This window comes from Cobetia sp. 5-11-6-3, from assembly GCF_013374055.1.
Taxonomy (GTDB): domain Bacteria; phylum Pseudomonadota; class Gammaproteobacteria; order Pseudomonadales; family Halomonadaceae; genus Cobetia; species Cobetia marina.
This window is the reverse complement of sequence record NZ_BLWJ01000010.1, coordinates 1-112,049: the sequence shown is the minus strand read 5'-3', so window position 1 is coordinate 112,049 and position 112,049 is coordinate 1. Positions and strand designations below refer to the sequence as shown.

At 61.4% G+C, this 112,049-nt stretch carries 106 protein-coding genes, 5 tRNA genes and 3 rRNA genes; 22 read left to right on the top strand and 92 right to left on the bottom strand.

The window, feature by feature from the left end; all coding sequences use genetic code 11:
• Positions 1 to 537: 537 nt before the first annotated feature.
• Both pssA and ilvC read right to left on the bottom strand, forming a co-directional pair.
• The gene (gene pssA / locus HXS66_RS15450; RefSeq protein ID WP_077373497.1) at positions 538 to 1,389 is read right to left on the bottom strand and encodes a CDP-diacylglycerol--serine O-phosphatidyltransferase; all 852 of its coding nucleotides are present in this window, start codon (positions 1,387 to 1,389) and stop codon (positions 538 to 540) included.
• Between the two features lie 209 nt (positions 1,390 to 1,598).
• Positions 1,599 to 2,615 carry a ketol-acid reductoisomerase gene (ilvC, locus tag HXS66_RS15445; RefSeq protein WP_043337232.1) on the bottom strand — a complete coding sequence of 339 codons (1,017 nt, stop codon included), beginning with the start codon at positions 2,613 to 2,615 and terminating at the stop codon, positions 1,599 to 1,601.
• Between the two features lie 320 nt (positions 2,616 to 2,935).
• On the opposite strand from ilvC, the gene ilvY reads away from it, so the two are divergent.
• Positions 2,936 to 3,865, top strand: coding sequence for an HTH-type transcriptional activator IlvY (ilvY, locus tag HXS66_RS15440; protein ID WP_176503983.1), 930 nt, complete (start codon positions 2,936 to 2,938; stop codon positions 3,863 to 3,865).
• A 114-nt stretch (positions 3,866 to 3,979) separates the two neighbouring features.
• On the opposite strand, the gene ilvN is transcribed toward ilvY, so the two are convergent.
• The 5 genes from ilvN to rluD all read right to left on the bottom strand — a co-directional run bounded on the left by ilvN (position 3,980) and on the right by rluD (position 11,509).
• The gene (gene ilvN / locus HXS66_RS15435; RefSeq protein WP_043337227.1) at positions 3,980 to 4,471 is read right to left on the bottom strand and encodes an acetolactate synthase small subunit; all 492 of its coding nucleotides are present in this window, start codon (positions 4,469 to 4,471) and stop codon (positions 3,980 to 3,982) included.
• Positions 4,471 to 6,195, bottom strand: a complete 1,725-nt coding sequence (locus tag HXS66_RS15430; protein WP_136939691.1) for an acetolactate synthase 3 large subunit — start codon at positions 6,193 to 6,195, stop codon at positions 4,471 to 4,473. The genes ilvN and HXS66_RS15430 overlap by 1 nt, the downstream gene beginning before the upstream one ends.
• Positions 6,196 to 6,772: 577 nt before the next feature.
• A complete protein-coding gene (clpB, locus tag HXS66_RS15425) occupies positions 6,773 to 9,409 on the bottom strand; it encodes an ATP-dependent chaperone ClpB (RefSeq protein ID WP_176503982.1) in 2,637 nt (878 codons plus the stop codon).
• Positions 9,410 to 9,736: 327 nt separating this feature from the next.
• Positions 9,737 to 10,516 (bottom strand): peptidoglycan editing factor PgeF, encoded by a 780-nt coding sequence (gene pgeF / locus HXS66_RS15420; protein WP_077373486.1) that lies wholly within the window; start codon positions 10,514 to 10,516, stop codon positions 9,737 to 9,739.
• A gap of 39 nt (positions 10,517 to 10,555) precedes the next feature.
• A complete protein-coding gene (rluD, locus tag HXS66_RS15415) occupies positions 10,556 to 11,509 on the bottom strand; it encodes a 23S rRNA pseudouridine(1911/1915/1917) synthase RluD (protein ID WP_077373483.1) in 954 nt (317 codons plus the stop codon).
• A 106-nt stretch (positions 11,510 to 11,615) separates the two neighbouring features.
• On the opposite strand from rluD, the gene HXS66_RS15410 reads away from it, so the two are divergent.
• On the top strand, positions 11,616 to 12,407 hold the full coding sequence (locus tag HXS66_RS15410; RefSeq protein WP_103751389.1) for an outer membrane protein assembly factor BamD: 792 nt from the start codon (positions 11,616 to 11,618) through the stop codon (positions 12,405 to 12,407).
• 152 nt (positions 12,408 to 12,559) lie between these two features.
• Here HXS66_RS15410 and HXS66_RS15405 read toward each other — a convergent pair whose 3' ends face one another.
• The gene (locus HXS66_RS15405; RefSeq protein WP_176503981.1) at positions 12,560 to 14,194 is read right to left on the bottom strand and encodes an NAD+ synthase; all 1,635 of its coding nucleotides are present in this window, start codon (positions 14,192 to 14,194) and stop codon (positions 12,560 to 12,562) included.
• 180 nt (positions 14,195 to 14,374) lie between these two features.
• On the opposite strand from HXS66_RS15405, the gene HXS66_RS15400 reads away from it, so the two are divergent.
• On the top strand, positions 14,375 to 14,638 hold the full coding sequence (locus HXS66_RS15400) for a PP0621 family protein (RefSeq protein WP_176503980.1): 264 nt from the start codon (positions 14,375 to 14,377) through the stop codon (positions 14,636 to 14,638).
• Positions 14,639 to 14,694: 56 nt separating this feature from the next.
• On the opposite strand, the gene thiO is transcribed toward HXS66_RS15400, so the two are convergent.
• From thiO to rplU, 26 genes are all read right to left on the bottom strand, one after another.
• Positions 14,695 to 15,840 carry a glycine oxidase ThiO gene (thiO, locus tag HXS66_RS15395; protein WP_176503979.1) on the bottom strand — a complete coding sequence of 382 codons (1,146 nt, stop codon included), beginning with the start codon at positions 15,838 to 15,840 and terminating at the stop codon, positions 14,695 to 14,697.
• A 114-nt stretch (positions 15,841 to 15,954) separates the two neighbouring features.
• Positions 15,955 to 16,485: a type IV pilin protein gene (locus HXS66_RS17555; protein ID WP_176503978.1), complete on the bottom strand. Its 531-nt coding sequence runs from the start codon at positions 16,483 to 16,485 to the stop codon at positions 15,955 to 15,957.
• Positions 16,486 to 16,596: 111 nt separating this feature from the next.
• Positions 16,597 to 18,771 (bottom strand): pilus assembly protein, encoded by a 2,175-nt coding sequence (locus HXS66_RS15385; RefSeq protein ID WP_176503977.1) that lies wholly within the window; start codon positions 18,769 to 18,771, stop codon positions 16,597 to 16,599.
• 1,243 nt (positions 18,772 to 20,014) lie between these two features.
• On the bottom strand, positions 20,015 to 20,554 hold the full coding sequence (locus HXS66_RS15380) for a hypothetical protein (protein ID WP_176494352.1): 540 nt from the start codon (positions 20,552 to 20,554) through the stop codon (positions 20,015 to 20,017).
• Positions 20,551 to 21,486, bottom strand: coding sequence for a PilW family protein (locus HXS66_RS15375; protein WP_176503976.1), 936 nt, complete (start codon positions 21,484 to 21,486; stop codon positions 20,551 to 20,553). Before HXS66_RS15375 ends, HXS66_RS15380 begins: the two co-directional genes overlap by 4 nt.
• A gap of 65 nt (positions 21,487 to 21,551) precedes the next feature.
• Positions 21,552 to 22,058: a hypothetical protein gene (locus tag HXS66_RS15370; protein ID WP_127734350.1), complete on the bottom strand. Its 507-nt coding sequence runs from the start codon at positions 22,056 to 22,058 to the stop codon at positions 21,552 to 21,554.
• Complete coding sequence (locus HXS66_RS15365) at positions 22,042 to 22,587, bottom strand: GspH/FimT family pseudopilin (RefSeq protein WP_176494349.1); 546 nt, start codon at positions 22,585 to 22,587, stop codon at positions 22,042 to 22,044. The genes HXS66_RS15370 and HXS66_RS15365 overlap by 17 nt, the downstream gene beginning before the upstream one ends.
• Before the next feature lie 243 nt (positions 22,588 to 22,830).
• Positions 22,831 to 23,316 carry a type IV pilin protein gene (locus tag HXS66_RS15360; RefSeq protein ID WP_084207762.1) on the bottom strand — a complete coding sequence of 162 codons (486 nt, stop codon included), beginning with the start codon at positions 23,314 to 23,316 and terminating at the stop codon, positions 22,831 to 22,833.
• A complete protein-coding gene (locus HXS66_RS15355) occupies positions 23,316 to 23,660 on the bottom strand; it encodes a hypothetical protein (RefSeq protein ID WP_136939702.1) in 345 nt (114 codons plus the stop codon). Before HXS66_RS15355 ends, HXS66_RS15360 begins: the two co-directional genes overlap by 1 nt.
• Before the next feature lie 10 nt (positions 23,661 to 23,670).
• Positions 23,671 to 27,309 (bottom strand): pilus assembly protein, encoded by a 3,639-nt coding sequence (locus tag HXS66_RS15350; RefSeq protein ID WP_176503975.1) that lies wholly within the window; start codon positions 27,307 to 27,309, stop codon positions 23,671 to 23,673.
• A 13-nt stretch (positions 27,310 to 27,322) separates the two neighbouring features.
• Positions 27,323 to 27,901, bottom strand: a complete 579-nt coding sequence (locus HXS66_RS15345) for a hypothetical protein (protein ID WP_127734342.1) — start codon at positions 27,899 to 27,901, stop codon at positions 27,323 to 27,325.
• Positions 27,901 to 28,878 carry a PilW family protein gene (locus HXS66_RS15340; RefSeq protein WP_176503974.1) on the bottom strand — a complete coding sequence of 326 codons (978 nt, stop codon included), beginning with the start codon at positions 28,876 to 28,878 and terminating at the stop codon, positions 27,901 to 27,903. The genes HXS66_RS15345 and HXS66_RS15340 overlap by 1 nt, the downstream gene beginning before the upstream one ends.
• On the bottom strand, positions 28,875 to 29,375 hold the full coding sequence (gene pilV, locus HXS66_RS15335) for a type IV pilus modification protein PilV (RefSeq protein WP_077373441.1): 501 nt from the start codon (positions 29,373 to 29,375) through the stop codon (positions 28,875 to 28,877). The genes HXS66_RS15340 and pilV overlap by 4 nt, the downstream gene beginning before the upstream one ends.
• The gene (locus HXS66_RS15330) at positions 29,372 to 29,872 is read right to left on the bottom strand and encodes a GspH/FimT family protein (RefSeq protein ID WP_077373519.1); all 501 of its coding nucleotides are present in this window, start codon (positions 29,870 to 29,872) and stop codon (positions 29,372 to 29,374) included. Before HXS66_RS15330 ends, pilV begins: the two co-directional genes overlap by 4 nt.
• 92 nt (positions 29,873 to 29,964) lie before the next feature.
• Entirely contained in the window at positions 29,965 to 30,336 is a 372-nt protein-coding gene (locus tag HXS66_RS15325) for a type IV pilin protein (protein ID WP_127736627.1), read from the bottom strand.
• 330 nt (positions 30,337 to 30,666) lie between these two features.
• Positions 30,667 to 31,635 carry a 4-hydroxy-3-methylbut-2-enyl diphosphate reductase gene (ispH, locus tag HXS66_RS15320; protein WP_077373435.1) on the bottom strand — a complete coding sequence of 323 codons (969 nt, stop codon included), beginning with the start codon at positions 31,633 to 31,635 and terminating at the stop codon, positions 30,667 to 30,669.
• Between the two features lie 58 nt (positions 31,636 to 31,693).
• Positions 31,694 to 32,137, bottom strand: a complete 444-nt coding sequence (fkpB, locus tag HXS66_RS15315) for an FKBP-type peptidyl-prolyl cis-trans isomerase (RefSeq protein WP_077373432.1) — start codon at positions 32,135 to 32,137, stop codon at positions 31,694 to 31,696.
• A gap of 20 nt (positions 32,138 to 32,157) precedes the next feature.
• Positions 32,158 to 32,685: a signal peptidase II gene (gene lspA, locus HXS66_RS15310; protein ID WP_240499635.1), complete on the bottom strand. Its 528-nt coding sequence runs from the start codon at positions 32,683 to 32,685 to the stop codon at positions 32,158 to 32,160.
• Between the two features lie 141 nt (positions 32,686 to 32,826).
• Positions 32,827 to 35,658: an isoleucine--tRNA ligase gene (gene ileS / locus HXS66_RS15305; RefSeq protein ID WP_176503973.1), complete on the bottom strand. Its 2,832-nt coding sequence runs from the start codon at positions 35,656 to 35,658 to the stop codon at positions 32,827 to 32,829.
• Between the two features lie 11 nt (positions 35,659 to 35,669).
• Positions 35,670 to 36,800, bottom strand: coding sequence for a bifunctional riboflavin kinase/FAD synthetase (ribF, locus tag HXS66_RS15300; RefSeq protein ID WP_176503972.1), 1,131 nt, complete (start codon positions 36,798 to 36,800; stop codon positions 35,670 to 35,672).
• Positions 36,801 to 36,923: 123 nt separating this feature from the next.
• Positions 36,924 to 38,468 (bottom strand): murein biosynthesis integral membrane protein MurJ, encoded by a 1,545-nt coding sequence (gene murJ / locus HXS66_RS15295; protein ID WP_373996132.1) that lies wholly within the window; start codon positions 38,466 to 38,468, stop codon positions 36,924 to 36,926.
• A 226-nt stretch (positions 38,469 to 38,694) separates the two neighbouring features.
• A complete protein-coding gene (rpsT, locus tag HXS66_RS15290) occupies positions 38,695 to 38,961 on the bottom strand; it encodes a 30S ribosomal protein S20 (RefSeq protein WP_077373420.1) in 267 nt (88 codons plus the stop codon).
• A gap of 264 nt (positions 38,962 to 39,225) precedes the next feature.
• Positions 39,226 to 40,356: a glutamate 5-kinase gene (proB, locus tag HXS66_RS15285; protein ID WP_176503986.1), complete on the bottom strand. Its 1,131-nt coding sequence runs from the start codon at positions 40,354 to 40,356 to the stop codon at positions 39,226 to 39,228.
• A 261-nt stretch (positions 40,357 to 40,617) separates the two neighbouring features.
• On the bottom strand, positions 40,618 to 41,814 hold the full coding sequence (gene cgtA / locus HXS66_RS15280; RefSeq protein WP_077373417.1) for an Obg family GTPase CgtA: 1,197 nt from the start codon (positions 41,812 to 41,814) through the stop codon (positions 40,618 to 40,620).
• A gap of 125 nt (positions 41,815 to 41,939) precedes the next feature.
• Complete coding sequence (gene rpmA / locus HXS66_RS15275; RefSeq protein ID WP_043335969.1) at positions 41,940 to 42,197, bottom strand: 50S ribosomal protein L27; 258 nt, start codon at positions 42,195 to 42,197, stop codon at positions 41,940 to 41,942.
• A gap of 33 nt (positions 42,198 to 42,230) precedes the next feature.
• Positions 42,231 to 42,542: a 50S ribosomal protein L21 gene (gene rplU / locus HXS66_RS15270; protein WP_065392479.1), complete on the bottom strand. Its 312-nt coding sequence runs from the start codon at positions 42,540 to 42,542 to the stop codon at positions 42,231 to 42,233.
• Between the two features lie 283 nt (positions 42,543 to 42,825).
• On the opposite strand from rplU, the gene ispB reads away from it, so the two are divergent.
• The 3 genes from ispB (at position 42,826) to HXS66_RS15255 (ending at position 44,443) form a co-directional block, all read left to right on the top strand.
• Positions 42,826 to 43,815, top strand: coding sequence for an octaprenyl diphosphate synthase (gene ispB, locus HXS66_RS15265; protein WP_077373509.1), 990 nt, complete (start codon positions 42,826 to 42,828; stop codon positions 43,813 to 43,815).
• A 201-nt stretch (positions 43,816 to 44,016) separates the two neighbouring features.
• Positions 44,017 to 44,093: transfer RNA gene (locus HXS66_RS15260), tRNA-Pro, on the top strand.
• Between the two features lie 122 nt (positions 44,094 to 44,215).
• Positions 44,216 to 44,443: a hypothetical protein gene (locus HXS66_RS15255; protein ID WP_176503971.1), complete on the top strand. Its 228-nt coding sequence runs from the start codon at positions 44,216 to 44,218 to the stop codon at positions 44,441 to 44,443.
• A 46-nt stretch (positions 44,444 to 44,489) separates the two neighbouring features.
• On the opposite strand, the gene HXS66_RS15250 is transcribed toward HXS66_RS15255, so the two are convergent.
• Positions 44,490 to 44,750 (bottom strand): hypothetical protein, encoded by a 261-nt coding sequence (locus HXS66_RS15250; RefSeq protein ID WP_176503970.1) that lies wholly within the window; start codon positions 44,748 to 44,750, stop codon positions 44,490 to 44,492.
• Between the two features lie 178 nt (positions 44,751 to 44,928).
• Between HXS66_RS15250 and HXS66_RS15245 the strand changes: the two genes are divergently transcribed.
• The 3 genes from HXS66_RS15245 to HXS66_RS15235 all read left to right on the top strand — a co-directional run bounded on the left by HXS66_RS15245 (position 44,929) and on the right by HXS66_RS15235 (position 49,843).
• Positions 44,929 to 45,786 (top strand): TlpA disulfide reductase family protein, encoded by an 858-nt coding sequence (locus HXS66_RS15245; protein ID WP_176503969.1) that lies wholly within the window; start codon positions 44,929 to 44,931, stop codon positions 45,784 to 45,786.
• Positions 45,787 to 45,969: 183 nt separating this feature from the next.
• Positions 45,970 to 48,912: an RNA polymerase-associated protein RapA gene (gene rapA, locus HXS66_RS15240; protein ID WP_136939709.1), complete on the top strand. Its 2,943-nt coding sequence runs from the start codon at positions 45,970 to 45,972 to the stop codon at positions 48,910 to 48,912.
• 166 nt (positions 48,913 to 49,078) lie between these two features.
• On the top strand, positions 49,079 to 49,843 hold the full coding sequence (locus HXS66_RS15235; protein ID WP_176503968.1) for an RluA family pseudouridine synthase: 765 nt from the start codon (positions 49,079 to 49,081) through the stop codon (positions 49,841 to 49,843).
• 20 nt (positions 49,844 to 49,863) lie between these two features.
• On the opposite strand, the gene HXS66_RS15230 is transcribed toward HXS66_RS15235, so the two are convergent.
• Positions 49,864 to 50,799, bottom strand: a complete 936-nt coding sequence (locus tag HXS66_RS15230; RefSeq protein ID WP_176503967.1) for a TIGR01777 family oxidoreductase — start codon at positions 50,797 to 50,799, stop codon at positions 49,864 to 49,866.
• Positions 50,800 to 50,958: 159 nt separating this feature from the next.
• Between HXS66_RS15230 and HXS66_RS15225 the strand changes: the two genes are divergently transcribed.
• The 10 genes from HXS66_RS15225 (at position 50,959) to HXS66_RS15180 (ending at position 60,863) form a co-directional block, all read left to right on the top strand.
• Positions 50,959 to 52,110, top strand: coding sequence for an NAD(P)/FAD-dependent oxidoreductase (locus HXS66_RS15225; protein ID WP_176503966.1), 1,152 nt, complete (start codon positions 50,959 to 50,961; stop codon positions 52,108 to 52,110).
• 52 nt (positions 52,111 to 52,162) lie between these two features.
• The gene (locus tag HXS66_RS15220; RefSeq protein WP_255303297.1) at positions 52,163 to 52,549 is read left to right on the top strand and encodes a sirohydrochlorin chelatase; all 387 of its coding nucleotides are present in this window, start codon (positions 52,163 to 52,165) and stop codon (positions 52,547 to 52,549) included.
• Positions 52,550 to 52,821: 272 nt separating this feature from the next.
• On the top strand, positions 52,822 to 53,733 hold the full coding sequence (locus HXS66_RS15215) for a MerR family transcriptional regulator (RefSeq protein ID WP_077373395.1): 912 nt from the start codon (positions 52,822 to 52,824) through the stop codon (positions 53,731 to 53,733).
• A 51-nt stretch (positions 53,734 to 53,784) separates the two neighbouring features.
• Positions 53,785 to 55,335, top strand: coding sequence for a deoxyribodipyrimidine photo-lyase (gene phrB / locus HXS66_RS15210; protein WP_176503965.1), 1,551 nt, complete (start codon positions 53,785 to 53,787; stop codon positions 55,333 to 55,335).
• A complete protein-coding gene (locus HXS66_RS15205) occupies positions 55,332 to 55,907 on the top strand; it encodes a nuclear transport factor 2 family protein (protein WP_255303296.1) in 576 nt (191 codons plus the stop codon). The genes phrB and HXS66_RS15205 overlap by 4 nt, the downstream gene beginning before the upstream one ends.
• A gap of 86 nt (positions 55,908 to 55,993) precedes the next feature.
• Complete coding sequence (locus tag HXS66_RS15200; RefSeq protein ID WP_084207751.1) at positions 55,994 to 56,794, top strand: SDR family oxidoreductase; 801 nt, start codon at positions 55,994 to 55,996, stop codon at positions 56,792 to 56,794.
• A 74-nt stretch (positions 56,795 to 56,868) separates the two neighbouring features.
• A complete protein-coding gene (locus HXS66_RS15195; RefSeq protein ID WP_176503964.1) occupies positions 56,869 to 58,215 on the top strand; it encodes an NAD(P)/FAD-dependent oxidoreductase in 1,347 nt (448 codons plus the stop codon).
• Complete coding sequence (locus HXS66_RS15190) at positions 58,212 to 59,042, top strand: DUF1365 domain-containing protein (RefSeq protein WP_176503963.1); 831 nt, start codon at positions 58,212 to 58,214, stop codon at positions 59,040 to 59,042. The genes HXS66_RS15195 and HXS66_RS15190 overlap by 4 nt, the downstream gene beginning before the upstream one ends.
• Before the next feature lie 10 nt (positions 59,043 to 59,052).
• Positions 59,053 to 60,336: a cyclopropane-fatty-acyl-phospholipid synthase family protein gene (locus HXS66_RS15185; RefSeq protein WP_176503962.1), complete on the top strand. Its 1,284-nt coding sequence runs from the start codon at positions 59,053 to 59,055 to the stop codon at positions 60,334 to 60,336.
• Between the two features lie 2 nt (positions 60,337 to 60,338).
• Positions 60,339 to 60,863 carry a DUF2878 domain-containing protein gene (locus HXS66_RS15180; RefSeq protein ID WP_176503961.1) on the top strand — a complete coding sequence of 175 codons (525 nt, stop codon included), beginning with the start codon at positions 60,339 to 60,341 and terminating at the stop codon, positions 60,861 to 60,863.
• 21 nt (positions 60,864 to 60,884) lie between these two features.
• Here HXS66_RS15180 and HXS66_RS15175 read toward each other — a convergent pair whose 3' ends face one another.
• Positions 60,885 to 62,723: a bifunctional diguanylate cyclase/phosphodiesterase gene (locus HXS66_RS15175; RefSeq protein WP_176503960.1), complete on the bottom strand. Its 1,839-nt coding sequence runs from the start codon at positions 62,721 to 62,723 to the stop codon at positions 60,885 to 60,887.
• A gap of 305 nt (positions 62,724 to 63,028) precedes the next feature.
• On the opposite strand from HXS66_RS15175, the gene fabA reads away from it, so the two are divergent.
• Positions 63,029 to 63,544 carry a 3-hydroxyacyl-[acyl-carrier-protein] dehydratase FabA gene (gene fabA, locus HXS66_RS15170; RefSeq protein WP_077373372.1) on the top strand — a complete coding sequence of 172 codons (516 nt, stop codon included), beginning with the start codon at positions 63,029 to 63,031 and terminating at the stop codon, positions 63,542 to 63,544.
• Between the two features lie 13 nt (positions 63,545 to 63,557).
• Entirely contained in the window at positions 63,558 to 64,775 is a 1,218-nt protein-coding gene (fabB, locus tag HXS66_RS15165; protein WP_077373369.1) for a beta-ketoacyl-ACP synthase I, read from the top strand.
• Positions 64,776 to 64,904: 129 nt separating this feature from the next.
• Here fabB and HXS66_RS15160 read toward each other — a convergent pair whose 3' ends face one another.
• The 5 genes from HXS66_RS15160 to HXS66_RS15140 form a co-directional block, all read right to left on the bottom strand.
• Entirely contained in the window at positions 64,905 to 65,666 is a 762-nt protein-coding gene (locus HXS66_RS15160; RefSeq protein WP_240499633.1) for a 1-acyl-sn-glycerol-3-phosphate acyltransferase, read from the bottom strand.
• 18 nt (positions 65,667 to 65,684) lie between these two features.
• Positions 65,685 to 66,569, bottom strand: a complete 885-nt coding sequence (locus tag HXS66_RS15155; protein ID WP_077373366.1) for a sugar nucleotide-binding protein — start codon at positions 66,567 to 66,569, stop codon at positions 65,685 to 65,687.
• A gap of 62 nt (positions 66,570 to 66,631) precedes the next feature.
• Positions 66,632 to 69,136 (bottom strand): bifunctional diguanylate cyclase/phosphodiesterase, encoded by a 2,505-nt coding sequence (locus tag HXS66_RS15150; RefSeq protein ID WP_176503959.1) that lies wholly within the window; start codon positions 69,134 to 69,136, stop codon positions 66,632 to 66,634.
• Positions 69,137 to 69,499: 363 nt separating this feature from the next.
• Positions 69,500 to 70,141 carry a single-stranded DNA-binding protein gene (locus tag HXS66_RS15145; protein WP_077373360.1) on the bottom strand — a complete coding sequence of 214 codons (642 nt, stop codon included), beginning with the start codon at positions 70,139 to 70,141 and terminating at the stop codon, positions 69,500 to 69,502.
• An 87-nt stretch (positions 70,142 to 70,228) separates the two neighbouring features.
• Positions 70,229 to 71,644: an MFS transporter gene (locus HXS66_RS15140; RefSeq protein ID WP_176503958.1), complete on the bottom strand. Its 1,416-nt coding sequence runs from the start codon at positions 71,642 to 71,644 to the stop codon at positions 70,229 to 70,231.
• A 205-nt stretch (positions 71,645 to 71,849) separates the two neighbouring features.
• Here HXS66_RS15140 and uvrA point away from each other — a divergent pair, with 205 nt between their 5' ends.
• The gene (gene uvrA, locus HXS66_RS15135; RefSeq protein WP_218015195.1) at positions 71,850 to 74,780 is read left to right on the top strand and encodes an excinuclease ABC subunit UvrA; all 2,931 of its coding nucleotides are present in this window, start codon (positions 71,850 to 71,852) and stop codon (positions 74,778 to 74,780) included.
• 188 nt (positions 74,781 to 74,968) lie between these two features.
• On the opposite strand, the gene rplQ is transcribed toward uvrA, so the two are convergent.
• From rplQ to HXS66_RS14885, 50 genes are all read right to left on the bottom strand, one after another.
• The gene (gene rplQ / locus HXS66_RS15130; RefSeq protein WP_065392559.1) at positions 74,969 to 75,355 is read right to left on the bottom strand and encodes a 50S ribosomal protein L17; all 387 of its coding nucleotides are present in this window, start codon (positions 75,353 to 75,355) and stop codon (positions 74,969 to 74,971) included.
• A gap of 46 nt (positions 75,356 to 75,401) precedes the next feature.
• Positions 75,402 to 76,400 (bottom strand): DNA-directed RNA polymerase subunit alpha, encoded by a 999-nt coding sequence (locus HXS66_RS15125; protein ID WP_065392560.1) that lies wholly within the window; start codon positions 76,398 to 76,400, stop codon positions 75,402 to 75,404.
• Between the two features lie 74 nt (positions 76,401 to 76,474).
• Positions 76,475 to 77,095, bottom strand: a complete 621-nt coding sequence (gene rpsD, locus HXS66_RS15120; RefSeq protein WP_065392561.1) for a 30S ribosomal protein S4 — start codon at positions 77,093 to 77,095, stop codon at positions 76,475 to 76,477.
• 12 nt (positions 77,096 to 77,107) lie between these two features.
• Positions 77,108 to 77,491, bottom strand: a complete 384-nt coding sequence (rpsK, locus tag HXS66_RS15115) for a 30S ribosomal protein S11 (RefSeq protein ID WP_043334827.1) — start codon at positions 77,489 to 77,491, stop codon at positions 77,108 to 77,110.
• Between the two features lie 30 nt (positions 77,492 to 77,521).
• Positions 77,522 to 77,878, bottom strand: a complete 357-nt coding sequence (rpsM, locus tag HXS66_RS15110; protein WP_024950672.1) for a 30S ribosomal protein S13 — start codon at positions 77,876 to 77,878, stop codon at positions 77,522 to 77,524.
• Between the two features lie 131 nt (positions 77,879 to 78,009).
• Positions 78,010 to 78,123 (bottom strand): 50S ribosomal protein L36, encoded by a 114-nt coding sequence (gene rpmJ, locus HXS66_RS15105; protein ID WP_077373351.1) that lies wholly within the window; start codon positions 78,121 to 78,123, stop codon positions 78,010 to 78,012.
• A 34-nt stretch (positions 78,124 to 78,157) separates the two neighbouring features.
• Complete coding sequence (secY, locus tag HXS66_RS15100) at positions 78,158 to 79,492, bottom strand: preprotein translocase subunit SecY (RefSeq protein ID WP_065392562.1); 1,335 nt, start codon at positions 79,490 to 79,492, stop codon at positions 78,158 to 78,160.
• The gene (rplO, locus tag HXS66_RS15095) at positions 79,493 to 79,927 is read right to left on the bottom strand and encodes a 50S ribosomal protein L15 (RefSeq protein WP_065392563.1); all 435 of its coding nucleotides are present in this window, start codon (positions 79,925 to 79,927) and stop codon (positions 79,493 to 79,495) included.
• A gap of 3 nt (positions 79,928 to 79,930) precedes the next feature.
• Positions 79,931 to 80,113, bottom strand: a complete 183-nt coding sequence (gene rpmD / locus HXS66_RS15090) for a 50S ribosomal protein L30 (RefSeq protein ID WP_024950669.1) — start codon at positions 80,111 to 80,113, stop codon at positions 79,931 to 79,933.
• 6 nt (positions 80,114 to 80,119) lie between these two features.
• Positions 80,120 to 80,620 carry a 30S ribosomal protein S5 gene (gene rpsE / locus HXS66_RS15085; protein ID WP_054556902.1) on the bottom strand — a complete coding sequence of 167 codons (501 nt, stop codon included), beginning with the start codon at positions 80,618 to 80,620 and terminating at the stop codon, positions 80,120 to 80,122.
• Between the two features lie 11 nt (positions 80,621 to 80,631).
• On the bottom strand, positions 80,632 to 80,982 hold the full coding sequence (gene rplR, locus HXS66_RS15080) for a 50S ribosomal protein L18 (protein ID WP_024950667.1): 351 nt from the start codon (positions 80,980 to 80,982) through the stop codon (positions 80,632 to 80,634).
• A 9-nt stretch (positions 80,983 to 80,991) separates the two neighbouring features.
• The gene (gene rplF, locus HXS66_RS15075) at positions 80,992 to 81,522 is read right to left on the bottom strand and encodes a 50S ribosomal protein L6 (protein ID WP_065392564.1); all 531 of its coding nucleotides are present in this window, start codon (positions 81,520 to 81,522) and stop codon (positions 80,992 to 80,994) included.
• Between the two features lie 9 nt (positions 81,523 to 81,531).
• Positions 81,532 to 81,924, bottom strand: coding sequence for a 30S ribosomal protein S8 (rpsH, locus tag HXS66_RS15070; RefSeq protein WP_065392565.1), 393 nt, complete (start codon positions 81,922 to 81,924; stop codon positions 81,532 to 81,534).
• A 32-nt stretch (positions 81,925 to 81,956) separates the two neighbouring features.
• Positions 81,957 to 82,262, bottom strand: coding sequence for a 30S ribosomal protein S14 (gene rpsN / locus HXS66_RS15065; RefSeq protein ID WP_043334842.1), 306 nt, complete (start codon positions 82,260 to 82,262; stop codon positions 81,957 to 81,959).
• A gap of 9 nt (positions 82,263 to 82,271) precedes the next feature.
• A complete protein-coding gene (rplE, locus tag HXS66_RS15060; RefSeq protein WP_065392566.1) occupies positions 82,272 to 82,811 on the bottom strand; it encodes a 50S ribosomal protein L5 in 540 nt (179 codons plus the stop codon).
• 17 nt (positions 82,812 to 82,828) lie between these two features.
• Positions 82,829 to 83,146, bottom strand: a complete 318-nt coding sequence (rplX, locus tag HXS66_RS15055; RefSeq protein WP_043334846.1) for a 50S ribosomal protein L24 — start codon at positions 83,144 to 83,146, stop codon at positions 82,829 to 82,831.
• Positions 83,147 to 83,161: 15 nt separating this feature from the next.
• On the bottom strand, positions 83,162 to 83,533 hold the full coding sequence (rplN, locus tag HXS66_RS15050; RefSeq protein ID WP_043334850.1) for a 50S ribosomal protein L14: 372 nt from the start codon (positions 83,531 to 83,533) through the stop codon (positions 83,162 to 83,164).
• A 50-nt stretch (positions 83,534 to 83,583) separates the two neighbouring features.
• Positions 83,584 to 83,844: a 30S ribosomal protein S17 gene (rpsQ, locus tag HXS66_RS15045; RefSeq protein WP_043334852.1), complete on the bottom strand. Its 261-nt coding sequence runs from the start codon at positions 83,842 to 83,844 to the stop codon at positions 83,584 to 83,586.
• Position 83,845: 1 nt separating this feature from the next.
• On the bottom strand, positions 83,846 to 84,037 hold the full coding sequence (gene rpmC / locus HXS66_RS15040) for a 50S ribosomal protein L29 (RefSeq protein WP_024950659.1): 192 nt from the start codon (positions 84,035 to 84,037) through the stop codon (positions 83,846 to 83,848).
• Positions 84,037 to 84,450 (bottom strand): 50S ribosomal protein L16, encoded by a 414-nt coding sequence (gene rplP, locus HXS66_RS15035; protein WP_043334854.1) that lies wholly within the window; start codon positions 84,448 to 84,450, stop codon positions 84,037 to 84,039. Before rplP ends, rpmC begins: the two co-directional genes overlap by 1 nt.
• 11 nt (positions 84,451 to 84,461) lie before the next feature.
• A complete protein-coding gene (gene rpsC, locus HXS66_RS15030; RefSeq protein ID WP_043334856.1) occupies positions 84,462 to 85,154 on the bottom strand; it encodes a 30S ribosomal protein S3 in 693 nt (230 codons plus the stop codon).
• 10 nt (positions 85,155 to 85,164) lie between these two features.
• Positions 85,165 to 85,497, bottom strand: coding sequence for a 50S ribosomal protein L22 (rplV, locus tag HXS66_RS15025; RefSeq protein WP_043334859.1), 333 nt, complete (start codon positions 85,495 to 85,497; stop codon positions 85,165 to 85,167).
• 19 nt (positions 85,498 to 85,516) lie between these two features.
• Complete coding sequence (gene rpsS / locus HXS66_RS15020; protein WP_024950655.1) at positions 85,517 to 85,792, bottom strand: 30S ribosomal protein S19; 276 nt, start codon at positions 85,790 to 85,792, stop codon at positions 85,517 to 85,519.
• A 22-nt stretch (positions 85,793 to 85,814) separates the two neighbouring features.
• On the bottom strand, positions 85,815 to 86,642 hold the full coding sequence (rplB, locus tag HXS66_RS15015) for a 50S ribosomal protein L2 (RefSeq protein ID WP_043334862.1): 828 nt from the start codon (positions 86,640 to 86,642) through the stop codon (positions 85,815 to 85,817).
• A 16-nt stretch (positions 86,643 to 86,658) separates the two neighbouring features.
• Positions 86,659 to 86,955: a 50S ribosomal protein L23 gene (gene rplW, locus HXS66_RS15010; protein WP_065392567.1), complete on the bottom strand. Its 297-nt coding sequence runs from the start codon at positions 86,953 to 86,955 to the stop codon at positions 86,659 to 86,661.
• Positions 86,952 to 87,557 (bottom strand): 50S ribosomal protein L4, encoded by a 606-nt coding sequence (gene rplD / locus HXS66_RS15005; protein WP_065392568.1) that lies wholly within the window; start codon positions 87,555 to 87,557, stop codon positions 86,952 to 86,954. The genes rplW and rplD overlap by 4 nt, the downstream gene beginning before the upstream one ends.
• 13 nt (positions 87,558 to 87,570) lie before the next feature.
• Positions 87,571 to 88,209 (bottom strand): 50S ribosomal protein L3, encoded by a 639-nt coding sequence (gene rplC / locus HXS66_RS15000; protein WP_065392569.1) that lies wholly within the window; start codon positions 88,207 to 88,209, stop codon positions 87,571 to 87,573.
• A 146-nt stretch (positions 88,210 to 88,355) separates the two neighbouring features.
• Positions 88,356 to 88,667 carry a 30S ribosomal protein S10 gene (gene rpsJ / locus HXS66_RS14995; protein WP_024950650.1) on the bottom strand — a complete coding sequence of 104 codons (312 nt, stop codon included), beginning with the start codon at positions 88,665 to 88,667 and terminating at the stop codon, positions 88,356 to 88,358.
• Between the two features lie 147 nt (positions 88,668 to 88,814).
• Entirely contained in the window at positions 88,815 to 90,008 is a 1,194-nt protein-coding gene (gene tuf, locus HXS66_RS14990; RefSeq protein ID WP_065392570.1) for an elongation factor Tu, read from the bottom strand.
• A gap of 29 nt (positions 90,009 to 90,037) precedes the next feature.
• Positions 90,038 to 92,155, bottom strand: a complete 2,118-nt coding sequence (fusA, locus tag HXS66_RS14985) for an elongation factor G (RefSeq protein ID WP_065392571.1) — start codon at positions 92,153 to 92,155, stop codon at positions 90,038 to 90,040.
• An 18-nt stretch (positions 92,156 to 92,173) separates the two neighbouring features.
• The gene (rpsG, locus tag HXS66_RS14980) at positions 92,174 to 92,644 is read right to left on the bottom strand and encodes a 30S ribosomal protein S7 (protein WP_043334878.1); all 471 of its coding nucleotides are present in this window, start codon (positions 92,642 to 92,644) and stop codon (positions 92,174 to 92,176) included.
• 101 nt (positions 92,645 to 92,745) lie between these two features.
• Positions 92,746 to 93,120 carry a 30S ribosomal protein S12 gene (gene rpsL, locus HXS66_RS14975; protein ID WP_077373348.1) on the bottom strand — a complete coding sequence of 125 codons (375 nt, stop codon included), beginning with the start codon at positions 93,118 to 93,120 and terminating at the stop codon, positions 92,746 to 92,748.
• Positions 93,121 to 93,257: 137 nt separating this feature from the next.
• The gene (gene rpoC, locus HXS66_RS14970) at positions 93,258 to 97,499 is read right to left on the bottom strand and encodes a DNA-directed RNA polymerase subunit beta' (protein WP_077373345.1); all 4,242 of its coding nucleotides are present in this window, start codon (positions 97,497 to 97,499) and stop codon (positions 93,258 to 93,260) included.
• Between the two features lie 88 nt (positions 97,500 to 97,587).
• Complete coding sequence (gene rpoB, locus HXS66_RS14965; protein ID WP_077373342.1) at positions 97,588 to 101,664, bottom strand: DNA-directed RNA polymerase subunit beta; 4,077 nt, start codon at positions 101,662 to 101,664, stop codon at positions 97,588 to 97,590.
• A 206-nt stretch (positions 101,665 to 101,870) separates the two neighbouring features.
• Positions 101,871 to 102,239: a 50S ribosomal protein L7/L12 gene (gene rplL, locus HXS66_RS14960; protein WP_043334886.1), complete on the bottom strand. Its 369-nt coding sequence runs from the start codon at positions 102,237 to 102,239 to the stop codon at positions 101,871 to 101,873.
• A gap of 95 nt (positions 102,240 to 102,334) precedes the next feature.
• Positions 102,335 to 102,844 (bottom strand): 50S ribosomal protein L10, encoded by a 510-nt coding sequence (gene rplJ, locus HXS66_RS14955; RefSeq protein ID WP_065392618.1) that lies wholly within the window; start codon positions 102,842 to 102,844, stop codon positions 102,335 to 102,337.
• A 261-nt stretch (positions 102,845 to 103,105) separates the two neighbouring features.
• Positions 103,106 to 103,798 carry a 50S ribosomal protein L1 gene (gene rplA / locus HXS66_RS14950; protein ID WP_065392620.1) on the bottom strand — a complete coding sequence of 231 codons (693 nt, stop codon included), beginning with the start codon at positions 103,796 to 103,798 and terminating at the stop codon, positions 103,106 to 103,108.
• A gap of 2 nt (positions 103,799 to 103,800) precedes the next feature.
• Entirely contained in the window at positions 103,801 to 104,232 is a 432-nt protein-coding gene (gene rplK, locus HXS66_RS14945; protein WP_043334893.1) for a 50S ribosomal protein L11, read from the bottom strand.
• A gap of 117 nt (positions 104,233 to 104,349) precedes the next feature.
• Positions 104,350 to 104,883 (bottom strand): transcription termination/antitermination protein NusG, encoded by a 534-nt coding sequence (nusG, locus tag HXS66_RS14940; RefSeq protein WP_065392619.1) that lies wholly within the window; start codon positions 104,881 to 104,883, stop codon positions 104,350 to 104,352.
• A 10-nt stretch (positions 104,884 to 104,893) separates the two neighbouring features.
• Complete coding sequence (gene secE / locus HXS66_RS14935; RefSeq protein ID WP_043334897.1) at positions 104,894 to 105,262, bottom strand: preprotein translocase subunit SecE; 369 nt, start codon at positions 105,260 to 105,262, stop codon at positions 104,894 to 104,896.
• Between the two features lie 77 nt (positions 105,263 to 105,339).
• Positions 105,340 to 105,415: transfer RNA gene (locus HXS66_RS14930), tRNA-Trp, on the bottom strand.
• Between the two features lie 163 nt (positions 105,416 to 105,578).
• Positions 105,579 to 105,653 (bottom strand) — tRNA-Thr (locus HXS66_RS14925).
• Between the two features lie 35 nt (positions 105,654 to 105,688).
• Positions 105,689 to 105,762: transfer RNA gene (locus tag HXS66_RS14920), tRNA-Gly, on the bottom strand.
• Positions 105,763 to 105,808: 46 nt separating this feature from the next.
• A tRNA-Tyr gene (locus HXS66_RS14915) sits at positions 105,809 to 105,892 on the bottom strand.
• Between the two features lie 111 nt (positions 105,893 to 106,003).
• Positions 106,004 to 106,843: a type III pantothenate kinase gene (locus HXS66_RS14910; protein ID WP_077373339.1), complete on the bottom strand. Its 840-nt coding sequence runs from the start codon at positions 106,841 to 106,843 to the stop codon at positions 106,004 to 106,006.
• Positions 106,840 to 107,820 (bottom strand): biotin--[acetyl-CoA-carboxylase] ligase, encoded by a 981-nt coding sequence (locus tag HXS66_RS14905; RefSeq protein WP_077373336.1) that lies wholly within the window; start codon positions 107,818 to 107,820, stop codon positions 106,840 to 106,842. The genes HXS66_RS14910 and HXS66_RS14905 overlap by 4 nt, the downstream gene beginning before the upstream one ends.
• 91 nt (positions 107,821 to 107,911) lie before the next feature.
• Positions 107,912 to 110,797, bottom strand: coding sequence for a DUF2339 domain-containing protein (locus HXS66_RS14900; protein ID WP_176503956.1), 2,886 nt, complete (start codon positions 110,795 to 110,797; stop codon positions 107,912 to 107,914).
• Positions 110,798 to 111,313: 516 nt separating this feature from the next.
• A 5S ribosomal RNA gene (gene rrf, locus HXS66_RS14895) occupies positions 111,314 to 111,429 on the bottom strand.
• A gap of 241 nt (positions 111,430 to 111,670) precedes the next feature.
• Positions 111,671 to 111,786: ribosomal RNA gene (rrf, locus tag HXS66_RS14890) — 5S ribosomal RNA — on the bottom strand.
• A 138-nt stretch (positions 111,787 to 111,924) separates the two neighbouring features.
• Positions 111,925 to 112,049: ribosomal RNA gene (locus HXS66_RS14885) — 23S ribosomal RNA — on the bottom strand; the annotation flags it as partial.

Below are 112,049 nucleotides of genomic sequence, written 5' to 3'. Positions count from 1 at the left end.
TCGGCAAGCGCTCACACGAATTACCTGATCAAATTTTTAAAGAGCGTCGCTGTTAAGCGAGGAGGCATATTCTATCCGGAACGCTTGAGAAGTCAAGCACTTGATGATGAGTCAATCGACTGCCTCTAAGCATCATCCAGTGGTGAGGAGCGTTGCTCGATCACCTGTTCCGTAAGGAGTGCGGCGTATTCTAGCGAATCGCCCGGGATTGTCAATCGATGATTTGGAAGCGGACTTCAAAAAAACATCAAACAAAACAATCACCTGCAAACCTCTTTCACCGCTGGTAACGCCATGCGTCCCCGGCAGCGGATGCGTACTTTACGCACGATCCGGGCTGAGGGCAAGGGCTTTTTCCATCGATTGTCATTTCGAGGACATGCGGGCGACACCTATTCTCTCATCACCTCTTCTTGCTCCTTTGGCCTCATCTCGCCGTCGCTTGCTGACACATCTCTTCCCTGGCCAGAAACGCATTCGGCCCCGCCAGAAATGGCGGGGCCGAATATCGATCATCACACCAATGGCAGCTGGCGCTTACTTGTTGCCGCGCAGCTTGCGGCCCAGTGCCATGATCGGGCCACTGGCGACATAGCAACCGAACAGGCCCAGCAGCATCACGGACGGCTCCAGCGAGATGACCACGAAGGCCAGCACGATGGCGAGCAGCGCGACGAAGGGCACCGGCCCCTTGAGGTCGATCTCCTTGAAGCTGTAGTAGCGGATGTTCGACACCATCAGGATACCGGCAGCCGCGACCACGAAGACCATCAGCGACTTGAAGGCGAAGGTCTCGGCGTCAAAGTTGTGCATGGTCCACACACAGCCAGCCACGAGTGCCGCCGCTGCCGGACTGGGCAGACCGATGAACCACTTCTTGTCGGTGGAGCCTATCTGGACATTGAAGCGCGCCAGGCGCAGCGCCGCGCCCGCGACATAGACGAAGGCGGCGATCCAACCGATCTTGCCGACATCCTGCAGAATCCAGCTGAAGGTGACCAGTGCCGGTGCCACGCCGAAGGACAACATGTCCGCCAGGCTGTCGTACTCCGCACCAAAGGCGCTTTGCGTATTGGTCAGGCGAGCCACACGTCCATCGAGACCATCCAGCACCATCGAGACGAAGATGGCGATGGAGGCATTGGCAAACTCGCCGTTCAGCGCACATACCACAGCGAAGAAGCCAGAGAACAATGCCGACGTGGTGAACAGGTTGGGCAGCAGGTAGATGCCACGCCGACGAACGGGCTTGCCATCCTCGATGGCCTCTTCCACGACTTCGCTGTCGTCGGTGAATTCTTCCACCACCTTGTCCAGCACGGAACTGCTACGGCGGGTCGGTTCTTCGGGGGCATCTTCTGCGCCGGGATGTCGATTTTCGTCAGTCATGGGATTCCTTGCATCATGCCTCGTCGTGGCAGGGTAACCACATTCTACACCTGCCAGTGAGCGCGAATAGTAGTGACACCCTAGCGGCCTCACCGTCGACTGTCACTTCCCTCCCCCATTCGATAGCGCTTATAGAGCAACAACGCAAGCGGGGCGCCCTCCTGATGGAGAGCGCCCCGCTCATTTCACGCCTGATCCAATAGGCAGGATCAGTTGCGTGACTTGTCGACCAGCTGGTTGGCAGTGATCCACGGCATCATGCCACGCAGCTTCTCACCAGTCTGTTCGATCGGGTGCTCGGCGTTCTGACGACGACGGGCCGTCATGGACGGGTAGTTGGTGTTGCCTTCCTGGATGAACATCTTGGCGTATTCACCGCTCTGGATGCGCTTGAGTGCATTGCGCATGGCGACACGGGACTGCTCGTTGATGACTTCGGTGCCGGTCACGTACTCGCCATACTCCGCATTGTTGGAGATGGAGTAGTTCATGTTGGCGATGCCACCTTCGTACATCAGGTCGACGATCAGCTTGAGCTCGTGCAGACACTCGAAGTAGGCCATTTCCGGTGCGTAGCCGGCTTCGGTCAGGGTCTCGAAGCCCATCTTGACCAGCTCGACCGCGCCACCACACAGGACAGCCTGCTCACCGAACAGATCGGTTTCGGTCTCGTCCTTGAAGGTGGTCTCGATGATGCCGGTACGACCGCCGCCGACGCCTGCCGCGTAGGACAGTGCGATGTCCTTGGCCTGGCCAGTCGCATCCTGATGGATGGCGATCAGGTCCGGGATACCGCCGCCCTTCACGAACTCGGAACGCACGGTGTGACCCGGTGCCTTCGGCGCGATCATGATGACGTCGAGGTCAGCACGCGGCACGACCTGGTTGTAGTGGACGTTGAAGCCGTGAGCGAAGGCCAGTGTCGCGCCCTGCTTCAGGTTCGGTTCCACCTGGTTCTCGTAGATGGCCTTCTGGTTCTCGTCCGGCGCCAGGATCATGACCAGGTCGGCCGCCTTGACCGCTTCCTCGACTTCAGCAACCTTCAGGCCAGCCGCTTCGGCCTTGGCCCAGCTGGAGGAAGAGCGACGCAGGGCTACGGTGACGTCGACGCCGGATTCCTTCAGGTTGTTCGCGTGGGCGTGGCCCTGGGAACCGTAACCGAGGATGACCACTTTCTTGCCCTGGATGAGGGAGAGGTCACAATCCTTGTCGTAATAGAGTTTCATCGTCATTGCTCCTGGCGGCTCACCCCGTCAGCGGGATGGCGTGAGATCTTGAAAGAGTGTCTGTTGTTCTTGCGACCCTTCCCGCGAGGGAAGGGCGTATGTCAGTGTCCAGCGCCGACGGCCATCTATCCTGACCGCTCTGCGTCCCTGGGAGGTCGTGCGCCTTGGATCAAGGTCTGCCGTCCTCCTCCTGCGCGGCGATGAGTCCACCTTACCCGCACCTCGACATTGCGTAAAATGCTATATTTGCACCATCATATGCCATATAGCGCAACACAAGGCATTTCCCCCTTCAGCACTCATCGACAGCGGACTCCGGCATGGACAATCGTCAACTCAAGCAATTCCTGACCCTCGCCGAAACGCTGCATTTCGGACGCGCCAGCACTGCCCTGCACCTGAGCGCCTCTGCCCTGTCACGTGCCATTCGCGCCATGGAAGAGGAACTGGGCGTCAGCCTGTTCGAGCGCGACAACCGCAGCGTCGCACTGACACCGGCGGGAGAGCGCTTCCGTCGTCATGCTCGCGAACTCCTGAGTCAGTGGGATGACATTCGTCAGTCATTGCTGGAAGACAGCGACGAACTGCGTGGCGAGCTATCCCTGTACTGCTCGGTGACCGCCAGCTACAGCTTCCTGTATGAGATTCTCGCCTCCTTCCGGGCCCGCCATCCGCATGTGGAGCTCAAGCTGCATACCGGTGACCCCGCCGTGGCATTGGAGCGCGTGCTGATGGGCCACGAGGACCTGGCGATCGCCGCACGCCCGGACGTGCTGCCCTCGCGCCTCGCCTTCACCGACTTCGCCGAGTCGCCGCTGCGCTTCATTGCCCCGCGTCGTGATGGCCCCGGCCATCAGCTGGAAGGCATCGGCGAGACGGACGATTCGGCGGCGGGGGACGACCATATCGACTGGGCGCGCGTCCCGATGATCCTCTCCGAGACCGGCCTGGCGCGCGAGCGCTTCGATGCCTGGTGCCACGCACGCGGCATCAAGCCGCGCCTGTATGCCCAGGTCGCCGGCAACGAGGCCATCGTCAGCATGGTCGGACTGGGCTTCGGGATCGGCGTGGTACCGCAGATCGTGCTCGACAACTCCCCGCTGGCCGATCAGGTGCGCATCCTCGATGTCGATCCGCCGCTGACCCCCTACAAGGTCGGGCTGTGCGTACAGGAGAAACGTCTTCGACATCCACTGGTACGCGCACTCTGGGAACAGCTGCCCGGCACCCCGCGGCGGCCAGAGGAGTGATGACGCAGTGACCCTGCGCCACGGAACATTGCGCTACATGGCCCGCCCCACGCCACAACGAAAACGGCGCCCCGAGGGGCGCCGTTCTTGTCTTGCGTTTCCACAATCACCGTCTTACAGGCTCAACACCTTCTCACCGCGGGCGATGCCGGAGACACCGGTACGAGCCACTTCCAGCACCCCTACCGGCTGCATCGCCGCCAGGAAGGCATCCAGCTTGCCACCGTCACCGGTGATCTGGATGGTGTAGAGGCTCGGCGTGATGTCGACGATCTGGGCACGGAAGATGTCCGCCGTGCGCTTGATCTCGTCACGCTGGGCACCCAACGCCTTGACCTTGACCAGCATCAGCTCGCGCTCGATGTGGCTGCCCTCGGTGAGATCCACCAGCTTGACCACATCCACCAGCTTGTTGAGGTGCTTGGTGATCTGCTCGATGACGCGATCTTCGCCGACCGTGGTGACGGTCAGACGGGACAGGGTCGCGTCCTCGGTCGGGGCCACGTTGAGGGTCTCGATGTTGAAATTGCGCTGTGAAAACAGGCCGACGACCCGTGACAGCGCGCCCGGTTCGTTTTCCATCAGAATGGAGATGATATGGCGCATCAGGTCCGCTCCGTCTTCGTAAGCAGCATGTCACGCATGGAGCCGAGAGGCACCTGCATCGGATAGACGTGTTCACGCGGGTCGACATAGATGTCGAGGAACACCAGCTCGTCCTTGTTGCGGAAGGCTTCTTCCAGCGCAGGTTCGAGCTCCTCCACCGTGTGCACCTTGATGGCACGGAAGCCATAGGCGCCCGCCAGCTGCACGAAGTCAGGCAGCGACTCCATATAGGAATGCGAGTGACGGGACTTGTAGTTCAGGTCCTGCCACTGACGCACCATGCCCAGCGACTGGTTGTTGAGGTTGATGATCTTGACCCCGATCCCGTACTGCTTACAGGTCGAGAACTCCTGCATCATCATCTGGAAGCTGCCTTCCCCGGTGAACAGCACCACATCGTCATCCGGGTAGGACATCTTGATGCCCATGGCCGCCGGGAAGCCGAAGCCCATGGTGCCCAGACCACCGGAGGTGATCCAGCGGTTGGGGCGCTGGAACTTGTAGTACTGGGCGGCGAACATCTGGTGCTGACCGACATCGGTGGCGACGAAGGCTTCGCCACGCGTCGCGCGGTGCACGGCTTCCACCACCTGCTGCGGCTTGAGCGGCTCGCCCGGGGCGGACGGCTCATACAGCTTGCCTTCACGCTCGGCACGCCAGCCATCGATCTGGGACCACCAGGCCTCCAGTGCATCAGGGTTGGCCAGCTCACGCCCCTGCACGAGGCTGATCATCTCGTTGATCACGGCATCGGCCGGACCGACGATCGGCACATCGGCGCGCACGGTCTTGGAGACTGAACTCGGGTCGATGTCGACATGGATGATCTTGGCCGTCGGGCAGAACTTCGAGGTGTTGTTGGTCACGCGGTCATCGAAGCGCGCACCGATGCAGATGATCAGATCGGTGTGGTGCATGGCATTGTTCGACTCATAGGAGCCGTGCATGCCGGGCCAGCCCAGACACTGACGATCGCCCTGCGGATAGGCACCGATGCCCATCAACGAGGTGGTGATCGGGAAGTTCAGACGGCGCACCAGGTCGGTCAGCGCTTCGCTGGCACGACCGGAGACCACGCCACCGCCGGTGAAGAACAGCGGGCGGCGGGCCTTGAGCATCAGCTCGACGGCCTTCTTGATCTGGCCGCTGTGGCCACGGGTGACCGGGCTGTAGGAGCGCATGCGTACCTTCTTGGGGTAGCTGTACTCGTAACGCTCGGTCGGGGCGGTCATGTCCTTCGGGATGTCGATGACGACCGGCCCCGGGCGTCCGCTGGAGGCCAGATAGAAGGCCTTCTTGATGACTTCCGGAATCTCGCTCGGGTGCTTGATCGAGAAGCTGTGCTTCACGATCGGGCGAGTCACACCGACGATGTCGGTTTCCTGGAAGGCGTCTTCACCGATCAGGTGGCTGGCGACCTGGCCACACAGCACGACCATGGGAATCGAGTCCATGTAGGCCGTGGCGATACCGGTCACGGCATTGGTCGCGCCGGGGCCTGAGGTGACCAGCACGACTCCGGGCTTGCCGGAAGCGCGTGCGTAGCCATCGGCTGCGTGGGTAGCAGCCTGTTCGTGGCGGACCAGAATGTGCTGGACCTTGTCCTGACGGAACAGGGCGTCATAGATGTGCAGCGCCGCTCCACCGGGATAGCCGTATATATACTCCACGCCCTCGTCATGCAGCGCGCGGGCGATCATGTCAGCGCCGGAAAGCAATTCCACTTGGTTGTTCTCCCCTGGAGGTCTCGAGTGCGTCCGGCAGCAATACGCAAGCCGGATCGAGTGCGACCTGAATGTCGCTACCGCAACAGTTGCGGCACCTGATGCCAAACCCTGGCGTCTGCGGCCCGGTTAGGGCCTGCACTCTTGTCGCATCGGTTGGATGCGGTCGGGGCTGATGGCCGATCGGTACGGTTGGCGTACCCTGATCGGCATATCCTTCGACAGGCGGACAGCGACTCAGCGTCTGTCCTTCACGTGGCGCTTCGAGGGTCGCCCGAATGGCCACGCCCGCAATCAGGAATGGTCAAGAGTCCAACAGCCGCAAGGGGCTGTCAACTCAACCTTACGCCAGTGTGCGCCGCCTACGCCAAATGCCACACCGATAACGGGAAATCCGGCCATATGCGTGCGTAAAACCTCACAGATGGCACTTAATTCGCAATTTTCTGCCTCGTGATTTTCAGCATCCCTGCCGCCGGGTTGTCATTTTGCGCCCAGACGACAGACACGAAAACGCCCCACCGCAAGCGGAAGACAGACTTCCGTCACGGTGGGGCGTCACTCACGGGCGCGCGATTCAGCGCGTGAAGGTCAGCTCTCCGCCCTCTTCGCCGACCTGGATCACGTCACCGGGCACGAATTCACCGCCCAGCAGCGCCTGGGCCAGCGGGTTCTCGATACGACTCTGGATGGCGCGCTTGAGCGGACGCGCACCGTAGACCGGATCGAAGCCTGCCTTGGCCAGCAGCGCCATCGCGGCATCGGTGATCTCGAAGCCGAGATCGCGATCGGCCAGGCGCGCCTTGAGCCGCTCGAGCTGAATGCCGGCGATGGAGGCGATCTGCGCCTGCCCCAACGCGTGGAAGACCACCACTTCATCGATGCGGTTGATCAGCTCCGGCCGGAAGTGATTGCCGACGACTTCCATGACCGCCGTCTTCATGTCGTCGTACTGGAAGGCCGCCTTGCGATCGACACTCTCTTGCGTGTCTTCCTCGTCCGCCAGCTCGCCATTGAGACCGCTCATGCGCTGGATCATCTCGGACCCCAGATTCGAGGTCATCACGATCACGGTATTGCGGAAGTCGACGGTACGCCCCTGCCCATCGGTCAGGCGGCCATCTTCCAATACCTGCAGCAGGATATTGAAGACATCCGGATGCGCCTTCTCGACCTCGTCGAGCAGCAGCACGGAGTACGGCTTGCGACGCACGGCCTCGGTCAGATAGCCACCCTCTTCATAGCCGACATAGCCGGGAGGCGCGCCGATCAGACGGGCCACGGAATGCTTCTCCATGAACTCGGACATGTCGATGCGCACCATTGCCTCTTCGGTATCGAACAGGAAGCTGGCCAGCGACTTGCAGAGCTCCGTCTTGCCGACCCCGGTCGGGCCGAGGAACAGGAAGGAGCCGTTGGGGCGATTCGGGTCCGATAGCCCGGCGCGTGAGCGACGCACCGCATTGGCCACCGCGATCACCGCCTCGTCCTGACCGATCACCTTCTCGTGCAGCGCCTCTTCCATGCGCAGCAGCTTGTCGCGCTCGCCTTCGAGCATCTTGGAGACCGGAATGCCGGTCCAGCGCGAGACGACCTCGGCAATCTCCTCCTCGGTGACATTGGAGCGCAGCAGCACGTGGGCGGAGGTATCCGCCTCGCCTTCGCCGGCTTCGCTGATCTGCTTCTCGAGCCCCGGAATCACGCCGTACTGCAGTTCCGACATGCGGCTGAGGTCGCCGGCACGCCGCGCCTGTTCCAGATCGATGCGCGCCTGTTCCAGTTCGGCCTTGAACTGCGCTGCCCCCTGGATACTGGCCTTCTCGGCCTTCCAGACCTCATCGAGATCGGCATATTCGCGTTCCAGCTCCGCGATCTGGTCCTCAAGCGCGCCGAGACGCTTGAGTGCCGCTTCGTCGGTCTCCTTCTTGAGGGCTTCACGCTCCATCTTGAGCTGGATCAGACGGCGGTCGAGACGGTCCATCTCCTCCGGCTTGGAGTCCAGCTCCATGCGGATGCGTGACGCGGCTTCATCGATCAGGTCGATCGCCTTGTCCGGCAGCTGACGGTCCGTGATGTAGCGCGATGAGAGGCGCGCGGCCGCAATGATCGCACTGTCAGTGATATCCACCCCATGGTGCACCTCGTAGCGTTCCTTCAAGCCACGCAGGATGGCGATGGTGTCCTCCTCGCTGGGCTGATCCACCTGCACCTTCTGGAAACGACGCTCCAGCGCGGCATCCTTCTCGATGTACTGACGATACTCGTCAAGCGTGGTGGCACCGACACAGTGCAGCTCGCCACGCGCCAGCGCCGGCTTGAGCATGTTGCCGGCATCCATCGCGCCCTCGGCCTTGCCCGCGCCGACCATGGTGTGCAGCTCATCGATGAACAGGATGACCTGGCCTTCTTCCTGCGACAGCTCCTTGAGGACGGACTTGAGGCGCTCCTCGAACTCACCGCGGAACTTGGCCCCCGCCAGCAGCGAGCCCATGTCGAGAGACAGCACACGCTTGTTCTTGAGGCCTTCCGGCACCTCGCCATTGACGATACGGCTGGCCAGCCCCTCGACGATGGCGGTCTTGCCGACACCGGGCTCACCGATCAACACCGGGTTGTTCTTGGTGCGACGCTGAAGGACCTGAATCGTGCGACGAATCTCCTCGTCACGCCCGATCACCGGATCGAGCTTGCCGTCGCGCGCACGCTGGGTGAGGTCCATCGTGTACTTGTTGAGTGCCTCGCGATTGTTCTCGGCGTCGGCATCTCCCACCGCCTCGCCACCGCGCAGTGCATCGATGGCGGAGGTCAGGGCGGGCTTCTTGATGCCCGAGGAGGTGAACAACTTGCCGAGATCACCGCCCAGCTCCAGCGCGGCCAGCAGCGCGAGCTCGGAAGCGATGTATTGATCACCGCGTTTCTGGGCTTCGCGGTCGGCCAGATTCAGAAGCTTGCCGAGCGCCTGGGAAGGCGCGACATTGCCGTCGAACTGGGACACGGTGGGCAGGTCATCCAGTTGACGCTTGAGCCCGCTCATCAAGCTGGTGGCATCACCGCCCGCCTTGTTGACCAACGCCTTGAGACCGCCATCGCGGTCCTCCAGCAGGGCCAGCAGCAGGTGCTGGGGATGGATTTCATTGTGGCCTCGCCCGACGGCGAGCGACTGGGCATCCGCAAGCGCGTTCTGCAGCTTGCTGGTGAGTTTGTCGATGCGCATGGTGCCTTCTCCTGAGAGTCATGGCGGTACTCCTCTTCTCAGGAGCTTCGCCTGTAACATTTCGTATCTAACCCTAGAGATGGGGGGCTGGGGGGTCGCTTTCAAGGCGTGATTTGCGGCAACGCAGCATGTTGTCCGCGAAGCATGATCCAGATCAGGTTCCCCTGCAGCAGGTTGGCCCTCAGCGCCTGAAGATGTCGCCAGGGGCTTCCGCTCGACACGGAAAAGCGCCCCGCCAACCTGAGTGATCAGGTCAACGGGGCGCTTTCGTCTTTCGGCTTGCCGAGCGTCGGTGCATCGCGGCGGCCAGGTCTCCACTTCATTCTATCAGCGTAACCAGATCACCGTGGCCATTCGCCCCGTCACGCCATCATCACGGCGATGGGAGTAGAAGCGCGATTCCGAGGCGGTACAGAAGTGACCGCCACTGACATGGCCGACACCGGCACGCTCCAGCCGCAGGCGAGCCAGCTTGTAGAGGTCGCCCATGTAGTGGCCCAGCCGATAGGGGCTGGATTCGAAGGCGTCGTCGGCCTCGGGGAGATCCGCGATGAAGGCGTCACGCACCTCGGGGCCGACCTCGAACTGGGCATTGGAGATCGCCGGGCCCAGCCAGGCCATCAGCTCGCCCGGGTCATCTCCAAGACGAGCGACAGTGGCTTCCAGCACACCTTCCACCAGGCCACGCCAGCCCGCATGCGCCACCCCGACCCGCGTCCCCTGACGATCACAGAACAGCACCGGCAGGCAGTCCGCCGTCATCACCACGCAGGCCTGCCCCGTACCGGTACTGATGCAGGCGTCAGCACGTGGTGGCACCGCCTCATGGCGCTCATCGGCGTGACAGACGTCAAAGGCATCCACCACCTGAGTCCCATGCACCTGATCCAGCCACGCCAGTGGACGACCATCATCGACCTCCGCCGCGAGCAGATCACGCACCCGCGCGACCATCGCCGGATCATCCCCGACATGCCGCGCCGGATTGAAGCCAGCGTATGGCCCCTGACTCGGGCCACTCTCACGCGTGGTCACGAAGGCCTGCACCGGACTGGGTGCTGGCCAGTCCGGCAGAATCAGGGTCGGGCGTAGACTGTCGTCGTGCATAACCTCTCCTGGCGCGATGGGATACGCGAACCGAGCCCCTCAGCGGGCGATGTCTTCCTTGAGATAGTCGATCAAGACCAGCATGTCACCCGGCATCTCGGCGCGGAATTCGACTTCCTTGCCCGTGATCGGGTGGATGAAGGCGAGGCGACGGGCATGCAGCGCCTGACGCGGGAACTGACGCAGCAACTCCTTGAGCGGGTCACTGGCCCCCGGCGGAAGCTTCAGACGGCCTCCGTAGACCGGGTCCCCGATCAGCGGATAGCGCTGGTGCGCCATGTGCACACGGATCTGGTGGGTACGCCCGGTTTCCAGCTTGCAGCGGATATGGGTATGCCCCCGGAAGCGCTCCACCACGCGAAAATGCGTGATCGCCATCTTGCCGCTATGGGTCACGGCCTGACGCTTGCGATCCTTGGGGTGACGCCCGATGGGCGCATCCACGGTACCGCCCGCCGTCAGCACACCGGTCACGACGGCATCGTACTCGCGAGACACGGTACGCGCCTGCAGCTGCTCGACCAGGTCCGCCTGGGCGGTCAGCGACTTGGCGACCACCATCAGGCCACTGGTGTCCTTGTCGAGACGATGCACGATCCCGGCACGCGGCAGCATGGCATTGCCCGGACAATGGTGCAGGATGGCATTGAGCAGCGTGCCATCCGGATTGCCGGCCCCCGGGTGCACGACCATGCCGTGCTCCTTGTTGATGACCAGCACGTCGTCATCCTCGAAGACGATCTCGAGCTCGATGTCCTCGGGGCCATGACTGACTTCTTCTTCAAGCTCGGCGGTCAGGGCCAGACGTTCACCGCCATAGACCTTCTCGCGGGGTTTGACGGCGGCACCGTCGAGGGTCAGGGCACCGGTCTTGATCCAGTGCTTGAGGCGCTCGCGGGAATAGTCGGAGAAGATCTCGGCGCAGGCCTGATCAAGGCGCATGCCAATCATCGCCTCCGGGATCCGCTCTTCGCGGTTGATGGTGTCTGCCATATTGCTCTCTGAGGCCGTTTCGCAGGAAAGGGCCTTTGCTTTATAGTGAGTGCGGATCGGCGGATTCTAGCATGCCCGCCATGGATTGCCCGAGATGAGGAAACCGATGCGCGCCCTTCCCTTGACTGCCTTCGCCCTGGCCAGCACCTTGCTGGTCGGCTGTGCGTCCAACGAGCCGGCACCGGATCTTCAGGAGCAGGAGCTGTACCGTCAGGCTCAGGTTTCCCTGGATACCAGCCGCTTCAACTCCGCCGTGCAACAACTTGAAGCACTGGATACTCGCTTCCCGTTCGGCAGCTATGCCGAACAGTCGCAGCTGGAGCTGATCTACGCCTACTACCAGGTGGACAACTGGGAAGCCGCACGCGCGGCGGCCAGCCGCTTCATTCGGCTGCACCCGGACCACCCGCAGGTCGATTATGCCTACTACATGCGTGGACTGGCAGCCTATAGTGCAGGGCGCTTCAGCCTGGAATCGCTGGACCTGATCGACATCTCCAAGCGGGATCTCGGTGCGACGCGGGACGCCTACGTCGACTTCGGCGAACTGGTGCGCCGCTTCCCCAACAGCACCTACGCGGCAGATTCGCGTCAGCGCATCATCTATCTGCGCAACGTACTCGCGCGTGGCGAGCTGCAGACAGCGGATTTCTATCTGCGCAAGCAGGCCTATCTGGCCGCCGTGAAGCGTGGCGAGTGGGTGATCGAGCACTACCCTAACACTCCTGCCACTCGCGATGCGCTGGCCGTGATGGTCGAAGGCTATCTGGGCCTCGGTCTGCGCGACCGCGCCAGCGAGACGCTCAAGGTGCTGATCCAGAATGATCCGGACAACAAGCGTCTGGATGGCCGTACCTTCGAGCCGCGCTACGTGAAGGCGGATGACCTGACCGTCTGACGATCAGGCTTCCCGCCTCACCATCGAAAAGCCCGTGATCACCGATCACGGGCTTTTTTCGTGCTGTCAGCATGGCCAGAATCGTCGGACTCAGGCGCTTTCAGCGGCTTGCGCAAAGAATCCGCAATCCCTGACACCGGACATGAGTTGCCTCAGTCGCCGGCCACCCAGCCATTGACGATCGGGTAGCGACGGTCACGCCCGAAGCCACGCGGCGTGACACGCACGCCAACCGGCGCCTGACGGCGCTTGTACTCACAGCGGTCGACGAGACGCACCACACGATAGACATCCTCCTCCTCGAAACCGGCACGGATGATCGCCTCGGCACTCATGTCACCCTCGATGTAATGGGTGAGAATCGCATCCAGGGTGTCGTAGTCCGGCAGCGAGTCGCTATCGAGCTGGTCTTCGGCGAGCTCCGCGGACGGCGGACGCGTGATGACACGCTCCGGAATCGCCGGGCCCATGGTGTTGCGCCAGTTGGCGAGACGGAATACCCAGGTCTTGTAGACGTCCTTGAGCGCATTGTAGCCACCGACCATGTCGCCATAGAGCGTGGCGTAACCCACCGCCATCTCGCTCTTGTTGCCAGTGGTCAGCACCATCAGGCCCTTCTTGTTGGAGATGGCCATCAGCAGCACGCCACGACAGCGTGACTGCAGGTTCTCCTCGGTGGTGTCGCGCTCACTGCCGGCAAAGCTCTCCGCCAGTGTCTCGGTGAACGCCTCGACCATCGGGGCGATGGGCATCACCTCGTAATTCACGCCCAGCAGTGTCGCCTGCTCGGCAGCGTCTTCCCTGGAGATGTCCGCGGTGTAGTGGTACGGCATCATCACCGCATGCACGCGGTCCGCGCCCAGCGCATCGACGGCAATCGCCAGCGACAGGCCGGAGTCGATGCCACCAGAGAGACCCAGCACCACGCCCTTGAAGCCGCTCTTGTTGACGTAGTCACGCAGGCCGGTGACCAGTGCACAGTAGAGCGACTCTTCCGGTGACAGCAGCTCGGCGATCTCGCCGCTCTGCGGCGCCCAGCTACCGCCTTCCTCCTTGAGGAACTGCACCGGCATCAGGCCGACATCCCACCAGGGTGCCTGCACGCAGGTATTGCCCTCGGCATCGATGGCGGCGGAGCCACCATCGAAGACCAGCTCGTCCTGGCCACCGATCTGATTGACGTAGACCAGCGGACACTTCACTTCGGCCGCCCGCTGAGCGAACAGATGATTGCGCTCGGCCGGCTTCTCCAGATGATAGGGCGAGGCATTGAGGCTGACGAGAATGTCCGCGCCGGCATCCCGCGCCTGACGAACGGGCGCGCCATCCCACAGGTCTTCACAGATGACGATACCCAGACGGGCGCCGCGGCATTCCACCACGCAGGCCTCGGAGCCCGGCGTGAAGTAACGCTGCTCATCGAAGACCTGATAATTGGGCAAGGCCTGCTTGGCATACTCGGCGATCCACTCGCCATCCTTGAGCACGCCGGCCAGGTTGTAGCGCTTGCCGTCACGCATGCCGGGGTACCCGACGATGACCATCACGCCGCGCGCGACCTTGCTGGCCATCCGCGCGCGCGCCTCGTCGAGTCGTGCCTCCATGGATTCGCGCAGCAACAGGTCTTCCGGCGGGTAGCCGGTCAGACACAGCTCGGGCAGCACGACGACGTCGGCCTTGTGCTCGAGACTCGCTTCACGGACGGCTTCGATGGCACGCTCGGTATTGCCGGGGATATCACCGACCAGCGGGTCGAGCTGGGCCATCACCAGAGTCAGATCTTGCATGCGGTAAGGATCTCTCGATTGGCGGTTCGATAAGGGGCCAGTACACTGTGGCCAGACATCTGGCTCAGACTGCTGAGCCGTGCACCGGCTCATCAGTCTCATGATGGCCGCCATTGTCCCGCAAGGTCGCGCCGCTGGCAAAAAGCCACGCACGCCGCCTCATCTGGGAGTCATATAGGAATGAGCCTGTTGATCATCCGTCTGCTGGTATTCGTCGTCCTGTTCTGGGCAGGCCTGCGCCTCTATCGCATGTATCGCCAATGGAAGCTGAGCCAGGACAACCACGATGACGGCCAGCATGCCGAGCGCGAGGCCCAGAACATGGTGCGCTGCGCCTACTGCGATCTGCATCTGCCGGAAAATGACGCCATCCGCCATGAAGCGCTGCACTTCTGCTGTCAGGAGCACCAGCAGCATTTCCTCGACGAGGGCCCACGCAAGTAACGCACTGTCTTCCCCCTCGAGACGAAGGCTCGAGGGGGAAGACGCCATGACGATGCTCAGGCCCAGCGCGTCGCGTCTGACTGGGACGAGGCTTCCAGCGTGGCGATCTCGCCCAGCAAGGTCTCGGGCTGGTAGGGGGTGGGGTCGATGATCGGCGTACGCCCCAGCAACTGGTCCGCCAGCAGGCGGGTCGAGGCCGGCGCCAGTACCAGGCCATTGCGATAGTGACCGGCATTGACGTGCAAGTGGCGGCGTTCGGGCACGGCACCGATGAACGGCGTGCCGGTCGGCGAACCGGGACGCAGCCCCGCCCAGTGATGCTCGACCTCACACTCGGCCAGCGCCGGGATGATCTCGCAGGCGCTCTTGATCAGCGACTCACGCGCCTCAAGGGTGGTCGCCTTGTCGAAGCCGACCTCCTCCAGCGTGGAACCCGCCACGATGCGCCCATCGGCACGTGGAATCACGTAGCGTCCATTCTTGAGTACCACGCGCTCCACCAGCCCCTTGGGTGCCTTGAACAGCACCATCTGGCCGCGTACCGGCCGCACCGGCAGCGCCAGCCCCGCCTCACTCAATATCTCGCGACTCCAGGCGCCCCCACAGACCACGACCTGTCCGGCGGACAGCACTGAATTGGCGGTCTGCACGCCGATGGCGGTGTCGTCCTGCAGCAGAATGCCCTGCACCGCGACATTCTCGAGCAGACGTACGCGCGGGTGGGCATCGAGAGCGGCGCGCAGTGACTTGCCCAGGCGCGGATTGCGGATGCTGCCCAACGTCGGCATCCACAGCGCCGATTCACAACCGGGCGCGACGGCCGGTGCCTTGTCGTAAAGAAAGTCAGCCTCCACGCGCGTCAGCGGCTTGGCGTATTCCTCGGACCAGGCCAGTGCCTGCTCGGCATCCTCGACATTCAGGTACAGCAGTCCCTGCTGGCGATATTCGGGGTCGATGCCGGTGGTCTCGATCAGGCGCTCGGCCAGCGTGGGGTAGAAACCTTCCGACCAGGCAGACAGGCGTGAGATCGGCGCACTATAACGCCACGGATACAACGGCGAGACGATACCGCCGCCCGCCCAGGATGCCTCGCGCCCACACTGGCCCCGCTCGACCAGCGTGACCTCGGCACCGCCATCCGCCAGTTCCAGCGCAGTCAGCATGCCGATCACGCCACCGCCTACCACCACAAAGTCATTCACGCCTGTTCGCTCCTGCCTCAAGACCGGGAAAGGCTTCCAGAATACGCCGCCCGCAAGGCGGTGCAAGCGAGCCGCGCGCAATCCAGCATCGCGCCGAGGCCGCTCTCGCCACTGCTACCAGCAATCGCCATCGCCGGTCGTGTCGCGGATGCCGGTATTGGTGAGGGTCAGCGCAGGGCAATCGCTATCGGCGCTCTGAGGCGCCACCGCAGTCGCGATCAGCGTGAAGCGGGTCGTCGTGGCGCCATCCTCCAAGCTCAGGGCGTAATAGCCTTCCGGCGACTCGGTGGCGCGCCCCAGCCCCTCCTCGTCACAATCGCTGTCACCGGCGATGCTGGTCGCGTAGCCACCGCAACGCGCCATGTAGCGCTCCTGAGCCTGGGCCAATGACATCAGTGCCGCCTGCCCATCGGCACGACGTGAGCGGATTACCTGATCCTGATAGCTCGGGTAGGCGATCGCCGCGAGGATGCCGACGATGACGACCACGATCATGATTTCCGTCAACGTGAAACCGCGGGCGTACCTGCGGTGAGACAGCGCATTGCGAGACAGAGCACTGCGAGACAGAGCACTGCGAGTCAGAGCACTGCGAGACAGGGCGCTGCAGGACAGGCTAGCGCCTAGAGAGAGAAAGCTGGCCATGGAGATCTTCCTTGAAAGGCGGACTTGAAGGTACTGCTGAGAAGTGAAGGCGCCGCCACACTCTGAGAGAGCGTGACGGCGTCAGGGGCATGCATCACAGATGCAATGCGATCAGCGCAGTTGATACCAGGAAACACGACCGGTATCCGTCGAGCTGGACACGTTCAGGTCGTAGGATGAGACGGTGCCTTCTACCGTTCCCAATGAGCTGCTACCCACATAGACCGTATTGCCGACACTGACGCTGGACGTCGGCGTACCGCTCAGTTTCACGCTGACGACCACATTGCCGACGGCGACGGTGTTGTCGATGATGGTGCCGACCAGATCATCGGCGCTGAAGGCTTCATCCTGATTGAAATCGAAGATGGTCACATAACTGCCTTCGCTGTCGTCGTAGGTCGGCAACCCTGTCTCGGTATCCAGCGCGACCAGCCAGCCGCCCCCGGTGCTTTCACAGAAGTTGGTCCCCGTGCTGGAGGTGCTGGTAGAGAAGACCACCAGGTTCGAGAGCAGGTTGGCCGGCTCGACCAGCTCTTCCTGCTCGGAGGCATCCAGATCCAGATACCAGCCGAAGCGATCGCTGTCCTGATCTTCCAGCTGGCTGGGGTAATAGCTGAAGCTGTCGCCACCGAGAGTCCGTCCAGTCAGCTCCCCGTTGGTGTAGCTGCCACTGACGAAAGTCCGCTCCTCGAGGTTGCTGCGCATCAAGCTGGTGTGACTGCCACCGGCATCCAGCACGGTGTAGAGGCTCTGGGTGACCCAGGCCTCGTCCTCGGCATCAGCGTACATGTCCTGTCCTGTTCCGAAGGACACCAGCAGGTTGGGCGAAGACATGGTCTGCGTGCCTCCGGAGTAGCGACTCAGCGTCGGTTTGACCGTGATCGGTTGCAGCGCATCCGTCTGGCACTCCCCGGCAGTCAGGCTGGTAGCACAGGCCGTGAACAGCCGCGTGACACTCCACTTGCTGCTGTCGTCATCACTGAGATCGAACTTCCACAACCGCCCCTGAAGATCTCCCCCATAGGCAAAATCGACGGTGCCATTGCTGTCGATGTCAGCAACCTGCAGATTGGCCAGGCCGCCGGTCACCCCACTGGGGGACAACTTGGCGATCACGCCACCGGCATTGACTCCATCGAGCTCCAGCGCGAACAACGTCGGCGCGGCGTTCTCATCGGCCGTTTCCAGGCCATTGCCGACCAGCACCGCACTGTCACCATTGTTCAGTGACACGATATGCGCACTGCCGAAGACATGCCCCATGTCATCATCGTCGCTTGAACCGAATTCCCAGCGCACCACATCATCTTCATCGAAGTCTTCACCCGCCACGGCCTTGGTGACATTGAGCGCGAACAGGCCGCGTCCACCGCCCGCCAGACCGGACACCAGCCACTCCTCGCCATCCAGACTGGCGATACGCACTTCACCATCGACATAATAGCGATGCTGATAGCCCGGGTCCGTCAGATACCCCAGCCCTGCGTCGTCCTCTTCGCTATAGAGCAGCTCCGGAATGTAGGCGAACTGCTCGCTACCGGTATTGAGGTCGAAGGCGTGCAGCATGCCGTCGTTGGCCCCGACGAAGACACTGCCCTGTGTCGTCGAGTCCTCACGTGTCACGACGACTGGCGATGAGCCGATGATGTCGCCCAGCTGCACGCCAGTGCGATTGCGCAGACCATCGCCCTCATATTCATCACTGCCCCGCAACCACTCGATCGCTGCCTTCACATGGTCATCGGTAGAGTTGCCACCGACCTCCATGCGCGCGAGATCGTTGCGCTGGCTGGAGCTCAGGCGGCCCGCGTTGTCGGTCGTGAACTCGACGCCGTTCCCCCCGGACATGGTGAAGACCGTACGTGACTCGAGGCCATCCTCCTCTGCCAATGCCTCACTCAGCTGGGTGGCAGCACTCCAAAGCTGATCGTCCTCCTCGACGTCATTGCCCTCCTGTACCGAGGAGGCCACCACATCCCCCGTCCAGGTCGAGGCAGAATAGCGGCTCTCGACCAGTCGGCTGTCCGTCTCGACACTGGCCGTCGTCAGGTTGGTGGAGAGACCACTGACACTGTTGCCTACCGCGACGATCTCGGAGGCGATCGCCGCCAGCGCCGAGACGAGATCCGTCGGACTGGAGGCATTGAAGTAGGAGCCGCCGCCATCGATCGCCGCCTGTTCCAGGTCATCGATGGTACTGGAGCTGCTCTCCAGAACACGTTTTTTATCACTCCATTCATCGCTGTCTGAATCAACTCCAAATGCGACAGTGTAGGTCGTCATTATTTGATTTTCATAGGTACCGCTCCCAAAATCAGGAAGTAAATCATTATTAGCATAATAATAGGCCACATCTGCCAAGGTAGTGCTACCAGCCTCAACATACTTATAGGAGAACCAAGAATAAACCAGGTTATACCATGACCTACCATCTTTATTAGCATCACCTATAGTATTTTCGAGTTCAGATGATAAGGTTGTACTTCCTGAATTCCAAAAACCATCTGTAACCAACACTGTGAAATTCTGTTGGCACATCCCTCCCTCGTCATTAGAGAGAATAGGAGAGTTACCTAAGGTTGGATATTTCCCCTTATAGTATTCACCTGCATGGTAGAGTGCTTCCCGTAAGGGTGTCCCGCGATAGCTCGAATTGTCACTTATCTCCGTATTTACTATAGCCTTTTGGACTTCTTCTAGATGCTTGTTACCGCTATCACTAGTAGTCACTAACTCGACCACAACTCCTAAAACATTGGTCACTAACTCGACAACTTTATCGACTATATCATCAACAATAACTTTTTCTGACCCAGATCGCGGATTTATAGTTAAATAACCAGTGCGATAATCGGTACCAGACAATAGCTCCAAACTCGCGGCTTTACCTACGCTTAGTCGATTACGATAGTAAGTAAACCAATTTGCATAGTTAACTTTCTCTTCCTTAGAAAGAGTTGGGCTAGATATCATGACCTTCGTATTGCTTTTGCATCCCTGCCCAGTATAGTAACGAAAGTTAAGTTTCGGATCGGTCAAATCAACTACATTATCCCATGAACTTCCTTTACTGAAGTCAATCCATGCAGCAGTAGGATCCATGTTATTATAACGTTCTTCAGATTCGCCTTTTCTCCAGGGAAGATAAGTTTGATCCGGGTCGTAGGCCTGCTTATTCTCTTCTGCACAAAAGAACTTATTATCCAAGTCCAGTGGCTGATAGTCTCCACAAATCGTACGATTACCCTTGGTCCAACAATCATTGTAAACCAGATCGTAAGACTGCTCAGACTCCCCTCCCTCGAAGGTATCTTCAAAAGACATCGAGCCCGAATCATCCAATACCAGCAGGACGTTGGGGGTGACGCCGACGCTCTGGGTAGTGGGCAACTGAAGTAGCGTGTCGCTGTCTGCCAGTACGGGCAAGGTGACCACCAGCAGTCCGCTTGAGAGCAAGACCGGCAGGCGAATACGACGCAAGCCGCTGGGGCGGGGTGAATGCTTCGATTTCATCGATAGATTCCCTTCAATCGGCCATCATGATTTCGCTTTGCACCACTGCCAGTGCACGCTTTCTGCTCTCAAGGTCTCCCGCGCTCTCAAGACTCCAACCGGCGGCCGTGATCCGGAAGGCATTCAACAACTGGCTGCTGCTCAGGTTGTCGTCATTCAGAACGCCTTCTGTCGTTTCCCCAAGATATTCAATGACATAGTTACCATTGGCAGCCGCATTGCCACTCAGGATGCCCTCGCCATCCCAGGCGTCTGCCTGCAGAGGATCGAAGTCCAGACTTTCTCCCGCCGTCAGGTCATAGAAACCATCCTCGCCGAAGTCATCCAGCGTCAGCTCGCCCTCGAGCAGACGACTTTCGGCCTGCTGCTGAAGGCTCTCGGCCTCGGCATAGGCGTTGTCGTAGAACTGGGTATTCATCAGCATGCGGGTCTGCAACTGGGTATCCTCATTGCCCGTCACTGCCATCACGCCGACCACGATCAGCATGATCAACACGACCAGCAATGCCATCCCCTGCTGACGAGGATGCCGAGGGGCGTTCATCTGATTCATAGACCGATATTCCTCGGGCTCAGGGTAATGTCGAAGGTACGTTCCAATTCACCATCATCCTCACCCTCGACGTTGATCGTCGGTGGCGTCTTGAGGGTCAGGCTGATGTGGATACGTCTGACGCTACCCCAGTCATTTGCGGCTTCCACTTCCGCCGCGCTGCGCTCTACTGCGAAACGACTCGCACTGCCACTGCCCGAGGCCGTATCGAAGGACAGATCCAGCGCTTCGACGTATCGCGCCACTTCTTCATCACAGCCTGCGGTCGGGTCACCATCGACATCTTCTCCGTTCAGGCACAGACGGACGGGAGAATCGTCATCGGTCTGCGACAGCAGCAGATACCAACGCTGCAACGGGTAGACATATGCCTGGGTCTGCTGGGCACCGCCGTAGCCATGTTCCACAGCACTCGACAGATCCAGTGAATTGCTGCCATCGCCCGCCAGGCGAGCGATATCACCACTCTCGCAGTCACTGACCAGCACGACGCTATCCGCCTCCAGCGTATCGGCGGCGTAATCTTCAAGTACCAACGACGTATCCCCCTGAGCGACACTCGACCCGAGCTGCCAGCCACGCTGCGCTCCCAGTGCGGGTACCTGCAGGGCCAGGCGGTCGTAGGTGACCCCCGCCACCGTGTCGGACTCGGCCGTCAAGGGAGCATCGGACAGCGCGTGGCTGCCGGTGCCATCACTGACACTGCTCACCGACGCACAGCCGGAAAAACCGGCATTGCGCACCAATGGCTGCAAGCGACGCGTGACATGGCGCGCAGACTCCTGCAGGTAGGACATGGCAGACGTCGTGTTGAGGGTTGAGCGCGAGGCGAGAAAGTACTCCAGCGCCATGGCGGAAATGAACAACCCCAGCACCAGCGCCAACATCAATTCGACCAGGCCGACGCCCTGCTGGGCACGCCGTGAAGGCATCGAGCGAGGCGCCCTTGGCGAGCGCGACGCGCAGGCTCGCCGCGAGAGAGAGACTTTCAATGACATCAGGGCACCACTCGTATCTGTAGGGTCTCGCTCAACGCCTGAGCATCGGCGTCCATGCTGTCTGCGTTCTGACCCAGCGGCGCGGCGCCGCTCCAGCCGAGAGTCAGTGTCAGAAGATCACTCCCGCTGCTGGCGATGGCCCCGACCGGCGCGTTCAGTCCACTGTCCTCAAGCCTGTCCGCCCACACCGCTACATCGCGTGCCGCAAGCTCAGCAACACTGCAGGGACAATTGCCGGGATTGCCCGCGCTCTCGGTGTCGAGGCCAGCGTAGTCATCCACGCCGTCAGGGTTGGCCTGGATACGCTCCGCCATGCTGATCAACAGGATGCGAGCTTCGGTACGCGCATAACTCTCGTTGTTGGCCTGCAGGCTCTCCATCTGCATGAGTCCGAAACCCAGCAACGTCAGCCCCATCAGCAACAGGGCGATCAGAGCCTCCAGCAGACTGGTACCTTGTTGCCCCTTTCTCGCGGGATGTGAGCCCACCTCAGCAACTCTGGTCATCGCTGCCATATGTCTCCGTCAGTACTCGTCCAATGGGGGTCAATTCAAGCTGGCGATGGCCCTGACCACCCGACTGGTCACAGATCAACAGCCAGGTGGAGTCCGGTGTCGCGCCCTGGTCATCAAAGGTCACGCCGGCGACATCTGCCTGCACGGTGATGGCGGCATCGAACAGACGCAACAGATCATCGCCCAGCGATACTCGAGCATCCGCCTGAGTGCCCTGCACGACCGCCCAGCCATTGCTCCAGCGGGTCGAATTCATGCAGGCATCACCCGCGGCATTCAGCGGACAGAGCGTGATGCTGCCACCACTGGCCACCGCCTCGCTGCGCGCGTAGTTGACCGAGGCAATGAGTGTCTCGGCGGTACTGGTCACGGCATTGCGCGCGACCACTCCCTGCCAAGCGGGGACGGCGATCGTGATCGTGATGACCAGCACTGCCAACGTGATCATCAGCTCGATCAACGTGAATCCTTGCTGCCCCTCCTGCTGACGTGTGCGTCGAAGCGCATGAAAAACTGACATCGTCATATCCCTGAGAAACACGCAGGCGAAGGTGCCCTTCGCGATGTGAAATGGGGCAATGTAACGTCAACCAGCCACATAATGGAATTATTATGTTACATAGAATTACCTGACATCCCACAAATTACTCATATTCATCATTGTTTCATCTTTGGTGGCGCGAGTTTCTGGACAACGAAAAAGCCCCGATCCATGAGAATCGGGGCTCGTGTCTGCTGCAAACGGATGGCAGGGTGTGCTGCGTTACCAGCAATTGCTACTGTCGGTGCCTTCTGAATCTGCCAATACCGCAGCTCCCTTGATACCCAGCTCCGTCAACGTGAAAGTGGCACAGTCCTCATCATTGGCCTGACTGCCCGTGGCAGTGGCCGTCAGCGTATAGCTGTCGGCGTCCCCCGCGACGGCCAGTGTATAGAAGCCCTCCTCGCTGGCCGTATCCGCCTGTCCAAGCCCGATCCCGTCTCCGCCGAGCCCCAGAGCATCATCACAGTCCGTGGCGGTAGTCACACTGGCGGTCGCATATTCTCCGCAGGTGGCCATGATGCGCTCCTGGGTCTGGGCAAGCGCCAGCAGGGACGTGATGGCATCCGTGCGGCGTGAGCGCTCCACCTGATCCTGATAGCTGGGATAGGCGATAGCGGCCAGGATTCCGATGATGGCCACGGCAATCATCAGCTCCATCAAGCCGAAACCACCTTGTGATCGAGAACCGCCAGTTCGTCTGATCATCAACGCCCCCTGCGAAGCAGCGTGATATCGATCACCGGTCTTGGCTCGCCGCGCGGATCGAAGCGTACCTCGACCTCCTGCCCCGGATTGAGGTGGAATGCCTGAAGTTCTCGCCCATTGCGATTGAGGACGCGCGTGGAGGGCAGGATCACGAACCCCATGTCGTTGAGCTGCAGCTGGTCCCCCTCCACCTGATCAATCACGCCTGTGACGGTCTGTTCCATGTCCAGCTGAATCAAGGTATCTGCCGCCATGGCCGTCCCGCCCCACCCCGTGAGGAGTGCACAGGCTGCCAGCATCCATGCGCCGCCGCTCCGCTGCCACTTGTGTCGTGATATCTGCATGTTCCCTCTCCTAGCGCAGCTGGTACCAGGCACTACGGCCTTCCAGTCCATCGATCCCGAAGTCCATGGCCATCTCGACCACCTGATTGGTACCGCCCTGACCGACGTACTGGGTATCTCCCAGGAACTTGGGCGAGGTGGGCTCCCCGTCCGTCTTTATCGACAGCACGACCTGATTGTTGACGTTGTCGCTGGCATCCACCTTGCCGTCGCCATTGTAGTCAAAGACCTGCTGGACACTGTTGTTGCTGCGGACCGGTTGCAGACCATTACGCAGGCTGAGGGCATTCAACCAGCCGCTGGCACCACCGGTACAGGGGCCATTGCTGCCCGGGATCGTGGTATTGAAGACGATCAGATCGCCACGTACTGCCGGAATCGTCACCAGACGCTCCCCGGAATCGGAAAGCTCCACATACCACCCGTACTGGATGCCATTGTTGTTCTGATTGGCATAATCGACACCCACACCGGTGACGGTACGTGCATCACTGACCCCGGTGATGTTCGTGAAGCTCTGCTTTTCCAGCTGTCCGTGATAACGACGCGTCGTGTCGCCCGTGTGCAATACGCTATAGAAAGCCTGCGTCGAGGTGTCGATGGCATCCTGCAGTGTCAACAGTTGCCCCGTCCCCCAATAGACATTCAGGTACGGCGTATCGACGGTACTGTTGAAGACACCGCTGCGTGCCACGGCCACTCGCGAGGTGATGGGCTGGCGCGAAGCCGTCGGACAGGTCGATGTCGTGCTGTTCAGAGCCACCGCACATGACTGGAAGAGGCGCGACGTCTCGCCGCTCCCCACGTCATCCAACGAGAAATCACGCATGTCGAACACCCAGACATTGCCGTGAAGATCACCCGCGTAGACCCAATCGGTAATGCCATCGGCATCGATGTCCGCCAGCTCCGGGCTCGACATGCCATTGCAGTCGCTGTTGGCTGACGTGCAGGAACCCCCGGCATTGCTGCCCTGCTGTGAATCCAGCAGCGCGAAGTTTTCCGGGTCCTCCAGGTCCACGATGAACAGTTTGGCACGCCCGTCACTATCCGCGTTGTAGCCATTGCCGAAGATGGCGTACCACTTGCCATCATCAAGTCGAGCAACCTGAATGTCGCTGAAGGTGTAACCGAGATCCTCGTGGGTGAATTCCCACTGCACGATATCCGCCGGCGAGGTGCCATTGGACTCCCCCAGCGTGTCGAAGGCTTCGGGATCCGTGATATCCAGCATGTAGACCGCCTTGCCACCCGCGCCAAGCCCCCCCACCAGGACCGAATGCCAGCTGGGAGCGTCTTCCTCTCCCAGTTGTACGTGGACATCGCGCGCGACAGGCGTGGCATCGACGTAATACTGGTGAACATAATTCTGATCAGCGAGCTGACGAATGCCACGCCCTCCCTCGATGCTGAAAGCGGCATATGGCATGTAGGCGAATTTCTCTTCCCCGCTTTCCATGTCGATGGCATGCAACATGCCATCGTTGGCACCGATGTAGATCATCGACTGGCGATCTTCATGCAAGGTCTTGAAGGAGCGGTACGAAGACACTTCCATGTCATTGCGGTAGCTGGCGGAAGGCGGGCCGACGATGGCCGGCGAGGCGTGGACGATATCACCGAGATAGTTGTCGTCACGATCACGGAACAAGGTACCTTCGTAGGTATCATCGCCCTTGAGATAGCCGATCAGATTCTCGAGCTCTGACGTCCTCACGGCAAGCGGGGTGCCATTGAGTTTCAGGAAGGTGCCACTGGTATCCAGGATCTGCCCTGTCAACTGCGTCACGGTATCGCCGACCAAGTCCAGCACTCCGCTCTGTCCACCAGTCAGTCCCACGGCATTGGCAAGGCCATTGCCATTACCCAACCCCAGACCCAGCCCGTTGCCGATGATGCCAGATGCTCCATTTGCAGCTTCACGCACGGAGATCAGCACGGCATCGGTCAACAGCGTCTCGTCCAGGAAACCGACTAGGTCGAGAATCTGTTCCGCCTCCAATGAGCCGGCCTCCTCGATATCAAAGAAGAAGGCCTTCTCGTCAACTTCCGCGATTCCCGGGTTATAGGTAATTACCTTGCGACTGGAGCTACGGCTATCATCATCACGCAACCACTCCGCGACGGACCAATCCGAGGTGGCGCTCAAGGTGCCATTGGTGCCGATCTTTCGTGCAACGACATCGCCCGACCAATCAGCGGGATCATAGATGGTCTGAATCACGTACGCGCCGCTGGTCTGCCCACCACTGCTGATGTCCAGGCTACCGGTACTGGCCGCGCGTCCTGCGATCGACTGAGCGATATTGTTCAACGCATCAATCAATGCCTGCGGGTTGGCGGCGCTGAGATATTCACCACGCCCGTTCCAGGCCGCATGGCGCAGATCGTCGATGGTGGTATTGGCGTTGGCAACCGGCTGCGGCCAGGTAAAGGCAGACTCGAGATCAGCAGGGTTCTCGGACAGTGAGCCATCCACACCGAAACCGACGGTGTAGGTCACCATGTGCTGAGCGGAATTTTCATCCACTCCCGGTACGGTCGGCACGCTGTCGATCAAGTCAGTCCGCAGGTCCTCGCGATAATATTTCATCGCGACATCGCCAAGCGTATTGGAATAGCTGTCACGGTGACTGGCACTGATGAAGTCGCCGCTGCCACCGTCGACGTTGCCGACGCTGGGACTGGAGCCATTCCAGTAGCCATCGGTCATCATGATGGAATAGTTTTGCTGGCACATGCCGCCCTCATCCGCACTCAGAATGGGGGCCGAACGACCAGTGCTGGAGTAATACTCCCCGGCATTCTTGAGCGCGGTACGCAGAGGGGTGCCACCGGAGGGATAGGCGGTAAACAGCTCCTCCAGCAGGGCTTCACGTTCATCAGTATCCGTCATATCCGCAACGTTGCGATTGTTGCGGCCCTGGATGGTGCGCAGCCCCACCCGGGACTCATTGGCGTTGATCACACCGGCCATGGCGGATTTGGCCACCAGCATGCGGTCGCGATAATAGGTGAACCAGTTGGCGAAATTGACTTGCTGAGCCGCGGACAGATCTTCTACTTCAACGACATGATCGTCGTCCAGATACAGGCGCCCCGAATTGTTGCTATAGACGCCGCATTCACCGTAGTCATAGTCCCCATCACCATTGTCGTCCCAGCGGACGTAGTAGGCGTCATCGCTCATCCTGGCCAAGCTGGTAGGCTCGTAGGGATCTTCACGGACATTCGACAGGCTCATGTTCTGATAGGCGATTCCCGCTCGATCAGCTCCCGCCCAGGGGGTGTAGGTCAGCGCAGGGTTGTAGGCCATGACATTGAAGCCCATGCAGGCCCCGATCGCCCCGCCAAGATCCGTATAGGAAACGATACGATCATCAGCATCATGGTTGTTCTCTATCCAGATCCCGCTCTTGGAATACACCCCTGTGTAACCCATCAGCGAGGAAGCCGGCTGGAGACTCCAGTGTTCCACCCCCTTGTTGAGAGTATCCTCCCAGGCCATGCTGCCCGAATCATCAAGGATGAACAGGATATTGGGCTGAACACCGGTGGCTTCCGTCACTGGCGCACGAGCGATTTCCCCGGGAGCCGCCAGGCAAGGCAGAGCGAAAAGGCATAGGGCACCACTCAGCAGATAACGCATGTTCATGCTCCTCTCAGAAGTAAGGGCCCAGTTCCAACTCGCTTTGCACCACTGTCCAGGAGGCGCCATTGCCGCCTCCCAGGCCCATTGCACTGACGCGGAAGGCATCCAGGCGCGTACCGACCGCATTCAATTCGTTGCTGGTATTCAGTGGGGGCTGCCCGACCTTGCCCAGATACTCGATCACGTACGCCCCGATCACCGCGCCGTTATCATCATCCAGCGTATCGATGCCATTGGCCTGCCAATCCGCTTCAGAGAGCGGGTTGATCGGCGGCGCATCCTCAGGGAGTGCCAGCATCAGCCCAGCCGAGTCATCGAAATCGCCCAGTTCCCAGGCGCCATTCTCCAGGCCCTCCTGCAACGCCCGCTCACCGATGCTGAGGCTGGTCTCGGCGTTGTAATAGGACTGCTCGAAGTTACGGCTGTTGACGGCCATCCGGGTCTGCAACTGACTGTCCTCCACGCCGGTGACGGCCAGCAGACCGATCACCACCAGCATGACCAGCACGATCAGCAGTGCGATGCCTTGCTGATGCGCGGGCCCCCTCGTTGCCGCGCAGGGCCCGGATGTTGACGGCGATGTATGCATCAGCTGCCCCTCAGTTGCAGATTGCGCGGCGTGAACGTGAGATTGAAGGTGCGTGTCAGACGGCCATCGTTATCTCCGCCCGGCACCACGCCTGGCAGGCTCTCGAGTGTCAGGGCGATCTCGATGCGACGCACCTCATCCCAACGGTCTTCGCTGCGAACCGTGGCGGCAGGCACCTTGACCCGATCGACACTGCCGTTGCCGGTGGTGTCCAGACTGAAGCTGACATCGAAGCCCTCGACGCCAGAGGCCAGCTCTTCGCGCGCAAAGGTGGCATCGATGCGATCGAGATACAGCGCACGCACCGAGCTGTCATTGGCCTGATCATCCAGCCGGAGCTCCCAGGCCTGCACCGGATACAGATAGGCATTCGATGACTGTGAACTGCCATAGGAACGCGACAGGGTATCGTTGGTCTCGATACTGCCCTGGGTCGTCCCCGACACCTTGAAGACATCGGTGCTGTTGCAATCACTGACCAGCGCGAACTCGTCCGTCACGAAGGCCGCTTCACTGCCATTGCGCACGCTCAGTGGTCCGCCCAGTGAGGTCATGCTGCTGATGAGCGTGGTCTCATCGCCATCCTTGCTGGCGGCGACGAACGTCAGATTGAAATAGCTGAGGCTGCGCTGGGTACGCTGCTGCCCACCGAAGGGCGCCGTGAGATCGTGGGAGTCATCCACTGAACTGGCATTGGTAATATCACGACTGTTGGCACACCCCGCGTAGCCCACATTGCGCATGAGGGGCTGAAGCCGGAACGAGACATAACGCGCCGACTCCTGAAGATAGGACAGGGCTTCCTGAGTACTCACGGTACTGCGTGACGTCGAGAACATCTGCACCGCCATCGCCGTGATGAGAAGTCCCAGCACCAGACTGATCATCAGTTCGACCAGGCCAACCCCCGCCTGATGCGCGCGAGAGGCTGGAGAGCGAGAGCACTTCTTGCCAGCGATAGAGACACGCGGGTTCATGGCTCCACCTCGAAGCGATATGCCTGGATATCCATTCCACCATTGAGCGTATCGCTCCATTGCACCTGGACACTGACGTCATGCACCCCGATACCGGCACCGCCGACCAGGCGCTCGTCTACCGTCACGTTGCCGACACCGCTGGTCAGAGTGGAACCCTGAATGGCCGTTCGCCAGTCGATCACATCCTGATTGGCCAACTGAGCAGGCGTGCAGTCTGACGAGCATCCATTGTCCGGTGGGTCCTGCGTATCGGCACCATCGTATTGCGCAATGGCTTCGAGATTGGCCCGGATGCGCTCGGCCATGTCCAATGACAGCAGCTGTGCCACCGTATTGCTGTAACTGACGCGCTGATGCTGCAACGTCTGCACCTGCAGCAGCCCCAGCCCCAGCAAGGAGACACCAAGCAGCAGCACGGCCACCAGCGCCTCGATCAGACCGACGCCACGCTGACGATGCGCCGTCGCGATCTTCGGAGGGTTACGCCTTGTCATGAGCAATCACCTCCCGTCTCGAGTCTCACGCGCCCTGAAGGCGCCACCACCACGGAAGTGGAATCCGAGGCTGCGCAGAACACCAGCGTGCTGTTGCCGCTGTTGAGTGTGCCGCGATCGTTGAAGGTGATACGACTGGCACCGCCGGATTGCGCCACCGAGTTGCTGCCCTGATGAACCCACATGCGATCCCCTGCCGTGAAATTGGCCCCACTGCCTTCATACACCACCCAGCCATTCGACCAGTCCGCATCGCAGACAGTGGGATTCGGCGTGGCAACGCTCGGAGCATAGGGACAGACGCTGACCATGGTGCCGCGACTGGTCGCGGCACTGCGTGCCATCGCCAGGGCATGCGTCAGGGCGCGCACGTCGGACTCCACCTGAGAGCGCTGTACCATCCCTTGCCAGGCAGGCACCGCCCAGGCAGCGATGATGGCGATGATCGCCACCGTCACCACCAGCTCGATCAGCGTGAAACCGCGTGAATGACGCATGATGTCAGGCTCCCCGGCCTCTCGTGGCCTCTCATGCAACGCGAAAGGCAGTTCTCTCCCGACCCGATGTCGAGAGGATGGTCTCGCAGACTTCACCAACACCGCCCCCCTCCTTCCGCGCCGGTATTCATGACCTCATCCATCCACAGAATGCCGCAGTCATCGTTGAGCTGTGCTCCCTGCGGAGTGGCTTGCAACACGAAGGTGCTCGGCGTGAGGCTGCGATAGGAGATCAGGTAGCGCAGATTGCCGCCGGCATCCTCGATACTGCTGACGCCATCGGCTGGCAACTCACCCTCCAGCACCGGCGCCTCGGAGAAATCGTGTCCATAGAAGCCATGCAACTGCCTGGCCTGCTGGCCCAGCGCCTGCTGAGCATGAGAACGCCAGCTGCGCTCCACGTACCCGAGATAGGATGGCACTGCTACCGCCGCCAGAATCCCGATGATCGCGACCACCATCATGACTTCGATGAGCGTGAAGCCTCGTGCTCCTCTGGGCCCGCACGCTCCCGCTGCCCCGCGTCGTGCACGAGCACCGATGACGCTTTTGGCTAGGGGATGGCATGGCATGCCAATATCTCCAGAGGTGGCTTACCCTCCATTATGTATCATTTTCGTAACTGAGCATTACATTTTTTTTCATATATCCTCAGGCCAGATCAACGCTCACCGGAATGATCAGGGCATTGAGAACATGCGCAATAACTCACAAAGAGCCAGGTATTGCGGATCAGACATGAAAAAAGCCGCGACAGAGTCGCGGCTTTCAGATGACCAATGACTTACAGAGCGTTACAGCTCGCGAATCTGATCCGAGGCGATCAAGCGCTCCTTGAGCTCCTTGGGCATGGAGAAGACGATATTCTCCTCCTGACCTTCCAGTTCCTCGGGCGCCGAAGCCCCCAGTGCCATCAGGCGATCGATCACGCCCTGCACCAACACTTCGGGCGCACTTGCGCCTGCCGTGATCCCGATACTGCCGATACCCTCGAGCCAGGCGGCCTCGATCTGCTCGGCATCATCGATCAACCAGGCCGGGGTCTGCATGCGCTCGGCCAGTTCGCGCAGGCGATTGGAGTTGGAGCTGTTGGGGCTGCCGACCACCAGCACCACATCGCAGGCTTCCGCCAGCATGCGTACGGCGTCCTGACGATTCTGGGTCGCGTAGCAGATATCGTCCTTGCGCGGCCCCTGAATCGCCGGGAAGCGTTCGCGCAGCGCATCGATCACACGCGCCGTGTCATCCATGGACAGTGTGGTCTGGGTGACGAAGGCCAGCTGATCCGGGTCCTTGACCTCCAGGCGCGCCACATCGGACTCGTCCTCCACCAGGTGGATGGTGCCACCCTTGGAGGTGTCATAGCGGCCCATGGTGCCCTCGACTTCCGGGTGACCCTCATGGCCGATCAGCACGCAATCCTGGCCCTTGCGCGCATAGCGCAGCACTTCCATGTGCACCTTGGTCACCAGCGGACAGGTGGCATCGAAGACCTTGAGGTTGCGACGCTCGGCCTCTTCCTGCACCGCACGCGAGACACCGTGGGCCGAGAAGATGACGATGACGTCATCCGGCACTTCGTGCAGTTCCTCGACGAAGATGGCGCCGCGCTCCTTGAGGGAGTCGACCACGAAGCGATTGTGCACCACCTCGTGACGCACGTAGATCGGCGGCCCGAACACGTCGAGCGCCCCGTTGACGATATCGATGGCGCGATCCACTCCGGCGCAGAAACCGCGCGGGTTGGCCAGCTTGATCTGCATGACAGGCTCCGCTTGATGGCAAGGGGCACACGTGTGAGGCGCCCCTGGAAAAGAAGACTCAGTGCGTGGTCGCGGGGGAGACGGACAGCACCTCGACCTCGAAGGTCAGGGTACGCCCGGCCAGCGGGTGGTTGAAGTCGACCTTGACGTCACGCTCATCGATCTCGCGAATGATGCCCGGCAGCTCCGAGCCTGACGGCTCGGCGAAGGACATCACCATGCCGACCTCGATCTCGTCATCGAAGCTCTTGCGCGCCACGGTCTGGACATTCTGCGGATTGTGCTGACCGAAGGCATGCTCCGGCGTGACCGTGAAGCTGCCGGTCTCACCTGCCGCCATGCCCATGATCGGCCGCTCGAAGCCCGGCGGCAGATTGCCATCGCCTACCTGGAAGGTGGCCGGCGTCTTGTCGAAGGTGGAATCCACTTCGGTACCGTCTTCCAGACGCAGACGGAAATGGAGGCTGACCTCCATGTTTTCGGCGATACGATATTCGCTCATGCTGACCTCGTTTGCGCCACTCACTCGGAGCGGCCACGGAAGGATTCGATGATCAGTGCCACGGCTCCCAGGCTGATGGCGACGTCCGCCACATTGAAGGCCGGGAAGAAGGCATTGCCCCAGTGGAAGGACAGGAAGTCCACCACGTAACCATGCACGACACGATCATAAAGATTGCCCAGTGCGCCACCCAGTACCAGCGCGATGCCCAGCGCCGTGAAGGTCTCGTGACGCTTGAGGCGCGCAAGCCAGATGCTCAGACCGATGGCCGCCACCACGGCGATGCCGGCGAACAGCCAGCGCTGCCAGCCGTCATGACCGGCCAGGAAACTGAAGGCCGCGCCGGTATTGTGCAGCAGCGTCAGATTGAAGACCGGCAGCACCTCGTTGGCCTGACCGTAGATCAAAGAACTGCTGGCCAACCACTTGGTGGTCAGATCCAGCACCACGATCACCACTGACAGCCACAGCCAGCGCAACGGCGAACGCATCGGCTCACTGGCGGCCGAGCCGGCCTCACTGGCAGGCGGTTGTGAAGAAGACGTCATGTTACCTTCCTGTCGAGGATGCCATGGGCATCCCTGCATGAAATGAATCCGTCGGCGGCAAGACACGAACGCCGGGCCAGAGCCCGGCGTTCGATATCAGCGCTCAGCGGAGGCTGAACGATGCCGCGGTCGCGTCAGCGATCACGCGAAGTGACGCGTCTCGCCTTCGCCATCCGGCAGGTTGGTCACGCAGCGGCCACACAGGGTCGGATGTTCCGGCAGGGTGCCGACTTCCGGACGGTGGTGCCAGCAACGTTCGCACTTGGCATTCTCGCTGACCTTGACCGCCACCTTGAGGCCGGACACTTCGGTCTCTTCTGCGTCACCCGCAGCATCGAGAGGCGCCAGGGTCACGCCGCTGGTCAGCATCACGAAGCGCAGCTCGTCGCCGAGACTTGCCAGCAGTGCTTTTAGCTCGTCATTGACGTAAAGGGTGACTTCCGCCGCCAGGCCATTCTTGACCAGACCGGCGTTGCGCGCGCCTTCCAGCGTCTTGTTGACCGCCTGCTTGACGTGCAGCACCTGCTCCCAGAACTCACGCCCCATGGGGGCATCATCCGCCAGCGTGGTCAGGCCGGTGTAGGCTGTCTCCAGGAAGATGGTGTCCTTGCGCGGACCCGGGATGTTGGCGTAGATCTCTTCTCCGGTGAAGGAGAGGATCGGCGCCATCCAGCGTGCCAGCGCCTCGATCACGTGATACAGCGCCGTCTGACAGCTGCGACGCGCACGCGAGTTCGGCTGCGTGGTGTACTGGCGGTCCTTGATGACATCCAGATAGAAGCCGCCCAGCTCACGCGAGCAGAAGGTCAGCACCTGCTGATAGATATCGAGGAAGCGGTATTCCTCGTAGGCCAGCTCGACACGTGCCTGCAGCTGGGCGGCACGATCGACCACCCACTGGTCCAGCGCCAGCATGTCGTCGAAGGCCAGCGCATCACGCTCGGGCTCGAAACCGTTCAGGTTGGACAGCAGGAAGCGCGAGGTGTTGCGAATGCGGCGATAGGCATCGGCAGTCCGCTTGAGGATCTCGTCCGAGACGGCCATCTCACCGGAATAGTCATTGGAGGACACCCACAGGCGCAGAATGTCGGCACCCAGCTTGTCCATCACCTGCTGCGGCGCGACCACGTTGCCCACTGACTTGGACATCTTGCGGCCCTGCGCATCGACGGTGAAACCGTGAGTCAGCAGTGCCTTGTAGGGCGCGTGGCCGTCGATGGCACAGCCGGTCAGCAGTGACGAGTGGAACCAGCCACGGTGCTGGTCGGAGCCTTCCAGATACAGGTCGGCACGCGGACCTTCCTCGTGACCATGCGGGTGCGAGCCACGCAGCACATGCCAGTGGGTCGTGCCGGAATCGAACCACACGTCCAGCGTGTCGGTGACCTTCTCGTAGTTCTCGGCCTCATCGCCCAGCAGCTCCTGGCTGTCGAGGGACCACCAGGCATCGATGCCGTGCTCGGCGACGCGATCCGCGACCGCTTCCATCAGCGCGACGCTGTCAGGGTGCAGTTCGCCAGTGGCGCGATGCAGGAACAGCGGAATCGGCACGCCCCAGTTGCGCTGACGCGAGATGCACCAGTCAGGGCGGTTGGCGATCATGCTCTTCAGGCGCGCCTGGCCCCAGGCCGGGATGAAGGTGGTGTCCTCGATGGCGGACAGCGCCTTGTCACGCAGGGTCACGCCATCGGTGCCGGCGATGTCCATGCCGACGAACCACTGGGCCGTGGCGCGATAGATGACCGGCGTCTTGTGGCGCCAGCAGTGCATGTAGCTGTGGGTGATCTTCTCGTGCGCCATCAGCGCGCCGAGTTCTTCCAGACGCGCGACGATGTTCGGATTGGCCTTCCAGATGAACTGACCACCGAATTCCGGCAGGTCCGGCACGTAGACGCCGTTGCCCTGCACCGGGCTCTCGATCTCGTCGAAGCTCATGCCGTAACGACGGCAGGTGTGGAAGTCATCCTCGCCGTAGGCCGGCGCGGAGTGGACGATACCGGTACCGGCACCGGTCTCGACGTAGTCGGCCAGATAGACCGGCGACAGACGATCGTAGATCGGGTGGCGGAAGTTGAGATTCTCCAGTGCCGCGCCATTGACGGTCGCCAGTGTCTCGCCACTCAGCCCGAAGCGCGCCAGGCTGTCCTCGACCAGCTCCTCGGCGAGCACCAGCAGGCGCTCGCCGGTATCGACCAGCGAGTAGACGAAGTCCGGGTGAACGTTGAGCGCCTGGTTGGCCGGAATGGTCCACGGGGTGGTGGTCCAGATCACGATCGCCGCCGGCTTGCTCAGTGACTCGAGGCCGAAGGCCTTGGCCAGCGCCGCGCTGTCGTCTGCCGCGAAGGCGACATCGATGGCGTCAGAGGTCTTGTCGGCGTATTCGACTTCCGCTTCCGCAAGCGCAGAGCCACAGTCGAAGCACCAGTTGACCGGCTTCAGGCCCTTGAAGACATAACCGCCCTTGACCATCTCGGCCAGCGCACGGATCTCACCGGCTTCGTTGGCGAAGTCCATGGAGCGATACGGGTTGCCCCAGTCACCGACGATGCCGAGACGGATGAACTCGTGCTTCTGACCTTCCACCTGCACGCCCGCGTATTCCCGGCACAGGTGGCGGGCTTTCTCGGACTCGAGATGCTTGCCGTGGGTGGTCTCGACCTTGTGCTCGATGGGCAGACCATGACAGTCCCAGCCCGGCACGTAAGGCGCATCGAAGCCCGCCATCGTCTTGGACTTGACGATGATGTCCTTGAGAATCTTGTTGACGGCGTGACCGATGTGAATATTGCCGTTGGCATAGGGAGGGCCGTCGTGGAGCACGAAGCTCGGACGGCCCTTGCCTGCTTCACGCAGACGCGCGTAGAGGTCAATCTCGTTCCAGCGGGCCAGTTGGTCCGGCTCACGCTTGGGGAGATTGCCGCGCATCGGGAAGTCGGTATCGGGCAGATTCAAAGTGTGCTTGTAGTCGCTCATAGCCTTTCGGGTCAGCCGTCGTGGGGGCGGGAAGCCTGAGCTTCCCGAGCTGTGGAATCAGACACCTCAGCAGTGCCGTGTAAGGGTGCCGTCGGCGCATTCATCAGTGCGCTCAGCGGACGGCTGGCCAGCGGCAGGTCAGCCATCGAGGTCATGCAATCGAGCAATGCCTGCTCATCATTGGCGGGCGTCTCGCCTGCGGCCAGCGCGAAGAAGCGGCGTGCCAATGCGATATCGGCGTAGATGGCGGCCTTGAGAGCCTCCAGGCCATCGAAGCGCTGCTCGCCACGCAGGAAGGCACAGAAGCTGACACGCATCGACTGGCCATAGAGGTCCTCCGCGAAGTCCAGCAGGTGAACCTCAAGGACCGGGCGCGGCGTGCCGACCGTCGGGCGCCAGCCGATATTGGCTACCGCCGGGCAGGCGCGGCCATCGGCCAGATGCGCCATCACCGCGTAGACGCCGGAGACTGCCAGCGGCGCATTCGGCAGCGGCAGATTGGCGGTCGGCACGCCGATGGTACGCCCCAGCTGACGGTCCGCGACCACGCGCCCCTGCCAGTGATGGGCTCGTCCCAGCAATCTGGCGGCCAATGCCATGTCACCCGCGGCCAGTACCTTGCGCACGCGAGTGCTGGACACACGCTCACCGGCGATCTCGAAGGTGCGGGTATGCTCCACCGCGAAGCCCTCGGCGGCGCCGATGCGCTCCAGCAGCGCGAAGTCACCGGCACGATCACAGCCGAAGCGGAAGTCGTCGCCGACCACCAGGTGGCGCACGCCGAGACCATCGATCAGTACCTGCTCGATGAATTCACGGGCCGACAATGAGCGCAGCGCCTCATTGAAGGGCAGGCACAGCACGCGCTCGGCGCCGTGGCTACCCAGCAGGCGGACCTTTTCCGCCAGTCGCGTCAGGCGTGGCGGCGCCTTGTCACCCGCGAAGAACTCGCGCGGCTGCGGCTCGAACACCACCACCGTGGCCGGCAGCCCATAGGCCGCCGCGCGCTCGCGCAGTTGCTCCAGAATCGCCTGGTGGCCGAGGTGCACCCCATCGAAATTGCCGATGGTGGCCACGCAGCCGCGACTGCCATCCTGCTTGCGCAGGCGGGCGAGATTGTGGAGTCCTCTGATCAAGTCCATGCGTGCATCACACAAGCCGCCGAAAGTGGTCGATTATAGCGAAGGGGCACGGCGCTGACAGCCACCGTTGCCCCACCAGAGAGAAAACTGCTGGAACGCGAGTTGTGAATCGGGAGTCGGGGCTCAGCCCTGCATGCGGAAGTGGCGCGGACGTATGCCGCAAAGCCCCAACCACAGTGCATAGACCAGCACACCGCCGACGACCAGCGCCCCCATCATCGCACAGCGCTCCCACAGGCCCCAACCGAGCCAGGTGGTCCAGTCCGGTGACAGCCACAGCAGGCCACCACCCATCAGGGCGCAACCGCCAATCAGCGTCAGCGAATAGCGCCCCCAACCCGGCTGGAAGCGCAGCACACCCTCGCGATACAGGCCACGCGCCAACAGCCCGGCATTCAGGAAGGCCGACAGCGCCGTGGCCAATGCCAGGCCCGCATGGGCCAGCGGCACGATCAGCGCGAGGTTGAAGGCCATGTTGGCGACCATCGCGATGATGCCGATCCTGACCGGCGTCTTCGTGTCCTGACGCGCATAGAAGCCCGGTGCCAGCACCTTGATCAGCATGAAGGCCAGCAGCCCGAAGCTGTAGGCCCGCAGGCTCTGGGCCGACATCACCACATCATTGTCCGTCATCGCCCCATAGTGGAACAACGTGATCAGCAGCGGCTCCGCGAGCACGCCCAGCGCCAGCGCCGCCGGCACGCCGATCAACAATACCGAACGCAGCGCCCAGTCGAGCATCTTCTGGAAGTGCTCCAGCGACTGCTCCGCGTGACGCTTGGAGAGCGCCGGCAGAATCACGGTGCCGATGGCGATGCCGATGATGCCCAGCGGCAGTTCGACCAGCCGGTCGGAGTAATAGAGCCACGACACGCTGCCGGTGACCAGAAACGAGGCCAGCACGGTATCCAGCAGCAGGTTGATCTGCGAGACCGAGACCCCGAACAGCGCCGGTGTCATCAACTTGAGGATGCGCCGCACGCCTTCGTGGGCGAAGTTCGGCCATGGCTTGGGCATCAGGCCAAGACGCAGCAGGAACGGCACCTGGAACAGCAGCTGCACGCCACCGGCGATCAACACGCCCCAGGCCAGCGCCATGGCGGGTGTCTCGAAACGCGGTGCCAGCAACAGCGCCGCACCGATCAGGCTCAGGTTGAGCAGCACCGGGGTGATGGCCGGCACCGCGAAGCGATTCCAGGTATTGAGCACGCTGCCGGCGAAGGCGGTCAGCGAGATCAGCAACAGATAGGGGAAGGTCAGGCGCAGCATGTCACCGGTCAGCGCCAGCTTGCCGGCATCGTCACCGAACCCGGGCGCGAAGACCCACACCAGCCAGGGCGCGCACAGCATCGCCAGCGCCGTGATCAGCGCCAGGATGACGCCGAGACTGCCACTGACGGCATCCAGCAACTCGCGGACCTCTTCCCGCGTGCGCCGGGTCGCATACTCGGACAGCACCGGAATGAAGGCCTGATTGAAGGCCCCCTCGGCGAACAGACGACGCATGAAGTTGGGGATCTTGAAGGCCACGAAGAAGGCATCCGCCCCGCTGCCTGCCCCCAGCAGACTGGCGATGATCACGTCTCGCGCCAGCCCCAGCACCCGCGACAGCATCGTCATCACGCTGACGATCAGTCCGGAGCGCAGCAGTCCCGCGCGCACCGGCAGGCTGTCTCCACTGCTGGTCTCTGCCTGAGCCGTCGCCTGAGAGCCAGTCTGCACGGCCTGGCGACCCGACTCTTTCCCGACATCCTGATCGCCTCTGGGCGACTCATCCTGCGGCTTGCTCACCCTGACACCCCTTTCACTTCCCTGATCCGATACCGATGCCATCCAACACGATAGACAGACACAAAAAAACCGGCCGAAGCCGGTTTTTTCACGCGAACACGTCTCAGACAGCCAGTGCCTTGACGCGTGCGTTCAGACGGCTCTTGACGCGAGCGGCCTTCTTCTTGGACAGGATGTCCTTGTCGGCGTAACGGTCGAGGACCTTCTGCGCGACATTGAAAGCGGCCATGGAAGCAGCGTGGTCACCAGTCTTGACGGCCTTCAGCACGTTCTTGACGCTGGTACGCACGGCGGAACGCTGTGCGGAGTTGTGCTGACGACGGACTTCAGCCTGACGAGCGCGCTTGCGAGCTTGCTTGGAGTTTGCCACTTTGATGCTCCTTATGAGTCCACCCGTAGGCGCGTACTCATGAACTTGAATTTGGAAGACGTTGTCGCGGGGCGACAGCGGGTCCGGTCATCTCTCGCTTTCGACACTTGACGTGAAGACCATAGAGAAATCAGCGACTTGACGTGGAAGCCCCGCCAAGCCTTCGCCATCGGAGCGGACCAGCTCCCGACAGGACGGCAGAGTCTAGCATGGCCAGACGGATGACTGCCAGCATGAGGCCCGCATCGGCAGGCCTCATGCGCCCTACAGCACGATGAGGTTGTCGCGATGGATCAGCTCCGGCGCCTCGATATAGCCCAGCGCAGCCTCGATCTGATGACTCGGCAGCCCCAGGATGCGCTCGGCGTCGCCCGCGGAATAGTTGACCAGCCCCTTGGCGATCCGCGCGCCGGATTCATCGACACACTGCACCAGGTCACCGCGCTTGAAGGTGCCGTCTATCTTCTTCACGCCCACCGGCAGCAGGCTGGAACCACGCGTGGTCAGCACGCTGACGGCACCGGCATCCAGCGTCAGGGTGCCCCGCACCTGCAGTTGCCCGGCGATCCAGCGCTTGCGCGCCGCGATCGGCGCATGCTCGGGCAGCAGCAGGGTACCGAAGCGCTCGCCAGCGGCCAGGCGCGTGATCACGTCAGGCTGGCGGCCGGAGGCAATCACCGTCAGCGCGCCGCTGCGGGCTGCCAGGCGCGCCGCCCGCACCTTGGTGGCCATGCCGCCACGCCCCAGCACCCCGCCGCCACCGGCGACCTTGACCAGCATCGGGTCATCGGCCTGCGCTTCCTCGATCAGCCTGGCCGCCGGATCATGGCGCGGGTCGGCGTCGTACAGCCCTTCCTGATCGGTGAGCAGCAACAGGGCATCGGCTTCCAGCAGATTGGCGACCAGCGCGCCGAGCGTATCGTTGTCACCGAAGCGAATCTCGTCGGTGACGACAGTGTCATTCTCGTTGATCACCGGCACCACGCGCAGCTCCACCAGGGTACGCAGCGCCGAGCGTGCATTCAGGTAACGCTTGCGATTGGAGAGATCGTCGTGGGTCAGCAGAATCTGGGCGGTGGTCAGGCCGTGACGATGGAAATGCTCTTCATAGCACTGGGTCAGGCCATTCTGGCCGACCGCCGCCGCGGCCTGCAGCTCATGCACGCCACTGGGTCGCGCCGTCCAGCCAAGCCGGGACATGCCGACGGCGATCGCGCCGGAAGACACCACGATCACCTCGATGCCACGCGCATGCAGTGCCGCGATCTGGTCGACCCAACGCCCGATGCCGGCATCGTCCAGCCCGCGGCCGTCGTCGGTCAGCAGCGCACTGCCGATCTTGACCACCACGCGCCGCGCCCGGGCCAATGCCTCACGTCCGACCCGACTGCCCATCTCCGCCACTTCCGCCACCTTCTGCTCCGCCACCGCACTATCTCCTGTCATGTGGTCTCCCGCCCCGCTCGGCAGGCTGTGACTGCCCCGTCGCGTCATTGTCCGCTCCCGCCCCGCTGCTGTCATCACCCTCGAGCGGCACCTGCAACGAAAACGCCCCGCCGCGAGACCAGAAGGCTCGGGGCGGGGCGTGAATCGCGAAGCGGGTCGCTCGTCACTCAGTGACTGCCTCGCAGGGCAGCCACCGGACGAACCTCGACCTCAGGGCGCGTATTCGACCTCGACGTCGTAATCGTCGTCATTGAAGTCGTCATCGTCCTCTTCTTCGTCATCCTTCTTGCGCTTGCGACGTGTCAGGCGCTCTTCAGCGCGCTCCAGCGACTCGTTCTCCATGCGCGCCAGCAGGGCGGCGTGCGCCTCGGCAGCTTCCGGATCTTCCGCCAGCTGCAGGCGTTGCTCGCCCAGCCAGCGGTGTGCGGCCTGCACCAGCTCCTGAGTGCCGATACCACTGGCCGCGGAGACGACGAACAGCTCACCTTCCCAGCCCAGACGCTCGACGAGGTCCTTGACCATCGCCTCGCGATCCTCTTCCGCCAGCAGATCGATCTTGTTGATCACCAGCCAGCGCGGCAGCTCCGTGAGTGCCGAGGAGAAGTTCTTGAGCTCATTGAGAATCGCCTCGACCGCATGGACCGGGTCGCTCTCGTCGAAGGGCGCGATATCCACCACATGCAGCAACAGGCGCGTGCGCGTCAGGTGCTTGAGGAAGCGCAGCCCCAGGCCGGCACCATCCGCCGCCCCTTCGATCAGGCCGGGAATGTCGGCCATCACGAAGTGCTGGTGGCTACCGATCTTCACGACGCCAAGGTTCGGCACCAGCGTGGTGAAGGGGTAGTTGGCGACCTTGGGCTTGGCCGCGGAGACGGCGCGAATCAGCGTCGACTTGCCGGCATTCGGCATGCCCAGCAGGCCGACATCCGCCATCACCTTCATCTCGAGACGCAGGTTGCGACGCTCACCCCAGGTGCCCTTGGAGGTCTGGCGCGGCGCGCGATTGGTGGAGGACTTGAAGTGGATGTTGCCCAGACCACGACGCCCACCCTGCGCAACCAGCACCAGCTGGCCGATTTCCGTCACGTCACCGATGATCTCGAGGGTTTCCTCGTCGATCACGGTAGTGCCGACCGGCACCTTGACGATCAGGTCCTCACCCGCCTTGCCCGCCATCTGACGGCCCTGGCCGGCGTCACCGCTCTCGGCCTGGTAATAGCGCTGGAACTTGAAGTCGATCAGGGTATTGAGGGAATCATCCCCGATCAGGTACACACTGCCGCCGTGCCCGCCGTCACCCCCATCGGGGCCACCACGCGGCACGTATTTCTCACGGCGAAAACTCAGGCAACCATTGCCGCCACGTCCGGCCTCGACAATGATCGACGCTTCATCAAGGAACTGCATGCTGCTCTCTCCTGACGACGACCCGGGCCGTCATGCGACAAAAAAGCCCCGCCTGAGCGGGGCTTCCTTGCAGACCGTCATACGATACCGGGGCATCGTCCAGTCTGCGTAAGCTGTCAGACGCTTCAGGCAGAAACGATGCTGACGAACTTGCGGTTCTTCGGACCCTTGGTCTCGAACTTCACGTGGCCGTCGGCCAGAGCGAAGAGAGTGTGGTCCTTGCCGATGCCAACGCCAGTACCGGCGTGGAAACGGGTGCCGCGCTGACGCACGATGATGTTGCCGGCGATAGCCGCTTGGCCACCGAACAGCTTCACACCAAGGCGCTTGGATTCAGAATCGCGACCGTTGCGGGTAGAGCCCGCCGCCTTCTTATGTGCCATTGGATAATTCTCCTATGGTGGGTAGCGCTGCAATTACGCAGAGATACCAGTGATCTTGACTTCGGTGAACCACTGACGGTGGCCCGCACGACGCATGGAGTGCTTCCGGCGACGGAACTTGATGATGGTGACCTTGTCGCCACGGCCGTGAGACACGACCTCGGCAGCAACCTTGGCACCTTCAACCAGCGGAGCGCCGACCTTGATGTCGTCGCCTTCAGCGACCATCAGGACTTCGTCGAACTGGATAGTTTCGCCAGTGGCGACTTCAAGCTTCTCGAGCTTCAGGGTCTGGCCTTCCTGAACGCGGTACTGCTTGCCACCGCTCTTGATAACTGCGTACATGATTCTCTCCATCGAACTCATCAAGGGTGTGCTCTTGGGTGACCTGCTGCGAGTGGCGCCCCTTCTGGAGCCATCTGACAGGGAGCGGGATGAGTCACGGCCGCGTATTATAGCGCCGCGTGCCGCGATCGACAAGCAATGTCAAGATGCGCACGCCCGACCCGCCGCCAGCCTGCATCCCTGCGCGGGTGCACGCCTTGACGGCCATAGGGGTGCCCCATAGCATAACCGGCAAATGGCACGCCACGGCGGCCTCACCTCTCGCTACGGGCACGACGACCTCATGCAAGCCGACGCATCGACCCTTCACGCGGCAGTGGCAGATGACTTCGCCGCCGTAGACCGCACCATTCTCGCGCAGCTCGAGTCGCGCGTGCCGCTGGTCCAGACCATCGGTCAGTACATCATCCAGAGTGGTGGCAAGCGCCTGCGCCCGGTCCTGGTGCTGCTGGCAGCCCGCGCACTCGGCTATCAGGGTGATCGCCACATCAACCTGGCCGCACTGATCGAGTTCATGCACACCTCGACACTGCTGCACGATGATGTCGTCGACGAGTCCAGTCTGCGTCGCGGTCGCTCCACCGCCAATGACACCTGGGGCAACGCGCCCTCCGTGCTGGTCGGTGACTTCCTCTATTCTCGCTCTTTCCAGATGATGGTGGAGGTCGGCTCGATGGACGTGATGGCGATTCTCTCCGCCGCCACCTGCACCATCGCCGAAGGCGAGGTCCTGCAGTTGACCAACATCGGCAATGCCGACATCGATGAAGCCGCCTACTTCGAGACCATCCACGGCAAGACCGCCATGCTGTTCGAGGCAGCCGCGCATGCCGGGGCGATACTCGCCCAGGAAGCGGATGGCAGCGTCACGGCGGCACAGGTCAGCGCGTTGCAGAACTATGGCCGCTACCTGGGCCTCGCCTTCCAGCTCATCGATGACCTGCTCGACTATCAGGGCGACGCCGAGACCATGGGCAAGAATGTCGGTGATGACCTGGCCGAGGGCAAGCCGACCCTGCCGTTGATTCGCGCCATGCAGGTCGGAAGCCCGGCGCAGGCCAGCCTGGTACGTGGCGCCATCGAGAAGGGCGGACTGGAGCAACTCGACGAGGTACTGGAAGTCGTGCGCCTCACCGGCGGCCTCGACTATACCCGCAGTCGCGCGCAGGAAATGGCCGACAACGCCCTGGCGGAACTCGAGGCGCTGCCGGAGAGTGACTTCCGCGACAGTCTCGAACGCATCGCGCTGTTGAGTGTCGGCCGTCAGGCCTGATCCCCCTTTCAGCCACGGGGAGACAGACCACCAGCAGGAAAACGTGACGAGAAGTACCGGCAGGATGAGGTGAAGAGAAGCGCGCTTCTCGACAGCCGAATTGCCCCTTGAGACATCGATAAAACTTTTTGACCTCAAGGGCTTGCAAAGCAAAGCTGTCTGCGTATAATTCACCTCCGTCGAGACAAGCTCACGACGCATCGGAGTATAGCTCAGCTTGGTAGAGCGCTGCCTTCGGGAGGCAGAGGTCGTAGGTTCGAATCCTGCTACTCCGACCAGATATCTGAAAAAGCCGCTGATCACTGATCAGCGGCTTTTTTGATGCTGGAAGGTTTTCCTGCGGCTCATGTTGCCCAGTGACGAACTCCCCTCCAACGCCTTACATCCCTCAGGATGCCACATGCACACACTGCGCCTTGCCATGCTGTCCCTGCTGCTCACCTCCCTGCTCTCCGCCTGCGCCTCCACCCGTACCCAATGGGAGAAGCCCGGTGCCAACAGCACGGAGGCTCACAACACCTGGGCCGGCTGCCAGTACGAACTTGGCCTGACGGACAAGTCAGACAACGAGAAACAGACGCTGCTTCAATATTGCATGGAGCGCGATGGCTATCGCCTGACTTACTGACCGTGAGCTTGAAGTGGTGAGACACCAGCGATTCAAGCTCTTGTAGTCAATCCGACATATCGGCATCACTTGCCTTGCGGGCCCGCTCACGACCAGCACGTTCACGGTCGCGGCGGGCCTTTTGCTTGAGGTAGTAACTGCGCAGGGCAAGGCCGAGACCGAAGGCCAGCATCAGAGCGAACACCAGCCCCTGCCAGGGGCGGGCGGCATCGCCAAGCCAGGTCTCCAGCGCGACGATGGCGATCAGACCAGTGGCCTGACTGGCAACGGCGATCGCACGGCTACGGTCATAATGATGTGACAGCATGGGGATATCCTTGCAGCGTCCTCGGCGACAGAGCAATGCTCAGCGCGCGAGGCGTGGATGTCGAAGTCCGTCGATTATCGCATACTCGAGCCTCACGACTGCAGCGCCGGCCAAGCGCCGCTCGACAGGTAGTGCTGACCCGAATGCCCCTTCCCGGACACCGCCAAAGGATAACCGCATGGATGCCATCGCTCTGGGCCCTGCCCTGATTTCCGTCGAACGCCTCTATGCCTTCGTGGCAGCCCTGGTAATGCTGATCGAGTTCTCGCTGCTGATTCGTCTACTGGCGCGCATGCACGCCAGGGGCGCGACCGCGCCCGCTTACGACTCTCCACCGCTGAGCCCCTCACGCTGGTTCAATCGCATGCTGGTCAGCTGGGTGATCGGTGCGCGCCTCACTTACGTCGCCCTGCACTGGGCAAGTTATCAGCAGGCACCGCTGGATATTCTCAAGCTGTGGCAACCGGGCTACCACCTGCTCGGCGGCATGCTGGCCGCGACCCTGGCCAGCCTGTGGCTGTTGCGCCGGCATGGCGTGATTCGCCAGGTCATCGCGCTGGGCAGTCTGACTCTGGGCCTGACCGCTTTCCTCGGCCTCAAGCAGCTCGACCCGCTGGGCAGCACGCATTCCATCGAGCGCATGCCGTCGATCACCCTGCATCATCTGGATCGTCGCCCGGTATCGCTGGATGAGGTCCGCAATCAGCGCGTGATCGTCAATCTGTGGGCTACCTGGTGCCCGCCCTGCCGCCGGGAGATGCCGCTGCTGGCCGAGGTGGACGCCCGGCCGGATGTCACCGTGGTGCTGGCCAATCAGGGCGAACAGGCGCTCGCGGTCACTCGTTTCCTCAAGAGTGAGCGACTCACGCTGGAATACGCCCTGCTGGACCCCGCCATGCAGCTGATGGGGCTCGCCGACGCACAGGGCCTGCCCGCCACCCTGATTTTCGATGGCGAAGGCCGCCTGATCGAACGCCACATCGGCGAGCTGAGCCGCGCCCAGCTGCAGGCGCTGATGCCCCCGTCTGGATCGTGACGGACACCCTCCCCCAAATCATGAGAGAAGGCCTCATGCCATGGGTGCACCACGCCCAGTGACGACACGAGAGGACAAAGACGCCTCACAAGGACAAAAGGCGCTTAAGCCACGGCGCGTGATCCGGTAAGATACCGCGCCCCTGTATTCCCGATTCCCGTCTTTGTCCTACCCCGAGGCATCATGAGCGACTTCATTCCCGGTCAGCGCTGGATCAGTGATGGTGAGGCCGATCTCGGCCTTGGCACGATCCTCAATGTCGATTTCCGCACGGTTACCGTCCTCTTTGCCGCCAGCGAAGAAACCCGCACCTACAGCCTCCGCGAGGCGCCCCTGACCCGAGTCGCCTTCGGCAATGGCGACCGCATCCAGTCCGACGATGGCGAATGGCTGATCGTCGATGATTCCAAGGAAGTGCGCGGCCAGATCCTCTACATCTGTGAACGTGAAGGCGAAAGCGCCGGCGAGCTGCTCGAGCTTCCCGAGGCACGCCTCAACGACAAGATGCAGTTCAACCAGGCCCGTGACCGCCTGCTGACCGGCCAGGTCGACCGCAATGACTGGTTCGACCTGCGTTACCGCACCCTGCGCCACTTCCATCGTGTCGAGCAGAGCCCCGCGCTGGGCCTCTCCGGCCCCAAGGTCGACCTGGTACCGCACCAGCTGTACATCGCCGATGAAGTCTCGCGCCGTCACGCACCGCGCGTGCTGCTGGCCGATGAAGTCGGCCTGGGCAAGACCATCGAAGCCGGTCTGATCCTGCATCGCCTGCTGCTCAGCGGTCGTGCCCGTCGCGCCCTGATCCTGGTACCGGCGAGCCTGACCCACCAGTGGCTGGTCGAGATGCTGCGCCGCTTCGCGCTGGATGTCTCGCTGCTCGATGAAGAGCAATGCAAGGCCCACGGCACGCGCAACCCCTTCGAAGGCAACCAGATCATTCTGGCCAGCCAGGACTGGCTGTTCGCCAACCCGTCGCGTCAGGTCCAGGCTGCCGCCTGCGACTGGGACATGCTGATCGTCGATGAAGCCCACCACCTCGACTGGAGCGAAGACAAGGTCGGCCCGGGCTATGCCTGCGTCGAATCACTCGCTCGCCAGACCGCCGGTGTGCTGCTGCTGACCGCCACGCCGGAGCAGATGGGGCTGGAGAGCCACTTCGCGCGCCTGCGCCTGCTCGACCCGGAGCGCTACCACGACCTGGAGCGCTTCAAGGCCGAGGAAGAGGGTTACGTCACCGTGGCCTCGGCCATCGACAGCCTGGACGCCCTGCCGACTGACACCAGCGGCCTGGACAGCCTGACCGCCGTGCTGGATGACGGCGACAGCCGCGCCCTGCTCGAGACCCTGATGGACAGCGACAGCGATGACGCCCAGCGCGACAGCGCCCGTCGTCAGCTGCGTGACCAGCTGCTCGACCGCCACGGCACCGGCCGCGTGATGTTCCGCAACTCGCGCACCCACGTCGAAGGCTTCCCCGAGCGTCGTCTGCACGTCCACGAGCTGGAGTTGCCCTCCTCCTACCGGCGTGTGGTGCGCAAGCTGGAGCGTGACGAGGACTACCTCGATGACCTGCTGATCGAGACCGGCATGAACCACCCCGAGGTGGTGCTGTTCCTCGACGAGATGTACCGCGCCCTGCCCGATGACCGCATGAACGCCGAGCCCTGGTGGCAGATCGACCCGCGCGTCATGTGGCTGCTGGAAACCCTGACCGACCTCGGCAACGAGAAGGCGCTGGTGATCTGTCACACCGCCGATACCGCGCGTGAGCTGTCCGAAGGTCTGCGCGTGCTGGGCGGCGTGCATGCACCGGTCTTCCATGAGGGCATGAGCCTGGTCGAGCGTGATCGCGCCGCCGCCGCCTTTGCCTCCGAGGAAGAAGGCGTGCAGCTGCTGGTGTGCTCGGAAATCGGCTCGGAAGGCCGTAATTTCCAGTTCTGCCACCACTTGGTGATGTTCGACCTGCCGGTGCATCCGGACCAGCTCGAGCAGCGCATCGGGCGTCTGGACCGCATCGGCCAGCAGTTCCCGATCGAGATCCACGTACCGGTCTTCGAAGGCTCACCGGGCGCCCAGCTGCTGCGCTGGTACCGCGATGGCATGGACGCCTTCAGTGCGCCCCACGGCATCGGCAGCGAGCTGTATTCCCAGTTCGGTGACGAGCTGGAAGAAGCCCTGCTCGACAGCGAAGAGATCGACAGCATCATCGAGCAGACCCGCGAACGCTTCGACGCCCTGCAGGCCGAGCGCCAGTCCGGTCGCAACCGTCTGCTGGAACTCAATGCCTGTCGTCACGAGCGCGCCGCGGAAGTCATCGCCGCCATCGAGACACTGGACAACGACAAGGCGCTGCCGGGCTACCTGGAGCGCGCCTTCGACATCTTCGGTATCGAGAGCCGGGACCTCGGCGATGGCATCACCTACCTGGCACCAGGCCCGCACATGCTCGACGGCCTGCCGGGGCTGGTGAAGGGCGAGGAAGGCTTCAGCGTCACCAGCGATCGCGCCACGGCGCTGTCACGCGAAGATGTCCAGCATCTGTCGTGGGAGCACCCGCTGGTCCGCGAGATGCTGGTGCGCATCATCGATGGCTCCATGGGCAACACGGCGCTGGCACTGCTCAAGCACCCGGCGATCCCGGGCGGTCGCCTGATGACGGAAGTGGTGTTCCGCACCCAGTCCACCGCACCGCGCGGCTTGCGCCTGGGTCGCTTCCTGCCACCGACCGCCATCCGGGTGCTGCTGGATGAAAACGGCAGCAACCTGTCCGACAAGGTCTCCTTCGGCGGGCTGGCCAAGAACCTCAAGCCGGTCAAGAAGGCGGTCGCACGTGATCTGATCAAGCAGAGCCACGCGACACTGCGCAAGCTGATGAGCGACGCCGAGCAGGAAGCCGAGCGCGAACTGCCGAGCATCGTCGAGCAGGCCCAGCAGCAGATGCGTGAGCAGCTCAGTGCTGAGCTCGCCCGCCTCGAAGCATTGGCCAGCCACAACCCGTCGGTGCGCGAGGAAGAGCTGGAAGCGTTGCGCCAGGAGCGTGCCGCTCTCGATGGCGCCATCGAGACCACGCGTCTGCGTCTGGACAGCGTGCGCGTCATCGTCACCGTGGATGCTCACGAACGTTGATCTGCCCGCGACGTGACGTCAGGTAGCCCCTGACGTCACGGCTTGCCAATGACGCAAGAAAAGCGCCCCACCTGCCATCGGCAAGTGGGGCGCTTTTCATTGTGAGTCGCCGAAAGCGTTATTCTTGGGCCTGACCGTCCAACCCCTACCACCCTAGAGCACCGTCATGGCGACATCACATCCAGAAAGCCGACCCGACACCACGACCGAGCATGGCTGGCAGGGACAACGCCTTGCCGAGGAGGTCGCGCGTGTCGAGGGAGTGGGGCTGACGCTGCTGGCGGCAGGCGATGACTGGTGGGCGATCGACAAGCCGGCCGAGCTGCCCTCGGTACCGGGCCGCGACCCTTCACGCTTCGACAGCGTCCATTCGCGCCTGTGCCGGTTGAGCGAGGACACCCGTGCCGTGCATCGGCTGGATGTGGCAACTTCCGGGGTGCTGCTGGTGGCGCGCAATGTCGAGGGACAGCGGCGGCTGTCGCGCCTCTTCCAGTCGCGCACCCTCGAGAAACGCTACGTGGCCGTGGTGGCAGGGCATCTCACGCCCGACGAGGGCAGCATCGCCCTGCCGCTGCGCTGTGACTGGCCGCGCAGACCGCGGCAGATCGTCGACTTCCTCCATGGCAAACCGGCACTGACGCACTATCAAGTCGAGCGTCACCTGATGCTCGATGGCCAGCGCCCGGATGGCTCGCCTCAGACCCTCGCCGCCAGCCGTGTCCTGCTGACACCCCATACCGGGCGCTCGCATCAGCTGCGCCTGCATATGCTGGCGCTCGGCCACCCGATCATCGGCGATGCCTTCTATGCCCGCGGCGCGGCACTCAATGCCAGTCCGCGCCTGTTGCTGCATGCGGCGCGTCTGGTGATTCCGCCGGCCAGCGACAGCGATGCCCCACCACTGGTGCTGGAAGCGCCACTGCCCTTCTAGCACTGCCTTCCTGTCAAGGCTCACTTGCGTGACAGGATATCGGCGAAGGCCACGTCGAGGGTCGGGTAATCGAAGGTGAAGCCTGCGGCCAGCAGACGCGCCGGCACCATGCGGGCGCCCTCCAGCAATAGCGTGCTCATCTCTCCCAACCCCAGCTTGAGGGCCTTGGCCGGCAGCGGCAGGATCGCCGGGCGCCCCAGACCGCGCGCCAAGGCGTGGGTAAAGCCCATGTTGGTGACCGGATGCGGTGCACTGGCATTGAAGGCCCCACTCAATTCCTCATCCTCCAGCAGACGCTCGATGATGCGGATCAGATCATGGCGGTGGATCCACGGCATGTAGTGACGGCCATCGCCGAGACGCCCACCCAAGCCGAACTTGAAGGGCGTCAACAACTTGGCGAGCGTTCCGCCATCCGCTTCCATCACCAGACCGATGCGGATGATCGCCAGGCGAACACCACAGTCCGAGACTGGCATGGCGGCCGCTTCCCAGTCGCGACACAGGCGATGATTGAAGTCATCGTGAGGCGTTGCCTGCTCGTCGATCTCGACATCACCCGGCTCGCCCGCCTTGGGCTGCGCGCCGTAATAGCCCATCGCCGAACCGGATACCATCACCTGGGGAGCCTGCCCCTCAGCCGCCAGTTGCTGACACAGCAGCACCAGATGCTCGGTGGTTTCCAGCCGCGAGCGACGCAGCTCTTGCTTGTGATCCTCGCTCCAGCGCCTCCCGGCAATCGATTCCCCCGCCAGATTGACGATGCCCTGTGGCTGCCAGTCCTTGAACATCAGCGCCGAATCCGCCGCCTTCAGGGTGATGCCCAGTTCGGCGAACTGCCGCTCGGCCCGCTCCGGACGACGTGACACCACTGCCAGCTCATGCCCGGCCGCGGCCAGTGAGCGGCAGAGTGCCTGACCGACAAATCCCGTTGCCCCCGTGATCAAGATTCGCATGCTGTCCTCCTCGGCGATGAAGCATCGAGTGTGCCAACTCTTGCCATGAATCTATACCTTTATTGTACAATCCTGCACAAGAAGTTAACTTCAAGGGATGCCGGCGTCATTTCATGCTGCATCCTCCCGGTCCATCTTCCCCAGCAGGAGCCCTGCCTGATGTCAGTATCGTCCATCGCCATCATCGGTGCCGGTATCGCCGGTCTCTCTGCTGCTTCGTACCTGGCAGCGCAGGGTCACGCGGTGACGATCTTCGAGAAGGGACGCGGCCCGGGCGGGCGTCTGGCCAGTCGGCGCACTCCCCACGGCCCCCTCGACATCGGCGCTCAGTATTTCACCGCGCGTGATCCGCGCTTCCAGTCAGCACTCGAGACATGGCGGGCAGACGGTATCGTCGCCCCCTGGGGTGACAGGTTGCTGCGTCTGGGCAAGACAGCGTCTGACACGCAGGAATGGCAGCGGCTTCGCGATGATTCTGCCCGCTATGTGGCCAGTCCGCGCATGAGCGCCCTGAGCCGCCACCTGAGCGAGGAGCTGCCGGTCAATGCCACCCTGCACACTCGCCTGCGCATCACACGCCTGATCCGCGATGAAGCGGCGGGCGGCAAGGTTCGCTGGCAGCTTGAGGACCGGGACGGCGAGCGGCATGGTCCCTTTGATCATGTGATGATCACCGCCCCGGCCCCTCAGGCCCGTGCTCTGCTGAATGACGCTGGTACCGACGCTGAAGGCAACGTGCCGGCCTCGGCGCAACAGACTCCACACTCTCTGGCGCCCGAGCTGAGCGCCCTGCTCTCGCGGATCGAGATGGCACCCACCTGGACCGTGATGGCCGCATTGGAGACACCGCTGCCGGCCCTGGCAGGCATCGAGGACTGGCAGGGGCTGCTGGTCAGTCGCGGAGATGACGCCCCACTGCGCTGCGTGATGCGACAGCATTCGCGCCCCGGCCGCCAGCCCCCCTCGGGGGCTCGCGAGACCCTGAGCCTGCTGGCCACCGCCGGCTGGAGCCAGACTCACCTGGAAGACTCGCCTGAGGACATCTGCGCGGCACTCTGGCAAGCCTTCACGGCACTGCCCGAGATCCAGGCGCTTGGCGAGGACTGGAGTGAAGGCAAGGTATCGCTCACGGCCCATCGCTGGCGCTATGCTCATCCGACCCGCTGCGCACCTCAGGCAATGCCCGCCTCGCCGATGAGCCAGCACGGTCTGAGCCTGGCGGGCGATGCACTGAAAGGGCCGCGAGTCGAAGATGCCTGGCTGTCAGGACGCGAAGCGGCAGAGCGACTGGCTGACGCGCTGAACTCATGAGCCCGCGAGTTCAGAGAACTGACCCACGATCCCCCCATGACAGGAAGCCCTCATGAGCAAGATGGAACACCAGGATGACGCCTTGATCCTGCTGGCGCATGGCTCGCGTGATCCACGCTGGCGCGAGCCCTTCGAGGCACTCGAGACCTCGCTCGCCAGTCGCCTGAAGCGCCCGACACGTCTGGCCTACATGGAACTGTGTGACCCGCTGCTGACCGACACCATCGCCGCCCTGGCGGCAGACGGTGCGGCGCGTATCGACATCCTGCCGCTGTTCTTTGCGGCGGGCCGCCATCTGCGCGAAGACGTCCCCGCCATGCTCGAGACATCCCGCCAGCAGCATCCGGATTGTCCGATCACGTTGCTGGACCCGGTGGGTGCCCATCCAGCGTTTGTCGAGGCCTTGATCGAGATTGTGGAGCAACAGGACAACGCATGATGACCCGATGACCCGAGAGAGACTGCGAACCGGAAAGGCTCTGCGATGCCACCTTCAGGCCTGCGCGTCGAATATGCGACGTGAATTGACGCGTGATGCCACTTGTCAGGCCGAGGCGGCTGCGCCATCCTGAGCCCCACATGTACAGCTAATGCACAAGATGCATTGCCGGCATCCCGCAGCGCTTCGAATGCTTCAGTTCCCACTTCTGTGCTTCGTTCCTCTTCGTGCTTCATCCGGGATGCCTCGTCACCGCAGAGGTAACACCATCCATGACTGACAAGGCCACGGAAACTGCCAGCTCGCCCCTGTTTCCGATCCGTGAAGTCTCACGCCTGACCGGCGTCAATTCGGTCACGTTGAGAGCCTGGGAGCGCCGCTACGGGTTGATCGAACCGCGCCGTACGCCCAAGGGACATCGCCTGTATGCCCGCGAGGACATCGAGCGCATCGAGCACATCCTGCAGTGGCTCAACAGGGGCGTGCCCGTCAGTCAGGTGCGGGAGCTGCTGGATCAGCCCCAGCCAGAGACGGCGCCAATGCCGGATGAAGGCAGCTGGGGCGGCCAGCAGCAACTGATCATGGCCGCCATCGACGCCCAGGATGAGTCTCGGCTGGCGGAGCTCTACAACCAGAGTCTGGCGCTGTATCCGGTCAACAGTGTGGTCGAACGCCTGTGGAAGCCGGTGGTCGAGCAGCTGGAGGAGCGTGGCACCACGACCTTCGGGGCCCGATTGGCACAATGTTTCCTCGAGAGCTTCCTGCGCTCACGTATCGGCGCCCGCCTGATGTTCGCGAATCAGGAGCGCCATGCCCCGCACATCACTCTGACGCGCCTGCCGGATGAACCGGGGTTGAGCTGGCTGCTGCTGCTGGCGCTGGTCGCCAGCGATGCCGGTTATCACGTCAGCCTGCTGGATGGCCCGCTGCCCCTGGCCGAGCTGCCACTGGCCGCTGAGCGGTTCCAGGCGCAGGCCGTGATCCTGGTCGGCACTCAGGCCGAGCGAAGCGATGTCATGCGCCGCCAGTTGCCGCGGGTGGCAGAACAACTCTCCGTGCCGTTGGCCATCGCTGGCCCGGCCGCCCAGATTCGCCAGCAGGAGCTGGTGGACGGGCCCCTGGAAGGTCTCGGGGCCGACCCCGTTCAAGCGGTGGTCCGCCTGAGGTCCTTGCTGGCTCGTTGATCCTCCCGAAGCTCCTGCGCGATGCACATTTTCGACCGCAAAGGAGCTTTCATGCCTGCCCCTTCTCCCACATCCCGCACTGCCACCGCCTCACGGTCTCCCGGTACGGACACCGAATCCGGGGCTGACTCCGACGCGAGCCGACAGCCTCTGCAGCTCGTGTGGCTGCGAAGCGACCTGCGCGTGCATGACAATACCGCCCTCTCGCAAGCGGCCGCACGCGGCCCGGTGGTGGCGGTGGTCATCCCCTGCTACGCCCAGTGGATGACCCATGGTCATGGTGCCAACAAGCTCGACTTCCTGCGTCGCGGTCTGCACGTCCTGCAGCAGGCACTCGCCGGCCATCACATCCCGCTCAAGGTCCTCGACTGCGACACCTTCGCGGAAGTACCCGAAGCGCTGGCCACGCTGTGCACGCAACTTGGCGTCCAGGCGCTGCACTTCAATGACGAGTACGCCGTCAATGAGCGCGAACGCGACAGACTCGTCCGCGCGCGCCTGGCCGACAGCGACATCCGCCTGCATCGCTACACTGACATGCTCGCCTTCACGCCCGGCGAACTGCTGACCGGCAAGGGCGATTACTACGGCGTCTTCACGCCCTTCTCCAAGCGCTGGCACAAGGAGATCGACGCGCGGCGTCTGGCGCTCAATGAGGCTCCCGCGGTGCAGGATGCGCCCCGAGACGCCGAGGGACGCGAGATTTCGGGAGACGCCATTCCCGCGCTTCCCGACACGCCAAGCGTCGACGTGGAACATGGGCCGAGCGAGCCGCTGGAGGCGGAGCGATGGCCTGCCGGCGAGGATGCCGCTCAGGAGCGCCTGGAGCGCTTCATGACCTTCCGGGCGCGCCGCTACCACGAGCAGCGCGACCTGCCCGCCACGCGCGGCACCAGCGAACTGTCCCCCTATCTGGCGCTCGGCATGATCTCGGCTCGACAGTGCTACGCGGCGGTATTGGCGGAAAACGGCAGTCTCGCCGACGGTGATGTCGGCCTGACCACCTGGGTCAACGAGCTGATCTGGCGCGAGTTCTACCAGCACATCCTGGTCGGCTTTCCGCGCGTCAATCGCCACCGTCCCTTCCAGCGCCATACCGAAGCCCTGCAATGGCGCGATGATGACGCAGGCTTCGCCGCCTGGTGCGAAGGGCGTACCGGCTACCCCATCGTCGATGCCGCCATGCGCCAGCTGGTCGAGACCGGCTGGATGCACAATCGCCTGCGCATGGTGACGGCCATGTTCCTCACCAAGCACCTGTTGATCGACTGGCGCCGTGGTGAGGCCTACTTCCTGGCGCACCTGGTGGATGGTGAATTGGGGGCCAACAATGGCGGCTGGCAGTGGGCCGCCTCGACCGGCACCGATGCCGCGCCCTATTTCCGCATCTTCAACCCCACCACCCAGGGGCAACGCTTCGACAAGGACGGCGACTTCATCGCAAGCTTCGTGCCTGAGCTGGCCGAACTTCCCGCCAAGCGTCGTCACCAGCCCACGGCTGACGACTGCCATGCCTGTGGCTACCCGCGCCCGATCGTCGACCACAAGGCCGCCCGCCAGCGAGCCCTCGATGCCTTCAAGGCGCTCACCAGAAGCGAATGACCCTGCCAGGCGGCCTGCTGATCTCCAGCGGGCCGCTTTTTCATTGCCTCGACGTCAGGAGCACAGCCATGCAATCGCTGCCCCCCGAGATGAGCCCGGCGCTGGTTCGGGTCTGTCGCCTTTACGAAAAGCTGGACAAAACCTCTACAGAGCTGCTGAAATCAGTCTATAGTGACGATGTCGTTTTTCGCGATCCTCTGCACGAAGTTCAGGGCCTCGAAGCGCTCAACCAGTATTTCTCAGGGTTGTACACGAATGTCTCATCGATTGATTTCGTGTTTCATCATCCGCTGGGCCCGACTCGGCCAGAGCCAGCCGCCACGTCGCATGAGGCACAGGACACGTGGAAGAGCGCGGAGCAGGGACTGGCATGGTTGAGCTGGACGATGACCTATCGCCATCCGCGCCTGAACGGCGGCAGCGATATCGTGGTGGAAGGTGCCTCACGCCTCGAATTCCGACACGGCAAGGTATGTCGGCACCGTGACTTCTTCGATGCCGGCGAGCTGCTCTACGAGCAGGTGCCGTTGCTGGGCAAGGTGATCAGGCTGCTCAAGCGACGCATGGACTGATGTGCCCCCAGGCACGCAGATGACATCCCCCACCGACAGTCAAGCGGTGCGCTCATCGCGACAGGCGAACACGCCAAGGAGAGAGAATGCCCAGTCAAGCCAGGCCCCCAGCCACGACACGCAAGCGCATCTGGTTGACCGGTGCCAGCTCCGGGATCGGTGAAGGGCTGGCGCGTCGCCTGCTGGCCGATGGGCATCGTGTCGTGCTGAGCGCACGCTCCACCGACAAGCTGAAGGCCATCGCGGCCGACGCCGAACAAGGCCCCGGTGATGCACTGGTGATCACGCTGGATCTCACCGACCGTGATGCCATCCGCACGGCTGCACGACAGATCGAGGAAGACTTCGGTGGACTCGACCTGATGCTCCTCAACGCAGGTACCTGCGAATATCTGGATGCACGTGATTTCGAGGCCGACCTGGTTCACCGAGTCTTCGCCACCAATTTCCAGGCAGCCGTGGATGTGATCGAGAGCGCGCTGCCCCTGCTTCGCACGGCTGCCGCGCAGGGGGGAGAGCGGCCACAGCTGGCGGCGGTGTCGAGTGCCTCGGCCTACCTGCCGCTGCCACGCGCCGAAGCCTACGGAGCTTCCAAGGCTGCAGTGAGCTACTTCCTCGAGTCGCTGCGGCTGGACCTGGATGCCCAGGGGATCGATGTCAGCGTGATTCATCCGGGCTTCGTCAAGACACCGCTGACCGAGCGCAATGACTTCCCGATGCCGATGCAGGTCACGGTCGATCAGGCCGTCGAGGCGATCGTGTCAGGGCTGGCGCGTCACCGGCTCGATATCCACTTCCCCAGGCGCTTCACGCTGCTGGTGAAGCTGCTGGGCATTCTACCGCCGACATTGCGCCGCCAGATCGGACTGCGCATGACGCGAGATTGACCGACATCAGGCATGCGGATGCCTGCCACGAACAGCATGTTTCTTGATCGCAGGTCTTCCTTCTCTGGAGTGGCATGAATACAACGACGTCACAGGCAACAGCTCCTCTTCCCCGCCAGCGGATCGCCGTCATCGGCAGCGGCATCAGCGGCATGGCAGCGGCCTACTACCTCAGTCGTCACCACGAGGTGCATGTCTTCGAGTCGGCCGAGCGTCTCGGCGGCCACACTGCGACCATGGACGTGCAGACCGCCGATGGCAGCGAATGGGCCATCGATACCGGATTCATCGTCTTCAACGACCGCACCTATCCCCACTTCCAGCGCCTGCTGGAGCGTCTAGATGTCGCCTATCAGCCCACCGAGATGAGCTTCTCGGTACACACCACCGCCGAGGACTTCGAGTACAACGGCCATACGCTGATGTCGTTGTTCGCCCAGAAACGCAACCTGTTGCGCCCGCGCTTCTATCGACTGCTGCGTGACATCCTGCGCTTCAATCAGCAGGCCGCGGCGGACCTGGACAGCGGCAGACTCGCCGAGGGCGCGACCCTGGGCAGCTATCTCGACGCCAACGGCTACTCACAGGTGTTTCGTGAGCATTATCTGCTGCCGATGGGCGCGGCGATCTGGTCCGCCAGCATCGCGGACATCGAGCGCTTCCCGCTGCAGTTCTTCGTGCGCTTCTTCCGCCATCACGGTTTGCTGTCGATCAACGATCGTCCCCAGTGGTTCACGCTGATCGGTGGGTCACGCAGCTACATCGCCCCGCTGACCGAGAGCTATGCCGAGCGCATTCACCTCAACAGCGAGATCCGCCAGATACGGCGCGATGTCGACGGCGTGACACTGGAGCACGTCGATGGGCGCTGCGAACGCTTCGATCAGGTGGTGCTGGCCTGTCATGCGCCTCAGGCACTGGCTCTGCTGAAAGACGCCAGCGCCTGTGAGCAGGACGTGCTCTCGGCGATCACGACCCAGCGCAATGATGTGGTGATGCACACCGACACCTCCCTGCTGCCCAGGCGTCGTGAGGCCTGGGCGAGCTGGAACTACCGTCTCGATGGCCGGGATGACGCCCAGCGAGCCAGCGTCACCTACGACATGAACATCCTGCAGCGCCTCGATGAGCGCGACTACCCGCCTCGAGAGACCTTCTGCATCACGCTCAACGACAGCGATGCCATCGACCCCGCCCTCGTACTGGGCCGTTACGCCTATGATCACCCGCGCTTCACGCTTGAGGCCGAGGCCGCCAAGCAGCGCTTCATGGAGATCTCCGGTGTCTCGCCACGGCCTGGTGGCCCGGTGGGACGCACCCATTTCTGTGGTGCCTGGTGGCGCAACGGCTTCCATGAAGATGGCGTGTGGAGTGCATTGCGCGTCGCCGAGGCACTGGGTGCCCGCGAGGCAGACGATTGAAGGCGCCCGCCAGCCGTATCGGCTACGGCACGCTGCGCCATCGCCGCCATGCGCCGCGCCAGCATGCCTTTCGCTATCGCGTCGCGATGGCGTGGCTGGCGCTGGATGAGCTGCCGGACCTGATGGCAGGCCGGCGTCTGGCAAGCGCCAGTCGGGCGGCACCGCTGGCCTTTCGCGAGCGCGACCATCTCCCGGCAGCCCTGCACGGTCTGACGGATGGCCCATTGATCGAGCGTGTCCATGAGGCTTGTCGACGCGAGCTCGCCATGGCGGGCGATCATGCGCCCCTGCCGCAAGGCCGCATCTTCCTGCTGACCCAGCTGCGGCATTTCGGGGTGGGCTTCAATCCGATCCGACTCTATTACCTCTACCACGCGACGGGCCAGCTGGGCGCCGTGCTCGGTGAGGTGACCAACATTCCCTGGGGCGAGCGTGTGCTGTATGCCTCGCGCACCGATTCGCGACGGCGCACGCATTCGGCGCATTTCGACAAGCGCCTGCATGTCTCTCCCTTCATGCCGATGGGCATGCGCTATCACTGGCGCTTCAATGACCCCAGCAACGATGAGCTCCTGTTGCACATGGAAAATCATCCACTGGGCGAGGAAGTGACACGCAAGCCCGGGGAATCACTCTTCGATGCCAGCCTGAGCCTGCATCTGGAACCCGCGACTCCACGCGCCATGACCCGCCTGCTGCTGCGCTTCCCGTGGATGACGCTCAAGACCGTGGCAGGCATCCATTACGAGGCGCTGCGTCTGGCGCTCAAGCGCGTGCCGATCTTCGATCATCCGCGCCCTCAGCCAGAGACTCGGCATCCGTCATGAGGACATCACCATGAGCCAGTTTGAACCCGTTCCCCCCAGTCCGGTGGCAATCCCCCGTCACGATGACCGCCTGACCCGCCTGCTGCGCCCTCGGCTGCTGCGCATGCTCGACAGACTCGAGGGCGGCAGCCTGACCGTGCTGGAAGGTCGTGAGCGCCATGTGCTGGGGCAAGGGGGGCCACGTGACATCACGCTGCGCATCCACGATTCGCGCGCCTGGCGGCGCATGGCACTGGGGGGCACCGTCGCGGCGGCGGAAGCCTACATGGACGGTCAGTGGGAGACGGATGATCTGGTGGGGCTGGTACGTCTGTTCGCCTTCAATCTGGAACAGGTCAATGACTCGGTGGACAGCGGGACCTCGCGCCTTTCCAAGTGGGCGCTGAGTGTCGCCTACGCGCTGGCGCGCAATACCCTGGCGGGCTCGAAGCGCAATATCTCGGCGCACTACGATCTTGGCAACGACCTCTTCACGCTGTTCCTCGATCGCGAGCACCGCATGTACTCCGCGGCGGTCTTTCCGCATCCCGAGGCAGACCTCGAGGAAGCCTCGACGCACAAGCTGGAGCGACTGTTCGACCTGCTGGAGCTGGGGCCACAGCATCATCTGCTGGAGATCGGTACCGGCTGGGGCGGCCTTGCCATCCATGCTGCCCGAACGCGCGGCTGTCACGTGACCACCACTACCATCTCCGATGAGCAGCATGCCTACACGGCGGCACGCATCGCCGAGGAAGGACTGGAAGATCGCATCACGCTGCTCAAGCAGGATTATCGTGCCCTCGAGGGCCGCTTCGACCGTATCGTCTCGGTGGAGATGATCGAGGCGGTCGGGCATCAGTATCTGCCGACCTACCTGAAGACTCTCGAGCGACTCCTCAAGCCCGAAGGCCTGATCGCCCTGCAGGCCATCACGATCCGTGATCAGCGTTTCGCGGCCGCCAGCCGCGAGATGGATTTCATCAAGCGCTACATCTTCCCGGGCGGCTTCCTGCCCTCACATGGCGCCATACTGGGTGCCATGCAACGTGATACCCAGCTGAACCTGCTGACACTCGAGGATATCGGCCTGCATTACGCGGCCACGCTCAAGGCGTGGGGGCAGCGTTTCGAGGCACGCCTCGACGATGTCTATGCACAGGGGTATGACGAACGCTTCGTGCGGATGTGGCGCTACTACCTGGCCTACTGTGAAGGGGGCTTCCGGGAGCGCACCATCGGCACCTGTCAGCTGCTGCTGGGAGGCCCTGGCGCCCGCCCGGTGCAGATGGGACTCAAGGACTGGAACGCCTGAACGTGCGCTCTCCACGCATCACCCCACTGCTGAATGCCGGGCTGTTTCAGCTTGGCTGGTTCAGCTGCGTGCTGGGGGGCGCCTGGGTCGCACTGCTGGTCACCCCGCTCATTCTGGCCGCGCATCTGGGCTGGGTCGTCCCACAGGCCCGGCGCGCACGAGAGCTGCGATGGCTGGGGGGCTTTCTGGCACTGGGCATGGTGGTGGACGGCGGTCTGACCCTGGCCGGTGGCTACTCGCTGCCAGCCACCGCGCCGGACTGGACACACTGGCTGCCGCTGCCCGTGTGGATGTGGTGCCTGTGGCCGCTGTTCGCCAGTACCGTACATCATGCATTGCACTGGCTATGGCAGCGCCCATGGCTCGCCGCCATCGGCGGGGCGACAAGCGCGCCCCTGTCCTATTACGGCGGCGCTCAGCTCGCTGACGTCACGCTCGCCGATTGGCTGTTGCCGGCACAGGCCCTCAACTGGGGCGGGCTATGCCTGGCCATCTCGCGCTGGAAGCTGGCCCAGCCAGGCACATGATGTCCGTGCATCGAGGCGGCTTCAGGCCATGGCCATGGACAACTGGCCGGATTCATAGCCATTGAGACGCTCGATGACGTCTGCCGCCGGCGCGGGACGGGAGAAGTAGAAGCCCTGAATCCAGCCACAACCGTGCGATACCAGGTATTCACGCTGCTCTGCCGTCTCGACACCCTCCGCGATCATCTCCATGCCCAGCCCCTTGGCCATCGCCAATACCGCCATGGTGATGGCCGCATCGGAGCGCTCCCCCGGCAAGCTGCGAATGAAGGCCCGATCCAGCTTGAGCTTGTCCACTGGCAGATCCTTCAGATAGGACAGCGACGAATAACCGGTCCCGAAATCATCCACCGCGATCTGGTGGCCTCTGCTGCGCAGGGTCGCCAGCCGGCGCGAGATGTCACCGGCGCGCTCATCCAGCAACACCGACTCGGTCAACTCCAGGCCGATGCTGTCCGCCGGCACGTCATACTCCAGCAGCAGCGCGGCCAGCGAGGCCTCGAAATTGCCCTGTATCAGCTGCAGTGCCGAGACATTCACCCAGATGCACAGGCGGTGTCCCGCACGTCGCCAGTTCGCCTGCTGCTGCACGGCCTCGCGCAGCACCCAGTTGCCCAGTCGCAGCATCAGGCCATGGCGCTCGGCCAGCGGGACGAAGTCAGCAGGCGACACCGGCCCACGCAATGGATGCTGCCAGCGCAGCAGCGCCTCGACACTGCTCACCTTGCCGGTACTGGCCTGATGCTGACACTGGTAGTGCAGCTGCAACTGGCCATGGCTCTCGAGCGCTGCCCGTAGATCGTTGGCCAATCCCAGCTGGAGATCGGCACCGGAGTCCAGCGCCGGCTGGAAGCGCATGTCGATATTGCGACCGTGGCGCTTGGCGGCGTAGAGCGCGCTTTCCAGGCGCTGCATCACCACTTCGGGATCACGCCCGTCCTCCGGTGCACGACAGCTGCCGATCGAGAGCGCCAGGTGGAGAATCTGATCGTCCACTTCCAGTGGCTGGGTCAGCGTCGAGCGCAGCTCTTCGATCCACTCACCGTGGTCTCCCCCCGCCGTGGTTCGCAGAATCACGAACTCGTCACCGCCGATGCGTCCTGCGACACCGCCGCGTGCCAGCTCCGTGAGGCGCCGCGCGAACAGCTTGAGCAGACGGTCTCCCCCCTCGGTGCCCAGCGAGTCGTTGATGCTCTTGAGGGCGTCGATGTCGATCAGCGCCAGGTCCAGGGCTTCACCGGCCCGCAAGCTGCCCAGACGACTCACCATCAGGTCACTCAGACGACGTCGATTGGGCAGGCCGGTCAGAGTGTCCTCCAGCCCGATGCGCTGCAGGTCTTCCTCCCGCGCCTTGTGGCGCGAGATATCCGAGAACAGCGCGATGTGGAACACCTCTCCCGCGCGCTCCATGCGTCGCGCCCTCAGCCACTCAGGGTACTCATCGCCCTGCTTGCGCCGGTTCCAGACCTCGCCCTCCCAATAGCCATGCACCGCCAGGGCCTGCCAATAGCGGCGATAGAAGTCCTCGTCATGGCGGCCCGAGGACAGCAGGGAGGGGTTGCGCCCGATGATCTCCTCCGGCGCGTAGCCGGTGATCCGACTGAAGGCGGCATTCACCGCCAATACCTTGTTCTGACTATCACTGATCAGGAGTCCATCGCTGCTGAGGTGCACGGCCGCCTCCAGCAACTCGCGCCGCAGATGCAGTCGGCGCATCAACCGCAGGATGTCCGCGCCTGCCAGAGTGACCGGTATCAGCGCGCACAGTCGCAGTTCGAGGCCTGGCAGCCACGGCATCAGGCACAGAGCAATGACTCCCCCCCAGATGAGGGGGCGATTGAAGGAAGCATTCGGCCACATACCGGACCCTCGGTCGAGATGACGATATCCACTACACGGTTTCATCATGCAAATGGCCACTTCACAGCCAGGCTGGCCCGCGCACCAATGCTGCCCATTCTCCACGGAAATGTCATGCCAGCCCGCTGACACCCATCGTCTTATCGACTGGCACGCCAAAAGCTGAAGCAGATATTTGCACCGCCCCATGGTGCCCTTTAGTCTGCCCCCCACGTGCATTCAGTGGGGCCAGCCATTAGACTAGCCCCATTCGGGCGTTGTTACGCCCCGTACGGCATAACCATCCCGCTACTCGGAATGACTCAGTGACCAAGCAACACTCCTTTACTCGCGACGAGCTGCTGGCCTGCGGCCAGGGCGAACTCTTCGGCCCGGGCAATGCGCAACTGCCTGCTCCCAACATGCTGATGCTGGATCGCATCACTCACATCAGTGAGGAAGGCGGTAGCCACGGCAAGGGGCAGTTGATCGCTGAGCTCGATATCACTCCGGACCTGTGGTTCTTCGACTGCCACTTCCCGGGCGATCCGGTCATGCCGGGCTGCCTGGGCCTCGATGCCATGTGGCAACTGGTCGGGTTCCACCTCGGCTGGCTTGGCAACCCGGGCCGCGGTCGTGCGCTGGGCTGCGGAGAAGTGAAATTCTCCGGTCAGGTCCTGCCGACCGCCAAGAAGGTGACCTACACCATCAACATCAAGCGGGTCATCACTCGCAAGCTGATCCTCGGCATCGCCGATGGCACAGTCACCGTTGATGGCCGCGACATCTATCAGGCCAACGACCTGCGCGTCGGTCTGTTCACCTCCACTGCGAACTTCTGAACGGGAGGCTCCCATGCGTAGAGTGGTAGTCACCGGGCTGGGCATTGTTTCCTGCCTGGGCAATGATCGCCAGCAGGTCCTGGAATCCCTCCAAGAGGGACGTTCCGGTATCCGCCGCAAAGAGGAATACGCCGAGCTTGGCTTCCGCAGCCAGGTCGCGGGCGTAGTCGACATCAACCTCGAAGACCATATCGATCGCAAGCAACTGCGCTTCATGGGAGATGCCGCGGCGTATGCCTACATCTCCATGGAGCAGGCGATCGCTGATTCCGGCCTGAGCCCGGAGCAGGTCTCCAACGAGCGTACCGGCCTGATCGCCGGTTCCGGTGGCGCATCTTCCGCCAACCAGGTCGAGGCCGCTGACATCATGCGCGCCAAGGGCCTGCGCCGCGTCGGACCGTACCGCGTCACCCGCACCATGGGCTCCACCGTCTCCGCGTGTCTGGCCACGCCGTTCAAGATCAAGGGCATCAACTACTCGATCTCCTCGGCCTGTGCGACATCGGCTCACTGCATCGGCAGCGCTGTCGAGCAGATCCAGCTGAACAAGCAGGACGTGGTCTTCGCTGGCGGCGGTGAAGAAGAACACTGGACACTGTCCTGCCTGTTCGATGCCATGGGCGCGCTCTCCACCAGTTACAACGACTCGCCGGAAACCGCGTCTCGTCCGTACGACACCACCCGTGACGGCTTCGTCATCGCTGGCGGTGGCGGCATGCTGGTACTGGAAGAGCTGGAGCACGCCAAGGCACGTGGCGCCAAGATCTACGCCGAAGTGACAGGCTACGGCGCAACGTCAGACGGCCACGACATGGTGGCACCGTCCGGTGAAGGCGCCGCACGCTGCATGCGTCAGGCGATGGCAACCGTGAATGGCAAGATCGACTACATCAACACTCACGGCACCTCGACGCCAGTGGGTGATGTCGCCGAACTCAAGGCCATCCAGGAAGTCTTCGGTGCGGACAGCCCGGCGATGAGCTCCACCAAGTCGCTGACCGGCCACTCTCTGGGCGCCACTGGCGTGCAGGAAGCCATCTACTCGCTGCTGATGATGGAGAACGACTTCATTGCCGCCTCCGCCAACGTCAGCGAACTGGATGAACGCGCCGACGGCCTCGATATCGTCACCACTCGCCGTGATGGCGTGAAGATCGAGCGTGTGCTCTCCAACAGCTTCGGCTTCGGTGGCACCAACGCCTGTCTGATCCTGGAGCGCTTCCAGGACTGAGATCATGGATCTCTGACCGGTGATGCATGACACGAAAAGGCCGCCCCATGGGGCGGCCTTTTTGCTGATGCCGAGCTATCGGCTGGCTTTCACATCACTTCACCGCCCGACTTCCTCCAATCGGAGCGCTCAGACGCCCACGCTGTCTGCCGGTGCCTTTTCCTCGAGTGGCGGACGTGGAGTGCGGGATATCCGCTGCAAGGTGTCTTCCACCCACCCCTCGACATCCGCGATCACCGCATCCGGCTTGCGGCCGGTGGTCTCGATCGCAGGCCCGAAGACGACATGCAGGGTGCCAGAACGCTTGATCCAGCTGTCATTGGGCCAGATCTCGCCTGCATTGTGGGCCACCGGGACGACCGGCACTCCAGCACGACAGGCAATCGCGGCACCTGACTTGTTGAACTTCTTGCGCGTCCCCGGAGCCAGGCGTGTCCCTTCCGGGAAGATCAGCACCGTGAAGCCATCCTTGAGCCGCTGCGTTCCCACGCTCAACACCTGCTTGAGCGCCTTGGCGGGCTGCTTGCGGTCCAGCGGAATCGGCTCAAGCAGCTTGAGCCCCCAGCCGAAGACGGGAATCTTGAGCAACTCCTGCTTGAGCACGGTGCATAGCGGCCGCTTGACCACCTGCAGATAGATGGTTTCCCACTCACTCTGGTGGTTGGAGAGCAGAACGCATGCCCCTTCAGGCAGCTGCTCACGTCCGCTGACCTCTACCCTGACGCCACAGGTAAGACGGAACCACCAGAGCACAAGGTGGTTGTAACTATGCAGAACGCGATAACGTGCCTTGAGCGGCAAGCAGGCTGCCACGGGTACCAGCACCAGGGCACTGAGCAGCAACGCCATGAAATAACCGAAGTAAAACAACACACTACGCAGTGCATTCACAGTAAAGATCTCCGCACGTCAGACATCCTCTTGAGGTGAGGTCACCGGGGTGCGCTGTGCCACCCAATCGTCCAGCAGGCGGGACAGCTCCAGCCGCCAGGGTTTCTGATGCACCCCGAAGGTCTCCAGCACTCGTCGACAGTTGAGCACTCGGCGCAGCGGAGTTCCCGAGTTGAGCGTCAACGCCTTGATCGGGCCGGGTGATACCTCCTCCCCGATCCCCTCGAGCCGAGTGATCAGCTGAGTCCGCACCACGCTGATGAAGGCGTAACTGCTGACAGGCTCGGTACCCGCCAGATGATAGGCGCCCCAGGAACCCGCACCGCAACGTTGCTGTTGCAGCATGCCGACCAACGCCATGGCCACGGCGTCGACACTGGTCGGGCACAGGATGACGTCTTCCGCAGCGCGGACTTCCTGACCCGCGAGCAACGACTCGATCAGCGTCGGCAGCCAGGCATCACGGCCGTCAGGGCCGAACAACGGCCCGAGACGCACGATCAGATGGCTCGGCAATTCGGCGCGGATGCGGTCGCCCGTGGCGATGACCCGACGCAATGCCGTATCGATGGGGGACGGCACCTCTTCCTCATCGAGCAAGCCTTCCCCGCCCTGCTCGAACATCTGGTCCGCCACGCACCACACCAGCGGCGTGTCTGTCTCGACACAGGCCGCCAGCACGGCTTCCACATGCTCGGCATGCGCCGTGACGTCTGCCGGTGCCGAGTCCGCAGGACTGACGAAGGGAGGCACGATCACCACATCCGCGCGATGCGAGCGAATATCACTGGCGTCGATACGCACGGCATCAAGCACTTGAAGCTCGAGATCCGTACGGGTGTTGGCCACTCGGGCCAGGCCGAGGCTCAGGCAATGCCCGGCATCCAGCAGCAAGAGTTTCACAGGCACACTCCGGCAAACAGACGCATCGGCACGAAGCGTGCCGATGCAAAGGCGACATTCTATCAACCTTGCAGGCTGGCTGCAGGCCCGTTGTCGCGCCGGGGACCAGAAGTGAGCAGCACCCCTCCCAGCGGCTGGGGGCGACCGATACCATAGCCCTGAACGAGATCGACACCGATCTGCTCAAGTGCCGGCAGCAAGTCACGTCGCTCCACGTATTCGGCGATGGTGACGATGCCCATCTGGGCACAGATGCGGCAGATGGCCGAGACGATGGCAGCGTCTAGGCTGTCACGGGTCAGATTGCGCACGAAGGCGCCATCGATCTTGAGCTGATTGACGGGCAACTCCTTGAGATAGGCGAAAGAGGACATTCCGCTGCCGAAATCGTCCAGCGAGAAGCTGCAGCCAAGGCGACGAATGCCACGAATGAATTCGCGTGCTTGCGCCAGATTGCTGATGGCGGCCGTCTCGGTGATCTCGAAGCACAATCGCTCAGGCGCCACGCCACTCTCCTCGATCATGGTGATCAGCTGATCGCGCAATGGCATGTCACTCAGGCTTTGCCCCGAGAGATTGATGGCCAGGATGGCGTCTTCTTCAATGCGCCCGTCATTGGATTTCAGTACCTGCAGCGCTTCAGTGACGACCCAGACATCAATGGCAGGCATCAGCCCGAAGCGCTCGGCAGTGCCCATGAAGTGGGCCGGGGTCATATGCTCGCCCTCGGCATTGACGTAGCGCAGCAATACTTCGTAGTAAGGCCCACTGGAAGGGCGGCACAACGATTCAATCGGCTGGATATAGAGCGTGAAGAAGCGTTTCTCCAGCGCTTCCTGCAACAGAGGCAACCATTGGAGCTCGCGCTGGGCACGCTCGAGCCCGGCATCTTCCTCGTGATAGGCATGCACCTGGTTGCGACCATTCTGCTTGGCCATGTAACAGGCCGCGTCGGCCTGACGCAGCACTTCCGTGGCCGGTGCACTCCCCGTGATGGACGCCAGGCCGATGCTGACACCCAGCTGGAACTGACGCCCATCCTCGAGATAACGATAATCCGCGATGGTCGAGCAGAGTCTCGAGGCGCGCTCCAGTGCCTGTTCACGATTGCATCGATAGAGGATGACCGCGAATTCATCGCCTCCCAGACGGGCCAGCACATCAGAATCCCGGACCTGCTCGCGCATCAGATGCGCAATCTCGCGCAGCACGGTATCCCCCGCCGCATGACCGCAGGTGTCGTTGATGACCTTGAAGAAGTCGAGATCCAGATACAGCAATTGATGCAGATCGCCGTCTTCCAGCGAGGCCCCCAGAGCATCATCGAAGGCACTGCGGTTCTGCAGCCCCGTCAGGCTGTCATGATGGGCCTGGAAATCGAGCCGACGAATCATCGCCTGGCGATAACTGATGTCACGGAAGACCAGCACGGCACCTTCCACCTCATCATTGCGAGCGCGTACCGGAGACGCCTTGAGCTCTATCGCACACTCACTGCCATCCCTGGCGACCAGCAGGGTCTGGTTCGCCATGTGCACGACCTCCCCGCGGCTGAGCACGACATCCAGGTGGGTATCCATCATGTGGAGGGAGCCCTCATGGCGCAATTGCAGAATGCGCGCCCAGGGGCGGCCCCGGGCCAGCGCGGGATCCCAGCCACACAATTCTGCCGCGATGGGATTGATGTGGCGGATCATTCCCTCCCGATCAAGGCTGATCACTCCTTCATCGATGGAATCCAGCATCACGGTCACCTGATCCCGCTCGTGACGCAATTCCCGGGTGCGATACTCCAGCAGACCGCTCAACCGCGCCCGATAGTGTCGACTGCGCCGCACACGACTTTCTGCCTTCAGCGCCAGCAACGTCAGTCCCAGCACGGCCAGTGAGGCAACCCCGAGTATCACTGCCAGCCAGACATGCTGCCCTCCCCCCGAACGAAGCGGGGGAGCCGGCATCACCGAGTCAGGCACCACTTCCATCGCCGCCATGCCCAGATAGTGCATCCCTGCGATCGCTCCCCCCATCAGCAATGCAGCAAGGGCCTGATAACTGCGACGCGGGCGGCGTTGATGCAGAAAGAGCCCTCCAAGCCACAGCGCAGCCGTCGAGGCGATGACGGCCACCAGAATCGACAGTCCCAACAACGGGGCATCGTAGCGATACGCCATCGGCATCTGCATCGCCGCCATGCCGAGATAGTGCATCGAAGCGATCCCGCCTCCCATCACCGCCCCGCTGCCAAACAGCCATGGCAGCGTCAAGCGCGACAGCGTGTTGGCCCACAGCGCCAGTCCGGAAGAGAGCACGGCCACCATCATCGAGAGTAGCGTCAAGCCCCACTCATAGGTGACCGACGTACCGATGTCATAGGCCAGCATGCCGATGAAATGCATTGACCAGATGCCCAGGCCCATCGCCAGAGCCCCACCCAGCAGCCACCCCAGGCGACTGGCACGCGACACCGACAGCGCGACCTGCCGAATCAGCTGCAAGGCAGCATGAGATGCCAGTACCGCGACCAGAATGGAAAGCAATACCAGTGAGGGGGAATAGCTACCATGCATGAATGACCTCAATCATCGGGGGCCTGCCAAGGGGAACGAGCTGAAAGTGGACATACACTTGAAACGATAGTTTACCTGCAAGGTACGGAACTGCCTGATTTTTTCCTCCACGCTCAGTGTCCTCAAGCGAGACGACAGCGTGATGGCCCGATCATCGGACTCGGGGCTTCCCCCCTTACGCTCGCAGAGCGACTTTGGATGTATCGGCCGATATCCTGGCAGATGGAGGGGGAATGCCTGAAAACCTCCCCGCCCTCTCACGCAGTACCCTCGATACCTCGAGAGGTTTCCTTTGCCTCCAGAAACGAAAAACCCCCGCAGAGCGGGGGTTCGAGACAATATGGATGACCATGGAACTGACGATCAGAACGGAATCTCATCATCGAAATCGTCAAAGCTGCCAGCCGGCGGCGCGCCGAAATTGTTGTTCTGCGAGTTCTGTTGAGGAGGCTGATGAGCGGGCTGCTGAGCCGGAGGCGGAGTATGCGGCGCCGGCGGCTGACCACCGAAGTTGCCACCCTGCTGCGGTGCCGGCGGCTGGCCGCCGAACTGGCCACCCTGCTGCGGAGCTGCCGCGGCCTGCTGCTGACCACCATACTGACCACCTTGCTGAGGTGCCTGCTGGGGACGACCGCCGCCACTGAAGCCGCCACCGCCGCCGCCTTCACCACGGGTATCCAGCATCTGCATGTCATTGGCGACGATTTCGGTGCTGTAGCGGTCGTTGCCGTTCTGATCCTGCCACTTGCGCGTCTGTAGACGACCTTCGATATAGAGGCGTGAGCCTTTCTTGACGTATTGCTGAGCGATTTCCGCCAGCTTGTTGAACATCACCACACGGTGCCATTCGGTACGTTCCTGACGCTGACCGCTCTGACGGTCATTCCAGGTATCCGTGGTGGCGAGGTTGAGGTTGCACACCGCACTACCGGACGGAGTGAAACGGACTTCCGGATCCTGACCGAGATTACCGATCAGAATGACCTTGTTTACGCCGCGAGCCATGAAGATTACTCCTGAAAATAGACCGGTGCACATCAGGCACCGGCGAAGGTATCGAGTGCACTGACAGTGATCTGCCAGTGTCAGGGTTCAGCTGGCAGGTGCCTCGGCACCTGCCGGAGTTTCGCCATCACGCTGGCGAGTGAAAGTCGCCAGCGCCTTGTCATCCAGTGTATCGCGTGTGACCTTCAGATAGGCGACCTGTTCCTCACGCACGACCAGAGCTTCTTCCACGCCGGCAATGGCCAGCAGGCGCGTCTGCAACTCGACGGCCGGAAGCCTCGCGGCTTCTGGCGACAGGCCGACCACTTCACTGCCAAGATGTCGCGGCGGCTGCATGTTCCAGACTACGGCCAGCCACAGCAGCGCCAGCAACCCCATGCCGAAGAAGACGCCACTCAGTCCGAACTGGCCCGTCAGCCAGCCGCCGCCGACACCCCCCACGAAGGCACCGAGGAACTGGCTGGTCGAATACACCCCCATCGCGGTGCCCTTGGCACCGGCCGGCGCCAGCTTGGAGATCATCGACGGCAAGGTGGCTTCCAGCAGATTGAAGGCCACGAAGAACAGCCACAGCAGGCCAAGGAAGGGCACGAGACCTGCGTGCTCGATGCCATCCACCCCCAGCAGCAACAGGCTTGTCGCGATGGTCGCCACGGCGCCCAGGAAGACCGGCTTCATGCGGCGGTACTTCTCGGCCACGATGACCAGCGGAAGCATGGCGACAAACGCCAGGCCCATCAAGGGCAGATAGACCCAGCCATGATGGGCGGGCGCGATGCCGAAGTTGACCAGCTGCTGCGGAATGGCCACGAAACAGGCCGTGAGGATCATGTGCAGCGCAAAGATCGACACATCCATGCGCAACAATGCGGAATTCGCAAGAATGCCCTTGAGCTGGCGACGATCAAGCCCCACATCTTGATGCTGACGCCTGGGTGCGGCAGGCACCAGTTTCCAGAGTACGAACACGCTCGCCACGGCCATGATGGCCGTCAGCCAGAAGATGCCCGAAAGTCCGAACGCATCCGCGGTCAGGGGTCCCGCGACCATCGCCAGCGCGAAGGCGACGCCGATCGACATGCCGATGGAGGCCATCGCCATGGTGCGCACCTCCTCTCGCGTCTGATCGGCCAGCAGCGCCATGATCGCACCTGCCACGGCACCGCTGCCCTGCAGGCAACGACCAAGGATGATCATCTCGATGCTGTCGGCATTTGCCGCGACCAACGAGCCAAGGATGAATAGCCCGAGTCCGAAGCCGATCACGGCCTTGCGCCCGAGGCGATCGGACAACCAGCCGAAGGGGATCTGCAGCAGTGCCTGGGTCAGGCCATACCCGCCCAACGCGACGCCGACCAGCGTCGGCGTCGCGCCAGCCAGATCACGGGTGTAGAGCGCCAGCACCGGCAACACCATGAACAGCCCGAGCATGCGGGTGGCATACAGGCTGGCAAGGCCGACGATGGCGCGACGTTCCGGCGCTAGCAGTCGAGAGGTCTTCATGGATGGCGGCGGGCTCCGGAGCAGGACAGTCAAGAAAGGGAGGCCGACCACGCGGGTCGCCAGAGAGTAGACTCCATGGGTGCTGATCACCGATGGACTGCACATTCTAAGGCTCGCCTGTCGGCTTTGAAAGCATGCAGCCTTTGCCGGGCGTTTCGCCCGCGCCTTATAATCGTTGCTTTTATCGACGCAGCCCGAGGTGGCAATGGACAGGATTCAGGTCAGGGGTGCGCGCACCCACAACCTCAAGAACATCGATGTCGAACTGCCGCGTGACAAGCTGATCGTGGTGACCGGGCTCTCCGGTTCCGGCAAGTCGTCACTTGCCTTTGACACACTCTATGCCGAGGGACAGCGGCGCTACGTCGAATCACTGTCCACCTATGCTCGCCAGTTTCTGTCGATGATGGAAAAACCGGATATCGACCACATCGAGGGTCTGTCACCGGCGATTTCCATCGAACAGAAATCGACATCCCACAACCCTCGCTCCACCGTCGGTACCATTACCGAGATCTACGACTACCTGCGCCTTCTGTACGCTCGCGCCGGGACGCCGCGCTGCCCGGACCACGACATCGACCTGGAAGCCCAGACCATCTCGCAGATGGTCGATCAGGCGCTGGCCCTGCCCGAGGGCAGCAAGCTGATGCTGCTGGCACCGGTAGTCAGCGGGCGCAAGGGCGAGCACCTGCAACTGCTTTCCGAGCTGCGCGCCCAGGGCTTCGTCCGCGCGCGTATCGATGGCCTCATCGTCGAGCTGGATGACCTCAAGCCGCTGGAAAAGAACAAGAAGCATGATATCGACGTCGTCGTCGATCGCTTCAAGGTGCGCGAGGACCTCAAGCAGCGTCTGGCCGAGTCCTTCGAGACCGCACTGAACCTTGCCGATGGCAGCGCCCGGCTGCACTTCATGGACGGCGAACAGGAAGACCTGGTGTTCTCGTCGCGCTTCGCCTGCCCGGTGTGTGGCTATGCCCTGGCCGAGCTGGAGCCACGCCTGTTCTCCTTCAACAACCCGGCTGGCGCCTGCCCGACCTGTGACGGTCTCGGGGTGAAGCAATACTTCGACCCGGAGAAGCTGATCAGCCATCCGGAGCTGTCGCTGGCCGAAGGCGTGATCAAGGGCTGGGACCGTCGCAGCGTCTATTACTTCAGCCAGCTGCAGGCCGTCGCCGAGCACTATGGTTTCGCTCTGGAAGCCGCCTGGGAATCACTCAGTGATGAAGCGCGTGATGCCGTGCTCAATGGCAGCGGACGTGAGGATATCGCGTTCAGCTACGTCAATGACCGCGGCCGCAAGGTGACGCGCGAACATCCCTTCGAGGGCGTACTGCCCAACATGGAGCGGCGCTACCGTGAGACCGAATCCAACATGGTGCGCGAGGATCTCGCCCGCTATCTGGCCGTTCAACCCTGCCCGAGCTGCGATGGCTCACGTCTGCGCCGCGAGGCACGCAATGTCTACGTCGACAATCGCACCCTCGCCGAGGTCGTGCGCCAGCCGATCGGCGAAGCGTGGGAAGAGTTCGGCAAGCTGAGCCTGCCCGGGCGCAAGGGCGAGATCGCTGCCAAGATCGTCAACGAGATCCAGGCGCGCCTCGAATTCCTCGTCAATGTCGGCCTCGACTATCTGACGCTGGAGCGCAGCGCCGATACCCTTTCCGGGGGTGAGGCACAGCGCATCCGTCTTGCCAGCCAGATCGGCGCCGGCCTGGTCGGCGTGATGTACATCCTCGATGAGCCCTCCATCGGCCTGCATCAGCGTGACAATGACCGCCTGCTCAAGACACTGATTCACCTGCGTGATCTGGGCAACACCGTGATCGTGGTCGAGCATGATGAAGATGCCATCCGCGCCGCGGACCACGTGCTCGATATCGGCCCCGGGGCTGGCGTGCACGGCGGTGAGATCGTCGCCCAGGGCACCCCGGCGCAGATCGAGGCGACGCCCGGCTCATTGACCGGACAGTACCTGAGTGGCGAGCGTGAGATCGCCGTGCCGCCCTATCGCCTGCCCGCCAATCCCGAAAAGGTGCTGCGCCTGACAGGTGCCACAGGCAACAACCTGCAGAACGTGACGCTGACGCTGCCGACAGGCCTGCTGACCTGCATCACCGGCGTCTCCGGCTCAGGCAAGTCGACACTGATCAACGCCACGCTGATGCCGCTGGCCGCCCGTGAGCTCAATCGTGCGACCACGCTGACCCCGGCGCCCTACGGCAAGATCGAGGGGCTGGATCTGTTCGACAAGATGGTGGACATCGATCAGAGTCCCATCGGGCGTACACCTCGCTCCAACCCCGCCACCTATACCGGGATCTTCACGCCGATCCGCGAGCTGTTCTCCGGGACCCAGGAAGCGCGCGCGCGCGGCTACAAGCCGGGCCGCTTCAGCTTCAACGTCAAGGGTGGGCGCTGCGAAGCCTGTCAGGGCGATGGCCTGATCAAGGTCGAGATGCACTTCCTGCCTGACATGTACGTGCCCTGCGATGTCTGCAAGGGCAAGCGCTACAATCGTGAGACGCTCGAGGTCCAGTACAAGGGCAAGAACATCCATGAAGTGCTGGAGATGACCATCGAGGAGGCACTGGAGTTCTTCTCTCCGGTGCCCGCCATCGCGCGTCGACTGCAGACACTGATGGATGTCGGCCTGTCCTATGTCCGCCTCGGCCAGAGCGCGACCACGCTCTCCGGCGGGGAAGCCCAACGCGTCAAGCTGGCGCGCGAGCTGGCCAAGCGCGATACCGGCAAGACGCTCTACATTCTCGATGAGCCGACCACCGGCCTGCACTTCGAGGATATCCGACAACTGCTGGTGGTCCTGCACCGCCTGCGCGATCACGGCAACACCGTCGTCGTCATCGAGCACAACCTGGATGTGATCAAGACCGCTGACTGGTTGATCGATCTGGGGCCGGAAGGCGGCTCAGGCGGGGGCCAGATCATCGCCGAGGGGACACCGGAGCAACTGGCAACGCAGGAGGTCTCGCATACCGGTCGCTTCCTGGCACCGCTGCTGAAGCGCCAGAGAGCCTCCAACGCCAAGACAGGCGCTCAAGACACGTCAGCGGACAGCAAGCCGTCCAATGGCGGGAAGCCCGGCAGCAAGAAGAAGACAGAAACCAGCAACTGACCTTCGTCAGGTGCCCCAGCGACACCCCTGACTCCTTCGTACCGTTTCCTTGCGGAACTTGACGAGTCAGGGCTTGCCCATGACGCCTGGCCGCATGAGCTGCCCAACCGACAGGCCTGTCTATCAGGCATAAAAAAAGGCCAACCCCGAAGGGTTGGCCTTTTCTTGTGGACGAAGCAAGCCGAAGCTTACTCTTCGCCCGCTGCCTCGGAGGCAGCCGGACGATCGACCAGCTCGACGAATGCCATCGGGGCATTGTCACCGGCACGATAGCCACACTTCAGGATACGCAGGTAACCGCCCGGACGGGTGGTGTAGCGCGGGCCGAGCTCATTGAAGAGCTTGCCGACCGCTTCCTTGGAACCGGTACGAGAGAACGCCAAACGACGGTTCGCAACGGAATCCTGCTTGGCCAGGGTGATCAGCGGCTCGATATGACGACGCAGTTCCTTGGCTTTCGGCAGGGTAGTCTTGATGACTTCGTGCTCTACCAGAGAGATGCACATGTTCTTGAACATGGCTTCACGGTGAGAGCTGGTACGGTTCAGGTGACGACCACTCTTACGATGACGCATGGTTGTGATTCCTTACCAGTCTGGGGCTTGAGCCGACCGGGCTTCCTTAAGCGGAAGCCTTGTCGTCCTTCAGGCTTGCGGGCGGCCAGTTTTCCAACCGCATGCCGAGGGACAGACCACGCGCGGACAGCACGTCCTTGATTTCATTCAAGGACTTCTTGCCGAGATTCGGGGTCTTCAGCAGCTCAACTTCGGTGCGCTGAATGAGATCACCGATGTAATAGATATTCTCGGCCTTGAGACAGTTCGCACTGCGAACGGTCAGCTCAAGATCGTCTACGGGACGGAGAAGGATCGGATCGATTTGATCTTCCTCTTCTTCGACTTCCTGTTCCTTGTCTGCTTCCAGATCAACGAAGGCGGCCAGCTGCTCCTGCAAGATGGTTGCGGAGCGGCGGATCGCTTCTTCCGGATCCAGCGTGCCGTCGGTTTCCAGGTCAATCACCAGCTTGTCAAGGTTGGTGCGCTGTTCAACACGCGCCGCCTCGACAGCATAGGAGACCCGGCGAACCGGCGTGAAGGTCGCATCCAGCTGGAGACGGCCAATGGCACGTGATTCGTCATCTGCAGAGAGACGCGCGTCAGCCGGTTCGTAGCCGCGGCCACGAGCGATCTTGAGTTGCATCTTCAGCTCGCCACCATCATTCAGGTGAGCGATGACGTGATCCGGATTCACGATTTCGAGATCATGGTCACCGGCGATGTCGCCAGCAGTCACGATGCCCGGGCCCTTCTTGTTCAGCGCCAGCACAGCTTCGTCGCGACCATGCATCTTGATGGCCACGTCCTTGAGGTTCAGCAGGATTTCGATGACATCCTCCTGTACCCCTTCAATGGCGCTGTACTCGTGCAGAACGCCTTCGATCTCAGCTTCCACGACGGCACAGCCGGGCATGGAAGACAGCAGGATGCGACGCAGAGCATTCCCCAGGGTGTGGCCGAAACCACGCTCGAAGGGCTCGAGGACGATCCGCGCATGATGGGCGCTGACTTCCTCGACCTTGATATCGCGAGGACGGAGAAACTCTGTCACTGAGCGCTGCATAAGAACACCTTTAAGGCTGCCAAACGGATAATCTGGGTACTCCAGCCGGGCCGACGAATCAGCCCGGCATCACATTACTTGGAGTACAGCTCGACGATCAGGTTTTCGTTGATATCGGCAGACAGGTCGCCACGCTCGGGGACAGCCTTGAAAGTGCCTTCCATCTTCTTGGAGTCGACGTCGACCCAGGAGACATCACCGCGGTTGGCAGCGAGTGCCAGAGACTGCTGGATGCGAGCCTGGTTCTTGGCCTTCTCACGAACGGTAACCACATCACCGGCCTTCACATTGAAGGAAGCGACGTTGACGGTACGGCCGTTCACGGCGATCGCCTTGTGGCTGACCAGCTGACGTGCCTCGGAACGCGTGGAGCCGAAGCCCATGCGGTAGACGACGTTGTCGAGGCGAGCCTCGAGGAGCTGGAGCAGAACCTCACCAGTCGCGCCTTTCACGCGAGCGGCTTCTTTGTAGTAATTGCGGAATTGCTTTTCCAGAACGCCGTACATGCGACGAACCTTCTGCTTTTCACGCAACTGCAGGCCGTAGTCTGAAAGACGTTGACGGCGCTGGCCATGAACACCCGGGGGTTGTTCGGATTTGCACTTCTTCTCGAACGGAGTCACGCCACTCTTCAGGAAGAGGTCGGTGCCTTCACGACGAGACAGTTTGCACTTCGGTCCAATATAACGAGCCATGAGTCTGTCTCCTTAAACGCGGCGTTTCTTCGGCGGACGGCACCCATTATGCGGGATGGGGGTCACGTCGGTGATGCTTTGCACGCGGAAGCCTGCGGCATTGAGAGCACGCACGGCGGACTCACGACCCGGACCCGGGCCCTTGACCAGCACGTCGACGTTCTTCACACCATATTCGGCTGCAGCGGTCGCTGCACGTTCACTTGCGACTTGCGCAGCGAACGGGGTGCTCTTGCGAGAACCACGAAAACCCGAACCACCGGCAGTTGCCCAGGAGAGAGCATTGCCCTGGCGGTCTGTGATCGTCACGATAGTGTTGTTAAAAGAGGCATGGATATGCGCGATGGCATCCACTACCTGCTTTTTAACCTTCTTGCGCTTACTCGGGTTAGCCATTAGATGTTTCCTGTCTAAACGCCAGTTCGTTTACTTGCGAATCGGTTTACGCGGACCTTTGCGTGTACGTGCGTTGGTCTTGGTGCGCTGACCGCGCAACGGAAGACCACGACGATGGCGCAGGCCACGATAGCAACCGAGGTCCATGAGACGCTTGATGTTCAGCGTGATCTCACGACGCAGGTCGCCTTCGACGGTGTACTTACCCACCTCGGCACGAACCAGGTCCAGTTGTTCAACAGACAGATCAGCGATCTTGACGCTCGGTTCTAAACCGAGAGCGGCGCAGATCTGCTGTGCACGCGTACGGCCAATCCCGAAGATATAAGTCAGCGAGATCGCCGCGTGCTTGTTGTCCGGGATATTGACGCCAGCAATACGGGCCATCAGTTTTCTCCGAAAGGTTAGCGGCGGATTTTACATCCACAAAGGGCGCAATAGCATACCCCTTGATCCCGTTGGGAACAAGGGGGTATGCCAGCACCCGAGCTTGTATTCAGCTAAGCGGGGTCGAGGGATTAGCCCTGACGCTGCTTGTGGCGCGGCTCAGTGCAGATGACCCGCACTGCGCCACGACGCCGAATGATCTTGCAGTTACGGCAAATTTTCTTGACGGAAGCTCGAACTTTCATCGTTCTCTCCAGTTTGCTAACAGGGGCTGCGCAATCAGCGCATCATGCCACCGCTGCCATAGCCTTTGAGGTTGGCCTTCTTCATCACCGACGCATACTGATTTGACATCAGATGCGACTGCACCTGGGCCATGAAGTCCATGACCACCACAACCACGATGAGCAGAGAGGTACCGCCGAAATAGAACGGAACCTGCCAGGCGACAACGAGGAATTGCGGCATCAGGGAGACGAGGGTGATGTAGAGGGCGCCGAACAGCGTCAGGCGAGTCATCACCTTATCGATGTAACGGGCCGTCTGTTCGCCTGGGCGAATCCCCGGCAGGAAAGCTCCTGACTTCTTGAGGTTGTCAGCAACATCCTTGGGATTGAAGACCAGCGCCGTGTAGAAGAAGCAGAAGAATACTACAGCGGCAGCGAAAAGCAAGATGTACAGTGGCTGGCCCGGCCCGAGAGCCTGAGAAGCCGTCTGCAACCATTGCATGCTTTCACTCTGGCCAAACCATTGGCCCATCGATGCAGGGAACAGCAGGATGCTTGACGCGAAGATCGGCGGGATGACCCCGGCCATGTTGACCTTCATCGGCAAGTAGCTGCTCTGACCGGCATACATCTTGTTGCCCACCTGACGGCGCGGATAGTTCACCGTGATGCGGCGTTGACCGCGTTCGATGAACACCACAAAGGCAACGGTAACGACTGCGAGCAGCGTCAGCGCCAGCAGCGGAAGCACATTCCAGGCACCATCATTGCGCGCCAGTTCGAAAGACTGGCCGATGGCACTCGGCAGCCCGGCGACAATACCAGCAAAGATGATCAGTGAGATCCCGTTGCCGATACCCTTCTCGGTGATCTGCTCTCCCAGCCACATCAGGAACACTGCACCAGCCACGAACGTACTCACGGCGGTGAAGTAGAAGCTGAAGTCAGCGGAATAGGCGACACCGTTTCCGACCAGTCCGACTGCCATGCCGATCGATTGGACCAGGGCCAGTACGACCGTGCCGTAGCGCGTGTACTGGCTGATCTTGCGACGACCGGCCTCACCTTCCTTCTTCAACTGCTCTAGCTGAGGCGAGACCACCGTCAGGAGCTGCATGATGATCGACGCGGATATGTAGGGCATGATGCCCAACGCGAAGATACTCATTCGCTCCAGTGCACCACCGGAGAACATGTTGAACATGCTCAGGATGGTGCCCTGGTTTTCCCTGAACAAGGCAGCAAGCTGGTCAGGATTGATACCGGGAACGGGGATGTGTGCACCGATTCGGTACACCACGATGGCGATGAACACGAAGCGCAAACGCGCCCAGAGTTCGCTCAACCCACTTCCCTGCATCGCCGGTACGTTTCCTGACTTAGCCATTTAGTCCTCTACCTTGCCACCGGCAGCTTCGATCGCAGCACGGGCACCCTTGGTGACCTTGATGCCGCGGACCGTGACTGCCTTGTCCAGTTCGCCGGAGAGCATGACCTTCGCGAACTTCGTGGAATCACGAAGCACGTTGGCCTTCTTCAGCGTTTCGAGGTCGACGATATCACCGTCTACCAGTGCCAGCTCGCTCAGGCGCACTTCTTCGGAAACCAGAGATTTCGCGGAAGTGAAACCAAACTTCGGCAGGCGACGCTGCATAGGCATCTGACCGCCTTCGAAGCCCGGCTTGACGCTGCCACCGGAACGGGACTTCTGGCCCTTGTGGCCACGACCGCCGGTCTTACCAAGACCGGAGCCGATACCACGACCGACACGCTTTGCAGCGTGCTTGGAGCCCGGGGCCGGACTCAGGGTATTCAATTTCATGGATTACTCTCCCTCAACACGGACAAGGTAATGAACCTTGTTGATCATGCCGCGTACCGCGGGGGTGTCTTCCAGCTCGACAGTGTGACCGATGCGACGCAGCCCAAGGCCTTTCATGGTGGCCTTGTGCTTTTCGAGGACGCCGATGGTGCTGCGGATCTGGGTTACCGTGATCTTAGCTGCCATGGTGCCTTACCCCGCAATCTTGTCGACAGACAGGCCACGCTTGGCGGCGATGTCTTCCGGAGATTTCATGGCAGCGAGACCGTTGATGGTCGCGCGCACCACGTTGACCGGATTGGTGGAACCGTAGCACTTGGCCAGGACGTCATGGACGCCTGCCAGTTCGAGCACGGAACGCATCGCACCGCCGGCAATGATGCCGGTACCTTCGGATGCTGGCTGCATGTAGATCTTGGATGCGCCGTGACGAGCCTTCACCGGGTACTGCAGGGTGTGGCCCTTCAGGTCAACCTTGATCATGTTGCGACGAGCTTGGTCCATTGCCTTCTGGATCGCGACCGGCACTTCACGCGCCTTGCCACGACCGAAGCCAACACGACCATTGCCGTCACCAACGACAGTCAGAGCGGTGAAACCGAAGATACGGCCGCCCTTGACTACCTTGGCGACGCGGTTGATCTGCACGAGCTTCTCTTGCAGGTCACCGCCCTTCTGTTCGATATTCGCCATCGTAAAACCCTTTAGAATTCCAGGCCGCCTTCACGTGCGGCATCGGCCAGGGCCTTCACGCGACCGTGGTACTTGTACCCGGAGCGATCGAAAGCCACTTGCTTGATACCCGCTTCCTTCGCGCGCTCGGCAATCAGAGCACCCACCTTGGCGGCGGAGTCCGAGTTACCGGTAGAACCTTCGCGCAGGCTCTTGTCGAGCGTGGATGCGGTGGCCAGGACCTGGCCGCCATCCGGCGAGATGATCTGCGCGTAGATGTGACGCGGGGTGCGGTTCACGCACAGGCGAAACACGCCCAGCTCGCGGATTTTCGCACGAGCGCGGCGGGCACGACGGAGACGAGATTCTTTCTTCGCGTTCATAACCCTGCCTTACTTCTTCTTGGCTTCTTTACGACGGACGACTTCGTCGCTGTACCGAATACCTTTGCCCTTGTAGGGCTCCGGCGGACGGAACGCGCGAATCTCTGCGGCGACCTGACCCAAAGCCTGCTTGTCAGCAGATTTCAGGACGATCTGAGTGTTCTTCGGCGTTTCAGCCGTAACACTTGCCGGCAGTTCATAGTCGACCGGGTGTGAGAAGCCCAGTGTCAGGTTGATTGTCTGGCCTTTGGCCTGGGCACGATAACCCACACCATTGATTTCCAGAGACTTGGTGAAGCCTTCGGAAACACCAGACACCATGTTGTTGACCAGAGCACGTGTGGTACCAACCATTGCCCAGTTCTTGGCAGTCTCAGCCGGGGCGAAGGTCATCTGACCTTCTTCCAGGTTGATGACCACGTCCTGGTGGACGGTCAGTTCCAGCTGGCCATTGCTGCCCTTCACGGTCAGCTTGTCGCCATCGAGTTTTGCCTCGACGCCGTTCGGCAATTTAACCGGATACTTGGCTACGCGGGACATTCCAAACTCCTAGAATACGGTGCAGAGGACTTCGCCGCCGACACCAGCTTGACGGGCCGCACGATCGGTCATCACGCCCCGGGAGGTGGAAACGATCGCAATACCCAGGCCATCTGCGACTTTCGGCAGCTCGCCCTTGCCTTTGTACTGGCGCAGGGACGGCTTGGAAACACGCTTGATGTTCTCGATAACCGCCTTGCCTTCAAAGTACTTGAGGGTCACGGTCAGTTCCGGCTTCGCGCCTTCTGCGACAGCAAACTCGGAAATGTAACCCTCTTCCTTCAATACGCGGGCCACTTCAACCTTGAGCTTGGAAGACGGCATGGTAACCGTCTCCTTGGTGGCCATCTGCGCATTGCGGATACGAGTGAACATATCCGCCAGAGTGTCTTGCATGCTCATTTACGTTGCGCTCCTGAATTCTTGCAGTGGTGTTACCAGCTGGACTTGGTCAGACCAGGCACGTCACCACGCATAGCGGCTTCACGCAGCTTGTTGCGGCTCAGGCCGAACTTGTTGTAGTAGCCGTGCGGACGGCCAGTGATACGGCAGCGGTTACGCTGACGGACCGGGCTGGCATCACGCGGCAGCTGCTGCAGTTTCAGCTGTGCGTCGAAGCGCTCTTCTTCAGAAGCGTTGACGTCATTGATGATGGTCTTCAGTGCGTCGCGCTTGGCGGCGTACTTTGCGACCAGCTTGGTGCGCTTGAGCTCACGCTCAACCATGCTTTTCTTTGCCATGATCCACCCTTATTTCTTGAACGGGAAGTTCAGCGCGCCCAGCAACGCACGACCTTCATCATCGGTGTTGGCGCTAGTGGTGATGGTGATGTCCAGGCCACGAATCCGGTCGATCTTATCATACTCGATCTCCGGGAAGATGATCTGCTCACGCACACCCATGGAGTAGTTTCCACGGCCATCGAAGGACTTCGGGTTCAGACCGCGGAAGTCACGAACGCGCGGGATAGCCACGTTCACGAGACGGTCCAGGAAGTCCCACATACGATCGCTGCGCAGGGTCACCTTGACACCGATCGGCCATCCTTCGCGGACCTTGAAGCCAGCGATGGACTTGCGTGCCTTGGTGATGATCGGCTTCTGACCAGACAGCATCTGGAGATCGGCAAACGCGTTGTCGATCAGCTTCTTGTCAGCGGTGGCTTCACCGATGCCCATGTTCAGGGTCACCTTGGTGATACGCGGCACCTGCATCACGTTGGCGTAGCCGAACTGCTCTTTAAGCTGGGCGGCCACTTCGTTCTGATAACGTTCTTTCAAGTTCGCCATGTTGTACCCGACTCGCGTTAGGCGTCGATCAGCTTCTGAGTCGACTTAAAGATGCGTACCTTAGTACCGTCTTCCTGAACCTGGATACCGACACGATCCGCCTTGCCGGTCTCCTGGTTGAAGATGGCCACGTTGGACGCGTGAATCGGAGCCTCGCGCTCGACGATACCCCCCTGGGTGCCCAGCATCGGGTTGGGCTTGGTGTGACGCTTGATCATGTTCACACCGGACACTAGCAGACGCTCACCTTTCAGCACCTTGCTGATGGTACCGCGCTTGCCCTTGTCCTTCCCGGCGATGACGATGACTTCATCGTCACGTTTGATCTTTTGCATATCCGCTTCCGCTCCTTACAGCACTTCGGGCGCCAGGGAAATGATCTTCATGAACTTCTCACTGCGAAGTTCACGGGTAACCGGGCCGAAGATACGGGTACCGATCGGCTGTTCGTTGGTGTTATTCAACAGAACGGCCGCATTACCGTCGAAGCGGATCACGGAACCGTCATTACGACGGACACCGGCTTTGGTACGAACGACCACTGCCTTCATGACTTGGCCTTTCTTGACCTTGCCACGCGGGATAGCTTCTTTGACGGTGACCTTGATGATGTCTCCAACACGAGCGTAACGGCGGTGTGAACCACCCAGCACCTTGATGCATTGCACCCGGCGCGCGCCACTGTTGTCGGCGACATCCAGCATTGTCTGAGTCTGAATCATCGGTTTTCTCCAAACCTAATCTGACTGCCTGGTGGGAACTGGCCTAGGGATCAACCCTTGGCCTGTTCAACCACCTCGACCAGGGTCCAGGCTTTCTTCTTGGACAGCGGACGAGTCTCGGCGATAGAGACGGTGTCACCGATCCGAGCCTGATTCGCCTCATCATGGGCGTGCAGCTTGGTGGAGCGTCTCAGGTACTTGCCATAGATCGGGTGACGCTCACGGCGCTCGACCATGACAACGATGGATTTTTCCATCTTGTCACTCACCACCTTGCCGGTGAGTGTGCGTGCTTTAGTTTCTTCGGCCATTTTACTCACCTGACTTCTGGTTGAGCACAGTCTTAACCTGAGCAATTTGGCGACGAGTCTGCTTGAGCAGGTGAACCTGGCTCAGCTGACCGGTAGCCTTCTGCATGCGCAGATTGAATTGCTCACGCAGCAGTTCGAACAACTGCTCCTGGAGCGCCTCGACTGACTTTTCACGGAGTTCTTGGGCTTTCATCACATCACCGTCCGCTTAACAAAGGTGGTGGAGATCGGCATCTTCATAGCGGCCAGACTGAATGCTTCACGGGCCAGCTCTTCGGATACACCTTCGATCTCGTAAAGGACCTTGCCGGGCTGGATCTGTGCGACCCAGTACTCGACAGAACCCTTACCTTTACCCATACGAACTTCCAACGGCTTGTTGGAAATCGGCTTGTCTGGGAAGACGCGGATCCAGATCTTACCGCCACGCTTGACGTGACGAGTGATGGCACGACGGCCAGCTTCGATCTGACGAGCGGTGATACGACCACGGCCGGTGGCTTTCAGGCCAAACTCACCAAAGCTTACCTTGCTTCCGCGATGCGCCAGGCCACGATTGCGACCTTTCTGCATCTTGCGGAATTTCATACGCTTGGGCTGTAACATCGATTACCCCCTTACTTGCCTTTCTTCTTGGGTGCGGACGCGGGCTGCTTCGCCTTGGCTCGCACCTCTTCGATGCCACCGAGGATCTCGCCTTTGAAGATCCAGACCTTGACACCAATGATGCCGTAGGTGGTGTGAGCTTCGAAGGTGGAGTAATCAATGTCAGCACGCAGGGTGTGAAGCGGAACGCGGCCTTCGCGGTACCATTCGGTACGGGCGATTTCGGCACCGCCGAGACGACCGGAGAGCTGAATCTTGATGCCCTTGGCGCCCAGACGCATTGCGTTCTGCACAGCACGCTTCATCGCACGACGGAACATGACACGACGCTCGAGCTGACCTGCCACATTGGCAGCGACCAGCTTGGCATCGAGTTCCGGCTTGCGAATCTCCTCGATGTTGATGTGGACGGGAACGCCCATCATCTCGGAAACTTCACGACGAAGGCGATCGACATCTTCACCTTTCTTACCGATCACGATACCCGGACGGGCAGTGTGAATGGTAATACGGGCGTTGTTTGCCGGACGCTCGATGCTGATGCGGCTCACGGAAGCGCTTTTCAGACGCTCTTCCAGGAATCCACGCACCTGCAGATCGTTGTTCAGTTTGTCGGCATAGGTAGCGCCTTCGGCGTACCAGACAGAGGTATGATCCTTGACAATACCCAGTCGGAAACCTGTCGGATTAACTTTCTGACCCATTGGTCGTCTCCTACTTCTCGGCTACCTTGACGGTGATATGACAAGTGCGCTTCAAGATGCGATCCGCACGGCCTTTGGCACGTGGCTGGATGCGCTTGAGCGTCATGCCCTCGTCGACACAGATAGTCGAGACGCGAAGCTCGTCAATGTCCATGCCGTTGTTTTCTTCCGCATTCGCGATCGCGGACTGCAGAACCTTGCGAACAATCTTCGCGGCCTTCTTCGGTGAGAAAGCGAGCAGATTCAGCGCCTCGGCGACCGGCTTACCGCGCACCTGGTCAGCCACCAAACGGGCCTTCTGGGCGGATAAACGAGCGCCGCGCAGCTTAGCAGCTACTTCCATCTCTTAAATCCTCTCTGGCTTACCGTTTGGCTTTTTTATCTGCAGCGTGCCCGCGGTATGTGCGGGTGGCAGCAAACTCGCCGAGCTTGTGACCGACCATTTCCTCAGAAACGAGAACCGGGACATGCTGGCGACCGTTATGGACGGCAATGGTGAGCCCGACCATGTTCGGCAGGATCATGGAACGACGCGACCAGGTCTTGATCGGTTTGCGGTCGTTCTTTTCCACTGCTGTCTCAACCTTCTTCAGCAGATGAAGGTCAATAAATGGACCTTTCTTCAGTGAACGTGGCACAGCCGTTACCTCTCAATATCTGTTACTTGGCCTTGCGGCGACGGACGATAAGCTTATCGGTGCGCTTGTTCTTGCGAGTCTTGTGACCCTTGGTCGGGACGCCCCACGGGCTGACCGGGTGACGGCCACCAGAGGTACGACCTTCACCACCACCATGCGGGTGATCGACAGGGTTCATCGCGACACCGCGAACGGTCGGGCGCACGCCTCTCCAACGCTTAGCACCGGCCTTGCCCAGTTGACGGAGGCTGTGCTCGGAGTTGCCCACTTCGCCGAGTGTTGCACGGCATTCGGACAGCACCTTACGCATCTCGCCAGAGCGCAGACGCAGCGTGGTGTAGTTACCGTCACGTGCCACGACCTGGGCACTGGTACCTGCACTACGAGCGATCTGAGCGCCCTTGCCCGGCTTCAGCTCTACACAGTGAACGGTGGAACCCACCGGGACATTGCGCAGCGGCAGAGCGTTGCCTTTCTTGATCGGTGCGTTGACACCGGACTCGAGACGGTCGCCAGCAGAGACACCTTTCGGTGCAATGATGTAGCGACGTTCGCCGTCGAGGTACTTCACCAGCGCGATGTTCGCGCTACGGTTCGGATCGTATTCCAGGCGCTCGACGATGGCCGGAATGCCATCCTTGTTGCGCTTGAAGTCGACCAGACGGTAATGGTGACGATGACCACCGCCGATGTGGCGAGTAGTGATGCGACCATTATTGTTACGACCACCGGACTTTGACTGCTTTTCAAGCAGCGGAGCGTACGCGCGACCTTTGAAAAGTTCGTCATTGACGACTTTTACCAGGTGGCGGCGACCGGCGGAGGTAGGTTTTGTCTTAACAATTGCCATGTTCCGTACTCCTGCCTTACTCGGCGCCAGAGAAGTCTTCGATGGTCTCGCCGGCGGCCAGAGTTACATAGGCCTTGCGATAACCAGCGCGACGACCAACACCGCGAGCGGTGCGCTTGGTCTTGCCTTTCATGTTCAGAACCTGAACACGATCGACTTTCTTGCCAAACAGCTCTTCGACGGCTTTCTTGATTTCGGGCTTTGTCGCGTCGCTGGCAACCTTGAACACGTACTGGTTGTTCTCGGCAGCGACCGCGGCCTTCTCGGTCATGTGAGGACCAAGCAGGACCTTGAATACGCGTTCCTGATTCATCCCAGGTTCTCCTCGAACTTGCGCAGGGCAGCGACAGTCATCAGCACCTTGTCGTAACCGACGAGGCTGACCGGGTCAGCGCCAGCGACATTGACGACGTCAACATACGGGATGTTGCGCGCAGCCAGGTACAGATTGACGTCCTGCTCTTCTGTGACGATCAGCGCTTTCTCAAGGCCCAGTTCCTGGAGCTTGGCGATCAGCAGCTTGGTCTTCGGAGCATCGACAGTGATTGCGTCGACCGCGACCAGGCGATCCTGACGGACCAGCTCGGACAGGATGGAACGCATGGCAGCGCGATACATCTTGCGGTTGACCTTGTGCGAGTGGTCCTGAGGACGTGCTGCAAAGGTCACACCGCCAGAACGCCACAGCGGGGAACGGATGGTACCGGCACGAGCGCGGCCAGTACCTTTCTGACGCCACGGCTTCTTGCCACCGCCGGACACGTCAGAACGGGTCTTCTGAGCCACGGTACCCTGACGCGCACCAGCCAGATAGGCGGTGACGACCTGGTGAACCAGAGCCTCGTTGAAGTCCTTACCAAAGGTAGCATCGGAGACGTCTACTGCGCCGCCTGCACCTGCAAGATTAAGATTCATCGGTTAATTCCCCTCAGCGAGCTTTCACAGCGGAACGCACGATCACTTCGCCGCCCGGAGCACCTGGAACGGCACCCTTGACCAACAGAAGATTGCGCTCAGCGTCGACGCGAACCACTTCCAGGCTCTGGACGGTGGAACGGACGTTGCCCATCTGGCCAGCCATCTTCTTACCTTTGAAGACGCGGCCCGGGGTCTGACAGTTACCGATGGAACCCGGCGCGCGGTGCGACAGTGAGTTACCGTGGGTAGCGTCTTGGGTGCGGAAGTTCCAGCGCTTAACTGCGCCCTGGAAACCTTTACCCTTGGAGGTGCCAGTCACGTCAATCTTCTGACCAGCTTCAAAGAGGGATACGGTGAGTTCGCCGCCCACTGCAGGAGCTTCATCGCCTTCTTCCAGGCGGAACTCCATCAGGGAACGACCAGCCTCAACACCCGCCTTGGCATACTGACCAGCAGTTGCCTTGGTGAGGTGCTTGGCCTTGCGGGAACCAGTTGTCACCTGAATCGCATTGTAGCCATCAGTCTCGACGGACTTGATGGTCACGATGCGGTTCGGCTCAACTTCAATCACGGTAACCGGCACGGATGCGCCAGCTTCGGTGAAGACGCGGGTCATCCCGGCCTTCTTACCGACTAAACCGATAGACATGTTCAGTCTCCTTTAGTGTACGGGGCTGTCACCCGCTATGGCTGCCCTTTCCAGAGCATTCCACTAGCACATTGTATGACGCCATCCCGGCGTGGCGGCTGCTGCTCCATCATTGAGAGCGCTGGGCCGCAGTGACTAGTGAGGTATCAGTCAACCTTGATCTGGACGTCCACACCGGCGGCCAGGTCAAGCTTCATCAGCGCGTCGACAGTCTTCTCTGTCGGCTCGACGATGTCGAGAACGCGCTTGTGGGTACGAATCTCATACTGGTCACGCGCGTCCTTGTTGACGTGCGGAGATACCAGGATGGTGTAACGCTCGCGACGGGTCGGCAGCGGGATCGGGCCACGAACCTGAGCACCGGTACGCTTTGCAGTTTCAACGATCTCTGCAGAGGACTGGTCGATCAGACGGTGGTCGAATGCTTTCAACCGGATGCGAATCTTCTGGTTTTGCATTGCCCAAAACTCCAATGGATGTCGACGGCGTAGGCCGTCACCCACGCATTCAAAGGATGCGCATTATAGGCAGACTGACATCAGGTGTCAAACATGCGAGAAAAGGGGGCCCAACAGGGCCCCCTTCTGTGTCAGGTAAGGAGAACCTTACTCGACAATCTTGGCCACGACGCCAGCGCCGACGGTACGACCGCCTTCACGGATAGCGAAGCGCAGACCATCTTCCATGGCGATCGGAGCGATCAGAGACACGACCATCTGGACGTTGTCGCCCGGCATGACCATCTCGACGCCTTCCGGCAGCTCACAGGTACCAGTGATGTCAGTGGTACGGAAGTAGAACTGCGGACGATAGCCCTTGAAGAACGGAGTGTGACGACCGCCTTCTTCCTTGGACAGAACGTAGACTTCTGCTTCGAACTTGGTGTGCGGCTTGATGGAGCCCGGCTTGGCCAGAACCTGGCCACGCTCGACGTCATCACGCTTGGTGCCACGCAGCAGAGCGCCGACGTTCTCACCAGCACGACCTTCGTCCAACAGCTTGCGGAACATCTCGACACCGGTAACGGTAGTCTTGGTGGTGTCACGCACGCCGATGATCTCGATCTCTTCGCCAGTCTTGACCAGACCACGCTCGATGCGGCCAGTCACGACGGTACCACGGCCAGAGATGGAGAAGACGTCTTCGATCGGCATCAGGAACGGCTGGTCGATAGCACGCTCCGGCTCCGGGATGTACGCATCCAGGGCCTTGATCAGGTTGGCAACGGCGGTAGTACCCATGCCGTTGTCGTCCTTGCCTTCCAGAGCCATCAGAGCAGAACCGATGACGATCGGAGTGTCGTCACCCGGGAAGTCGTACTCGCTCAGGAGTTCGCGCACTTCCATCTCGACCAGCTCGAGCAGTTCTTCGTCATCGACCATGTCAGCCTTGTTCAGGAAGACAACGATGAACGGAACGCCGACCTGACGGGACAGCAGGATGTGCTCGCGAGTCTGCGGCATGGGGCCGTCAGCTGCGGAACAGACCAGGATAGCGCCGTCCATCTGGGCAGCACCGGTGATCATGTTCTTGACGTAGTCAGCGTGACCCGGGCAGTCGACGTGCGCGTAGTGACGCACTTCGGACTGGTATTCCACGTGAGCGGTGGAGATGGTGATACCACGCTCACGCTCTTCCGGGGCGTTATCGATGGAGTCAAACGCACGCGCGTCACCACCGAAAACTTCTGCAGAGACACGAGTCAGTGCCGCAGTCAGAGTGGTCTTGCCGTGATCGACGTGACCAATGGTGCCGACGTTGACGTGCGGCTTCGAACGCTCAAATTTTTCCTTAGCCACTGCTATAACCTCTTTCGTTAGCTAATCGGTTACTTCTGGTTGATGACGGCTTCGACGATGCTGTTCGGCGCTTCGTCGTATTTCGCAAACTCCATGGAGTAGCTTGCGCGGCCCTGGGTCTGTGAGCGCAGGTCGGTCGCATAACCGAACATCTCACCCAGCGGCACCAGTGCATTGATGATCTTGCCAGTGGAAGAATCATCCATGCCCTGAACGAGGCCACGACGACGGTTCAGGTCGCCCATGACGTCACCCATGAAATCTTCAGGCGTGACGACTTCGACTTTCATGAGCGGCTCAAGCAGCACTGCACCCGCTTTCGGGGCACCGGCCTTGATCGCCATGGAAGAGGCAACCTTGAACGCGGTCTCGTTGGAGTCGACGTCGTGGTAGGAACCATCGAACAGCGTGACCTTGACGTCGATCATCGGATAACCGGCGATGACACCATTCTTGAGCTGCTCAGCGGCACCCTTCTCGACGGCCGGCACGTATTCCTTCGGAACCGCACCACCGACGATCTCGGACTCGAACTTGAAGGTCATTTCTTCGTCGTCGCCCTTGTCCTCTGCAGTCAGAGGCTCAATGCGAAGCCAGACGTGACCGAACTGACCACGACCACCGGACTGACGAACGAACTTGCCTTCCTGCTCGACCTTGGTGCGGATGGTCTCACGGTAAGCCACCTGCGGCTTGCCGATGTTCGCCTCGACATTGAACTCGCGACGCATGCGGTCAACGAGGATGTCCAGGTGAAGCTCACCCATACCGGAGATGATGGTCTGACCAGACTCTTCGTCGGTCTCGACGCGGAAGGACGGATCTTCCTGGGCCAGCTTGCCCAGTGCGACACCCATCTTTTCCTGGTCGGCCTTGGACTTCGGCTCGACGGCGACGGAGATGACCGGCTCAGGGAATTCCATGCGCTCAAGCACGATCTTGTTGTCCGGATCACACAGGGTATCCCCGGTGGTCACGTCTTTCAGACCGATACATGCGGCGATATCGCCAGCATAGACTTCCTTGATCTCCTCACGAGAGTTGGAGTGCATCTGGACGATACGACCGACACGCTCCTTCTTGCTCTTGACGGAGTTGAAGACGCCATCGCCAGACTTCAGCACGCCCGAGTAGACGCGGATGAAGGTCAGGGTACCCACGAACGGGTCGGTCGCGATCTTGAACGCCAGCGCCGCGAACGGAGCCTTGTCGTCAGCTTCGCGGGTCTCGATGGTACCGTCCTTGTCGTCAAGCTCACCTTCGATGGCCTTGACTTCAAGCGGAGACGGCATGTATTCGATGACCGCATCCAGAACCGCCTGGACACCCTTGTTCTTGAAGGCAGAACCACAGGTCACGAGGCAGATTTCGTTGGCCAGGGTACGCTGACGCAGCGCAGCCTTGACTTCTTCCTCGGTCAGGTCGCCTTCTTCAAGGTACTTGTCCATCAGTTCTTCGGACGCTTCAGCAGCAGACTCGAGCATGTGCTCACGCCATTCGGCAGCTGTGTCTTGCAGCTCAGCCGGAATGTCGATCAGCTCATAGTTCATGCCGTGATTGTCTTCGTCCCAGACGATCGCCTTCATCTTGATCAGGTCGATGACGCCCTTGAACTCGTCTTCCGCGCCCCAGTTGATCTGGATCGGCACGGCGTTCGCGCCCAGGCGCTTGCGCACCTGTTCGACGACCATGAAGAAGTCCGCGCCAGCGCGGTCCATCTTGTTGACGAAGATCATGCGCGGAACTTCGTAACGGTTGGCCTGACGCCAGACAGTCTCTGTCTGCGGCTGGACACCGGAAGAACCACACAGCACCACGACCGCGCCATCGAGAACACGCAGTGAACGCTCGACTTCAACAGTGAAGTCAACGTGCCCCGGAGTATCGATGATGTTGATACGGTGCTCGTCGAACTGCTTGTTCATGCCCTGCCAGAAGCAGGTGGTCGCCGCAGAGGTGATCGTGATGCCACGTTCCTGTTCCTGCTCCATCCAGTCCATGGTGGCAGCACCATCGTGGACTTCGCCGACCTTGTGGGACAGGCCGGTGTAGAACAGGACGCGCTCGGTAGTGGTAGTCTTACCGGCGTCGACGTGGGCACAGATACCGATGTTGCGGTAACGCTTAAGTGGAGTCTTGCGTGCCACGGTGAGTATCCCCGTTGTTTAGAAGCGGTAGTGGGAGAAGGCCTTGTTGGCTTCTGCCATGCGGTGCACGTCTTCACGCTTCTTCACAGCAGAACCCTTGCCTTCAGCGGCATCCAGGATCTCGCCAGAGAGGCGCTGCACCATGGTCTTTTCGCCGCGCTTGCGCGCAGCGTCCACCAGCCAACGCATGGCCAGTGCCTGGCGACGGGACGGACGAACTTCGACCGGCACCTGGTAGGTAGCACCACCGACACGACGGGACTTCACCTCAACCATCGGCTGGATGGCTTCCAACGCCTTGTCGAAGAGATCCAGCGGCTCATCATTGGAGCGTTCGGCAACACGGTCGAGGGCACCGTAAACGATGCGCTCGGCTGCAGACTTCTTGCCGCTGATCATCAGGTGGTTCATGAACTTGGCCAGGCGCTCGCTTCCGAACTTCGGATCCGGCAGGATTTCGCGCTTAGCTGCTACACGTCTTCTAGGCATGATAAGCCCTCAGTAGAAGGGTCCTTCAGGTAAACCCGGGATGCCTCGCGATGGACGCGACACCCGACCTTACTCTTATCAGACCGATATTAAACTTTGAATTACGCCTTCGGACGCTTGGCGCCGTACTTGGAACGGCCCTGCTTACGGTTCTGCACGCCAGAGGTATCCAGTGCACCACGAACGGTGTGGTAACGGACACCCGGCAAATCCTTCACACGACCGCCACGGATCAGAACAACAGAGTGTTCCTGAAGGTTGTGACCTTCACCGCCGATGTAGGAAGAGACTTCGAAGCCGTTGGTCAGGCGAACACGGCAGACCTTACGGAGTGCGGAGTTCGGCTTCTTCGGGGTAGTGGTGTATACGCGAGTACACACGCCACGCTTCTGCGGGCATGCCTGCAGCGCAGGGACGTCACTCTTGGACGCCTGACGCTTGCGCGGCTTGCGCACGAGCTGGTTTACGGTTGCCATTTGCTTGCTCCAATGGGTTGTACTGCCTTCCAACAATCGGACAGGATGCACCTGCCCTACTGTTAAAGGCTGCATATTCTAGGGCTTGGGCCACAAGGGCGTCAACCCCGCCGTCAGCGACGGCGGGGCTCAAGACCTCAGAGGTCGTCGTCGTCCGCGTCGAGAGCGGTCAGCTGGGCACCCAGCTCCTGCTCGACGTCCTGTGCCGACGGGGCCGGTGCGAGCGGCAGGCCATCACGACGGCGGCGACGCTCATCGTGATAAGCCAGGCCAGTACCCGCCGGGATCAGGCGACCCACCACGACGTTCTCCTTCAGACCACGGAGATAATCGCGCTTGCCGGTGACAGAGGCTTCGGTCAGAACTCGTGTGGTCTCCTGGAAGGAGGCCGCCGAGATGAACGATTCTGTCGCCAGGCTCGCCTTGGTGATACCGAGCAGGATGCGGTCGAACTTGGCCGGGAACTTGCCTTCGGCCTCGAGACGCATGTTCTCTTCGACGACACGGGCGTATTCCACCTGGTCGCCGGTGATGAAGCTGGAATCGCCGGAATCGGTGATCTCCACCTTGCGCAGCATCTGACGCACGATGACTTCGATGTGCTTGTCGTTGATGCCGACACCCTGGAGGCGATAGACCTCCTGGACTTCGGTGGTGATGTACTTGGTCATTTCCGCGACGCCGAGCAGACGCAGGATATCGTGCGGATTGCTCGGGCCATCGGAGATGACCTCACCCTTCTCGACCGTTTCCCCTTCGAAGACGCTGATCTGGCGCCATTTCGGGATCAACAGCTCGAACGGGTCACCTTCGGCCGGCGTGATGGTCAGGCGACGCTTGCCCTTGGTTTCCTTGCCGAAGGTCACGGTACCGGAGATCTCGGCCAGGATGGCCGGTTCCTTCGGACGACGTGCTTCGAACAGGTCGGCAACGCGCGGCAGACCACCGGTGATGTCCTTGTTACCGGACGCTTCCATCGGGATACGTGCGATGACGTCACCCACACCGACGGCTGCGCCATTCTCGGCGGATACCACGGCATTGCCCGGCAGCAGATACTGGACCGGCGTGTTGGAGCCCGGCAGTGTCACGTGCTTGCCACTGGAATCCACCAGCATGATCATCGGACGCTTGTCACGTGCCGCGGACGGACGCGAGGCGCTCTCGATGACTTCGATGGAGGACAGGCCTGTCATCTCGTCGGTGGTACGGTTGATGGTCTGACCATCTTCCATGTCCGTGAACTGCACCTGACCCGCCACTTCGGCGACGATCGGGTGAGTGTGCGGATCCCACTTGGCGACGGACTGACCGGACTCGACCTTGTCACCGTCACGTACGGACAGCTCGGCACCATACGGCAGCTTGTAGAACTCACGCTCACGACCGTGATCGTCAGCGACAGCCAGCGCACTGGAACGCGAGACGACGATCAGCTTGCCATCCGCGCGCTCGACCGACTTGATGTTGTGCAGACGCACGTGGCCGCCGTGCTTGACCTGGACGCTATCCACGGCAGAAGCACGCGAGGCGGCACCACCGATGTGGAAGGTACGCATGGTCAGCTGGGTACCCGGCTCACCGATGGACTGTGCCGCGATGACACCGATGGCTTCACCGACGTTGACCTGATGGCCACGCGCCAGATCACGGCCATAACAGGCCGAGCAGACACCGTGCACGGTTTCACAGCCGATGGTGGTACGCACGATGATCTCATCGACGCCCATGGTATCGAGCTGTGCACACCAGGCTTCATCCAGCAGGGTGCCGCGTGCGATCAGGACCTCATCAGAGACCGGATCGACGACATCCTGTGCCACGACACGACCCAGCACACGCTGAGACAGCGGGACGATGATGTCACCGCCTTCGATGACCGGGTGCAGGATCAGACCTTCCTGAGTGCCACAATCCGCTTCGGTGATGACCAGATCCTGGGCAACATCGACCAGACGACGCGTCAGGTAACCGGAGTTGGCGGTCTTCAGTGCCGTATCCGCCAGACCCTTACGGGCACCGTGGGTGGAGATGAAGTACTGGAGTACGTTCAGACCTTCACGGAAGTTGGCGGTGATCGGCGTCTCGATGATCGAGCCATCCGGCTTGGCCATCAGGCCACGCATGCCGGCCAGCTGACGAATCTGGGCCGCGGAACCACGAGCACCGGAGTCAGCCATGATGAAGACGCTGTTGAACGACTCCTGCTCCATCGGCTTGCCGTCTTCGCCGTTGACCACTTCGCCCTTCCAGTTGACGACGGTCTCTTTCGAGATACCCGCCATCATCTCCTTGGCGACACGGTCGTTGGCACGCGCCCAGATATCGATGACCTTGTTGTACTTCTCGCCCGCGGTCACGAGACCGGAGGAGAACTGGTCTTCGATCTCTTTCACTTCGTCTTCGGCCGCGTCGATGATGACCTTCTTCGCGTCCGGAATGACGAAGTCGTTGACGCCGATGGAGGCGCCGGACCAGGTCGCGAGACGGAAGCCGGTGTACATCAGCTGGTCAGCGAAGATGACGGTGTCCTTCAGACCGACGCGACGATACGCCTCGTTGATCAGACCGGAGATGGCTTTCTTCTTCATCACCTGGTTGATCAGCTCGAACGGCATGCCCTTCGGCAGAATGCGGAACAGCAGTGCGCGACCGATGGTGGTGTCGTGCAGGGACGTCTTCTCGTACAGCTCGCCGGATTCTTCATCCTTGAGCGTCTCGGTCAGACGGACCTTGACCATCGCGTGCAGGTGAGCGCTGTGCGTGCCGAAGGCGCGCTCGACTTCACCCAGGTTCGCGAAGGCCATGCCCTCACCCTTGGCACCGATCTTCTCGCGGGTCATGTAGTACAGACCCAGCACGACGTCCTGGGACGGCACGATGATCGGCTCGCCGTTGGCCGGCGACAGCACGTTGTTGGTCGACATCATCAACGCACGCGCTTCCAGCTGGGCTTCCAGCGTCAGCGGTACGTGGACGGCCATCTGGTCACCATCGAAGTCGGCGTTGTACGCCGCGCAGACCAGCGGGTGCAGCTGGATGGCCTTGCCTTCGATCAGCAGCGGCTCGAACGCCTGGATACCCAGACGGTGCAGAGTCGGGGCACGGTTCAGCAGCACCGGGTGCTCGCGGATGACGTCGGCGAGGAAATCCCAGACTTCCGGGGCTTCACGCTCGACCATCTTCTTGGCGGCCTTGATGGTGCTGGCGTGACCGGAGGCCTGCAGCTTGGCGTAGATGAACGGCTTGAACAGCTCAAGCGCCATCTTCTTCGGCAGACCACACTGGTGCAGACGCAGGGTCGGGCCGACGGTGATGACGGAACGACCGGAGTAGTCGACACGCTTGCCCAGCAGGTTCTGACGGAAACGACCCTGCTTGCCCTTGATCATGTCGGCCAGTGACTTCAGCGGACGCTTGTTGGAACCGGTGATGGCGCGACCGCGACGACCGTTGTCGAGCAGAGCATCCACGGATTCCTGAAGCATGCGCTTCTCGTTGCGCACGATGATGTCCGGCGCATTGAGGTCGAGCAGACGCTTGAGGCGGTTGTTGCGGTTGATCACGCGGCGATACAGATCGTTCAGATCCGAGGTCGCGAAGCGGCCGCCGTCCAGCGGTACCAGCGGACGCAGGTCCGGCGGCAGCACTGGCAGCACTTCCATGATCATCCAGCCCGGCTTGTTGCCGGAATAGTAGAAGGCTTCCAGCAGCTTGAGGCGCTTGGACAGCTTCTTGATCTTGGTCTCGGAGTTGGTCTGCGGAATCTCTTCACGCAGGCGCTCGACCTCTTCTTCCAGCTCGATGTCCTCGAGCAGCGCCTTGATGGCCTCGGCACCCATGCGGGCATCGAAGTCATCGCCGAATTCTTCCAGCGCCTCGAAATACTGCTCATCGTTGAGCAGATGACCCTTCTCGAGGGTCGTCATGCCCGGATCGATGACCACGAAGCTTTCGAAGTACAGCACACGCTCGATATCACGCAGAGTCATGTCGAGCAGCATGCCGATACGGGACGGCAGCGACTTCAGGAACCAGATGTGCGCGACCGGGCTGGCCAGTTCGATGTGAGCCATACGCTCACGACGCACTGCCGCCTTGGTCACTTCAACGCCACACTTCTCACAGATGATGCCGCGATGCTTCATCCGCTTGTACTTGCCACACAGGCACTCGTAGTCCTTCACCGGGCCAAAGATCTTGGCACAGAAAAGACCATCACGTTCCGGCTTGAATGTCCGGTAGTTGATGGTTTCAGGCTTCTTCACTTCACCAAAAGACCACGAGCGAATCATGTCCGGAGACGCCAGGGTAATCTTGATGGCGTCGAATTCTTCGGACTGCGCCTGCGATTTGAGAACTTTCACCAAATCTTTCATGGGTCGCTCCGTTGCGGAGTTGTCATGGGCAAAGCCTGGCTGCTGACACCAGGCTTTGCGGACCGTCAATACTTGTGGCTTTTCGGCGTCAGCCTTCCAGCTCCATGTCGATACCCAGCGAGCGGATTTCCTTCACCAGCACGTTGAAGGATTCGGGCATGCCCGCCTGCATGGTGTGATCGCCATCTACGATGCTCTTGTACATCTTGGTACGGCCTTCCACGTCATCGGACTTGACCGTGAGCATCTCCTGGAGGGTGTAGGCAGCGCCGTACGCCTCGAGGGCCCAGACCTCCATCTCACCGAAGCGCTGACCACCAAACTGCGCCTTACCACCCAGCGGCTGCTGCGTGACGAGGGAGTAGGAGCCGGTCGAACGCGCATGCATCTTGTCATCCACCAGGTGGTTGAGCTTGAGCATGTACATGTAACCGACGGTCACCTTGCGATCGAACTTCTCGCCGGTGCGGCCATCGTAGAGGTCCATCTGTCCGGAATCAGGGATACCGGCCAGCGTGAGCAACTGCTTGATCTCGTGTTCCTTGGCGCCATCGAAGACCGGCGTCGCCATCGGCACGCCCTTCTTCAGGTTGTGCGCCATGGTGATGATCTCGTCATCACTGAGCACGGAGAGGTCTTCCTGGCGGCCACCGACGGTGTTGTACACCTTGTCGAGGAACTCGCGGATCTGCTTGACCTGCTCGGCACGCTCTTCGCGCAGCATGTGCTCGATCTTCACGCCCAGACCACGCGCGGCCATGCCGAGGTGGGTCTCGAGGATCTGACCGACGTTCATGCGCGACGGAACACCCAGCGGGTTCAGCACGACATCTACCGGCTCGCCGTAACCATCGAACGGCATGTCTTCCACCGGCATGATCGCGGAGATGACACCCTTGTTACCGTGACGACCGGCCATCTTGTCACCCGGCTGGATACGGCGCTTCACGGCGACGTATACCTTGACGATCTTGAGCACGCCCGGTGCCAGATCATCGCCCTGGGTGAGCTTGCGCTTCTTGTCTTCGAAGCGCTCGTCCATCTCGCGACGACGGATCTCGAGCTGCTCATCGGCCTGGGCCAGCAGCTCATTGAGAGATTCGTCCTGCAGACGCAGCTTGAACCACTCCTGACGCGGCAGGGCCTCGAGGTAGTCATCGGTCAGCACGTCGCCCTTCTTGAGCTTCGGACCACCGTTGACCGCCTGACCGACCAGGTTGCGCTGCAGACGCTCGAAGGTCGCCTCTTCCGCGATGCGGTAGGTTTCCTGCAGGTCCTTGCGGACCTCGGCCAGCTGCATCTGCTCGATGGAGAGCGCACGCTGATCCTTCTCGACGCCGTCACGGGTGAAGACCTGAACGTCGATGACGGTGGCCTTCATGCCGGTCGGGGCACGCAGAGAGGTGTCCTTCACGTCGGACGCCTTCTCGCCGAAGATGGCACGCAGCAGCTTTTCTTCCGGCGTCAGCTGGGTCTCGCCCTTCGGCGTGACCTTGCCGACCAGGATGTCGCCCGGATTCAGCTCGGCACCGATGTAGACGACACCGGACTCATCCAGCTTGGAAAGTGCGGACTCGCCGACGTTCGGGATATCGGAAGTGATTTCTTCCGGCCCGAGCTTGGTGTCACGCGCGACACAGGTCAGTTCCTGGATGTGGATGGTGGTGAAGCGATCTTCCTGCACCACACGCTCCGAGAACAGGATGGAGTCCTCGAAGTTGAAGCCGTTCCAGGGCATGAACGCCAGACGCATGTTCTGACCCAGTGCCAGATCCCCCATGTCGACGGACGGGCCGTCGGCCAGGATATCGCCGATGGCGACTTCGTCGCCCGGGCGCACGATCGGACGCTGGTTCTGACAGGTGTTCTGGTTCGAGCGGACGTACTTGGTCAGGTTGTAGATATCAACGCCGGCTTCACCGCCGATGATCTCTTCTTCCCGCACACGCACGACGATACGCTTGGCATCGACGGAGTCGATGACACCGCCACGACGTGCCACGGCGCAGACGCCGGAGTCACGCGCCACGAAGCGCTCCATGCCGGTACCGACCAGCGGCTTGTCAGCCTTCAGGGTCGGAACGGCCTGACGCTGCATGTTCGCACCCATCAGGGCGCGGTTGGCATCATCGTGCTCGAGGAACGGGATCAATGCCGCAGCGACGGAGACGACCTGACGCGGAGACACGTCCATCATGGTGACCTTTTCCGGCGCCATGAAGGTAGTCTCGCCGCGGTGACGTACCTGAACCAGGTCGTCGACCAGACGGTTGTTCTCGTCGACGGTCGCGGAGGCCTGGGCGATGATGAAATCGCCTTCCTCGATCGCGGACAGATCGACGACGTCGTCGGTGACCTGACAATCCACGACCTTGCGGTACGGCGTCTCGAGGAAGCCATAGCTGTTGGTCTTGGAGTAGGTCGCCAGGGAGTTGATCAGACCGATGTTCGGGCCTTCCGGCGTCTCGATCGGGCACAGACGGCCGTAGTGCGTGGCGTGAACGTCACGAACTTCGAAGCCGGCGCGCTCACGGGTCAGACCACCCGGACCAAGCGCGGAGACACGGCGCTTGTGCGTCACTTCGGACAGCGGGTTGTTCTGATCCATGAACTGGGAGAGCTGGCTGGAACCGAAGAATTCCTTCACCGCCGCCGCAACCGGCTTGGCGTTGATGAGATCCTGCGGCATCAGGCCTTCGCTCTCGGCCATGGAGAGACGCTCCTTGACCGCACGCTCGACACGGACCAGACCGACACGGAACTGGTTTTCCGCCATTTCGCCCACAGAGCGAATACGACGGTTGCCCAGGTGGTCGATGTCATCGACATCGCCATTGCCGTTACGGATGCTGATCAGTTCCTGCATGACGGTCAGGATATCGTCCTGATCGAGCACGCCGCTGCCGGTATCGCTTTCGCGACGCAGGCGACGGTTGAACTTCATGCGACCCACGCCCGACAGGTCGTAGCGGTCTTCGCTGAAGAACAGGTTCTGGAACAGTGATTCTGCCGCGTCCTTGGTGGGCGGCTCGCCCGGACGCATCATGCGGTAGATCTCGACCAGTGCCTCGAGCTGGTTACGCGTGGTATCCAGCTTCAATGTGTCAGACACGAACGGACCGCAATCCAGATCGTTGGTGTAGATGACCTCGAACTGGGTGATCTTGGCCTGAGCCATCTTCTCCAGCAGTTCCGGGGTGATCTCGCTGTTGCATTCGCACACCAGCTCACCGGTGGCCGGATCGATCTGATCCTTGGCCAGCACCTTGCCGTAGAGGTACTCCATCGGCACTTCGAGACGCTCGAGGCCGGAGTTTTCCATCTGACGGACGTGCTTCTGGGTGATGCGACGACCTTCTTCCACGATCACGCTGCCATCGGCATCCTTGATGTCGAAGGCGGCAGTCTCGCCACGCAGGCGTGACGGCACCAGCTCAACGGAGAAGCCGCTGCGCTCGATGTGGTACATGGTGGTATCGAAGAAGGTACCGAGGATCTCTTCGCTGGTCATGCCCATGGCACGCAGCAGCACGGAGGCCGGCAGCTTGCGACGACGGTCGATACGGACGTAGACGTTGTCCTTCGGGTCAAACTCGAAGTCCAGCCAGGAACCGCGGTAAGGAATCACACGTGCGGAGTACAGCAACTTGCCGGACGAGTGGCTCTTGCCCTTGTCGTGATCGAAGAACACACCCGGCGAGCGATGCAGCTGAGACACGATGACACGTTCAGTACCATTGATGACGAAGGTACCGTTCTCTGTCATCAGGGGGATTTCCCCCATGTAGACTTCCTGCTCCTTGATGTCCTTGATCGCCTTGTTGGACGATTCCTTGTCGTAGATCATCAGGCGCACTTTCACGCGCAGCGGTGCAGAGTAGGTCACTCCGCGCAGCTGACATTCCTTTACGTCGAACGCCGGCGTACCGAAACGGTAGCTGACATACTCGAGCGCTGCGTTGCCAGAGAAACTGGCAATCGGGAACACGGACTTGAAGGCAGCGTGAAGGCCGACTTCCAGGCGCTGTTCTGGCGCCCTGTCCTGCTGGAGAAAGTCGTGGTAGGAATCAAGCTGGATGGCCAGCAGGTAAGGCACATCCATCACTTGGGGCAGTTTGCCAAAATCCTTGCGGATGCGTTTTTTCTCAGTGTATGAGTAAGCCATCTGTATTCCCCAGCTTGTTCACCTTGGGTGACCGATGCGTGGTCGGCTCATACCTGATGGCGCGGCGATGTCCATCAGGCGCGGACGGCAAGCCTCCCTTGCGGGCTGGCTCGCCGTCATAATTCGTCTTGCAACAGAAAAAGGCTGGTGGCGGAGTCCGCCACCAGCCAGGAAGCTTACGCAGCGTGCGTAGCCTGGAACACGAGTTACTTGAGTTCCACGGACGCGCCAGCTTCTTCCAGCTTCTTCTTCGCTTCTTCAGCGTCTTCCTTGCTCACGCCTTCTTTCAGGGTGGCCGGAGCGCCGTCAACAGCTGCCTTGGCTTCTTTCAGGCCCAGGCCAGTCAGTTCGCGAACAGCCTTGATGACGTTGACTTTCTTGTCACCAGCAGCAGTCAGAACGATGTCGAACTCGGTCTGTTCTTCAGCGGCTTCACCTGCAGCGGCCGGGCCAGCAACGACGGCGGCAGCGGCAGAAACGCCGAACTTCTCTTCCATTGCTTCGATCAGCTCAGCCACTTCCATGACGGTCATGTCAGCGACGGCGTTGATGATGTCTTCTTTGGTCAGTGCCATTTTAGCAATCCTAAACTTTGCGGAGCAAAGATGCTCGGTCAAACGGAAATCGATTCAGGCTGCACGAGACAGCCAGGAGGAAGAAGCGACGCTTACTACGCGGCGGCTTCGGCTTCCTGCTTCTGATCGCGCAGTGCTGCGATAGTACGGACCAGCTTGCCTGCAGAAGCTTCCTTCATGACAGACAGCAGCTTGGACAGTGCTTCGTCGCGGGTCGGCAGAGATGCCAGACGGTCGATGTTGGCCGCCGGGATGAACTCGCCTTCGTAGGCCAGTGCCTTGACTTCGAATGCCTCGACCTTCTTGGCAAACTCCTTGAACAGACGAGCGCCAGCGCCCGGGTGTTCCATGGAGAATGCAAGCAGGGTCGGGCCGACGAAGGACTCGTTCAGCACCTCGTAAGAGGTACCGGACAGCGCACGGCGAGCCAGGGTGTTGCGAACAACACGCAGCTGGACGCCCGCTTCGCGGCACTGCTTGCGCAATTCGGTCATTGCGCCAACAGTTACACCACGAGAGTCGGCAGCGACTACGGAGAGAGCACCCTTGGCGGTTTCGCTGACCTCAGCAACAATTGCCTTCTTGTCTTCGAGACCTAAAGCCACGGTGTTGACTCCATTTCGTGCCGGGGAACGAATTCCCCAGTGGTTTACCATCTCTCTCACCTGAACTGCGCGGGAGAGTCTTGGAGGATGGCTGCCACCAGCGAGGCTGGGACACCATCTGCGCAGGCTGCGCGCGATGCAGGCATCACGTCGCGATTAAGCCAGCCCTGCCACCGAAGCGACAAGGCTGGCACCTGCGGTCTTTGACGGCGCCCCGCGGCTGAGCACGGGGACCGCAAAGTGAAACATTCTGTGACTGCCTTACGCGTACTTGGCGTGATCGACGGTCAGACCCGGGCCCATGGTGCTGGACAGGGTGATCTTCTTCAGGTAGATACCTTTGGAAGTGCTCGGCTTCAGCTTCTTCACTTCGGCGACCAGGGCGTCGATGTTACCCTGAATCGCGTCTGCACTGAAGTCGATCTTGCCGATACCGGCGTGAATGATGCCGTTCTTGTCAGTACGGAAACGCACCTGACCTGCCTTGGCATTCTTCACGGCAGTCGCGACGTCCGGCGTCACGGTACCGACTTTCGGGTTCGGCATCAGGCCGCGCGGGCCGAGGATCTGACCCAGCTGACCGACGACGCGCATGGCGTCCGGAGAAGCGATGACGACGTCGAAGTCCATCACGCCTTTCTTGACCTGCTCAGCAAGATCGTCCATGCCGACGACGTCTGCACCGGCTTCCTTCGCTGCTTCAGCGTTGGCGCCCTGGGTGAAGACAGCGACACGCACGTCGTTACCGGTGCCGTTCGGCATGACGGTAGCGCCGCGAACGACCTGGTCGGATTTACGCGGATCGACACCCAAGTTCAGAGAGACTTCAACAGTCTCCTTGAACTTGACGGTGGACAGCTCGGACAGCAGGGCGACAGCTTCTTCGACGCTGTAGACCTTGCCGGATTCGACTTTTGCGTTGATCGCCTGGGCGCGCTTTGAAATCTTGGCCATGATCAAAGACCCTCCACGTTCAGGCCCATGCTACGGGCAGTACCGGCGATGGTGCGAACAGCAGCGTCCAGATTGGAAGCTGTCAGATCCGGTTCCTTGGTGGTCGCGATCTCTTCGAGCTGAGCGCGAGTCACGGTACCGACCTTCTTCTTGTTCGGCTCGCCAGAACCGGACTTCAGACCAGCAGCCTTCAACAGCAGGACGGCGGCAGGCGGCGTCTTGGTGACGAAGGTGAAGCTGCGGTCGGAATACACGGTGATGACCACAGGAGTCGGGAGGCCCGGCTCGACGTTCTGGGTAGCGGCGTTGAACGCTTTACAGAACTCCATGATGTTGACACCGTGCTGACCGAGGGCAGGACCCACGGGCGGGCTCGGGTTAGCTTTACCGGCTGCGACCTGCAGCTTGATGTAAGCCTGTACTTTCTTGGCCATGATAGGACTCCATTTTGGGTGGTAGCGCCTTGCGGCTCCCCGTGAAACCGGGCCGCCTCAGGCGACCCGTCGTGTTGCCGTGATGCTCGTATCCAGACAGGAAAGGTGATCCAGAGATCAGTCCTTCTCGACCTGCGAGAACTCGAGCTCCACTGGCGTGGCACGCCCGAAGATCAGCACGCTGACCTGCAGGCGGCTCTTTTCGTAATTCACTTCTTCGACGACGCCATTGAAATCGGCGAAAGGACCGTCGGTGACGCGCACTGTCTCGCCCGGCTCGAAGAGAGTCTTCGGACGCGGCTTGTCAGTACCGTCCTGAACGCGACGCAACATGGCGTCGGCTTCTTTCTGGGTGATCGCAGCCGGCTTCTCCGGCGTGCCACCGATGAACCCCATGACGCGCGGGGTTTCATTCACCAGGTGCCAGGACTGATCATTCATGTCCATCTCGACTAGCACGTAGCCTGGATAGAACTTGCGCTCACTCTTGCGGCGCTTGCCGTCACGCATCTCGACGATTTCTTCCACAGGCACCAGGATCTCACCGAAGTGTTCTTCCATGGCATACAGCTTCACACGCTCATTCAGGGAGCGCATGACCTGCTTTTCGAAACCGGAATAGGCGTGTATGACATACCAACGCTTGGACATGGAAACTCCGTTAACTGACGATGCCGGACATCAGCCAGCCGAGGGTGGTATCGATGAGCCATAGCAACAGGCCCACGATAAGCACGGCACCCAGCACGATGGCAGTTGTCTGGACAGTTTCCTGTCGGGTCGGCCAAACGACGCGCTGGATCTCGCGGCGCGCACTGCTTGCCAGCTCGACGACATCACGACCCTTGTTGGTCGTGATGGCCAGAGCAGCCGCTGCAACGCCAAGCACGACGACGCCAAGCACGCGATAAAGCAGCGCTTGGTCAGCAAAATAGGCGTTGCCGGCAACAGCCAGCACAAGAAGAATGACAACGACCGACCACTTGAATCCGTCGTGGCGCGCTTCCTGCACCTCGGCGTTCTGTTTCATCAAAGAGACTCCTCAAGGGTGCAGCGATCGCTAGAATCGAGAATCGGTAAGAAGTCGAATACCATCCTGGGGAAGGATGGCAGGCCAGGAGGGAATCGAACCCCCAACCTGCGGTTTTGGAGACCGCTGCTCTGCCAATTGAGCTACTGGCCTGTAACACTTGCGTGTTCCAGAGACTAAAAACAAGGCTGAATTAACAGCGGGCGCCATCATAGCTGAGACAACCCATACTGACAAGCCTTATCTTTGACCGCGACCTGGGAGGTCGTCGGAAACGAAAAAGACGAGCCAAACTGCGACTCGCCTTTCCGTTGTATGGAGCTCGTGGGCGGATTTGAACCGCCGACCTCACCCTTACCAAGGGTGTGCTCTACCCCTGAGCTACACGAGCAAAACCTTTGCGCAACCTCGTCATACGAGATGAACTGGAGCGGGCAGCGGGAATCGAACCCGCGTCATCAGCTTGGAAGGCTGAGGTTCTACCATTAAACTATGCCCGCTTTCCAACTCTTGCTGCCCAGATGAACATGCCATCATGAGCGAATCTGGTGGTGGGGGAAGGATTCGAACCTTCGAAGCTTTCGCGGCAGATTTACAGTCTGCTCCCTTTGGCCACTCGGGAACCCCACCTCTTCTATGGCGACAAATCTTACGTCGCTTGGGATACGCTGTCAAGTGCTTGATTTCTTTTGACTTCAAGCGCTTGAGGGAATGTATCTCCTCAGAACGGGGCGTAGTATGTCAAAGCATCTGGGTAAGTGCAAGCCCTGAGCGAAGTTTTTCCAGATCAGCAACGCGCGGCTGCTCCGGCGCCCCTGACAGGCGTCCGGCACGCTCCGCCGCTGTCAGCGGGAAAAGCGCCTCGAGACCGGCATAGACCATGTCCGGCCATAATGCATGAGGAACCCGCAGGCCTCTCGCTACCACGCGTGCATCCCCTCCGGTCAGCAACAGCGGCAGCGCGACCCCCTCACGATCACACACCTCGGCATACAACCGATTGACGGCACTGACCGCCGCCATGTAGATCCCGTGATTGACCGCCTCCACCGTATTGCGTCCCGGCGCCAGCAGGCTGTCCACCTCACTGTCCGGGTCGATGGCCACGTTGCGCGTCCCCAGCTTGAGACTCTCCTTCATCAGGCGTAGCCCGGGAATGATATAGCCCCCGAGATGCTTCCCGCCAGGCAACACGAAGTCCACGGTAATGGCGCTCCCACAGTCCACACTGCAACATCCGCCGGTCAGATGATGCCCGGCAAGCGCGCCAAGCCAGCGATCCACCCCCAATCGCTGCGGCTCTTCATACCCGCAGGTGACCCCCAGCGCCTCACGTGTCGAGCGTGCCACATGCACTGCCCCGACCTGCTTGCGCAGCAGCTCGACGGTCTCATCCAATACCTGCTTCCGCGCCACGCTGGAAATGCGCACTGCCGTGACGACGTCCAGATCGGGAATATCCTCCCCTGGACGCCACTCTTCACGTGTCCATACTGCGCCGCGTGAGCGGATCTCGCTGGAGACAGTGTCCTTGAGACGCCACTTGGACAAGGTATTGCCGATATCAAGATCCAGAATCATGAGACAGCGCGCAGACTGATCTCGCCACCGGCGAGTGTGATGGTTTCGCCATTCATGCGCACCTCGAGATTTCCGTTGATATCCACACCTTCAGCGATGGCTTCCTCCCGCTTGTCGCCTCGCAGAATCACCACATCGCGCCCCTTGAACGCATTGCGCTCATTCCAGCGCTGCTGCCAGGCAGAGAACCCTTCAGCTTCGAACTCAGGCAACAGGGCCAGCAGCGACTCCATCAGGCGAGCCGCATAAGCGTTGCGTGAAGCGCCCGGGATGATGTCACGTACCGCCGCGACCGATTGCCCGATATCCTCGCGATGACTCGCCGGCAACTCGATGTTCAACCCGATACCGATCACGACATCACAAGGCCCGGAGACATCACCTGTCACCTCGACCAGAATGCCGGCAATCTTCGGCTGGTCCTTCTGTATCTGAAGCAGGACGTCATTCGGCCACTTCAGGCGCGCAGGCAACCCATCCGCCTCCAGCACCTCGGCGACTGCCACGCCGATCGCCAGGCTCAAGCCTTCCAGTGACGCGGCACCTGACTCGAAGCGCCAACCAAGTGAGAAGACCAGGCTGCGGCCCCATGGCGTCTGCCACTCCCGACCACGACGCCCCCGCCCGGCAGACTGCACCTCAGCCAGGCAGACCTCTGCATGACCCGCTCCCTGGCGAAAGCGCTCACGGATGAAGGTATTGGTGGAATCCAGCGATTCCTCGATGAACAGGCGCTTCAGATGCTTGCGAGTCTCGCGTGGCAGCGCTTCGATGATCCGCTGTCCATCAAGCAACTCGATAGGGTTGGCCAGTCGATAGCCCAACCCCTTCACAGCCTCAAGCGGGATATCAAGCGCCTCAAGTTTCTTGAGCTGCTTCCAGACCGCCGTACGCGACACCCCGAGCTCTTCGCCCAGGGCCTCTCCGGAGTGGTAGTCACCATCTCCGAGCAGGCGAATGAGATCACGGATGGTCATGCGGGGAGCGTCCCTGTGCAAAAGGGCACATTCTATCGGATTCATGGGCTTGCGAGCCAAGAACAACGACCAAAGTTCGGGGGCTTTTCACTCATTCCTGCTCCTCCCTTCGCGTACCGGCCCCTGTCAGGCGCTTGAACAACGCTGACAGCAGCATCAGCACGGTTCCAAGCCCGAGCCATGACCCCACTCGCCACAGGCCATCCAGAGTCGCCGTGTCCCAGAGTCCGACCTTGAGAATCGTCATGACCAACAGCCCCTGTCCGACGCGCTGCCACTGCGGTTGCCCCATTCTGGCACCGCCGATCACGAGACTCGCCGCAACGGCCAGCAAGGCGAGACTATAGGCATAAAGCTCCGCCTGCTCGACCCCGTGCCAGAGCCCGAGCGCCTCACCATGCCAGACATGGCGCAAGCTGAGCCCAATCCATAGCCCGACAGCCAGCAGACCCACCACCTCGCAGAGACGACGCAGCAAGGCAGCATGCCGCGAAAGACGCCATACCAGGGCGGCTCCCAGCGCCGGCAGCGCATAAGCGGGCAATAGCCAGTTCAACAATGGCCAGCGACCGACATCACCGTCCTGCCACAGCGGATTGAATGCCAGAACGATGCCGGCAAGCCAGATGATTCCTGCCAGGCCGCCCACGACGGAGGCCAGCAGGCGGTATAGCGCGACATTCGTCGCCGAACCACGCCCGCGCCAGGCATAGCCCGCCGCCACACCAGCGAGCGCCAACACCTGCAGGGAGAGTTCCGCCAGTGAAAGAGGGCCGGAGAAAGGCTGACCGTCTGTCAGCAGATAACGAATCTCCAGCACTGTCGTGGCGAGCGCAAGCTGAACCACGACCCCTTCCAGCCAGCGCTGGATAGACTTGCGGTGACGCATGCCATGACTGCTGAGGGCGACACAGACAAGCACCGGCAGAAAGACCTGCAACGGCCAGTGACTGATGTCGTCATACGTGCCAGTGACGACACCCCAGGCCAGACGCAGGGCCAACCCCCAGGCAAGCAGGCGCGCCAACTCGGCAAACAGGGAGCGTCCGGCGCCATCCTCATCAGCCTGGAGTCGCCACCAACGCCACTCACACCCCGTCAACCCAAGCAGTTGCAATGCCAACGCCAGTGTCAGCGATGGACCGTCAAGCGCGATCACCAGCGCCAGCGCAATCCCGAATTGAGCGGGCAGCCACAGGCCGGCAGCCAGACGCACTCCTTCTCGCGAATGGAAACGGTTGGCGCCAATCCAACATACCAGCCCCCAGATCAAGGGTGGCATGGCGGCGTTCAGCCATGGGGCCGCTCCACCCTCCGCCTCGACAGGGATGGTGCCGTTCCAGACGGCCAGTCCCCACGCGACCAGCGGTACCAGAGTCGCCATGGCCCACCAGCAGGCAGACAGCATGTGCGCCTGCTTGGCAGGTGCCTGCGAGGCCTGCGGTTTCCAGCAGGCAAGGCCAACCAATCCAACACACAGCGCCATCGGCCCTGTCATCACCCAGATCCCGCTCGCCGTCAGTGGGCTCCATCCCCATGCCAACAACCAGAACGCTACCGCCCCCACCATCATCGACCAGCTAGCCGCCATGTGTCGTGCGGTCCATCCCGTGACCCACAGCAGCAGGACACTCGGCAACCAGTCACCGGGCGCGATGTCATTGGCAGCCTCCAGCCCCCCAACATGGGGCAGCAACAGGCTCATGGCATTGACGGCCCCCAGCAGCAGAGCCGCGATCCAATGACGCTGCACCCGCGGGGAGGCACGCCATGGCCACCAGGTCATGGCCTCCCCCGTGGCACTCACGCCACCCTGCGCGCCATCTGCCACCCCCCGGCCTTCGGATCGTCCAGACTCGTCTCGCCAGGTATGGAGGTACGCAATAGCCAACAGGCACAACCAGAGACCCGCAAGTCCGCGCTCCAGCTCGCCTGAGACAGGTCGCAGATCAACAGTTCCCGCCTCCAGGGGGAGCAGCGCCATCCACCATAGCAAGGCACCGCACAATCCCCCCCAATACAGCCAGTTCAGTCCGATCTTCCGGTGCAGAAGGCGGCATGCCAGGGCGATGACCCCTAGATGCCCCAGCAGCATCAGGCTGGCGGCTCCTCCCAACTGTGCCTGAAGGGGCAAGGCAAGCGGGAGGGCGTAACCACCCAGCATGCCCAGCGCGGCCAGCCATGGGCCATGATGGCGGGCACGCTCCAGCGTCCACAGACTCAGCAGAGCCAACAGCACGAAGGTGACGAGTGGAGAAGCCAACGACAGCAGGTAGTGACCGGCCAATAGACTTGCTGCGGTGACCAGACTTCCCGCACCACTCACGGCTCCGGTCAAGCTGGGAGATTGCGTCGTGCGCCATCGTAGCCATTCAGCCAGCACGATCATGCCGATGCCGAAGCCCAGCCCCAGCGCCAGTCGCATGCCCGGCCCCAGCAGCCCCTGCTCAAGGGAGTAACCCACCAGCATCACGCCCGCCATGACCAGAGACAGGGCACCGACAAGTATCATCCAGTGCTCGCGCATTACCGCGAAGCTCCGCGCCATGGGGGTGCCACCGGCGCGCTCCGTGCTGCCGGTCTCACGCCCCTCCCCCCTGGGCCTGCCAGACGCGCCATGCAGCAAGCGTGTCCATAGCGACTCGAGCAGCTTCAAGGGAGCGGCACCCGCACCCGCATCCGCCTGATGAGAGGATGCCTCGTCAATAGGACTTCGGCTCGCTGCAGCCCTCTTCCCATCAGGTGACAAGTCCCCCTCGGCATCGTCAGTCGTGGTAGAGCCATCATTCGACTTATCCACACCCTGACGCCTGGAGGTGCTGTGTATAAGCTGTGGCCCGACCTCTCGCAGCTGTGCTTCCAGCTTGAGAACACGCTGCTCCAGTCCCTTGATCTTGAGCAGACTGAGCCAACCCGTCAGCGCCCCACCGATGACCAGAACCGCAAACACGGCACCGACCACGATCAACTCGTCCATTGCCTTCCCTGTCATCAAAGAGATATGCCTAGAGACTACGGCATTTTGATCGTCGGCTCATGCCACGAGGGGCAAAGCACCGTCTTTGCACAATCAAGGTCAACCCACGAAAAAGCCCGACTCCAGGAGGAATCGGGCTTCACGTCGAGGCGACAGGGACAGAACTCTCGTATGGATGACTCAGCAGGGTGCACGCCATCCCGTTCTGCATATCACTTTCCTGCGCACCACTTTTTCCTACGCACAAAGAGAACCGCCCCTGCAGCAAGGCTGCAGGGGCGGTTCAGTATAAGTGCCTGACGAGGATCGGGGCGGCCATCCGCTACTCTTACTGGGAGAAACGCTACCCTAGGGACGCGTGACCTTTTCTCATTGCGTGTTCCCAGCACGCCCGGCCCAGCACTCTTTACTCAGCGCAGCTTTTGTCTCGCACACGACTCTTGCCGAGCACCACTTTTCCTACGCACAAAGAGAACCGCCCCTGCAGCAAGGCTACAGGGGCGGTTCGGTATAAGTGCCTGACGATGACCTACTCTCACATGGAGAAACTCCACACTACCATCGGCGCTAAGCGGTTTCACTTCCGAGTTCGGCATGGGATCGGGTGGTTCACGCTCGCTATGGTCGTCAGGCGAAACAGTGGCACCTTGCGGTGCCTGAGTCCCGAGGCTTGTGGCCTCGCGACTCGCAATATGAATCATGCTGACCGATATGTCGTCGATCCTGTCGCAATCCCGGCGGTTTGCCTGCGCAAACCCCTTGGGTGTTATATGGTCAAGCCTCACGGGCAATTAGTACTGGTTAGCTCAACACATTGCTGTGCTTCCACACCCAGCCTATNCAGCTGGGCTGCAGGGGCGGTTCAGTATAAGTGCCTGACGATGACCTACTCTCACATGGAGAAACTCCACACTACCATCGGCGCTAAGCGGTTTCACTTCCGAGTTCGGCATGGGATCGGGTGGTTCACGCTCGCTATGGTCGTCAGGCGAAACGGTGGCACCTTGCGGTGCCTGAGTCTCGAGGCTTGTGGCCTCGCGACTCGCAATATGAATCATGCTGACCGATATGTCGTCGATCCTGTCGCAATCCCGGCGGTTTGCCTGCGCAAACCCCTTGGGTGTTATATGGTCAAGCCTCACGGGCAATTAGTACTGGTTAGCTCAACACATTGCTGTGCTTCCACACCCAGCCTATCAACCTTGTAGTCTTCAAGGGCCCTTCAGGAGGCGCAAGGCCTCAGGGAAGTCTC

What these genes read in the sequence shown, in the direction of transcription:
- rpmA (WP_043335969.1), bottom strand. Translation starts at nt 42,197, where the DNA reads ATGGCACATAAGAAGGCGGCGGGCTCTACCCGCAACGGTCGCGATTCT.
- rpsQ (WP_043334852.1), bottom strand. Translation starts at nt 83,844, where the DNA reads ATGGCCGAAGAAACTAAAGCACGCACACTCACCGGCAAGGTGGTGAGT.
- ispB (WP_077373509.1), top strand. Translation starts at nt 42,826, where the DNA reads ATGCAAGCCGACGCATCGACCCTTCACGCGGCAGTGGCAGATGACTTC.
- HXS66_RS15230 (WP_176503967.1), bottom strand. Translation starts at nt 50,799, where the DNA reads ATGCGAATCTTGATCACGGGGGCAACGGGATTTGTCGGTCAGGCACTC.
- HXS66_RS15410 (WP_103751389.1), top strand. Translation starts at nt 11,616, where the DNA reads ATGCGCGCCCTTCCCTTGACTGCCTTCGCCCTGGCCAGCACCTTGCTG.
- HXS66_RS15225 (WP_176503966.1), top strand. Translation starts at nt 50,959, where the DNA reads ATGTCAGTATCGTCCATCGCCATCATCGGTGCCGGTATCGCCGGTCTC.
- HXS66_RS15340 (WP_176503974.1), bottom strand. Translation starts at nt 28,878, where the DNA reads ATGAACCCGCGTGTCTCTATCGCTGGCAAGAAGTGCTCTCGCTCTCCA.
- HXS66_RS15255 (WP_176503971.1), top strand. Translation starts at nt 44,216, where the DNA reads ATGCACACACTGCGCCTTGCCATGCTGTCCCTGCTGCTCACCTCCCTG.
- HXS66_RS15140 (WP_176503958.1), bottom strand. Translation starts at nt 71,644, where the DNA reads ATGAAGACCTCTCGACTGCTAGCGCCGGAACGTCGCGCCATCGTCGGC.
- rplC (WP_065392569.1), bottom strand. Translation starts at nt 88,209, where the DNA reads ATGTCTATCGGTTTAGTCGGTAAGAAGGCCGGGATGACCCGCGTCTTC.
- HXS66_RS15350 (WP_176503975.1), bottom strand. Translation starts at nt 27,309, where the DNA reads ATGCGTTATCTGCTGAGTGGTGCCCTATGCCTTTTCGCTCTGCCTTGC.
- rplA (WP_065392620.1), bottom strand. Translation starts at nt 103,798, where the DNA reads ATGGCCAAGATTTCAAAGCGCGCCCAGGCGATCAACGCAAAAGTCGAA.
- rpsN (WP_043334842.1), bottom strand. Translation starts at nt 82,262, where the DNA reads ATGGCAAAGAAAAGCATGGTTGAGCGTGAGCTCAAGCGCACCAAGCTG.
- rplD (WP_065392568.1), bottom strand. Translation starts at nt 87,557, where the DNA reads ATGAATCTTAATCTTGCAGGTGCAGGCGGCGCAGTAGACGTCTCCGAT.
- rplB (WP_043334862.1), bottom strand. Translation starts at nt 86,642, where the DNA reads ATGGCAATTGTTAAGACAAAACCTACCTCCGCCGGTCGCCGCCACCTG.
- rplK (WP_043334893.1), bottom strand. Translation starts at nt 104,232, where the DNA reads ATGGCCAAGAAAGTACAGGCTTACATCAAGCTGCAGGTCGCAGCCGGT.
- HXS66_RS15325 (WP_127736627.1), bottom strand. Translation starts at nt 30,336, where the DNA reads ATGATGGTGGTCGCGATCATCGGGATTCTGGCGGCGGTAGCAGTGCCA.
- ribF (WP_176503972.1), bottom strand. Translation starts at nt 36,800, where the DNA reads ATGGACTTGATCAGAGGACTCCACAATCTCGCCCGCCTGCGCAAGCAG.
- HXS66_RS15235 (WP_176503968.1), top strand. Translation starts at nt 49,079, where the DNA reads ATGGCGACATCACATCCAGAAAGCCGACCCGACACCACGACCGAGCAT.
- rpsC (WP_043334856.1), bottom strand. Translation starts at nt 85,154, where the DNA reads ATGGGTCAGAAAGTTAATCCGACAGGTTTCCGACTGGGTATTGTCAAG.
- HXS66_RS15345 (WP_127734342.1), bottom strand. Translation starts at nt 27,901, where the DNA reads ATGCATACATCGCCGTCAACATCCGGGCCCTGCGCGGCAACGAGGGGG.
- proB (WP_176503986.1), bottom strand. Translation starts at nt 40,356, where the DNA reads ATGGGCAGTCGGGTCGGACGTGAGGCATTGGCCCGGGCGCGGCGCGTG.
- HXS66_RS14905 (WP_077373336.1), bottom strand. Translation starts at nt 107,820, where the DNA reads ATGACCATCCGTGATCTCATTCGCCTGCTCGGAGATGGTGACTACCAC.
- HXS66_RS15355 (WP_136939702.1), bottom strand. Translation starts at nt 23,660, where the DNA reads ATGCAGATATCACGACACAAGTGGCAGCGGAGCGGCGGCGCATGGATG.
- HXS66_RS15365 (WP_176494349.1), bottom strand. Translation starts at nt 22,587, where the DNA reads ATGTCAGTTTTTCATGCGCTTCGACGCACACGTCAGCAGGAGGGGCAG.
- HXS66_RS15405 (WP_176503981.1), bottom strand. Translation starts at nt 14,194, where the DNA reads ATGCAAGATCTGACTCTGGTGATGGCCCAGCTCGACCCGCTGGTCGGT.
- cgtA (WP_077373417.1), bottom strand. Translation starts at nt 41,814, where the DNA reads ATGCAGTTCCTTGATGAAGCGTCGATCATTGTCGAGGCCGGACGTGGC.
- HXS66_RS15200 (WP_084207751.1), top strand. Translation starts at nt 55,994, where the DNA reads ATGCCCAGTCAAGCCAGGCCCCCAGCCACGACACGCAAGCGCATCTGG.
- HXS66_RS15215 (WP_077373395.1), top strand. Translation starts at nt 52,822, where the DNA reads ATGACTGACAAGGCCACGGAAACTGCCAGCTCGCCCCTGTTTCCGATC.
- HXS66_RS15370 (WP_127734350.1), bottom strand. Translation starts at nt 22,058, where the DNA reads ATGACCAGAGTTGCTGAGGTGGGCTCACATCCCGCGAGAAAGGGGCAA.
- rplO (WP_065392563.1), bottom strand. Translation starts at nt 79,927, where the DNA reads ATGAAATTGAATACCCTGAGTCCGGCCCCGGGCTCCAAGCACGCTGCA.
- HXS66_RS17555 (WP_176503978.1), bottom strand. Translation starts at nt 16,485, where the DNA reads ATGGCCAGCTTTCTCTCTCTAGGCGCTAGCCTGTCCTGCAGCGCCCTG.
- HXS66_RS15175 (WP_176503960.1), bottom strand. Translation starts at nt 62,723, where the DNA reads ATGTGGCCGAATGCTTCCTTCAATCGCCCCCTCATCTGGGGGGGAGTC.
- pilV (WP_077373441.1), bottom strand. Translation starts at nt 29,375, where the DNA reads ATGACAAGGCGTAACCCTCCGAAGATCGCGACGGCGCATCGTCAGCGT.
- phrB (WP_176503965.1), top strand. Translation starts at nt 53,785, where the DNA reads ATGCCTGCCCCTTCTCCCACATCCCGCACTGCCACCGCCTCACGGTCT.
- HXS66_RS15125 (WP_065392560.1), bottom strand. Translation starts at nt 76,400, where the DNA reads ATGCAGCGCTCAGTGACAGAGTTTCTCCGTCCTCGCGATATCAAGGTC.
- fabB (WP_077373369.1), top strand. Translation starts at nt 63,558, where the DNA reads ATGCGTAGAGTGGTAGTCACCGGGCTGGGCATTGTTTCCTGCCTGGGC.
- ispH (WP_077373435.1), bottom strand. Translation starts at nt 31,635, where the DNA reads ATGCAGATCAAGCTGGCCAACCCGCGCGGTTTCTGCGCCGGAGTGGAT.
- rpmJ (WP_077373351.1), bottom strand. Translation starts at nt 78,123, where the DNA reads ATGAAAGTTCGAGCTTCCGTCAAGAAAATTTGCCGTAACTGCAAGATC.
- HXS66_RS15205 (WP_255303296.1), top strand. Translation starts at nt 55,332, where the DNA reads ATGACCCTGCCAGGCGGCCTGCTGATCTCCAGCGGGCCGCTTTTTCAT.
- rplQ (WP_065392559.1), bottom strand. Translation starts at nt 75,355, where the DNA reads ATGCGTCATCGTAAGAGTGGTCGTCACCTGAACCGTACCAGCTCTCAC.
- HXS66_RS15150 (WP_176503959.1), bottom strand. Translation starts at nt 69,136, where the DNA reads ATGCATGGTAGCTATTCCCCCTCACTGGTATTGCTTTCCATTCTGGTC.
- rpsD (WP_065392561.1), bottom strand. Translation starts at nt 77,095, where the DNA reads ATGGCTCGTTATATTGGACCGAAGTGCAAACTGTCTCGTCGTGAAGGC.
- rplR (WP_024950667.1), bottom strand. Translation starts at nt 80,982, where the DNA reads ATGAACGCGAAGAAAGAATCTCGTCTCCGTCGTGCCCGCCGCGCTCGT.
- rpsL (WP_077373348.1), bottom strand. Translation starts at nt 93,120, where the DNA reads ATGGCAACCGTAAACCAGCTCGTGCGCAAGCCGCGCAAGCGTCAGGCG.
- nusG (WP_065392619.1), bottom strand. Translation starts at nt 104,883, where the DNA reads ATGTCCAAGCGTTGGTATGTCATACACGCCTATTCCGGTTTCGAAAAG.
- rpsE (WP_054556902.1), bottom strand. Translation starts at nt 80,620, where the DNA reads ATGGCGAATATCGAACAGAAGGGCGGTGACCTGCAAGAGAAGCTCGTG.
- lspA (WP_240499635.1), bottom strand. Translation starts at nt 32,685, where the DNA reads ATGACGTCTTCTTCACAACCGCCTGCCAGTGAGGCCGGCTCGGCCGCC.
- rpmD (WP_024950669.1), bottom strand. Translation starts at nt 80,113, where the DNA reads ATGGCAGCTAAGATCACGGTAACCCAGATCCGCAGCACCATCGGCGTC.
- rpoC (WP_077373345.1), bottom strand. Translation starts at nt 97,499, where the DNA reads ATGAAAGATTTGGTGAAAGTTCTCAAATCGCAGGCGCAGTCCGAAGAA.
- HXS66_RS15195 (WP_176503964.1), top strand. Translation starts at nt 56,869, where the DNA reads ATGAATACAACGACGTCACAGGCAACAGCTCCTCTTCCCCGCCAGCGG.
- HXS66_RS15400 (WP_176503980.1), top strand. Translation starts at nt 14,375, where the DNA reads ATGAGCCTGTTGATCATCCGTCTGCTGGTATTCGTCGTCCTGTTCTGG.
- ilvN (WP_043337227.1), bottom strand. Translation starts at nt 4,471, where the DNA reads ATGCGCCATATCATCTCCATTCTGATGGAAAACGAACCGGGCGCGCTG.
- rpsK (WP_043334827.1), bottom strand. Translation starts at nt 77,491, where the DNA reads ATGGCTAACCCGAGTAAGCGCAAGAAGGTTAAAAAGCAGGTAGTGGAT.
- rpsH (WP_065392565.1), bottom strand. Translation starts at nt 81,924, where the DNA reads ATGAGCATGCAAGACACTCTGGCGGATATGTTCACTCGTATCCGCAAT.
- ilvC (WP_043337232.1), bottom strand. Translation starts at nt 2,615, where the DNA reads ATGAAACTCTATTACGACAAGGATTGTGACCTCTCCCTCATCCAGGGC.
- rluD (WP_077373483.1), bottom strand. Translation starts at nt 11,509, where the DNA reads ATGGCAGACACCATCAACCGCGAAGAGCGGATCCCGGAGGCGATGATT.
- rpmC (WP_024950659.1), bottom strand. Translation starts at nt 84,037, where the DNA reads ATGAAAGCCCAAGAACTCCGTGAAAAGTCAGTCGAGGCGCTCCAGGAG.
- rplE (WP_065392566.1), bottom strand. Translation starts at nt 82,811, where the DNA reads ATGGCGAACTTGAAAGAACGTTATCAGAACGAAGTGGCCGCCCAGCTT.
- HXS66_RS15185 (WP_176503962.1), top strand. Translation starts at nt 59,053, where the DNA reads ATGAGCCAGTTTGAACCCGTTCCCCCCAGTCCGGTGGCAATCCCCCGT.
- ilvY (WP_176503983.1), top strand. Translation starts at nt 2,936, where the DNA reads ATGGACAATCGTCAACTCAAGCAATTCCTGACCCTCGCCGAAACGCTG.
- HXS66_RS15380 (WP_176494352.1), bottom strand. Translation starts at nt 20,554, where the DNA reads ATGAATCAGATGAACGCCCCTCGGCATCCTCGTCAGCAGGGGATGGCA.
- rapA (WP_136939709.1), top strand. Translation starts at nt 45,970, where the DNA reads ATGAGCGACTTCATTCCCGGTCAGCGCTGGATCAGTGATGGTGAGGCC.
- pssA (WP_077373497.1), bottom strand. Translation starts at nt 1,389, where the DNA reads ATGACTGACGAAAATCGACATCCCGGCGCAGAAGATGCCCCCGAAGAA.
- secE (WP_043334897.1), bottom strand. Translation starts at nt 105,262, where the DNA reads ATGAAACAGAACGCCGAGGTGCAGGAAGCGCGCCACGACGGATTCAAG.
- clpB (WP_176503982.1), bottom strand. Translation starts at nt 9,409, where the DNA reads ATGCGCATCGACAAACTCACCAGCAAGCTGCAGAACGCGCTTGCGGAT.
- rplX (WP_043334846.1), bottom strand. Translation starts at nt 83,146, where the DNA reads ATGCAAAAGATCAAACGTGACGATGAAGTCATCGTCATCGCCGGGAAG.
- HXS66_RS14910 (WP_077373339.1), bottom strand. Translation starts at nt 106,843, where the DNA reads ATGATTCTGGATCTTGATATCGGCAATACCTTGTCCAAGTGGCGTCTC.
- fkpB (WP_077373432.1), bottom strand. Translation starts at nt 32,137, where the DNA reads ATGAGCGAATATCGTATCGCCGAAAACATGGAGGTCAGCCTCCATTTC.
- rplL (WP_043334886.1), bottom strand. Translation starts at nt 102,239, where the DNA reads ATGGCACTGACCAAAGAAGACATCATCAACGCCGTCGCTGACATGACC.
- pgeF (WP_077373486.1), bottom strand. Translation starts at nt 10,516, where the DNA reads ATGCACGACGACAGTCTACGCCCGACCCTGATTCTGCCGGACTGGCCA.
- rpsJ (WP_024950650.1), bottom strand. Translation starts at nt 88,667, where the DNA reads ATGCAAAACCAGAAGATTCGCATCCGGTTGAAAGCATTCGACCACCGT.
- ileS (WP_176503973.1), bottom strand. Translation starts at nt 35,658, where the DNA reads ATGAGCGACTACAAGCACACTTTGAATCTGCCCGATACCGACTTCCCG.
- HXS66_RS15250 (WP_176503970.1), bottom strand. Translation starts at nt 44,750, where the DNA reads ATGCTGTCACATCATTATGACCGTAGCCGTGCGATCGCCGTTGCCAGT.
- rplV (WP_043334859.1), bottom strand. Translation starts at nt 85,497, where the DNA reads ATGGAAGTAGCTGCTAAGCTGCGCGGCGCTCGTTTATCCGCCCAGAAG.
- rplW (WP_065392567.1), bottom strand. Translation starts at nt 86,955, where the DNA reads ATGAATCAGGAACGCGTATTCAAGGTCCTGCTTGGTCCTCACATGACC.
- rplU (WP_065392479.1), bottom strand. Translation starts at nt 42,542, where the DNA reads ATGTACGCAGTTATCAAGAGCGGTGGCAAGCAGTACCGCGTTCAGGAA.
- HXS66_RS15245 (WP_176503969.1), top strand. Translation starts at nt 44,929, where the DNA reads ATGGATGCCATCGCTCTGGGCCCTGCCCTGATTTCCGTCGAACGCCTC.
- rplN (WP_043334850.1), bottom strand. Translation starts at nt 83,533, where the DNA reads ATGATTCAGACTCAGACAATGCTGGATGTCGCCGACAACAGTGGCGCG.
- HXS66_RS14900 (WP_176503956.1), bottom strand. Translation starts at nt 110,797, where the DNA reads ATGGACGAGTTGATCGTGGTCGGTGCCGTGTTTGCGGTTCTGGTCATC.
- HXS66_RS15145 (WP_077373360.1), bottom strand. Translation starts at nt 70,141, where the DNA reads ATGGCTCGCGGCGTAAACAAGGTCATTCTGATCGGTAATCTCGGTCAG.
- rpsM (WP_024950672.1), bottom strand. Translation starts at nt 77,878, where the DNA reads ATGGCCCGTATTGCTGGCGTCAATATCCCGGACAACAAGCACGCGGCG.
- HXS66_RS15330 (WP_077373519.1), bottom strand. Translation starts at nt 29,872, where the DNA reads ATGCGTCATTCACGCGGTTTCACGCTGATCGAGCTGGTGGTGACGGTG.
- uvrA (WP_218015195.1), top strand. Translation starts at nt 71,850, where the DNA reads ATGGACAGGATTCAGGTCAGGGGTGCGCGCACCCACAACCTCAAGAAC.
- HXS66_RS15220 (WP_255303297.1), top strand. Translation starts at nt 52,163, where the DNA reads ATGAGCAAGATGGAACACCAGGATGACGCCTTGATCCTGCTGGCGCAT.
- rpsG (WP_043334878.1), bottom strand. Translation starts at nt 92,644, where the DNA reads ATGCCTAGAAGACGTGTAGCAGCTAAGCGCGAAATCCTGCCGGATCCG.
- rplP (WP_043334854.1), bottom strand. Translation starts at nt 84,450, where the DNA reads ATGTTACAGCCCAAGCGTATGAAATTCCGCAAGATGCAGAAAGGTCGC.
- rpoB (WP_077373342.1), bottom strand. Translation starts at nt 101,664, where the DNA reads ATGGCTTACTCATACACTGAGAAAAAACGCATCCGCAAGGATTTTGGC.
- HXS66_RS15385 (WP_176503977.1), bottom strand. Translation starts at nt 18,771, where the DNA reads ATGACGACCTACACTGTCGCATTTGGAGTTGATTCAGACAGCGATGAA.
- HXS66_RS15360 (WP_084207762.1), bottom strand. Translation starts at nt 23,316, where the DNA reads ATGATCAGACGAACTGGCGGTTCTCGATCACAAGGTGGTTTCGGCTTG.
- rplF (WP_065392564.1), bottom strand. Translation starts at nt 81,522, where the DNA reads ATGTCCCGCGTAGCCAAGTATCCGGTTAAATTGCCGAACGGCGTCGAG.
- secY (WP_065392562.1), bottom strand. Translation starts at nt 79,492, where the DNA reads ATGGCTAAGTCAGGAAACGTACCGGCGATGCAGGGAAGTGGGTTGAGC.
- HXS66_RS15375 (WP_176503976.1), bottom strand. Translation starts at nt 21,486, where the DNA reads ATGCCTTCACGGCGTGCCCAGCAGGGCGTCGGCCTGGTCGAATTGATG.